The following is a 115,343-nucleotide window of genomic DNA, read 5'->3' as shown; positions in this document are numbered from 1 at the left end:
AAGGTTGTTGAGAATGAGAAACAAGCTATTGATTGGGCACGACGCTATCTTTCGTATTTGCCATTACGGCAGGGCGATTGTATACCAAAGGGGGACTGTTGTCTACCGACAGGCAACATAGCGATGGCCAAAACTATGGTTGGTTTGGGTACACCATTTGACATGCATGAGCTTATCGATAGTTTCATTGACGCCGCTTCTTTGCTGGAACTTAGAGAAGATTATGCACGTGAAGTGATAACCGGCTTAGCAAGAGTAAAGGGATTGACACTGGGAATCGTCGCAAGTAATTCCGCAAATAGTGGAGGAATATTATTTGTCAGGTCCTGCCGAAAAATTAGTCGTTTTATTTTAATGTGTAATACTTTCGGCATACCGTTACTGTTTTTAGCCGATGTTCCAGGGTTTATGATTGGAGTAGAAGCGGAACAGAGCGGTATTATCAGTGCCGGAGCGGCGCTGTTTTCGGTATTAGCCAAAATAACAGTCAAAAAGATGTGTATTGTGACGCGTAAAGCCTTCACTGGCGGACTGTACGCTATGTGTGGACCAGGTTTCGATACCGATGTATTCCTAGCTTTTCCAGCAGCAAGCATCGGTGTCTATAGTAAGGAAACTTTGCAGCGAATTAACCTTGATCAACAGACGAACACACCGGAAACAGGAGAAAACGTACAACAGTTGCTTGAGCAGGGACTGTTGGATAAGGTAATAGCTCCGGAACAGTTACGCGACACCATCGGCGATTTTCTGACCAATGTATTCAAAAAAGTTGAATAATAGTAAAAAAATTACAGAAAAAACTAATTTAGCAGGAGGTGTGTCAGTCATTAGAGAATAAAGAATATATCCAGGCTATAGAGAACTTTCTTCTGTGTATTAGCTAGGTCGTCACGATTACGTTTTGGATGTGATTTTTGATGAAGTTTTTTAATACAATCAAAAAACGATTACTGTTTTGGGCGTGCTTGGCTTGTACAATCACGTATAGTGTTTGTGGAATTTATGTCACGCACACAGTAGAGAAATGGATACGTGATGATTTTGATAAACTAGCCCAGGAGCATGCTGCTCATGTTCAGGATAAAATAAATGAGCAAATCGTAGCTTCTGCTAAGGCAGTTGCCGCCATGCTGGCGAGGGATGAGCGTACCGAAGTGCTGATGCAAAGGTTAGGCGGGGACGTTTATGACCATATGCCTGGAAAAATGACTGACCAGGAATTACAGCATTTCTTTTTATTCCTTGAAACCCATAAAGATGTTTTAGGTGTGGCTATTGCCACTGAGGTGGGAGGTTACCTCCCTTATACCTATGTCCCAATGACTGATCGCTATGATCCGCGGGTGCGGCCATGGTATACGGCCGCGATGGCTACTCCTGGAAAGCCGGTAGTGTCTGATCCATATATGCAGCTTGGTAATAGAATGGTACTGCCCATATCCCATACAGTGGGTCCGTTAGAGAAGCCGACAGGCGTTATTGTCTGGGGTTGGAGTTTAGATACGTTAGCGAATGAACTTAATGCTAAGCAAATCGGGCACACCGGCCATGTCATGTTACTTAACGAAAACAATAAAATCATCGTTAGCCCTAAATATCCCGCGTGGCTTTTAAAAACGCCGGATAACGTTAATTTATTTGGATTAGACGACCTGGCTACTGCGCATGGGCAAATTAGGCATCTTACTATTGAGGGAATAGACAAGCTGGTTTATATTGATGTCCACCCACAAACAGGGTGGAAAGTGTTATGTCTCATTGATGAAGCAGAAGTAGTATCAGCAGTACAGCATGTACTATTACCTATTTGGCTTGCCTTCGGGTTGTCTATTGTTGTTGTTTGCGGCTTGTTACTCTGGCTGGCAAATGATATTTCCCGGCCTCTTACCCGGCTAGCCACTTATGCTCAAACGGTGGCCGGCGGGGGATTCCCAGATGTTGCTCCTTCCAATCGAACTGATGAATTCGGGATACTTTCCCGTAGTTTTACTCACATGGTGAATGAACTTGCTGCTGCTGCCCAAGAGCAGCAACAGTCAAGGAAAGCACTAGAAGAAAAGGAACTTCAGTTTCGCCTGTTGGCAGAGAATGCCGCCGATGTAATATTCTTGTACCGCATTAAGCCTGAATACAGGATGGAATATATTAGCCCGGCTATATTGCCACTTGCAGGCTATAATCCTAACGAGTTGTATAAGGAGCCGACGTTGTTCTTTGCCATAGTTAACCAAACAACTATTGAGTCTCAAGTAACAGATTTGTCACGTTGGGGAATAGCTTCTTCAGAATATAGACTAGTTAGTCGAGATGGAAACAAAATCTGGGTTGAGCAAAAATGTGTTGCGGTAGTTGACAATTCTGGAGCTATAGTGGCAATCGAGGGGATTATCAGGGACGTTAGCGAACGCAAGAAAATGGAAGATGAGTTTTCGCGATTTGACAGATTGAATGTAGTCGGGCAAATGGCTGCTAATATTGCGCACGAGGTCCGAAATCCATTGACGGTAATACGGGGCTACTTGCAGCATATCGGTGGCAAAGCTGACTTCACCAAATATCGGGAACAGTTTCTTATGATGGTAAGCGAACTTGACCGTGCAAATCAAATCATTACAGAATATCTTTCGCTAAGTAAGCACGGTTTTGTTGATTTTAAGACCGGAAACCTAAACCAGATTATTGAGGCAATATCACCACTCTTACAGGTCGAAGCCACTAGTAACGAAAAATATCTTAGGTTAGAATTAAGAACTATAGCTGATTTATGTCTTGACGAAAAACAAATACGTCAATTGTTGTTAAATTTAGTGCGCAACGGTTTAGAGGCTTCGCCTCGGGGAGGTACAGTAACCATTCAGACTTATATGAGTAACGACCATGTAGTTCTCGCAGTGCAAGATCAAGGGCCAGGGATACCGGTAGATATTTTGGAGAAATTAGGAACACCCTTTGTGACCACGAAAGAATATGGTACAGGGATAGGCCTACCTGTATGTTACCGGATTGCCGATAGTCACCATGGGACTATTCACGTGCGGACGAGTTCAGAAGGTAGCAAATTTAGTGTGCATTTTAGACTGCACGAGAAAGAAGAATTGAATCAGTAAAATTAAGTGTGTAAGTTCGAAAGAACTTACACACTTAATTTTTTGGGGGTTGAACTAACTATCAGACATTAGTCAATACTTTGCCTAATGTCTATTTAATGCGTGAATCAGAATCACCAGAACCCCTTAGAGCACAAAACTCCATAGATCATTTCTTCAATTCATTATTATCGAACATTATGTTCTATTTATTCAATTTTATTATTTAGTACTTCTATGATATGATGAATTCTAAGAACATTCCATACAAAATTTGGGTGGTGCTAAACTGATGAAAATAAAGAAAGTGTTGCTTTTTCTGTCCAACGGCTTCGAAGCCTATGAAGCTAGCGTTTTTACTGATGTACTGGGCTGGAATAAACTGGAGGGAGACGGTTGCACTACTACAATAACCTGTGGTATGCACAAAGAATTGAAAAGTACCTGGAATTTTACTGTGACTCCTGAAATGCAGCTCCAGTATGTTGACGTAAATATGTTTGACGCACTAGCAATTCCCGGCGGATTTGAGTCTGCTGGCTTTTACACCGATGCTTTCAACGAAGATTTTCTTTCTATTATCCAGAAATTTAACTACGCAGGCAAAATCATCGCCTCCATATGCGTTGGAGCTCTGCCAGTTGCCAAAAGTGGAGTATTGCAGGGCCGAACAGGTACTACATATCATTTGAATAATGGATTACGTCAAAAACAGCTGGCCGATTTTGGGGTTATATTAGTAAATCAACCTATAGTAATCGACGCAAATATTATAACCTCTTCTTCTCCGGCAACAGCCTTGGATGTGGCTTTTAAGTTACTCGAGATGCTGACTACGCCAGTAAACTGCTGTAAAATTAAGCATTTAATGGGTTTTAACATAAGGGAGGAGTCACTCTGATGAATAATGTAGGTATTTTTTTGTTCAACGATATCGAACTTCTCGATTTTGCCGGACCGTACGAGGTTTTTTCCGTAACATCCGAACTAAATAATTACCAACTCTTTAAGGTCTTTACGATATCTAGTGATGGAACCGAAATAAAATCTATAAATGGCTTAAGGGTGGTACCTGATTTTAGCTTTGATACTCACCCTCCGATTGATATTCTTGTAATCCCCGGTGGAGTGGGAACCAGAGAAGAAATAAATAAACGAGAAGTTCTTGACTGGATAACAAAAATATACGAAAACTCAAGAATTACTATGTCAGTATGCTCGGGTGCTAGAATCCTTGGTGTGCTAGGTCTTCTCGACTATCTTGAAGTTACTACACACCATGAAGTTACTAATCACTTAGGTGAGATAGCTCCCAACACAATTATTAACCAGAACAAAAGATATGTAGACAACGGAAAGATTATGACTGCGGGAGGAATATCTGCTGGTATTGATTTATCCCTTCATATAGTTAATAAACTTCATGGAGAAGTAACAGAAAACAAAACCATTCGATATATGGAATACGGCGATTGGCGATCACTTGTTTGATAAAATTATGAGGAGTGGCTTGTATTATGCGAATTCAATTAATACGAGGTGCGACGCTACGATTTAGATATGCAAGAAGGAATTTTATCATTGATCCTTGTTTTTCTGCAAAGCATACAATGCCATCATGGGCTGGTAAATCACTTAACCCGTTGGTAGATTTAGGGTGTTCTCCCCTTACACAAACAATTAATTTATGCCATTCTGCTCCTAAAAGTACGGTAATTGCAACACATATGGATTCATTTGATCACGCAACAGTTTCACGTGCGTTTTTGCGAGAATATGCTAACGCAAATAATGTTTCGCCTGAAAACTTACTAATCCCTAACGATATGGAGCAATATACCTTCGATTAATACCAAAAAGCAATTTGAAAGCACTGGTTCTGCCGAACCAGTGCTTTCAAATTGCTTACCATTAGCAACAAGCTACACTTTCCTCATTTCGCAGCACATTTAGTTTTTTTCTCACTCTTCGCTTCTAGTCAGACTTTCTTTATTGCCTTTACGATCCTAAACTTTTGGGCTGCCGTTGCAAAATCCTCTTTGCAAAAATATTTTTCCGCCAGTTGCGCCGAATCTACTTCCTCAATTAATCCAAATTTATACTTTGCTAAAAAATCCTGTATCTCCCCCTCAATCATAAAGCCAGGTCTCTCACCCGCTTTAACAAGGGTTTGGTAATGCTTTTTTATCTTAGTATCACCGTTAATTTCTTCTTGTCTGACGATCGAAGCAGACGCATAATCAAAAACAAGTACACTGTCTTTCGAAGAATAGTCGCTTATGAGATTTAACGTATTATCAATTGATTCTTGATCGAGATAATACGTTAAGCCCTCCAGAAGGAAAAGACACCTACCATTTTTTTCAAACCCGGCTTTATCTAATTTTTCGACCAACGATTCTTTAGTAAAATCAATGGAAATAAATTTTAAATTCATTGGAAAATCAATCTTTCTTTTCACAAATCTATTGATTTTAGCCTGCTGGGTCACCTGAGCGTCAAGCTCAAAAACTCTCGCGTTCTTTAATTGATTTCTAAACCGCATGGCTCGGGAATCAAATCCCGCTCCAAAAATCAGCACCTGATCAACATTCTCGGCAAGGCTGTTGAATATTTCGTCAATAAATCTAGTCCGTGAAATGATATACTCATATATACCTGGGACTTTAAATAGAGCTTTTTTTAAAACGCTTCGCGAAATATGATACTTGGCCATGGCATTAAGGTACGATGGTATAATCATCGAAGCGATGAAATCCTCACTCTTGTAGCATGGATCTTTCTCATAATAAGAGGTAGCTCGCATAAGGCAAGTTCCTAGTGCAGTTATGGATACTTTGCTTTCAATTCGTTTACTCATAGTTTCCTCCTGGCATTTAGAGAAAATGCTTATTTTATATATTTAACGACCGTTCGTTAGGTAAATACTACCCTGTATTATGAGAAAAGTCAAGAAACAAATCGATGTTGCAATATATAGCAAATATGTTATTGGTTAAGAGGGAAAAATTAAATAAAAAATTAAGGATTCCAGTAATCACTGGAATCCTTAACACTGTCTTCCTTTTATTCCTTGCCAATAATTCCGCCACACCTTATCAATTTTATCAAGCTTTTGCTCTTCAGTCAGATCAGTCATGAACACATTCATCAATGAATAGAGCCCTTGTCTTAGACTATAATAAGACAATAAAATTTCTTCCGGTGCTTCTTTGCAAATTAATCCTTGCTGAATTCCCTCCTTAATTATTTTCGTGTACCTCTCACCAAGTCCCATTTCATGCTTTAACGCCCTTGTTAACACTTTATCCTTTAGAATGACTGGAGGAAAAAACATTACACGAATCCAAAAAGTCCTCGCTGCCGGCTCTTCATTCCGAGTGCCAATTAGATATTGCTTAAAAAGATAATAAAGTCTCTCCGTTGGTAACATGCTCTCTGATTCCGCCAATGATTTCTCCATATAATTATGGTATTGGCTCTCAAGATCCTCATAAATTTCCCAGAATAGCGCTTCTTTACTAGTAATAAATGCATATAACGATGACTTTTTTATTCCCACTCCAGTCGCAATTTTCTCCATACTTGTTGCATCATAACCATTATTAGCAAATAGAGTAAGAGCATTTTTTTTTATTTTATCTCTAGTTTTATCACTCACCATTTACCCTCCATAACAACCAGTTGTTAGGTAAATTGTATTTCACATAATAAAGAAAGTCAATGTTGAGCTATAACGCCTTAATATCCTTTATCAACATTGCAACATTTTCTTCTTTTGTTGCCCAACTGGTACAAAACCTTACAGCACTGTGTGCTGCATCAACCGTTTCCCAGAAAGAATACGAATACTTTTCACTCAAGTTTCTCAGCGCAGTCTCAGGCAAAATTGGAAATTGCTGATTTGTCGTAGAAGCATAACGAAAAGAAAATCCTTTCTCAGCAAAGGCATCCCGAATCAGCAGCGCCACATCGACAGCATGTTTTGAGATTTCATAGTATAGGCCATCTTCAAATAACGTTTCAAACTGAATTCCCAATAGTCTCCCCTTGGCCATCATTCCACCATTTTGCTTGATATGATAGCGGAAATCTTTTTTTAACGCATCGTTTAAAATTACTACAGCTTCTCCAAACAAGGCTCCCACCTTTGTGCCCCCAATATAAAACACATCACACAGCCTTGCAATATCAGCCAAAGATAAATCACTATCTGGTGCCGCCAGACCATATCCTAACCTGGCTCCATCGATTACCAACGGCAAACCGCACTCCCGGCAGACTTTACTTAATGCCTCTAATTCAGCTTTTCGATATATGGTGCCATTCTCAGTCGGGTGAGAAATATAAACTAGGCCGGGCTGCACCATATGTTCATGGCTGTCATCATTCCAGTGCGCGTTATATAATTTTTCTACCTGTCCTGCCTCAAGTTTGCCATCATCACTCGGTAAAGTAAGTACCTTATGACCAGTCGCTTCAATCGCACCGGTTTCATGCACCGCGATATGTCCGGTAGTAGCCGCCACTGCACCTTGATGCGGACGCAGAATGGAAGAGATGATCGTCGTATTGGTCTGTGTTCCGCCAACTAAAAAATGCACATCAGCATGCTCATTCTGGCACGCTTTTCTAATATAAGCTCTGGCTTTTTCAGAGTGTTCATCTAAACCATAGCCAGGTGTCTGCTCTTCATTGGTTTCCACTAATCGTTTCAAGATGCGCTCATGCGCGCCTTCTGTATAATCACATTCAAATCGTATCATCTTTTATTATTCTCTCCAATCGTTCTAACCTTTTCTGTTTAGTAACATAGGTATAGTAGTGTTGCATTTTATAAACATATATTTATGTATATCATCACGCTCGTTGCTCTATTTCCTTGCCTATCGTGCCCTTGTATGCTTATGGCATATTATTATAATAAAGCTAACATATGTATAACAGTCAACCTCGATGTATAACACCAATACAGCTGGAAGGACCCCAAATTGAATATCTCTATTTCATTGATCTAGATATTAATAACTAGCAATTAGGATTCTCTTGGTAACAAGATGCACACACACTAGCATTGCTTATTTATTTCCATCTGCTCTTTACCCCAATTGTACAGTCCATTTAAAGCGGGAATTAATGCTCTTCCTCTATCTGTCAATCTATAATCAACAGATGGTGGTACAGTATCATAAGAACACCGTAATACCAGTCTGGCCATCTCTAATTCTCTTAGACTTTTGGTCAGCATTGTATTAGTAATTCCCCCAACCTTTCTTTTCAGTTCATTGTAGTGAAGTTTCTCATCCTCCATTAGATGCCATAATACTGGAAGTTTCCATTTCTGTCCAATGATGTCTAGTGCGTATAAAATCGGACACTTCCCACCATATATATTTTTTTTACCGAATTCAGAAGCATATTCTACCTGTTTCATATACCCTCCATTTTTGAATAGTTTAGGGAAGAAAAATGTGCGTACTTACATTATCCTTTCCTAAATGATATAGTAACTGCATCTACTAATCAATATATTTGGAGGTATTGTTATGAAAATTATTGCCATTAACGGAAGTCCACGCAAAAAAGGAAATACAGCAACCTTATGTGAAGAATTTCTAAAGGGAGCTAAATCTGTAAGACCTGATGTTGAAACTGAAATTATTAACTTATACGAATTGAATTATACAGGATGCAAAAGTTGTTTTGCCTGTAAACGAACCCAGAGCAACACCTATGGGACATGTATTATTCCGGACGATTTACAAAAAATAATTGACCGTATATCCACAGCTGATGGAATTGTATTGGGGTCTCCCATTTATTTCGGGGATATAACAGGACAAATGCGCTGCTTTTTAGAAAGATTGCTTTTCCCCTATGTAACATACGAAACAGGCTATAAAACAATAGCACCAAAGCATATGTCAACTGCCATGATTTATACGATGAATGTCACCCAGGAAATCATGAAACAGTTTCAATATGACATGAGAATTTCACATATAGAGAGCTTTATAGAAAGAGTTTTCTCAAAGCCGCAGGCATATTATGCCTATAACACCTATCAGTTTGATAATTATAACAATTATAAAGTAGAAGTATTTTCAGAAAGCGACAAAGCAGAATATAAACAGTTACAATTTCCCAGAGAATGCCAACGTGCTTTTAATGGTGGAATAGCTATGATCAAGCAAATATCAGAGGGTTTTTCTTCTAATCATATCTAGCCTCTCTTGTTGAATATCTACTGAAATGGTTTTCTAACTCCTTTTATTTCTGTTAAACACGAAGCGTTCCTAAACCCTGCCCAATTGTCTAAAACAAAAGTCCTCAATCCCTATATATCATATCAGGATTGAGGGCTTTTTCACCATTACCAATGATATGGTTCACTGTATCGGGTATAACGGCGAAATTCTATTCCGCATTTGATCCTTATTATCTTATTCCTCATACCATGTGCGCAAAGGCTGTTCTTTTATAATAAACGGCAGTTTAATCTGTGCGATTGTCATGCCAGGGTTTAGCTTTTGCTTATATAAATATTCTTGCCAGCCCTGTTTCATGATCTGTAGAGTAGGCGCATTCAGCAAATTCCGTCCGCGATAAAGAGAATACCCTCCTACGTTTTTAGTTAAAGTGACTTCCAAATTCGCTAAATACTCTTCTATAGGGAAATCGGACTGGAATACTTCCGGTTCAATGTACAACTCATATTTTTTGAGCTGCGGGTTAGGGTACAACTGGCATTGGCGTATTGCAAACCCCATTTTTGCTGCCACTTCCCGGATATACTGATTGAGAACAGACCCTGGAATCTTTTCACCACCGATAGTGGCAATCTCCGTACTCTTGCTGATAAATTCGATGTTAGGTGTATTACCGGTAAAACCATACACCTTGACAAGATCACCCATATTATAACGATACAATCCAGAATAAGTGGTAACTATCAATTCGTATGTTTCACCATCCTTGACCTCATGGGCAAGTAATGGCTGTCCGCCATCCAACGGCAAAAATTCGAAAAAGGCGGTAAATGGGGCAAGGGGACCATAAGCATAGCCCGGTTTGAGTGGAATATTGATTTTTACCTCACTCGCTCCATAACCCGCATCCATGTAAAGAGTATCTGGATTAAGAATGCTACGCACCTCGTCCACATAACTCCCGATTGTACTCGACAACCAGAACACACCCATTATTAGCTGCGGCCAGTAATGCTTGAGCAAAAACTCCCCATGTTCCTCAGCTCGTATTTTTCTAAGTTCAGCCGCACGTTCCGGAGCAGGCGATAATTTCCCCTCCAGCAACTGCCGAATATCTTGTGGAATATCTAACCGTCCGTTGATCGTTCCGGCCTCGATATCGGCAATTAGTTCTTCGGCATGTTGCTGAGCATAATCAGCCAGCACTTTCAACCGCCCGGCATTGTTGCCGATGACAGCCATCATATCCTTGTGCAGCAAGGAAAAGCGCATAATTAAATAATCCACGGCTTCATTATTTGGTATGTCCATAATTTCAGCAGGATAGGCATCTAATTTGGCTAATGCCGGATCGACCTGTGCACGAGTAATACCAGATGCTGTTCCTATCGGAATCCCAGTTGGTGTCAGCGCAACAGAGGCTGCATTGGATAACGCTAAAAGATGTCCCATTTTCGTTGTACTGTTAGCTAACAAAAAAGCAAATCGAATGCTGGCTACTGCCTTCTTAGCTGATGCACCGCTTGCGCTCTCTGGAATGATTTTCGATTTACTAGAGGTAGTGCCGGAAGACTTAATGAAATAGTCCGGTTTTCCCGGAAAAATAACATCTTGCTCGCCATCGATCATGCGCTCGGCATATACTTCATAGTCTGACCAGTTGGAAACAGGCACCTGTTTGCGAAACTCCTCAATCGAAGTTATGGAGGAAAAATTGTGTTCCCGACCAAACTCTGTTTTTTGACAACGTTTGATCATATCCATTAGTACTACTTCCTGTACCTGCGGGCATAACGCAAACATGGCCTTGACAACACCAGGAAATACCGTCTTCGGCAAATTGAGCAATAGATTAGGCATTGAAGTAGTACGAGTTTCTTCTAGAATCTTTTTCATGCGCCATGGCATAGCAGGGCGGGCAGACAGTTGTGCAGCAAGACTGCGTAAAGTAATTCCGGCAATATTGAGCCCTGTTGCCGCTTCAAGTCCTTGAAATCCAGGCAACGAATTGGCTTCTCCCACGATAAAGCCGTCAGGACCGAACAGTAAATCAATCCCACCTATATTTAAACCAAGAATACCAGCTACTTTTTCCGCCAATTCTCTGATTTCCGCATTCATTTCACAGGCTTTGCCGTGACCGCCACCAGAGATATTAGACTTAAAGCCATCACCAGAATTTTGACGAATAAAACAAGCAATCGCTTTGCCACCAAGAATGAATACCCGTAAATCCTTGCCTTTGGTAGTCGCAATGTATTCCTGAATCAGTATCTCATCCTGACACCCGGCCGCTTCATAAAGCTCAACCAAATTTTTAAGCTCTTCAACAGACCGTACCAGCATTACCCCTTTGCCTTTGCTGCCGCGAAGCACCTTCATAATCAGCGGAAATCCAAATTCAGATTCCGTCCTTTTCAGGTCACTGCCTGGTCGCAGCAATGCTGTTTTGGCGACAGGAATACCATGCTGCGCCAATATTTGCGAGGTAACTAACTTATCACCGGTTTTCAGCTTTACCTCCGCGGTGTTGAGGCACAACACGCCCAGCACATTAAGCTGGCGAAGTACAGCAAGATTATAATAATCCATTTCATTGAGAAAAGCAGCTACAGCAAATTCAGGTAATTCCTTTTTTACTCCTTTTACGTAGATTGTCCCGTCATTCGCATTGTCCAACAACAACTCAATATCCTTAGGGTTTATAAGTTCCAACAGTATATTGGCTTTAGCCGCTTCTTCCGCTACTCGTTTCAGTTCATGTATATCAGTATTGTTATGCAAAATCCATCCGTGCATAGGACACCTCCCTATTTTTAATACATACTTAGATACTGCTCTTCTATATAATTACATAATTCCTGGGCGATGGGATCAAACAGTTTTACATTGGCAAACTGAAATCTTTGATGAAAGAGATTGGTATATACCAAAAACCATTTGTTTGCTTTATTGAACTGCAAGCCAGTAAAACTGTAACCCCATTTCATAAAATTAACCTATAGATTGTTGTTATCTCTGGAAAATGTATGATTTATTGGAACTATTGGACAGGCCTATAATTCATGTTACAATGATAAGAGTGAAGTAGGATGCTTATCCTTGTGAATTTCAATTTGAGGTGTAATGATGCAAGATTTGACCAAAGGAAATGAAGTAAAACAAATAATTTCTTTCACCATTCCCATGTTTATTGGCAGTTTTTTTCAGCAGTTTTATAATATAGTGGACAGCATCATCGTAGGTAATTATGTCGGTGCCCATGCGTTAGCTGCAATAGGAACAAGTACACCAATTGCCTTTTTTTTTGTGGTAACTATGAATGGGTTTGCGTCCGGAATGGCCATTGTAGTTACTCAATTGTTTGGTGCACAGCGCCTGGACGAACTGCGCAGCGTAGTATTCTCGACCTTCTCGACACTGATTGCCATTTCTCTGGTCATATCCGCAGGCGGGGTATGGGCGACAAACTCGATATTGAAGTATCTATTGAAAGCACCAGAATCCATCCTCCAAGACGCCACTACCTATCTGCAAATTTATTTTGCTAGTTTAGTCTTTATTTTTCTTTATAACGCAGTCTCTTTCCTCTTGCGAGCAATTGGAGATTCACGAACTCCAGTGTATTTTTTAATCGTTTCTTCTATTATCAATGCATTGCTTGCCCTCTTCTTTGTAAAAGAGATGGGCTGGGGAGTCGCAGGAGCTGCCTGGGCCACTTTCATTGCCCAGGGACTCTGTAGCCTAGGGCTTATAACTTATACTTACATTGCTATACCCGTTTACCGTCTACGGTTGGGTGAAGTTGCTTTTGACAAGAAACTGCTGTATATGACTTTGGCACAAGGACTACCCAATGCTCTCCAACAAGCTTTTCTCGGGGTAGGCGGATTAGCATTGCAAGGGCTTGTTAATAGCTTTGGCGAAATCACTATTGCGGCTGCCAGTGCCGCCTTCAAGGTTGAGCAAATTGTCAATCAAATTTCTTTAAACCTTAGCAGAGCTATCAGTATTTTTACTGGACAAAATATTGGTGCTGGCAATATTGACCGGGTAAAGCGAGGGCTGCGTCATACGCTGGTGGCAGGAACTGGGATAGGAATACTCTGCAGTGCTATTGTTATTTTGTTCGGCGAATCGATTATTGGTATATTTCTTGATTCCAATACTGCTAATGCTGCCATTAATGAACAAGTTCTCTTTCAAGGACAGCAATATTTATCTGTCACTGGCTTTTTCTTCCTATTTGTGTTTGCTACCAATATCCTTGCTGGCACACTCAGAGGTAGCAGCGATACAGTATATACAACAGTTGGTACTTTAGCCATCTTTATTATCCGAATTGCAGCCGCCTATATCATGGCAGGTATACCAGCCATCGGATATCAATGCATTTGGTGGTCCCAACCATTTATGTGGGTTATTGGTGCCACTGCCTTATGGGTACGCTATAAGAGCGGAGTCTGGAAAACCAAATCCGTCATTTGCCGATTACAGAAGGCCAAACAGGCAGCTTTATAATGGGCTAACCTGTGCATCATTTATAAACTCTTTATTTCACGTATAACGAAAAAATCCTGCCATATTTCTACAAAATTGGCAGGATTTTTTCGTTATTACTAGCGATGCGGTTCTACCCGACCCTAGCATTTCGTGTATTTGTTTAGTTTCGTATAAAGGGTGTCGCCCCCCTAGCAAAAATTCGCCTAGACTTAAAGTCTAGGCGAACATATTGTATCCATATTTAAATTTACCTAGAAACCCGCGAACCCTTTGAAATCAAGCTACTTCCGCGCTATTAACGCAACTGACTTGATATGCCTAGTATGAACGATATTCACTAAATTCTCCTGGATCTTCAGCTTGATCACAATAAGTCTTACAACTGCTCCATTTCTTTTGTTCTGCTATTACTACCATTTGAGCTTTTACTGGATTACTGATACATCGCCAAATATTCTTTCTCAATATAGCGAAGCAAGTCCTGAGCAAGCGAATCATACAGTTTTACATTGGCAAATTGGAATCTCTGATGATACAGATTGGTGTACAGCAAAAACCATCGATTTTCTGTGCTGATATGTAGTCCGCTAAAAAAGTACTTATTATCCTTTAACACCTTACCAATTTCAGCCGGGAGTGCCTTGTCAGCCGGAATGGCTAACAAACAGGTTACAAAGCCATCCTGCTGTAAAGCAAACGTTTCTTTTTTTAATACGGCTACAAAGTCACTGCCGATTTCGTTCACCTGGATTTCCATGACCTTCTTTTTTTCATTGCCGGTACGCGTTATATTGGTATACATACACGCGGCTTCCGACAGCTCTTCCGCCGATATCTCTGCGGCAATACCGGTATTGGCAAATAAATCCGTGACCACCTGCTGGTGTTCTGGCGGCACGTAGAGCCGTAGCTCCCTGCCTTTCATATTGCTGGTAAGAATCCCGAAAACAAGACTCTCTCTGTACTCCTGCTCAGTATTAATTCCGACAAACCGGGCATGTTCATATACTGACAGGCGTAGCCCCAGCGGTGCAAATTTGTACAATTTATTCAATTGCTGCGAGTACGTATGGCTGGTAACCGTTCTAGAATAGAACAGGGTATTTCTGAAGGCTTCTTCCTGAATCAGTCTTTTACATTGCCTTGCTAACAGCATTATTCCTGGACCGGAACGGTGCCTAGGGTCAATCATGGCTCCTCCAATTTCCGCAAGCTGTGGAGAATCGAAAAAGGCGATTATACAGCCAATTGCCTTTTCTTCCCCGTCTTCCGCCACCAGCGCAACAAGCTTCTCCTCCTCGATTGCTTTTAGCAAGCCGGCCTCATCGTAAAAATAGTTTTTGGCGTAAGAATACCGGTAGGTGCGATACACCAAATCCATGAGCTGTGGAACATGCCTACTGGCAGCCCGAGTTATATGCAGGCCACCTTCCTGCTTCGTATCAACGTCTTCTTTCTCCGGCTCGGCCTTGCTGTGTAAAACCGATTGAAACTCTCCAAGCCGTTTGGTAAATACAATCAACCAGCCATCGCTCCCGCAGTTAATGCATTCGAAGCTGTCTGTCACCTGCTTTGCTAGGCTGAGCCCAAGACCGTCCAAGGTTGTCTCAATATCGCTTACTGTAAACTCCGGCGTCGCCCGGACATTAATGGGTGTACTATGATAGCTAAAAGTGAATTTAACCGCATCGCCATCTTCTTCGCCGCGCAAATAAAAAACCTCTGCATTCTCCGTTGCGGGAAGAGCCTCCATGATATAATTAAAAACCTCTTCCGCCGCTAAACGCAAATTCCCTTTTTCCTTTTCGCTGGCACCCAATGATTGCCCTATCTCAGCAACAACGGCGACTACAACATTCAAAAATTCCATTTTGTACGGTAATGCCAACGAAATTATCGGATTTGCACGATCAATCAAAACAAAATCCCCCTTTTCCAAGTTGTACTATAAGCCAATATATGCCCGACGTTGTCTTTTACTCGCTTCAAACGTCATCATTTCCCGGCGAATGGTGCCTTATTCTTCATACCATGTGAGAGAAGGCTGTTCTTTGATAATAAACGGCAGCTTAATCTGCGCGATTGTCATACCTGGCTTAAGTTTTTGTCCGTATAAATATTCCTGCCAACCCTGCTTCATAATCTGCAGAGCAGGGGCATGCAGCAAATTCTGGCCGCGGGAACAGGAATACACCACTAGACTTTTAGTCAGAGTATTCTCCAGATTTGTTAAAAATTCTTTAGCCGGGAAAGCCATCTTGGCTTCTTCCGGTTCAATGTAACACACATACCGCCTGGCCTGCTGGTCAGGATACAATTGACACTGGCGTAGCGGCAATCCTAATTCAGCTGCTACTTCCCGGATATACTGATAGAGGACAGCCCCAGGTATCTTTTCATCACAGATATTGGCAACCTCAGAGCTTTTGCTGACAAATTCGATGTTTGGTGTATTACCAGTAAATCCGTATACTTTGACAAGATCATTAATATTATAACGATACAATCCGGAATAAGTAGTAACAATTAATTCATATGTTTCTCCATCCTTAACCTCATGGGCAAGTAATGGCAGTCCTCCATCCAACGGCAAAAATTCGAAAAACGCAGTAAACGGTGCAATGGGACCATAAGCATACCCAGGGTTGAGCGGGATATTGATTTTTACCTCACTCGCTCCATAGCCCGCATCCAGGTAAAGAGTATCTGGATTAAGAATGTTACGCACATCCTCCACATAACTTCCTACCGTACTGGACAACCAGAACATGCCAATTAATAGCTGCGGCCAGTAATGTTTGGGCAAAAAGTCGCCGTTTTCTGCTACTCGTATTTGTTTGAGCTCTGCCGCACGTTCAGGGTTGGGCACCAATTTCCCCTCTAAAATTCGACGAATGTCCTTCGGAATATCTAACTGTCTACTAATTGTTCCGGCTTCGATATCGTCAATCAGTTCTTGTGCATTTTTTTTGGCAAAGTCAGCCAGTACTTTCAGCCGTCCGGCATTATTACCGATGACAGCCATCATGTCCTTATGTAAAAGTGCAAAACGCATAATTAAATAATCCACGACTTGATTATTGGGTATATCCATGATTTCGGCAGGATAGGCATCTAATTTGGCTACTTCGGGGTCCGCCTGTGTACGCGTAACACCTGATGATGATCCCATCGGAATTCCGCCCGGTGTCAAGCCAAAAGAGGCTGCATTGACTAGAGCTAAAATATGCCCCCTATTTGTTAGCCCACGGCGGAGGAAAACGGCGAATCGAATATTAGTTACTACCTTTTTGGCTGCGGCTCCGATACTGCTCTCCGGAACGCTCTTTAATTTACTAGATGTAGTCCCGGATGAATTAATGAAATACTCCGCCTTCCCCGGAAAAATAAGATCTTGTTCACCGTTCGCCAGGCATTCCCCATAGACTTCATAATCTGTCCAGCTTGAAATAGGAACCTGTTTACGGAAGTCCTCAATCGAGGTAATGGCAGAAAAATTGTGTTCTCGACCAAACTCCGTATTCTGACAACGGTTGATCATTTCCAGAAGTACTAATTCCTGTACTTTGGGGCATAACTCAAACATCGATCTAACGATACCGGGAAATACGGTACTCGGCAAATCGAGCAAGAGATTGGGCATAGGAGTTGTGTGAGATGCTTTTAGAAATTTTTTCATGCGCCATGATGTAGCCGGCCGTTCAGACAGTTGCGCAGCAATACTGCGCAAGGCAATTGCGGCAACATTAAGCCCTGTTGCTGCTTCGAGTCCCTGAAATCCAGGCAGCGAATTGGCTTCACCTACGATAAAGCCATCAGGACCGAACAGTAAATCAATCCCGCCTATATTCAAACCGAGAATACCTGCTACTTTTTCCGCCAATTCTCTGATTTCTGTATTCATTTCATAGGCTTTGCCGTAGCCGCCATCGGAGATATTGGACTTGAAACCATCACCGGAATTTTGCCGCATAAAACAGCCAATCGCTTTGCCGCCAAAAATGAAGACCCGTAAATCCTTGCCTTTGGTGGCCGCAATATATTCTTGAATCAATACCTCATCTTGGCATCCAGCGGCTTCGTAAAGCTCAACTAGATTCTTCAGTTCCTCAAAAGACTGCAGCAACATCACACCTTTGCCTTTACTGCCGCGCAGTACCTTCATAATCAAAGGAAACCCAAATTCACTTTCGATCCGTTTTAGGTCATATCCTGGCCGTAGCAGTGCCGTTTTTGCAACAGGTAGACCTTGCTGCATCAATATTTGCGAAGTAATTAACTTATCACCGGTTTTTAAGAGCACCTCCGCGTTATTGAGACAAAGCACGCCCATTGCGTCAAGCTGACGAAGAACAGCAAGATTATAATAATCCACTTCATTGAAAAAAGCAGCTAGGGCAAATTCCGGTAATTCCTTTTTTATTCCTTTGACATAAATTGTCCCGGTATTGTCATTGTCCAAGAGTAATTCAATATCTTTGGGATATACCAGTTCCAAACATACTTTCGCTTTAGCCGCTTCTTCTGCGACCCGTTTCAACTCATGTATTTCTGTATTATCATGCAAAATCCAACCGTGCATAGGACACCTCTCTATCTTAATACATACTTAATACGTTTTTCTATATAATTACATAATTCCTGGGTTTATTGGAACTATTGGCCATACTATAATTCATGTTACAATGACAAGAGCAAACTAGGACTTCAACATTGCAAATTTTAATTTGAAGGTGTAATCATGCAAGATTTGACCAAAGGAAATGAAGTAAAACAAATAGTTTTTTTCAGCAGTTTTATAATATAGCATTGCAAGGGCTTGTTAATAGCTTTGGCAAAATCACTATTGCGGCTGCCAGTGCCGCGGAATAACCTGTGCATCATTTATAAACTCTTTATTTCACATAGTAACGAAAAAATCCTGCCAAATTTCTACAAAATTGGCAGGATTTTTTCGTTATTACTAGCGATGCGGTTCTACCCGACTAATCTTAACCGCCCTAGGATACAAAGAAACGGTTCTTTTAGGACTATATTTCTGGAATATTAGAATTGCATTTCATATGTGTCTTCCATTATTTTCACCATCTTATATAACAATTCATTATAGGGTGTTGGTACCCCCAATACTAAGCCCTCTTTATAGATAGCACCATTAATAAATTCAATCTCAGTCTTGGCTTTGTTTTTCATATCCTGAGCGGTAGAAGGAAGATGGGCATAAAGTTCAGTATTAATTGGCGTCTTTCCACCATTAATACTAAGCTGATCTTCTGTAAACTGTATCCCCTTTGCGGTTCCTACTGCTATTACCTCATTTCTTACAGCTAGCATTAATTCCTCTGTGCCAGCTGCAGCAAGAGCTTGTCCCATTGTTAATCGTAATAACCCAAATACTACATTGGTAGAATTATTTCTCAATTTGATCCAGACTTCACTGTCAATATCGTCTCTAAGGATAACTTTAACTCCAGTTCTCCCTAATAAGCCGGCTATTTTTTTCAAGTCATTATTGATTACCTTTTTCGTAGATCCAAAACAAATTTTCGAGTTTTTACCAATAAAGCCTCGAATGTGACCTAGTTCAACCATCTTTCCGGCAAACTCCAAAATGCCGTATAATATCTGATCCATATTATAATACCGGGCCAAAATCTCAACATTACCGATACCATTTTGCAGGGTCATTATATAGGTTTTATCCCCAGCAAGACATTTTGCTGATTTAGCCGCAACATCAGTATAGCAGCCTTTTACTAAAAATATGATAACATCCATTATTTGATCAATTTCCGAAGGAGATTGTACTGCATTTATTTTTACGATATCTTCTGTGTCATTTATACTTATTTTTAATCCATTCGTCTGTATATGCTTTACAATTGTTTCATTGGCATCGACAAGCCAAACCTCCGCACCAGCCTTATGCAGTATTGCCCCAATCAGGCTCCCCATCACACCTGCCCCGATGATAGCAACTTTCATTGAACTCTCCCCTTTAACCAAATTATAATTATTGAACCTTTTGGGGAATGATTGCATTAGCTATCTTTCCTTTATAATAACTTATAATATAAGATGTTATAATAACCGACAGCAACGAATACAACCCTTTCTCCAGACCAACTGAGTAGAAGTATGCTATGACGATTATAGAATCCACCCATAAAGTAATTTTCCCCGGATCAAAGCCAAATCTCTTTTGTAAATAAAGGGCTACGACATTAACTCCGCCTAATGAAGAGCCGTTCCAAAACAGAAGCGATAATCCAAGTCCTAACAATCCTCCACCACATATAGCTCCAACATATCCTGGAATGATGAAATCAGGAAGCAGTCGATTGATTTCTGTCAGACAAGAAAGTGTTAGTACTGCAAAGAAAGTTGAAAGAGTAAAATTTAAACCCATTCGAAAAATAGACAGAAGATAAAATGGTATACTTACTAACATTAAAGCAATTGAAAATGGCATATTAAATAAATATGATACGCCTAGCGCTATCCCAGTAGTACCACCGGTAACAAGATGAGAATGGCTAAGAAATATCACCCCGCCGCAAACTACTAAACAACCAAGAATTACATGTAGGATTTTCCGTAAAATATTAGTTCCTCCTTTACCATCATCGCTTCTTTAACTTATTATATAGTCTCCACTTACTGGAGAGTCAACTGTTGTTCATGGTGCCAGGGGACGGGGTTCTCGGGGAACAAATGTTAGCTCAATCCCACTTTGTATTTAACTTGCCATATAAAAAAAGGAATTTCTGCCAAATTAATATATAAATTTAGCAGAAATTCCTTTTTTTGTTTTTCCTTATGCTTCGCTTATAATCAGACTTTCTTTATTGCCTTTACGATTCTAAACTTAGGCTATATTTTAAATTTTGATACAGCGGTCTGCAGATCATAGGCTAATTTTGACAAAGCTTCACTAGAGCTAGCTATTTCTTCCATAGAGGCCATTTGCTCCTCAGTCGCAGCTGAAACGCTTTGAGATTCACTTGCTGAAATTTGACTTAGCTCATCAATTCTTTGAACTGACCCCACAATTTGTTGACTACTTGAAGCAATTTGTTGGATTTCGGATGATATTTCTTTTACCTGTCTGGTCACATGTGTTACCAATTCAGCAATTTCACAGAAAGCAGCCCCTGCAGCATTGACCACCTCAGCCCCAGTCTTTACCTCCCTTGTTCCATCATTCATAGCTATAACTGCCTTTTGGGTATCTCCCTGAATTTCACCAATTAGATCGGTAATTTTCTTTGTTGCTTCCTGAGACTGTTCAGCTAGTTTCCTTACTTCTTCAGCCACAACTGCAAAACCTCGGCCCTGCTCGCCCGCCCGCGCAGCCTCAATAGCAGCGTTGAGAGCTAAGAGGTTGGTCTGTCCAGCAATACCCGAGATAGTATCAACAATATGGCCAATTTCTTGTGAACGCTCACCTAGTTTGGCTACTACCTTAGCCGAAGTATTAACGGTATTCTCAATATTACTCATCTGGGTTACTGCCTTATCAACTGCTTTACCACCTTCTTGTGCCTTATCTTCTGCTAGAGCCGATTGGGCTGTAACTTGATTCGTGTTTACAGCAACCTGTTGAATACTTGCTGACATTTGCTCTACCACAGCCGCTGCTTCATTATTCGCAACTAGTTGTTCATTTGTTCCACTGGCCACACCAGTTATAGATGTAGCTATCTGGTTAGCTGCAAGTGATGACTGTTCTGCACTTGCCGAAAGTTCCTCGCTGGAAGCTGCAACTTGTTCGGAACTGTTTTGCACCTGAGAAATCAAGTTACGCAAATTCAATACCATTTTATTAAACCCAGTTGCCAGTTCTGCAATTTCGTCCTTACCAGTAAGAGTGGTTTGTACAGTGAGATCCCCATTAGCAACTATATTGACTTGTTCGGTTAATAATTCTATTGGTCTCGTTATACGTTTCATCATGAAAAAGGTAATCAATATTACAGCAAGCACAAATATCAGTGTTATTGATGAAAGCAGCAGTTTTAGAGTAGTTAAAGGTTTATAAATAACTCTTTCAGGAACAACAGTCACAAACGTCCAGCCAGTCAATGGGACCTTTTGATAAACAACTAACATATCTTCGCCATTATTGGAGTAATTTGTGAATCCTTTATCATTACCCATAATTTCTTTGTATGTAGCGGTAAGTGGTTTAAATTTTTCAATTTCAAAAATACTTTTGGATACCAATTCAGGGTCAGGATAGGTTAACAATAGCCCTTTGGCATCAATCAAGTATGAATATCCTTCTTCGTACAACTTTACCCCTTTCATATCATCCACTAGCGTTTGGAGTAATATGTCTTCAGCAATAATTCCACGAAATTGTCCTGACACGCCTTTTATTGGCATAGCCACTGATACTGCCATTTGTTTCGTGACAGAATCTAAATAGGGATCAGAAAAAGTAAGTTTTGATTGTTCCAGAGCTTGTTTGTACCAACTACGAGTACGTGGATCGAAACCCGCTGGTGGCGTCCAACCACTTCCGTCAATCATTTTCCCATCAGCAGCTCCGAAATACATATCTGATAATTCTTTATCAACTGCTTTATATCCAGCTAACATCGGTACTGTTATTTCATTGTCACCTATACTGCTTTGTATATTAGCATACGTTATCTCTAACATTTTAGCCTTACTAATAAGCCATCCATTTAAATTGTTTACTTGAGCATTAGTGCTAGATAACAACTCTTTTTGGATTCCTACACTCAGTTGTTGTTTTGCAAAAATATAACCGGTTATCGATGATACTAAAAGAACAATTAAGGTTAAAGAGGAAAATACCAACGTCAATTTAGCTTTTAATTTCACTTTGATCACCCCTAAAAAGATACTTTTGCAGATTCATCAATTAATACCACGTGCATGCCAATATCCGCTCCCCCATTTCTAATCTGTATATTAAAGAGGACGATCTTTACTCAAATTGAGTAAAGATCGTCCTCTTTGACTTGTTAAATAAATTTTATACTACATAAACTAACTCGTCAAGTAAAATATACCATACAGAGTAAACTTTCCTGGCATAATATTCTTGTTTGATCAATCTCGTTTGGGGGTAAACCGATATTAGTATGTATTGGCTACGTCACTTCCAAAGTCTCATTCCTCTTGGAAGTTCTTTATTTCTTTCCAATTCTGTTCAATATTCTCACGCATTCTCTTTAACAATTTCGACGCGCGCTCTCTGTCCTCGGGGTTAAATCCAGTAAAACAGTATTCCATATTTCGGTTTTCTTCTTCTATAAGATAGGCGTACACGTTCTGAGCTTTAGGCGACGAAAAAAGATGCCACATTCTTTTATCCTCATTACTGCGTTCTCTCAACACATATCCCTCATCCATCAACTTTTGTACCGCTTTGGTGGTTGTTGCTTTGTCTACTTTAAGAATGTTAGAGAGATCGATCAGATTGATACCTGGATACTCACAAATACGGGTCAAAAAAATAAATTGGCCTCTTTGTAGTTTTATTTCTCGAAATTTAATATCGCTAATTGACTGAATACAACGTGCCAACGCCCCAACGTCTCGAAGAACTTCATTTTTTAAAATGCTGATACTTATCCCCCCATGTTGAAACTTAGTTTTAATTTCAACCAATTTTAGTTTATCATTATTTAGTTGAAATATCAACTTTATTGCAAATTTTCTTACCTTCGTTCATGGCTAGTTTTGTATAAAATAGGCATTAGTCAATCTTATGACTAATGCCTCAGACTGTAGACAAAAGGACAATCACTTCCAGTTTTATGATAAAATAGAACTGGGAGTGATTTCTTATGTATGTGAAGAAAAATAGAATAAATCAAAGACAAATAAAGTTTTTATGTTTAGAAGATTTGGTTCCAGAGAATCATCTTTTACGAGATATAGATAGAGCCATTGATTTTAGTTTCATCTACGATGAGGTAAAAGGATTATACAGCGAAATCGAGTGGGGTAAACCAGGAATTGACCCGGTATCCCTATTTAAAATTGTTTTTATTCAATATCTTTTTGGCATTCGCAGTATGCGTCAAACTATCAAAGAACTTGAAGTCAATATGGCCTATCGGTGGTTTATTGGCTATGATATTGGAGAGCCGATCCCCCACTTTTCAACCTTCGGGAAGAATTACGCCAGACGTTTTAAAGGAACAAATGTGTTTGAACGAATTTTTACTCGGGTTTTGGATGAGATAATCCGTTGCGGCTTTGTTGATGCTAATGCAGCATTCCTTGATGGAACCCATATCAAAGCAAGTGCTAATAAGAAAAAAGCCACTAATAAAATTGTAGAAAAACAGGCAAAACAGTATCAGCAGCAATTAGATGAGGAAATAGCAAAAGATCGAGAGACTCATGGGAAGAAACCACTAAAAAATGATGATGATGATACACCAAAATCTCCGGAAACGAAAAACATTAAGGAAAGTACAACTGATCCAGAAAGCGGCTTGTTTCATAAAGGTGAGCATGAAAAGTGCTTTGCCTATGTGGCAAATACAGTCTGTGACCGACATAACTTCATACTCGATTTTGAAGTAGGCGCAGGCAATATACATGACAGTAGAATGTTTGATGGAGTGTACGAGAAACTGATCCGTAAATTTCCTGAAATTCAAGTGATTGCCATAGATGCTGGATATAAAACTCCGTGGATTATGAAGCAAATCATAGATAGTAATAGAATACCAGCCGTTCCATATAAGCGTCCTATGACGAAATCTGGTTTTTTTAAGAAGTATGAATATGTCTATGATGAATATAACGACTGCATCCTTTGTCCTGCCAATCAGGTGTTACCTTACAGTACAACCAATCGCGAAGGATATCGAGAATATAAAAGTGATCCGAATTACTGTAAAGACTGTAAGTTTCTAAATCAGTGTACGCAAAGTAAAGCGCAGCAAAAAATAGTTACGCGCCATGTATGGGAACCGTATATGGAATTAGCGGAAGACTATCGGCATACCCCCATGTATCGAGAGATTTATCAAAAGAGAAGTCAAACGATAGAACGCGTGTTTGCCGATGCTAAAGAAAAACATGCCATGAGATACACCCAATTGCGTGGTCTGCAAAAAGTTAAGATGCAGGTGACGCTCACTTTTGCGTGCATGAATTTAAAAAAGTTAGCAACCTGGAAACGAAGAAAGGGGCTCTTAGCTCCTGTTTCCCAAGTTTATTCGCAATTTAAACCATCACTGATTAATTTTTTGTTTATTTCTTTCAAAAAGGCACCTTACGCAAAGCGTAAGGTGCCTTTTTGTCGACGATCTGAGGCATTAGTCAATCTTATGACTAATGCCTATTTTATACGTGAGTCAGCATCACTTGAAATCCTAATGCCATTATCAATGCTGTCGAGTATTGGTTAGAAACCAATTGTAAAGTTCCTGATTTTTATATACACCAGCAATGTCGTGCCCTTGATCTGGTAAAACCGTAAGCTTCGGTCTGCTGCCTTGCGCTAGTAGAGCATTAATCATTGCTTCATCATTTATCAATGGACAAATGGTATCCTTTTCACCATGAAAGGCCCATATTGGCAAAGAAATCAACTGCCTATTCCAACTGTTTGGAACTGTCGGATTAGAGGCTAGAGGAGCTATCGCAGCAAAGTACTCTGGATGTTGGCAAGCTAGCAACCATGTGCCATTCCCTCCCATACTTGTTCCAGTCAGATATACTCTATCTTCATCAATACGATATTTTTTAGAAACATCATCAAGTAATGCAGTCAGAATATCTGACTTATTCAACCAATCTTCACCATCAGGACATTGTGGTGCAAGAACAACAAATGAAAAATCCGGGCGTTGTTCTGCGAACCAAGAAGGCCCATAACTTTTCACTAAGTCTAGTTCATGCCCACGCAATGAACTTCCATGTAAAAATAAAATCATCGGCCACCTATTTGTAGTTTGAGTATATTTTGCAGGAAAGATAAGCAAATATTGCAGTTTCTGATCATTATATATAAAAGTACTCTTTTTTTCTACAAAGGTTTCTGACTTCGCTATAGTTTCTAGAGTACTTGGCGTTACCGTAATTAAAGATGAACTGATAGTATGCTTTTTCTCTTGTTCGCCAAAATTAAAATCTTTTTGCAAAAAATAAGATGATGCTGCCATTACTATTAAAATGATTATACCTATTGTTTTTTTCAAAACTGACATTCTCCCCTCTCTAGACTCCATACATTATAAATCTCTGGGTAATTTTTCTAAAATAATTATAAAAGTTGAGTAATATTATAAAGTAAATATAGACACCGTTTTCATCCCCTAAATTTTTCGGTTCTAGTGATCGTATAAATTTACGCTTTAATAAAGTTATTATATTTCATTATCACTCAGGAGGCATTTAAATGGAAAAAACACTTGATTTGTATAGAAAAAACCGTTCTATGTATAATGATTTTACCCATGAAATGCAAGATTTAGTAACTAATTTTTTAATGAAAAAAAATATTCGTATTCATTCTATAGTATCACGTATTAAGGGAGAAACTAGCTTAAAAAATAAAATAATCAAGAAAAATTATACCAAATTGGAAGAAATGACCGATTTATGCGGCATTCGCATTATTACATACTTTTCAGACGATGTTGATTTAGTTGCAGATATCATTCAAAAATCTTTAACAATTGATCAGAAAAACTCGGTAGATAAGAGAAAGCTGCTGTCAGTAACTCAGTTTGGTTACTTATCTGTACATTTTATAGCTAGTTTGACAACAAGCCAGCTACAGCTGCCTCAATATAAAAAATTCGAAAATTGTAAAGTTGAAATTCAAATTTGCTCTATTTTACAGCATGCTTGGGCAGAAATTGAACATGACTTAGAATATAAGTCACAAGCCACTATTTCCTATACCGTAAGGCGTAAGTTTTCACGTTTAGCTGGATTATTGGAAATAGCGGATTCAGAATTTGCAGTACTTCGTGATCATTTTCAACCGTCTCCTGTATTAACAAAAAAACAGCTCTCTGCACCAGAACTATTTCCTTCAAAAACATCCACACCGCAAAAATTTTCCGAAAAACTCAGACTGAAATTCCCTTTGGTCGAAGCCTTAGGTTCTACTATACGGGAACATATCGATTTTACAACACTAAAAATTGGCTCTACATATACCGCCCTAGGCATGATTTTAGCATTGCTAATAACTCATATGGTAAATATACCACATCTTTTTTCCGTTATCACAGCTTACATCCATACAGAAAAGCGTGTTTTATTTTCATTAATCAGCACCTATTCTGTATAATTTTACATGCTAGAAGGTAAATCGGAACGAGGAAACTACGTAGAAAGAACTGTTAACTAATGGTATCCGTTCTTTGCATTTCGATTTTCTTTTCTAATATAAAGTGTTCCACTTTTGACATGACACCCATATGTTTCCTAGCTTAGCAGGAACTGAAATCATTTTTTCCTAGCTATGATATAACTCACTGCATGTTGATGTGGAATATTGGCCGAGTTACAATCGATAATTTGCTCTCCACACTGAATTATTTCCCAATCGTGATAATATCCTGCCAATTCACCCGACCAATAGAAAAATTCATTTTTCTCCCAATCAGGTGCTATTGCGATAAAAGGTTTATCTACAAAAACAAGGTGGGCGTTATAGCCACCAATATTGGTATAGTGCTTATATTTCTCAAAATGATTTCTTCGCTGGTCCAATGGCAAAAACTGAAGTGACCCCATGGAGTAGATGACATCATAAAAGTCACTGAATTCAAAGCCCATTAGATTGGCATGTATAGTATTTACCGTACAATTTTCCAGTTTACTATAATGCTTGATTTTTTCTATGCCTGGTATGGATATTTCTAACGAATCAACGGTAAAACCACATTTTGCGAAATAGATTGAATCCCGCCCTTCACCGCTGCCGACGTCTATTAGATGCCTACCTTTTGTGTCTTTTATGATAGTTACAATCTGCTCTGCCAGTAATGAATGCTGCATTCCCCAATAATACTTCTCTTTCTGGTACTCTTTGTCGTATGGACTGGATTTAATCGTTACATCTCTCCCTGTTAGCAGTCTGTCAATAGAAACTTCCAATACACTTGCTAAATTCGGCAATAAGGCTGTATCGGGTAAAGCATTACCGTTTTCCCATTTAGAAACTGCCTGTGCTGTAATACTAAGGCTCACTGCGATTTGTTCCTGAGTGAACCCCTTTTCTTTCCGCAATAAAGCTATTCGTTCTCCGACTTGCATTAACACCACCCCCTTGAGGCAACAAGATTATACTGTATAACAATTGTAACCCTGATAGAATATTGAGTCCAACGAATGTTGGTTGTATGTAAATCCCAAAGCTCAACTCTCAGTTGTGCTTAGATCGTCAATATCGTCTGAATCACTGGACAGATCAGTTATCTAAGCAAATACTCTTTAGCCAGGTTTCCAGCGTGGCCGCCCTGCTAACCAAATATACACCACCAAGCACTAAACCTAATCCCACAAAGGAATAAACGGACAAGTATTCTGACAGAACGTAATAGCCGACAAACTGCGCGATAACAGGCGAAATATAAGTCCAGGTCGAAGGAAGCAGCGGCCCTGCCCGGCGAACTAGCCAGTAATAGGCGCCATGTCCGGTAAGAGAGCCAAAAACAACCAAGTACAGCCAGGATAACGATATTGGGGAAGTAATCGTAACTGCTGCCGTTTCCGTAAACAAAGAAAGTAATACCAGCAGACTCCCCCCAATGACCATTTGCCAACCATTTAGTACAAACGGACTACACCCTGCCGCAAAGATTCGTTTTGAAGTCATTGTTCCGAAAACACAACCTGCTTCAGCACCGAGAATAACCATTACCGCAATAATAGCTTCGGTTGTTGCATTTATCCCGAGCGCCGGTAGTACCGCGACCGTCACTCCAATAAAGGATAGTATTAACCCGCTGCTTTTAATCCAAAGATTTTCCCGAATCCCCTGAAACCACTCTACAATACTAATCATAAGCGGCGTAGTTGCCGCCAGTAATGCCGCAACGCTTGACGAGATATAGCGCTCGCCCCAGTATAAACACCCAAACATAATTGCCGTCATAAACACACCCACAATTAAAACATCTTGCCTCATCCCCGGTTTAATCCGAATATCGCCCTTCATCAATTTTACAGATGCCAAAACAATAACTCCGGCAAAGAAAAACCGTGTACCGGCAAAAAGAAACGGCGGCGCACCGGCGTCTATGCCAACTTTTATTGCTAAAAACGTTGTACCAAAGATTAAACACATTAACCCATATACTATATACATGCAATCGCCCTCTTCCCTGTTATATAACTTAAGTGTATATTATTCTTATAAAACCATTAAATCGCTATAACAGTCAAATAGTCACTATAACAGTTGGAGGGTCATATGAAAATTTCAATAAATCGCCAAAGTAATGTTTCCGTCCGTGAGCAAGTCTATTTGGAAATATCCCAGCGCATCCGTTCCGGTCTGCTGGAACCTAATACTAAATTGCCTTCTGTCCGGGAGTTGGCCGAAGAATTAAGCATCAGTCTGGTAACGGCACACCGAGTCTATAAACTGCTTGATAATAACGGCCTAACGGAAAGTATTCGCGGCAAAGGCAGTTTTGTGCGTAATATAAAAAAAGAAACTTCCCTTGCGGACGCCCCGCCTTCGTTTGATTGGCAGCTTTCCATACCTGACTATCTCCCACGCGCCAGTTTTTGGAGTCAAAGCACCGTACGATTATCTGCTGGTATACTAGACTTAGCCTCAGCCTCTGTCCATCATTCTTTGTTACCCTTGAATTTAATTCAGCTCTCTATCAGAGAAGCACTGGAAAAAACACCTGCCGCTTTAGGACAATACGCTAATTTTCAGGGTGATGATGAGTTTATTCATCTAGTTGCAGACTATTTGAAACAGTTGGCAATTCCAATAAAGCCGCACCAGTTGATTGTCACTAATGGCACTCAGCAAGGCATTGATCTTTTTGCGCGTACCTTTTTGGGTCCCAATGACACTATTGCCATTGAAACCCCTTGCTTCTCTGGCGCTATTGATGCCTTTCGACTGTCTCATGCTAACTTACAGCCTATCCCCGTAGATGCAGACGGGATACGGGTGGATATCTTAGAAGACTTAGCACCGCATATCCGCCTCAAGGCCATTTACGTTGTACCGACAGGTCAAAACCCTACGGGAGCTATTATGTCTTTATCCCGGAGGCAAGACCTCCTGCAGTTTGCCCGGCAACATAATATTCTAATATTGGAGGACGAGCCCCACCGCGAGCTGGAAATATCCACTGTTAAACGCGCGATACTGCCGCCGCCTCTAAAAACTCTCGACACCGACGGAAGAGTAATTTATCTAAAAGGCTTCAGCAAATTTCTCTTTCCCGGCATGAGGCTGGGATTGCTTGCTGCCGAAGGAAGCATATACAACCGTTTACTTGCCGCCAAATCCATAGCTGACCTTGGCTCGCCACTATGGCTGCAAAAATCACTTCTTCCCTTTTTTAAAAATCCACAACTTTTACGTTCTATTGCCAAGCTGAGTACTCGACTAGATATACGGCGCAAACAGGTTCTGCAAACTCTTGACCGCCTGCTCGCCCCCCAAATTGCCCGCCCCAAACAATCAGCAGGCCTTTACCTTTGGTTATCCATGCCGCCTGGCATTAATACCGACCATTTGATCCCTGAAGCCCATCGCTGCGGCATCCATTTCCTCCCTGGCTCTATTTTCTACCCTGGCGAACCAGAAACCAACCATCTACGAATATGCTGGACGAATATGACTGACGAAGATCTGCCAAAAGCCTTGGAAATACTATGCTCCCTATTAAATCGAGCTGTAAATAGCCATAAAAACTAAAAGCCTTCGCCGATTAGTGTCAATGCTATTGTTTAATTATCCTTCGAACCCATATGCCTCCTAGCACTCTTGAGTTCGCTTCTATAGCATGCCAATATTAAAAAATGAAACCACTTTCATCTAAACGTCGCACTATTTCAGAAATGATCCTTTCTTCTTCCTCTTCATCCTTTGCCTCAAAGGTGACGGAAAGCCTAATGTATGCCCCGGCGTCATCCCATGGAACAGTCGAAATGAGTGTTTCTTTAAGTAAAAAATCCGAAAAATCTTCTGCTGACGTGAAGCACCTTCCACTTTTGGTGCTTTGAGGAATACCTACATATAAGTAAAATGATGCTTTAGGCTTGTTGACTGAGAATCCAATACGTTTTAATGCATTCACCAACATAGTATGGCGGCGGGAATATTTCAAAGCTGTTTTTTCCGTTATTTCAGGATGCTGCAAACAATAAACGCCAGCCTTTTGAATAGCTGCAAACTGGCCAGAATCATTATCATCTTTTACAGTTGCAAAGCCTTTCACTACTAATTCATTACCACACACAAATGCCAGACGCCACCCAGTCATGTTAAATGCTTTTGATAACGAGTGAATCTCTATCCCAACATCTTTAGCACCCTCAACTGACAAAAAGCTAAAAGGACGCTGTCCCTCGAAAGTAAGTGCCGCATAAGCAGCATCTGATACGACAATGATCTTGTTTTCCTTGGCAAACTGTACGACTTTTTCAAAAAACTTTTTAGTTGCAGTAGCTCCGGTTGGATTGTTAGGGTAGTTAATATACAACAATTTAGCTCTATGGCGCTGTTCTGAGGTCAAGGAGTCCAAATTAGGTAAAAAACCATTTTCAGCTAAGAGTGGTAATTCAACCACTTCTCCTCCTACAGCTTTTGTCATAGTCCCCATAACAGGATAACCAGGTACAGTCATAATAGTAATATCACCTGGATTAATAAAGGCCATCGGCAAAAGTGCCAAAATTGACTTCGAACCAATCCCGTGATTTACTTCATTAAGTGAATTAAGGCCATAAACTTGATAAACTTTCTCCATATAATGAACAGCAGCATCCTTAAATTCCTGTATACCATTATCGGTATATCCTCTATTATCTCGCAGCTTAGCTTGTTCGTATAAAATTTCTATAACTTCCTTCTCTGCCATCCAATCTGGTTCACCTACCCCAAGGTCAATTAATTTCACATTGGGATTGTTTTTACGCGCTTCTCTTTTAGCTCTTTTAATTTTTTCAAATTTATATAGAACTGCATCGTTCCCAAATTTATTCCCCCCAATTCGCTCAGCAAATAATTGCTGAATAAAAGTTTTAGTCATATAGACCCCTTCCTTTTTTCATATCTTTTATCTCACTTCATTACTGGCACTTCCTGCATGTAAAACACTTGTATTATACAAATATTTATCACAACAATAATCTTAGCCTTTAATATTTAGCTTTTTCTAAAGCATTTACAAGCAATTCTACTGCACTCATGACTTCGCGAACATGACCACGTGGTAAGTTTGATATAACGCCCATATAATAATTCACAATACTTTTCTGCAATTGTTGAGCAATTTCTTTACCTTTCTCTGTAAGAATAGCCTCCACAATCCTTTTATCATACACAGATCTTTTTCGAAAAATAAGCTCATCCCGAACTAAATTGTTCATGATTCTAGTAATAGTACTCATATCAAGGCGCATTTTTTCACTAATTTCATTTATAGAAAGCATTTGATGTTTATATATTTCCAGCAATATATAGCATTGAGAACTGGTAAAACCATGTATCTTAATTTGTTCCCTCTCCAAAATTTGAAAAGTTCGTACTGCTTTTTGTAGCAATATACCAATATCTTCTATACATTTATTGTATTTTTCTTCTTCATCAAATATATTTTTCACTCCCATCGCCCTATATATATTTGTATCATACAAATATATATTTGTCAATTATATCCAATATTTTTTCGGCCTTGCTCACCATTGAACTCACTTCTATATAACATGACACAATACTAATGGGGTACTCGCTTACGCAAGAAAAAGTTAGCGTCTGAAATAACGCTAACTCTATTGTTGAATCCAATAAGTCAGTTCAACTTGAACTTCTGAATAACCTCCAGCATTGCAACAGCGGTCTGATGATTCTGCGTGGACCCTTGTGCGACATTTTCGATAGCTTCTGCTATTTCGTGAGTTGACAAGCGCACCTGTTTTGACTCATCGACTGGATGAAGCAGATAATCTTCTAGATTTTTCATTAAACCCAGCACTGATTTGCAATCATTGCTAATTGAATTGCTAGCATCACTAATCTGTTGTATATCTGTCACATTGGTGTTCATTAAACTAATTACCCCAGAAAATGCGACATCTGCTTCTTTAATGGCAATACTCCCTTTTTCTGCTTCTTGTTTGCCAAGCTCAATGTCTTTAACAACAACAAATATATTATCCGTTATTTGGGCAACTACAGAGGCCACTTCTGTTACTTGGCTGGCTGTCTGTTCGGCCAGTTTCCGGACTTCTTCCGCCACTACGGAAAAGCCCTGTCCGGCTTCGCCTGCTCGGGCAGCCTCAATGGCGGCATTTAGGGCTAATAGATTTGTTTGTCCGGCAATAGCCTCGATCATCTTCGTAATTCCCTCAATGTTATTAGCAAAATCCCGCAATAACTGCAGTTGACTGCTAGCTCGATCAATAGTGATCTGAATGCTTTGCATTTGCCGTGCAAGACGTCCCATTGTTTCGGAACCCTGCTCTGCTGTTCTTTGCGTGACAAACGATTGCTCCCGTGCTGCTTCTGCTTTTTCTTGTGAACTCCGGACGACAGCATGCAAAGATTCCACTTCTTGGGTAGTTTGTCCCGCTATCTCCTGCGCCTTAAAAACATCCTTCGCCAACTGATCCATACATTCGCCAATACCGCTCGACGCACTGGCCACCTCCTGGATAGATGCCGCTATCTGCTGAGAGTTTGAGGATAGGGTTACGGCTGCTTCCTGAACTGTCCGAGCAATGTCAAATTCCCCTTCCACCATAGCATTGAACGATTTGGCAAGAACACCAAACTCATCCTTGCTTGTTACCAAACACCGCGCAGTCAAGTTACCTACCTGAACGTCAGCCATCAAAAGCCTCAATTGCCGGATTGGCAGCGTAATGTTGCGGTACATGCCAATAAAGCAATATAGGAACGCCAGGACACCTGCTGCAAAAGCGGTAAGTACGGCCGTTCTTCGTTCTGTATATTTATTAACCCGAGCCTGAATCAAACTCTGGAGTAGTTCGCTATGGGCCTCATGAAGTGCTAGTGTGACCTTTATCGACTCTTTAAGTTCCTTGAGTGGCAGTTGAACGGCGGCTCCCTTGGTCTCTGATGCTGCATACTTAGTTATCGCCTGCAACGATTGCTTAATTTGAGCCACAACCGCTTGGTCTTGCGGCTGCTGCTTTTCTTGTATTTGCTTGTTTTCACGATAGATTACTTCTAAACCAGTATTCTCTTCCTCCAGGGCTATTTCCACTTGTGTAATCAGCCTGATTAACTCGTCCCTGTCACTCGCATTCAGCTGCTCAGCAAAACGATTTTTTCCATTTTGGAGTTTGACATAAATACGATTCAAGTTAATAGCTATTGATGGAAGCTTGGTTACGACTGAATTCATTAGATAATAGCTGTCCAAATCCGGGTCGAGAATTAAATTTGAAGTATCTCCTACATACGCTATCAACTCGGCAACCGCTTTATCCTGGTTAGAGCCTACTCCTTTTTTTGTTAAATTCTCCTGCAATTCTTTCCATTTAATAGCTGTCTTTAATTCATCTTTATATATATTGTTAACTTGCTCCGCTTTTTGCATAAAAGGATTTATGTCCTCTTGAAGTAACACACTGCCCAATAAGGAATTCAGCGGCTTAATATAAAGAATGCCGCTCTTTTCTTTGGTATTAAAGTCTATCTGCTCTGTTATATTGGAGGAGGAAACATAGAGCACAACAGAAAGCGGAATGAACAGTATAAAGAAAATAAATATAAATTTGGATCGATAGTTCACCCCATTAAGCAGTTTAATGATCGGTTTAAATAAAACTTCCATAAGTATTCCCCTCTTCTTCAGACCAAAATGTGATCGTAACTACTCTATTCAAGCTTTTACAGTACTTGTTGAAATATGTTGGGCTAGGAAGACAATATTATTGTTGATTTACGTTTCCCATTAAAATTGCAAATAACAAAGACGCCTGGCTATTCCTTTTGAAGAAAAGAAATAGCTAAGCGCCTTTGCTTAGGTATTCTAGATAATATCGATCAGAGTAACCAATTTTTTGGGTTACTCCTATACTATACCACCATGTCAGGCTATAGAAGTTAAAGATTTGTTAAAGATTGGTCTGTTCCGGGCGTTAGTTCTTACTCCTAGTTTTGATGCCTAAATTAGTTATACATTTGTGCATTCCACTTACCTCTGAAGGCTACTAGATACATTATTACAGATAAAATAATTAAGATAGCTGAAGCACTATACATGTACTCAAATCCAAAAACCTGTGCTACAATTCCCCAAATAACGGCACCAAGTATCCCCCCCATATCCATCGCACAAAGAAATGTAGCATTAGCCGCTCCTCGTCTATCAACAGGTGCAAATGAAATAACTAACGCATTTAACGCGGGCTGAACCATACCATAACCAATACCGTAAATTGCAGCGGCAATAAGAAACATTGGCAATGATGCCGCCGCATATAATAACTGTAAGGCAATTCCTAGTAAAATCATACTAGGTGCCACCACTTTTGTGATTCCGTATCGGTCAGCTACCCTACCCATTGTTAATCTTGTAACCGCCATTGCTAACGCAATAATTATAAAGAATCCCCCGATATCTGCTACACCCCTATAACTTGCATAAGAAGGCAAAAAAATCATGATAGTGGAATAGGTCAAAACTACGATGAAGAACAGAAAAGATGGCCATAAAGCAGTTTTTTCTATAACCGTCATTTTTTTATTGTGTTGTAACTTTTCTGTTAATTTTTCATCACCTAATTTATTTTTGCCTGACTGTTCTTGGTGATTATAGTTATTTGAAAGACCAGCGGCAAACGCTAGTATGATAGAACACGCTGCAAGAGTAACAAGCAATGAAAAGTTATAATTCTCCAAAATGTATATTCCTAATCCGGGGCCAATAACCATTGCAAGCGATATGGAAAGACCAAAATAGCCCATCCCCTCAGTTCTGCGCGCATCGGGAATTAGATCAGAAGCTATAGTGTTTGTTGATGTCGTTGTTGTGCTCCAACCGATTCCATGTATAGCTCTCAGCATTAACAACATGATAACCGAGTAAGCTGCTGAAATAGTAAAAACAGTTACCAGCAGGATTACAATAAGTCCAGTAAGCATTATTGGCTTTCTTCCCTTTTGATCCAGTTGGTTACCTATTTGTAAACGAGATAGAAATGCAGTGAGAGAGTATATACCGATCATTAGTCCTGCCATTACCTTGTTCCCGCCTATACTTAGGGTATGTAATGGTAAAGTTGACATTAGCATAAAACTCCCAACATAGGTAAAAAAATTAACCAAAATTATTAAAATAAACGATTTCGTCCATAATTTTTCCTGAGCGGATACTTCCTTTTCCATTGATATTTCCATAATATCCAATTCATCTCCTTGTATTTTTTTTGCTCTGTATAAATCGCAAGAGTAATTCAATCTAATACTCCATACTGTTTTATATCCAGGTTTTTTCATTTATCGGCACGGTCACAGTATAAGTTCCCATATCATAGTATTTTGATAGGTATTATCAGAATTGAATATGTTATAATTCTAGCAGAGGTACCTAAATATGTATAATATTAATAACGTCTTTACTTTCATATGATAAAAGTATGACATAATAAAAGGAGTCTGGTTTTATGGATATCAAGAGACTACAGTACTTTCTAGCAGTCGCTGAAGAGGGGCAAATAACTAAGGCCGCCAAACGTCTACATATGGCTCAACCACCGCTCAGCCAGCAACTTAAACTGCTCGAAACCGAACTGGGAATTCAGTTAATAGAACGAAATGACCGCCGCAATATTAAATTGACCGACGCTGGACAGACATTACGTAACCGGGCAGAACAAATACTGACATTAGTAGACCAAACTGTAACTGAATTAAAAGATTCACCTAAAGGGTCGCAAACAACATTATCCGTTGGAATTTCCTCAACTTGGGATACTCCCTTTTTACCGGATCGAATCTGCAAATTTCACGAATGGTATCGAGAAATCAACTTTCAACTCTGCGGTAATGAATCAGATACAATCGAGGAGCTTTTGAACCATATAGGAGCGGAAATCGCCATAACACAATTTCCTTCTGATTTAAAAACATATGCTACCATGCGTTTGCCTGATGAACCATTTATTGCCGCTTTTAATCCTAACTCGGAAAATATTGTCCCAACAAACTATATACGCCTAGCGGAACTCACCGACAAACCTCTAATCATACATCGAAAACATGTAAAACTCGTGGAATATTATCATCAACTAGGTCTAGAACCAACTATTCGTTGCCGACATAGTGACATCCGCTCCATGCTGGCTTGGGCAAATACCGGGTTGGGTGTTGCTATCGTACCAAAATCCGCCATAAATCTTATACCTGTCAATACGCTTATCCTTAAGGAAATTATCGACCCGCCCATAAGAACCACGCCTATTGCTGTTGTTTGGATACGAAACCACGCTTTGTCATCCGCGGCACGTCATTTTATAGATCGGTTTGCCAAAATAATCTGAATGCATCAATTGCAATATTAATTTCGGACTATGTGAGAAGCCCTTAGCATCCGTATTTTTTCGCTGTCTTCACAACCATTTCGGCCTGCGAGATATTGCCTTCTGCCTTTATAAAAGCATCGGCCTTCTCATTTCAGATTTCGCAGCTCAATCCCTTCAGCTCATCGCTTTCGCCCTGCTACCTCCCTGTCCTACGCTTAATTCGACGCGCTACCGCGTCGAATCCAAAGACTCAATACTGGTTGCTGGTTAGGCTTTACCAGGCAGGATTCCCACCCGCTTGGAACTACGACCTTGCCCGGTCGCACTATAAATTCTGATACATCAAAAAATAACGCGAAGTCTGATTTTGACTTCGCGTTATTTGCGTTTTGAAGTGCTACTCCATATAGATTTCACGTTTTACCACTTTCTGGTCCCAAGAGGTTTCATTCCAAATAATATACGTAACCAATTATATCTCATTATAATAAAATAATAGATTGTAATGATCACAATAAATGATGTTGAACTAATCGCGATATATTTAAACCATGCATTACTATGCCATTGTATGATTTGAAAACCTATCAACAAAATAATCGTTTGGTGTAGCATATAAAACGGCATCACAGCTTCATTAATCCTACTTAACCATGTAGTTCGAAAATCCAGGGACGCTTTACCTGCCCCCAAGAAAAACATCAGCCAAGACCACGTTGTAATGGCCCACATCATATGAAAAAATATGCAACCTAACGAATAGTCTGGGTGATCCCACCAGCTCTTCAAATTATCCAAAAAAAGTGTAAATAAAACTAATAATACTATTAAAAATAACATACCAATACCTAATGAAATATATTTATGTCGTTCAACGCTCACAATAAACTTCTTGTCATAAAATAATACGTAACCAAAAATAAAAACCAAAAACCAAAATGTAAAATCTGCCCATGATAAATACTTCGGATAGATAGGCTGTAATAATATCTTAACACATGCAAGCGGTACCACAAAAAGATATATGCCCCCTATTTTTTCACATGCCGCTCCAAGAAGTTTCATAAGTCTCTCGCCGCTTTCGCTTCTCAGATAATGAATAATAGGTAAAGCAATTACCGAAAAAATAAATAAAAATGCCAAAAACCATAAATGAGTCCCAGGCTCTCCAAACCACACTGAGCTAAGGCCAAAATTTCCGATAAACAACTTATGTTCCGGATACCAGGGTAAAAAATCTAAAAATGTTCCGGAAAACTTGCCTTTGCTCAGACACTCTACATATCTCTGTGGCGGTATAAGAATAAAGATTCCAAATATATACGGAATAACAAGTCTCCAATATCTGTCTCGAATGTACTGATTTGTCGTTTTAACCTTTAATGCAAAATTAGTCCCTACACCAGCCAGCATAAAAAACAATGGCATTAGCCAGAAATTAACGAACATAACTACGATAGTAGGTTCTAAAAATGTCTCTTTATTTTTCAATTCCCAGTCCATAAGATCAAAGAATCTAGTATTATGAAAAAAGAATACACAAATTATTCCTAGTATCCTCAACCAATCAATATAATAGAATCGCTCTCGGTTAATGCCTTGCTTCATATGTCTCACAACCTCTATTGTAATACTATCACCGCCTGATTTTATTTGTGCTTTCCACGTCCCAATAAGAATTTCGCACCATACTCAAAAAAGCTTTTAGAGTAGGTGATATCCATTTATCCTTATGATACAATACCTGCACAGCATAATTGGGAATAGGTCCATCCCATCCGATAGCGTGTATTCGTCCTTCGTTTAATTCTTTCTCTACTGTAAAACGAGGTAACATGGATATTCCTAACCCGTGCATAATAAGTTGCTTTATTGTTTCAATACTACTGGCTTCGAGGATGGATTGTGGAGTAATCCTGAAATCTTCGAAGATTTTTTGTATCGTCAACCGGTAGCTGCACCCCGGTTCAGTGAGAATTACACATGCTTCAGCCAAGTCACACGGTCTAGCCTTTTCTTTTTGAGCCAGTGGATGGGTGGGGTCTGCTAAGAATAGCATTTCTTCACTAGAAATCTTATCAACTATAAGATCATTCTCCCAGACCTTGTTGTTAATGATCACGCCAATATCCATTTTATTTTTCCGAATATCGTCGCAAATTTCGTCACAGTTTACGAACTTCAGAATCATTTGTACTTTCGGATAAGCCTTTTGATACTCTTGCAGCAATGCCGGCAAACGGTAGGTACCTAAAGATTCATTTGTCCCAATCGTCAATGTGCCTTGAGGAATATCGGGATTTGCTACGATTTTTGCCACCTCAGAAGTAAGCTTGATTACTTGTTCAGCATAAGGCAGCAAGGATTTTCCCTGGTCAGTAAGGATCACCCTATGCCCTAACCGCTCAAATAATCTCACACTCATCTCATTTTCAAGAATCTGTATGTGATTTGTTATGGTGGATTGAGCATATCCCAACAGGTCTGCCGCCTGCACAAAGCTTCCAAGTTTTGCGATAGTGACAAATGTTCTTAGTTGACGAAGCTCCATAGTCATTCTCCAATTCATTTTTATCGAACGATATGTTTTAATTCTTCATTTTTATCATTATTACTTCTATGATAAGATAAATCACAAAAAAATTCCATATGAATATACTATTTCTTTCGTGGCCAAAAAGTCCTAAAAATCTAGGTCTAAATACCCAATTATCTCTTGCATTTTATTAAAATATATGTAAAAATATATAATATATTTTTACATAATGACAAAATGCTTCCAGTTGCCAAAGCTGTCTCAAAATAAACCTGCATAGATATATATTTTGAATATTACAATACTGCTTTCTAGGCTCCTGTTATAATAATTTATAGATCATGCACTCAGGCGTTGGCCTGCTTTTTTTATACATGAGGTTGAGTTTTACAGGGATCTCTCCCCTACTCGGGCAGGGTTATTATATCTACTACTATTAAAGGTACTGACATTAGATTTTCTGATTTAGTCAACACGAAAGTTAACTATGGTTTCAGTGAAAAGGGGGCAAACGTCATGAGCAATCCTACAGAAAGCAGTAAAAAAGTAGAAATAAACATGCGCTTATCCGAATTTGAAATTCCTCCTATGCAGGATGTACTAATCATCGGAAAGAAGGCACCCATCGGTCCGGAGGCAGCAAAAAGAATGGTAAATATTTTATCGCCCGATCAATATGAAATAAGAAAAACAGAGCACCCGACTATTGAAGCGATTGTCGTAAGAAAGTCCTTACTCAATATGTTGCCTCAAGATAAATTAGTATCGCTAGTTTTAGAAGAAGGAGAAAAAATTGCTAACGAAACGATGATATTAAAGGTACAACTTAATATTACTATCATTGTTAGCAAATCAATAGAAATATGATCCGATATGTATTTGACATAATGATAAAAGAATATTTTATAGTTAATGCACTTGACGGTCTGCGTTATATTCAAAGTCTTGTTGCCGAAAATCGATGCGATGGCTTCCCGGTAATGGAGGACGACCAAATTGTCGGGGTGTTAACATATAAGAATTTACTGCAAGCACATCCCAACAGGATTGCCGCAGATGCCATGTCAGATCATATTGTCTATATCGATGCTCATTCATCTATTTGGAAAGCCAAAGAAGTTTTTGATACTAGCAATACTGATCTGCTATTGGTTCTGGACAACAATCAACTTGTAGGCATCATTACTCAATCCCTCTTAGAGATTGAGTTGGGAAAGCACATTGACCTTTTAACAGAGCTTCCTAAAAGCGATTTTATCTATTATAACGCTACGCGATTAATCGAAAGTAATCAAGAAATGTCTCTTGCATTTTTTGATGTTAATAATTTTGGTCTTATCGATAAAGAACACGGTCATATTGCTGGAGACATCATATTAAAGGAACTAGGTACAATCCTAAAAACTAATATGCCAGAACAAACCTATATATCTAGATTTGGCGGCGATGAATTTTTAATGCTTACCCCGTATTATGTTGATAAATGCTATACTTTTTCCCAAAATCTATTAAGAATAATTTCCCGTTATACATTTCATAAAAATATATCTGTTACAGTATCAGCAGGCATCGTAGAAAGAAAAGAGACGCAAGAGATCTCGCAAAATATATTTCGTACAATTTCTAATCTGATTAATCTTGCCAGCTTGGCCTCTACAAAGGCAAAAAAAGAAAAATGCGAATTAAGTATTGCAACTAACAATACTACCTGAGAACTTCATGCAAAAAAACAAAAATTGCATGTTCTTGTAGCTACAGTCGCAGTACCGGAAAAATGCACAAATTGCGCCAAATGCCTTATCGTATGTTCCGAAAGCGGCAAAGCCGCCATACAATTCATAGACAAACGAATCACCGTCGACCGGGAACTCTGCGACGGGTGCTCATTGTGCACCCATGTTTGCCCGCACGGAGTGTTGGCTTTGATATGAGTCACCAGAGTAATAACAATGCCTTACAGTTCAGGTCATTATGAACTATAAGGCATTTAATTTTTCTTAAAATATGATGCCAATGTAATCATCCATAACCCTTATGTAACTTCGCTTGGGTTTTTTTATACAAGGCTGATAAACCGACGCAAAAGGCACTGCCCATAAGAATGATCTTTTATCGAATTTTTTAGTTTACCGATATCAAATTTCTCCCGGATAAGCGCCTGGCTTTCTTCCTCAACATAGGCCAACATTACTTCCGCATTAAATTCGGGATGGAACTGAACGCCCCAAATATTATCATGAATTACGAAGGCATGATGAGGTTCAAAAGCATTCTTCGCTAATAGACGGGCAGCGGGAGGTAGCTTTATAACCGTTTGGGCATGAAAAGCATGTCCTACGAATTTCTCTGGCAAACAGCTTAGTAATATATCTCGTTTACCTGCTTCACAAAGCTCAATATCAACAGTGCCTACTTCTCTACCACTAGGGTGGTAATTGACGATACCCTCCCAAGCATCCGCAATAATCTGGTGGCCATAGCATATGCCGAGGACCGGCACGGAGGCACCGCAAACATTCCTAAGCCAGTAGGCAAGATACCTGCTCCAGTCCTCCCTATCCGAAACCATAGCATGAGATCCAGTTATAATAACCGCTGAAACATCTTCCATTGGCGGAATTGTTTTTGTGATAAAGACCGGTACAGTAACCACGTCACTTGCCGCCATCCCGATTTGATTAATAATATAGTCTTCAAAATCACCATGTGTTTGACAAATTGATTCAAAGGTTGTGCCGGTCTTTATAATAAGCAGTTTTCTCATATAGAGCACCTCTACCTAAAAAAATAACCCAAAGGGTTTCCCCCTTGGGCTTCATTGCTATTTCCTATATTAAATATATCGTGACCATTTGTCAAATTGAAGGCTTTGGTACGAACATGGCACCACTGTCATATTCAAAGTGGAACCTCTTGCATATAGGTAGGTTACTATTTAGCCCCATGCATTATTCCGTACGCTTCTCCCATATAAATATGTTTATATGAATCAGCATTAAGTACGGGAGCTGTTAATTCAAAGCCTGCCTGTGGTTGGAAGAGCATTACAATGTCAGAGCCACCAAATAGGAAGTATCCGAGCGGATCACCTTTTTTGACTTTGGCGCCGACTTTAACGCTTTCTTCGAAGTTAACAGAGGAAATTTGCGACATGCCGATTGGCAAAACAGCAACTAAACCATATTTTCCCGTGTCGATAATAACACAGGAACGAGTTTCAATAGACTGCCAGCCAGGATTTTTAGCTTCTAATACATACTTATGAAGTTTTTCATTCCAGACAGTAATACCGCCTGCGGCATCATCAGAAAGGATCGTGCGAACTTCTTTGATTGTTCCGCTTACAGGGAAATGATAGCGGTGATAATCATTTACATCTAGGAAAGTATGTGTTAAAACACCGTTAGCGAATTTGTCGGCATAAGCGCTGTCCATACCAAGAACATCAGCTACAGAGTTAAAGTTAGCCGATTTCAACTGTACCCCTTTTTGCTGTCCAAAGCGAGAGTTTTTATCTATTTTCCATACACCCTGTGGTACGGAGTCTGCAGGAGAAACAACGACAGCTTCATTCGAAGTTTCAGCAATAGGACGAGCATTTGGCGAATTTAAATAGCGGGCGAAAAATTCATTAAATGTAGACCATTTTTTAGGGCTTTCATACCAGCCATTGTTCATACCAAATCTTTCATCAGCACAGGTTTTTTTATAATATTCTTCGTTCCAAGAATCCTTAGTACTTAAATATTCACCCCAGTGTTTAGTGAAGTTTATCATCCAAGAACGGTAAGGTTCTACGTATTGAAGTGAATTGTAGTAGTACCCCTTACCTTTGAGTCTATCTAATGGCTGGTCGATAAGAAAATAGAAGTAGTCTAAACTTTGATCAATGCTCTCGTATAATTTGGGATAGTGTTCCGCTGAAGGCAGGACGTTGAACGGCATAGCTGTTGTTGACCAATCAATGAAATCGTAATATTCTTCTAACGATTGAACTGGATTAGTTTGCCGGTCAGGATTAATCTGTTTGGCTTGTTCAATAGATTGGATAAGCATACGTTTGATGTCGGCATTGTGCTCTACAATTGTAATTAGTTCTTCGGTGTCGGGTGCATGCTTTTTGATGCTTTCTGCGGCAGCAACGTTGTTAACGTTAGAAAAAAGCGCAACATTGACCAATAGTAAAGCAATGATAAAACTAAAGATGATATTAGGACATTTCTTTAACATAAAGTGACCTCCTTTATTGGGAATATGAAATTTTAGGTTTTACTTCGACGTTGCATCTCACAATACCTGTAACTACTTCCATAACATTACAATCTTTTGGTCAAACTTCAACGTAGGCCTTAGTCAACAAATTGACTAAGGCCTACTTCAGTTACCATCAGATCAATGTTCAAAATGCAATTTCAAAATGCATTTCTCACCCAAAGTACAAGAATCGATTCTGTTTGAATACTTACGCATCAAAAACCCTGACAATCTTACAAGTGCATTGTCATCATGGAGCAGTTCATCCTCTGTTGGACGTTTCTCTGGAAATTCCATCAAAATTCCATTATATACAATTTTGACAGCTACATTATATTCATCAAAACTGACTTCTAGTCTTACCTGCCCTTCTCTAACCAACCCTGAACCAAGCGCTGTCTCGAAGAACTCGATAATTGCGGATGACGCCCGATGTACAACCTCACTTCGAGCTCCCCAAGCCGCTCCACTGGTTTCCATAAAATTTATCACTTTTTCTGTAGCATCTGTTCCTACTGTTAGTTCAATAGCACTTTTCTGTTTTATGCCGATACGAAATAGCAGATTCAAAAAAATAGCCGTAATTGAAACCACTGCAAGCGAGGATTTGAAGAAAGGCTGGAGCTCTACCGGAAATTGAGCATATATGTTAGGAAGCAGGTCTACACTCAATCCAAAAACCAATGATAAACCAACTACGAATATTTTCCGTTCATCGAGCATACGTGAAACAATTATTTGAAACCCTTCAATAACAAAGTATCCAAGATTTATTAGCAGCACCGCTCCCATAACGGGTGCAGGCATGATAGCCAGCAAAGCAGCAGCCTTCGGAAAAAAGGCCATCGCAATAAACACACCGCCTACAAGATAAGCCAAATAACGACTAGTAACCCCACTTACAATAGATAACCCCACACTGCCTGAACTACTATTCAGCCCCATACAGCCAATCATTCCACAAAATGATGTTCCCAATCCTTCAGCAAAGATGCCATTTCCAACATTTTTTATATCAATGCGTTTCCAATTTGCATTATTTGTCTTTTGGCATATTGCTAAATTACCCATTGTTTTCAGAGTGGAGCAAATGACTGCAACGAAAAATGGCAATACTAATCTTTCGTCAAAAGACCACTCCATACGGATGGAAGGAATAGCAATATATGGCGTAGCAACTAATTGTCCAATATCATTTAAATTTAAAATTCCAAATAAGTAAGATAGTACATACCCTATTACTATGCCGACAAGTATAGAGTATTGTCGCATAGAAGCCTTGCCCCATATGTTTAAAGAAACCATGATCCCTAAAGTTATAATTCCAACCAATATTGATGTATTATCTATTGTATTTTTCACATCATCAACGCCAAATATCGCTGAAACCCCGGGAGCAATACCGGCAATCCCTGTCATAGCAACCATTAATCCTGCTACCTCTGCAGGAAATAAAAACCGTATGCGTGGGATTATTTTGCTAAGCAGCATCTGAAAGAAACCAGCAATAGTGGTCATGCCAAATAATAATGGCAACCCACCTATCTGCACAGCCAAGGTGGACGCCTGAAAATACAAAAATCCAGTTTCCTCAGCACAAAAATATCCGGATCCTATCGCACCTTTATGTAAGACTTGCAAGAACGTCCCAAGTCCTATCCCAATCATCATTACACTTACAAAATTTTGGACTACCTCTCGCGACCCGCCCATCATACTTATGATCAAAACAGGTAGCACCAGATCCATTGACAATACCACTATTTGTTGGATAACAAGTGGAATTGCCACTCGCTTCGGGATTTTATCACGAAGGCCATAAGTTATATTTATCGGTTTTTTCTCATTATTATCCATTTTTTAGACTCCCTAGAACGTATCATCATAGTAGGAACGTCGCTTCATCAAAACCATCTTATGGAAAATCTATATAGCAATGACAACATTTTATCACAAATACTTTCCAAAAGCTGCAACTCTAATTGTTTATATGAAAAAAATAAAATACACTGCAAAATCCTGCGTGGAATTTCCATAATGAGATTTTGCTACCTAGGACAGGAAAATGAAGCTACTTTATAGAAGATATATTCAAAACCTATTTGAATATATCTGGAGGCGAACTATTTTGCAACTAAAAAAAATAACTGTTATTACAGCTATTTTTACCTTTCTGGCAATTTTTTCCCATGCACAGACAGGAAAAATTGAATGTTTATGGCCCAATGCTGAGGATGCTGTGATGTATGAGTTAGAAATTGCTACAGTCGCAGTGAATAAGGACATCCCTGCAATGCAAAAACAAGTAGTGTACACAACAACTAGCATTTATACGCCTGGTGTTCAATTACCACTTTCCCTATTCGAAGGACAAGATCTCAAAAAGCTCTATTTTCGGGCCCGACCGTTAGATTTAGATAAAAATCCGGTAGGTCCTTTTTCCAAGCCAAAAGTTCTCAGTGAGATGAGCCTGAACCCGTCCAAACCAACACCTACAGCCCTTTATGCTGACCGCCCGCTCCCCTTATACCCTGTATATTCTTGGATTCCGGTAGAAGGCGCTGCCAAATATGAAATTGAAATCACTGACCAACGGCCTGAATCGCCAAATGGAACAGAACCTTCAAAATATAGAATACGTTCCTATTCTCTCCAGCAGCAGGGATTTGATTTTTATGACCCAGAGCCTCTAATAAATGAGGGAATTTACTATTGGCGGGTTCTTGCCTACGATAAGGACAATCAACCAATCGGACTGTATTCAGATCCTGTTTTATTGCAAGTCAAAACTGGCAGTTATGACTGGGCGACCTTCGGCGACAGTATTACCCATGGCGGGGGGGCAATATCCAATCCCCCTTCTGATGGTCGGTTTGATTACTCAACCTATTTGCCATACGAAGTGAAAAACCTGGGTAAAAGTGGCGATACGGCGGAAACATTAGAAGAACGTTTTGACCAAGAAGTACTGCCGTTTAAACCTAAATACTTACTTATTATGGGAGGCAGTAACAGCCTCAGAGGCGGAACAAGTGCAAGTGATGTAATAGAATCATTATCCGCTATTAGTAAAAAATGCCAGGATAATAATATCAGACCCATTTTTTTGACCCTTCCGCCAATAAACCCGGAACGAATTGAACGGGTTTTTAACGAAACAACAGTTTCTAATTGGAAGACTGAATTGGCTAAGGTAAATGCGTTTATTAAAAAACAGCCTGATTATGTCGATATATATCCGTCGCTGGTTGGTGAGCAAGGATTATTGCCTGAAAAATACGCGCAAGACGGCCTACATTTAGATATATCAGGGAAGAAGATTATTGGACGTAAAGTGTCTGATTATATTAAGGAGCATTGTTTGTAACTTGTTAATCAGCCATTTCATAGATGCAAAAAACCGCTAATTGTCTATTGTGCTAACAATTAGCGGTTTTTGCTGTTGATTAGAGGTGATACGCAAGAATATTCCGGCTGTGTCCTTTATTACTATTAGGCATTGCTATCTCCGTAATGCATTGTAGAGTTTTGCTGATACATTTGCAATAAAGTCACTGGAATAGCCATGGTCACCTGTGCGGGTGTAAAAACTGATTAAAATTGGATCATGTCCGTCCTGAACGACACCCACATCACAAAGCACATCATCCAGTTCACCAACTTTATGAAATACCGGCACTTGCATATAGCGGGGAATTTCATCATGGAAGATTGTGTTGGCCAGGTCATCTTTTAATCGCCGCACATTTTTTTTATCAATATATTTTTCCTTGTATATGGACTCGAGAACCTTGGACATTTCATAAGGCGTTGTTACGCTATGATAACTGTATTTTTCAAACGCCTGTTCATCATGAATTTCCGTCTTACTTAACCGTAAATCCCGCTGGACGTTATCAAACCCGTCTTTTTTGGTTGCATCAAATTCATTCAGTAATGCATCAAATGTATTGTTATCACTTACTTTTATCATCAAATCAATGTCTTGATCATACTCATTCTGCTTGTAGGATGGCGCTTTGGGATAAAGATATTTATATGTAGCCAAAGCCACAATCAGCTTACTTGTAGAGGCGGTAGGAAAAATAGTATCCTGATTATATTTTATTGTTTTTTCCGTTTTTAAGTTTTTGGCGAACACGCCAACTTGTCCGTTAAACTGTTTTAAATCATTAGTTATTTCTTTTTCCAAAGCCGATGATGCACTAGCAGTTATGCCTGACAACGCAATAATAAGTGCAGCACATGTTGGGATAAGTTTTTTTAACATAGAATTCCTCTTTTCATCTGAATATAGTCTATTTTATCATAAAATTACGATACAGGTTATGAATTCCACCGTTCATTGTCCGTTTCAGAAAACAAAAAAACTTCAAGAGCTAAATACCCTTGAAGCCTACTATTCTTTTTGGTGCTCCCGTGAGGACTCGAACCACCGATACAACCTCACATCTTTATATTTTCACGCTACTCACTATATAGCAATCCCAAGCCTTAGAACCGGATATTTACAACTGCCTATTATGCTATTTCTGCTTATCCTTACGGTTAAATATTGTATTTTTTTCCGCCTGCTGGCTAGTAGCAAACTTAGAACTTTTAGTGGCTTTCTGGATATTTTTATAACTGGATTTAGGTGAACCTTTTCCCATATTATTGACCTCCCTCTATAAAATAATTCTACATGTAAGTAACAACGTATCCTCCAAGAAATGGAGGCTTCTTGGGACGTACCAAGCTGATATCATTATTATATCACTAGGAAGGCAGAAATTCATCCATACCCGCCTGTTTGCTATGTAAGCCTGCGGCGAGTTTCCTCTTCAGATAAATTTATCTTTCCAAATACTGTTTAACACCCTATAGTTTTTTAATTACCTACTAGCAATATCTGCGCTTCTTTCTTTTTGCTTTTATTCAATTCATGACGTTGTCGTCCTCCTTCAAATCTTATCTTTTCTTCTTCATTCTCTAACTGCAACGGGGATATACTTAGTGGCTTTCCTCCAACATTCAATGCGACCATTGTAAAATAGGCCGTTAGCGCACATTTACCTGGTGATTCGCTAAAAAGATTTTCAACTTCTACCGTAACTACAACTTCCATCGAAGATCGATTGACAAAGGTAAGAAAAGCATGACAAGTTACTAAGTTTCCAACATAGATAGGTTGATGAAAAATCAACTCATCTACTCTCGCAGTAACAACGTTTGTGCGCGCATGACGCTGTGCGACGACAAATGCAGCATTATCCATTAATTTCATGATTTCGCCCCCATGTACATTACCCGCGGGGTTAGCTTGGTCTGGCTGCATAACCACTGACATTATCAATGCAGAACTTGCAACAGTTTTACCCTCCATATACCCTCTCACCCTTTCCTTTAATATTCTGTGCATCTTACCGCAAAAGCAGCAGACAATATATTTACTATGCTAGTAAGATTAAAATAATGTCAATTTTTCCTGCTACTGCATACTCCACTTTAATGAATACGGGTCAAAACAAAATAGTCTTGTCACTTTCTATACGGATTTGGCAGGAATTCTATATGTTTATGTGAAAGTTATAAATTGGAAAAGTTGAATAAACGACTGGCCAAGGAGATGACGTTTGCTATGGTAGTACTAGACGAAAGAGTTTGTCAAGTTATACTGGTTCAACCGGGGGATAATGACGAAAAGCAAGGACTGTTAACTTCTTGGGAAAAACAAAAAGGAGAATGGAAACAAATATCCTCGGCAATAAAAGTATCTCTGGGAAGAAACGGGATAATTTCATCTGCAGAAAAAAAAGAAGGGGATGGGTATACACCGGATGGCTCTTATGATATTAAACGCGCCTTTGGCTATGACACATTTATTACAAAACTGCCATATATTCATCTGACTCAAAATGATTATTGGGTTGATGATCCGACCTCTGTCAACTATAATCAATTGGTTCGGCACCGTCCGTCTGTGGAATCATGCGAGAAGATGAAGCGAGATGATAATTTATATAAAATAGGCTTTGTTATTGAATATAATACTGAATCAACAGTTGCAGACAAGGGAAGTGCTATATTCGCACATATTTGGCGGAGTTATACTAGTCCTACATTAGGATGTGTTGCAATGAGCGAGAACGATCTAGCTGAATTGCTGAAATGGCTAGATCCTTTAAAAAATCCTGTGATAATAATAAATCAAAATGGTAATCCCAAATTAACTCTATAATTATAAGCTATAGCTTAAAAACACATAAGGAGATGCTTTTTTTTTGCACTTATTTACGAAGAAACTAAACCGAGTAGCAACGTTAATTTTACTCTTTATCTCGGGACTAAGTTATATCGCTTTAACTTATTTTCAAGGTATACCAGTCCTAAATTACCATCAAATCAATAATGAATCTCATAACGCATTAACGCTTAGCGATACCGAATTTGAAGCACAAATAAAGTATTTAGCTCAAGAAGGGTATACCGCTATTTCGCCAAACCAACTAGCTGACTACCTGCAATACGGAAAAGAGCTTCCAAATAAACCAATTTTGATTACTTTTGATGATGGCTATGAGGATAATTATCAAATAGCTTATCCAATTTTGCAAAGATATCATTATAAAGCGACGATATTTTTAATTACTGATTTTGTAGGGAATAATAGCAGGTATTTAACTTGGAAGCAAATAAAGGAAATGAGTGATAACGGAATTAATTTTGAAAGTCACACGTTAAGCCATATTATATTGCCCAAGGCTTCAGACGAAGAACTTCATGCTCAATTGATTAAATCCAAGGAAGCATTAGAATGGAGACTTGGAAAAAAAGTTGAATTCTTAGCCTATCCAGGAGGAAAATACGACCAACGAATTATTCAATCAGTAAAAGACGCGGGGTATCGAGCCGCTTTTACTGTGAATTTTGGACGGAATAAGATGAATTCTACAATGTACACCTTACATCGAATTCCCATCTTCGGGGGAGTGTCTCATACATTTTTTCGTTTTTGGCTACGCTTAAAATTCACACAAGTATTTGATTCTTTGCAGGATTTTAAGAATTTTTTACTCAATAAAGGTAATACGGCTTTAGCTGGGTTGATCTATATCCCGTAGAAAACTAATTTCTAGTGTTTTCGCACAGTTGGCCGCCCCTGATGTCCCCCACGCTTAATTTATTGAACATTTGTCAAAGATATAATTAATGTAATATTAATCTGATTTCAGAATTAGTAGGAGAGTGATAAAATAATGGCTTACTGGCTTGCCAAAACCGAACCGGAAAGTTTTAGCTACGCTGATCTTCAACACTTGGGGCGTGATCGCTGGAACGGTGTAAAAAACTTTGCCGCACTAAAACATGTAAAAAATATGAAACCCGGTGACCTACTCTTTATTTATCACACTGGCAAGGAAAAGGCCATCGTCGCTGTAGCTGAAATAGTCACTCTTCCATACCCCGACCCTAATGAAACTGATAGCCGTTTCATTGTCGTAGATGTTGAACCTCGTTACCCCTTGATTAGACCTGTAACCTTAAAAGAAATTAAAGCAACTATCGCTTTCCAGAAATGGGAACTTGTACGCCAGTCCCGTCTTTCAGTTATGCCTGTAACACCGGAACACTGGCAATTGATACATTCAATTGCTCAGAAATAATCCCTGGGTGGTCTTTGCTATATATCCTATGGATTCTGGCGTAAAATATAACATTCGTAAATATATGTTCACTTCCACAGCCTTGAGACAAAATAACTCCTATCCGCTCGGTATGCGAATAGGAGTTATTTTTGTCGTTGGTATTTTCAATGTCTATGGCTGTTTACAAAACCGATATGCTTCCCATATTAAGTATATCAGCAAAAAAATACTCTTTTTCTGTCCATATTGCCTTGTCATTACATAGGGAATACTACATTCCATTTCAGCAAGCTATGCTTCTTCCTTAATAACCAACAAAACCCCGCTTAAGATCAGCAAAGTACCGATCCAAAATGCAAACCCAACTTGTTCACCTAAAAAAAACCAACCCAGCAAGGTTCCAACCAAAGGCTGAAAGAAAAAGTAAATCCCTCCACGAGTCGCTTCGACCATTTGTAGCCCTTTATTCCAAAAAAAGAATGCACCTGCCGTTGAAACGATTCCGAGATACAATATTCCTCCCCATGCAATTGGCTGCATAAGTAAATGAAGTTCATCCAACCTTATTTGCGTAATAGCAAAGGGTGTCATTATTACAGTCGCTATCAGAATCGCATATGTCGTAATTACGAGTTGTGAATAATCGCTTGGAACTTTTTTTATAAGCACAGACATTAATCCCCAAGTTAAAGCCGCTATTCCTAAGATAACGCCACCGATCTGCGATGATCCCCCAATGTCTGCAATCCCTACAATCAGTAGTACTCCAATAGTTGCTAAACACACAGACCATGCTTTTCTTGAAGTAATTTTTTCTCCTAACAAAATACGAGCAAATATAACCATGAACGCTGGAGTTGCCGAAGTAATTACTGCCCCCATTTGAGCAGAAGAAAACTGTGTCCCAGCAAACTGAGCCCAGATTGAAATAAAATATCCAATTACACCAATAGAAAGAACCAACGGTATATGCTGTCTCTGTATGTGCCATGATTGTCGAGTAGCAAACCCCATCAACCCGAGCGTAAACAGAGCTACCACGTATCTTAGCCAAACTAACTCTATTGGTGAAATAAACGTGAGCATAATTTTACTTACTACATACATGCCACCCCAAATACTTGCGGCTAACGTCAAATATATTGGACCAATATATCTTTTTATCATCAAAATCCCTCCGTCTCCTCATAAAGCGGCACTTACTTCAGACAGAAGGCTATACTTTTATGCAATCCCTTCCGTCTAGGAGTGGATTGCGCTGGGAACATCATTCTCAAATAAAGGTTTAAAATACATCTATATCTCTCCCTTTTTTAAATATGTTATATTATACCATAAGACCTTACCGATTAGTATTGCATTTTTTAAAAGACACTGAAATTCTTAGTTCAAAAAAATATTAGTTTAGTTTTTTCTTGCTCGCAAAAAAATAAACTGGGGGTTTCGGGTTAACTTTTCATATACTTTGGGATGCAATTCTTTGAATTTTTCTATCGGCATAGGTTCTATTAGCTTTTCAATTATAAATCCTGCATCTATTAAAGGTGAGATTATTTTACATAAAGGTCTTCTATAAAATTGGACTTTTACTTTCCCTGTATTAGTTTCCCATACATCTTCAATAATCTCTGTTAAAAAATAATTTTCTCTATTAAAATATGTAAAGTCCATAAACGGATGATGTACAGAAAAAACTAAAGAACCCAATGGCTTTAATACTCTATTGAACTCAGCCATTACATTATCCCATTCTTTAACATAATGAAGCGCTAACGATGATACTATAACATCTATTGATTTATCCGCTAAGAAATTTAGAGGCTCATTGAGATCAGCCCTTATAACATCAGCTTTTTCACCAATTCTTTTTTTTGTCATTTCTATCATACTGGGACTAAAATCTATCGCAATTACCTTCGCACCATTATCCAACAACCATTTACTATACCATCCTGCGGCACATCCAGCATCTAGCACCTTTTTCCCTGCAACACTGGGAAGCAATGACAATGTCGCTGGTCTTTCATAGTACGCATTAAATGGTTTTGTATCAACACATTCAAAATAATACTCTGCCATTTTCTCATAAGAATCAAACGATATCGAGTTCTCATTTATCAATGGTTTACTATTTAATAAATTTGCCAAAATTACTCCCCCCAACATGCACTGGATTCCAAATCAGTTACTATGCTCGTAACAGACACTAGCATTACCTCATTTTTATAGCTACCATTTAGCATTCGCTTGGTAGAAGTTTTACATACGCCTGATAGCAGATAGTTAATCTATTGATTTTTTCATAGGAAATCATCGGAAGTTACAGGAAGTCAGCGGAAGTCAGGGGAACTTAAGAGCCATATCAAGCTACTACATTTAAATCAATAATAGAACGAATAGGCAGCTTTGTGCTTATACTTATCCTCATGATACAATATTAATATAACTTTCATTGGTATATTTACCAAAATTTGCACTGTGTTAAAGAAGGTGACGATATGTTTTATTGGTTTATGTTGTTCATTTCTATTATCGCCGAAATTATAGGCACCATAAGTATTAAATTTGCTGGAGATGACGCTGGACCGGTTGACTATTTACTCTTATTCTCTTTAGTAGCCTCATCCTATTACTTTCTTTCCAAGGCAATTCAAGGTATACCACTAGGCTTAGCCTACGCCATATGGGAAGGCTTGGGATTAATAATGATGCTGATATCCGGTTACCTATTTTTTAATGAACAGATATATAAAGAGAAGTTCTTAGCTTGCAGCATAATTATAATTGGTATGGTGATGCTTAACAACGGACGGATAAATGCTTCTCAAAGGGGAGACTAATTTATGAGTTGGATGTTCTTGCTTATTGCGATATTATTGGATGTTGTCGCTAACATAGCTTTAAAATTTTCGGACGGGTTTCGTCGAAAACAACCTGGTATTTTTGCACTGTTGTGCATTATGGCAGCTTTTGCTTGTCTAGCGCAAGCACTTCAGATTATAGAATTAAGCGTAGCCTATGCCTTCTGGGGAGCAATTGGACTTTGCTTAACTGTGTTCTGCGATTACTTTTTATTTGGACAAAAGTTGACGATACTGGGGTGGTTTGGAATGATATTTATGGTCTTAGGAGTAGGTCTTTTGCATTATACTAATTGATTTGCTAAACTAAACAGCCTGAGTCCTATAACTATAGAACTCAGGCTGTTTAACTTTGGCTTTTTACACGTCATACCGCCTCAAAATAGTTAACTAGTCTTTCTTACAGATCCACTCATCAAGACAAAGGTGGTTTTGCTACTAACCATTGCTGCTGTTGTTGACCTTTAGGAAGCATATGAGCATCAAACCACATGTAATAGAATTTTTCTACCGGATTCACAACATAACCATCCTGAAAATGATCTGCTGTATCATACGAGTCTGCCAAAATCAAAACGTCATCAGCTACTGTATCGGTTCCCATAGTATCATAACCGATAATGCTTCTCCAGTGCCCACCCCAATCAATGTTTTCGACTAATATAGGTGTATTATTTTTCAAATTTGCTATTATAAAATTTCTAAATTCTTTTACGGTTGCAAAGGAAGTGCCATTTTGGTTAGCAGTCGTTAAGCTAGAAGTAACATCCCAGCCAATCTTTTTAAAAAATGCAACCATTCCTGTCGTATCTGTGCCCGTCCCTAATTTCGTTCCCATTATTTTAGCGATTTTAAGCTCATCCCAACTCGTATTGTCAAAATGAGTTAGGACAGTTAAGGCAGCCGCAGGACCGCAGGTTATCTCTGTGGTTTGCTGATATGTCTTATATTTTGACAGAATCGTTAAGGTACTGGTTGATTCTAGATTATAATAATCTCGAAAAGAATAGTAAGGAGATGTCTTCACATTTCCAATTCCGTTATATGATGAAGCCCCCTCTTTATTTGTTACATAACCAGCAGGATACAAAATGACATGACTTTCCGCCACAATATCAGGAGTCTCTGCCTTAGCTGCAAAGACCACATTAGCAGTACTGACGGTGCTCCCCAACAAGACACAAAGCAATAATAAATAAATCTTTTTCTTCCCGCAATAAAACACTTTCATACTTCAACGACCTCCTTCTTTAGCTACTAAATATTATTACTCATCTCTGCTGCAAGTACAAGAGCTTTAAATAACATCTACTGAATGCTATTTAAGTTGAATCTTATAAAATCTTGTATCCACTTTCATAATTGGAAATGTACTTGGTAATAGCTTGCTAGATATTTGAGTAAACTTGTTTTTTTCATAAAAACGATGTGCAGCTAAAAATTTCTCGGTAGTTCCAAGGTAAATTTCATCCATGTTATGCTCACTCGCCCATGATATTAATTTTAATAGCAACAGTTCCGCTGTATTATAGATTCTTCCTCTATAATCAGCTTTCACAAACATTTTTCTTAATGCTCCTTGATGATTGCCAATATCTATCAGTGCAATCGTTCCTACAACTTGCTTATTATAAGTAGCTATCCAGAAATTTCCGCATTCTGCTTGATAAAAGTTGGGAATGTCACCCAAATCCGGTTGCTCTTCTTTGCTTATAGGAATATTAAATTCATTTCGCTGAATATCAAGAATTAAATCAATAACTTCCTCTTGGTATTCTTTAGAAAACTCGCATATACTGATTTTTTCCAATTTATGTACGCCTCCTTGCACTTCTTTGTATGAAAAATTTCATTTTTAAAATCCTTTCATTTAGGTAATTGAAATATCAACTACTTAAATATTACAGCCAACTAGTTGAAATGTCAACTAGTTGGCTGTAATATTAGTCTCTGGACTAGCAATGAAAAATCAACTCATCTACTCTAGCAGTGAATTTTTTTTAATAACCAGCCTATATTTTCTCCAAGATTTTTCATATTGAGCATTCCTTCTTGATCTTGCTCCACTTCACCAATCGAATTACCATAAGCCATGTTCCAGTATGTTGAGCCGACAAGAAACATTTCCTTACTATGCAAAAAATGATTTAAAGTATCAAAAGCGCTAATCGCTCCACCACGGCGAGCAGCAATGACTGCAGCTCCAACCTTATATTTTAGTAGCCCTCTATTAGCAGCTAACACCATACTCGCCCGATCAATTAATGCCTTTATCTGGGAAGTTACTCCTGCGGAGTATACCGGTGAGCCAAGAATAATTCCATCTGCAGCAATCATTTTTTCTAAACAAACATTAAAAAAGTCATCTGTTATAATGCATCGCTTATCCTTTTGTTTTATACAAGCACCGCAAGCAGTACAGCCTCTTATCATATTTTGACCAGACAACGAAATCAACTCTGTATCAATTTCCAGCCGATTAAGTTCATTAAACACGGTTTGAATTAATTTGGCCGTATTACCTTCTTTACGAGGACTCCCATTAATGCCAACAACCTTCACAACTTATCATCTCCTGCTCTTTTTAACACTGACAGTTTATTGTCTACTAATCTTGGAAAGCATCTATCAACCTTCAACATTCTGTTAACAAAACAAAACTCCTGCCAAATTCATACAATATCGGCCACGAGTTTTATCTCTTTATAATTTTATGCAGTTCTACTTATTTTTTTAACTATATACATGACACTAGTTAAACTTTTCCACAATCGATTTTAGCTGTTCTTTATTTCCATTTTGCAATGCTTGAATATTCTCAATTATCATTTCCGGTTCCCAGTCCCACCATTTTGCTGCTTATATGAAGCATTCCATTAATGCAATTGGAAAAGGCGCTGGGGATATTGAATGCGCACTTCGGCATACTATTTAGACCTTTCAGAATAATCTAATTGATTCAGTGCATTACTTTAGCTAAGATATGTACATCTACATCAATCCCATAAATCCAATAGGCAAAGGAGATGACAAAAATGCAAGTACGCAAACTACTATCCAAGTGTCTGCTTCGTTCCCTTCTCTTCCCTTTAACCATGACTGCCCCAGCGATGGCTTCAATTTTTGCGGATGCTCCCCCGGTGGTTAGTGCCGATATGGCTCAACAAATACTAGAAGAAGGTAACAAACGTTTTGTCCAAGGAACCCTATCCACCTATGATGTGGGAACAAGCCGGAGAGCACAACTTTCCCTTGGACAATACCCTTATGCAGTGGTAGTAACCTGCTCTGATTCACGAGTGCCACCAGAGCTGATTTTTGATCAGGCCTTGGGGTACATTTTTGTCATCCGGGTGGCTGGCAATGTACTGGACGCCGTTGCACTAGGTAGCGTGGAATATGCTGTGGAACACCTTAACACAAAACTAGTGGTCGTAATGGGTCATGAAAAATGCGGCGCCGTAAAAGCAACGGTGGACGGTGGCCATGTTCCGCCAAATCTCGGTGCCATTGCAGCCAAAATTCAACCTGCCGTTGATATCGCTAAAGCAGCTAATTCAGCTGATATTTACGAAGCCGCCACTGATGCCAATATCGTCAACATGGTAAACATAGTATCATGTCATTTCTCAGATTGCCGGGGTTAAAGTAATTGGCGCTAAATATCATTTTGAATCTGGGGAAGTGCGATTTATCAAGTAAAGTTTATCTACATGAAATCGTCCATTTATTCTTCGTTTACCTGCCGATTATCGAATACCCAATAAATTGCACCATACCCTGCCTTGTTTTCAAGGTGGGGTTTATTTATGTGGAAACACCCCATGCATTATTATATAGATAAGTCCCCTTACTCTAAAAGCTGAATATACTATAGTGCTAGGTTATGAATCCGAGGGGGGAAGCATTATGGAGAACGCAGTTTTAGGGAGAGAAGAACTAAGTCGGACAATTTCTCGCAGACATCATATTGATGGTGGCTTCAAGAAAATTTCACGGGTAAATGGTTTTGATACCGAGAATTCTGATAACGCGAAACAAAACAACTACGTCTGGTCAATGGCAGAATTAGGGGACTATATCTATATAGGTACGGCACGAAATATTCCTTATTCCATTTTAAGTAACCAACTTTTAGGCAATGTTCCGATTCCGCCAATTCTTATTCCGAAAGCCGCGGACTATGCAGGCGAAATCTGGAGATATAAAAAGGGTACAAAAAAAAATTGGGAACGAGTGTATAAAGCTCCATCAAATCCGATGAACATCGGCTTTCGTTTCATGATCAACTACAAAAACGCCCTATATGCGGGAGCTTTAACACCGTTAAGCTCAGATATACTTATTCTAAAAACTACAACCGGGAAGGACTGGAAGGCACTAGAGCCAGTTCAAGGTTATTCTACTGGCACTATAGTCGAGCATAATGGAAAGCTGTATATGGGGACAGTACCATTATCGGGGGGTTCAGCTTCCCAACTTTTTGTTAGCAGTGATCCTGAAATTGATGGTTGGACAAAAGTTGATTTTGGTGATCCTGATAAAAACCCAAGAGGGAATATTGATTTATTACTAAGTTTTAATGGTCACCTTTATGTAGCGACAGCTCGTCCGACAGGATTCGAAGTTTGGCGTACTGAGGGAGCTGAGCCAGAAAAAGATCACTGGATACTGGTAGTTGATCAAGGCGCTGGCGACGCTAGAAATGAACACCCCTGGGCATTAGGCGTATTTAAAGAACACATCTATATTGGCACAGCCATTGAAGTGGCAATAAAAAGCATAGATCCTGCTAATCCACTTGTTCCCCCGAAAGGGTTTGACGTAATTCGAGTAGGGACGGACGATATCTGGGAACTCATTGTAGGGGGAACACCTGTGGTTCCGACAACTCCCACAACTGGGGTTCGCGGGCAACCGTTAAGTAGATTTCCTTCAGGATTTGGCGATATAACAAATGGATATTGTTGGCAAATTCAAGCCTTTGGCGATGAATTATATTTGGGAACTTGGAGCTGGAATGACTTAATTCCGCCGTTTATCCCTTGTATTCCTGAGATCGTTCTTTCCCATTTGCCGAGTAGTTCAGGAACTACTTCCGGGATAGACCAATTACGGAACTTCTTTTCCCCCATAATAGTAGAAAAGGTTTACGATATTGGAAAAAGATATATTGGTTTCGATCTGTGGAAGACCAAGGACGGTATCCGTTGGGAGCCTGTATCACTTAATGGATTTGATAATCCCTATAACTACGGTGTAAGAAAACTCTTCGTTTCCGCTGAAGGCAAGCTCTATGTCGGTACAGCTAATCCATTTCAGGGATGCGAAGTATGGGTAAAATCTCACAAGTAGTAGACATATATAAACATAAAAGGAGCTGCCATCAAACAGCTCCTTTTATGTTTATGTTGAGCATCTAAACTTGAGCTTTAATTTAACGCTTGCATATTGAGTTCGCACATCTCTGATTTAGATTATTATTTCTCAACAACTTATTTTACAGCAACAGCTTCACTAGCAGACACCGTTTCTTCGTCAACAGGCCTACGCCCCCAATAACTGGCTAATAAACTGCCTGCAATGTATTCCCAAACAGTCATGACTGCAGCTGGTAAAGCAGCCAACGGATCTAAATGAGCTAATGCCAGTGCAACGGCAAGACCTGAATTTTCCATGCCTATTTCGAAAGTAATTGCTCTAGATTTTTTCTTTGACATGCCAACTGTCCTGCCAGCATAATAACCAAGAAGCAGTCCGGCGATATTATGAATCATTACGGCAACACATAGAATCATTGCCATTGTTGCCAACTTCGTTGCATTCAAAGCCACTACGGAAGCAATGATAGCGATAATAAAGATGACCGACACTGCTGGAACCACTTTAGTAAGTTTCTCCACTAAAGCGGGTGCCACCATATGCAGCATAACTCCAGCAGCTACAGGAACTAATACAATTTTGACAATGTCTATTAGCAGTGCAGCAATATCTATGGGAATCATGGCCCCAGCCAGAAATGCAAAAATATAAGTAGTAAGTACCGGTGCCAGGATTGTATTAACACTTGAAACCGTTATCGAAAGGGCTGTATCCCCCTTGGCAATATACGTCATAACATTAGAGCCCGTACCGCTAGGAGCTGCGCCCAAGAGAACCATCCCCGCAGCCAATGCTGGCGGTAACCCTAACATTTTGGCCACACCAAAGCCTACCAAAGGCATAATTAAATAGCGAAAAAAGACTCCATAAAAGACATCTTTAGGGCGAGTTAAAACAAGACGAAAATCTTCGAGCGACATGGTAAGCCCCATCCCCAGCATGATAATCCCAAGAAGATACGAAATATACTTGCCAACTGGTTTAAATGGTGCCGGATAGAAAAAGGCAATTGCTGAAAAAACCACCACCCACAGCGTCATATTCCGACAAATAAACTGAGCCAGCTTTTCCAAATACTTCATTCCCAATAACCTCCTGTAAAATAAATACAAAACCTCTTGCCCTTCAAGTCAATAGACTTAAAGGGGCAAGAGGCAATTCTCGCGGTACCACCCTTTTTACAGATAAAACTATCTGCATCTCATCAGGTCAAATAACCCTAGCAGAATAACGACTGCACTCCGTGGGGAGCAGAGACCGGCGCAGCTTACTTAGCAGTTCAGCCTTGCTGTTCAGGAGCGACGTTTGCTTTCCCATCGTACCGATTCCCACCACCCATCGGTTCTCTGAAACGACATAGAACTCAAGTTCTCCCTCATCACATTTATCTTATTAAATTATATCTTCAATTTACCTATAATATACTCTTATAGTTTTTTATTGTCAATACAAATTAGACTTTTCTCTCAAAAGTACATTTACAGAGCACAAATGCAAACTATATCCGGACTACTTTATTGCACCTTTACATTTCAGCAAGATATCGAAGTTATGTTCCCGGGGAACGTTCTTTATTGTCCTACTACAATAATAAACACTTAATCTCTCCCTTGTTAATTATCGTATTCGTTATATTGGATATATTTTCCTGAAATAACAGAGAAAAAACGCAACCCTCTACTGGCTGCGTTTAATAAAAACTTATTCAGATTTATTTGATAGAATTGTTGGAGTAACTTTCTTTTCAGCTTTTTTCTTCTTTTTTTCCTTGTTCTTTGGGCTTTTATCTCCCATCTCGAACATCTCCTTTTTATATCAACAAATCTAAACTAATTATACCATAATTTATCCTCTTACAATATTGCTTCTACAATCACATTATGGCATACTTCATTCAGAAGTCAGTTAAGACACTAAAATTGTATGTTTTTCTTAGAATAGCTTACTATTTCAAGATATTAATAGCCAATAAGACGCCGTGAAAAAATAAACGATACGTTCTCTCTCTTTTACTCTCTTTTTTCACTATATACAATGTGTTAGAGACTTATATATATTCCAATCACCGGTCAAAAAATGGGTTCTTACCGCTTATACTTAGCGGGATTCCATAAGCGACTTTGACTTCCTCACCGAAAAGGCCAATGCTGACTGCCGCTTTACCTACGCTGAACATTACCCTATTGTCGGCATGATACAAAGCAGCGGTGTTAACTGCCGATCCCAAGGCTATCCCCAGATCCCCTGTGCTGATAGCACACATCCCGGTACCTTGTGCACACTCAGCACAGTCAGCGTACCCACAATAGCCACATGGCTTCACTCCGAGGGGTTTCACTTTCTGACCTAACAACACAACCAAAGCTGCCTTATCAATGCCATTGGCATCGCGTTCGAAAAATTGCGAACCTGATTCTTGAGCAATGCGCCGCATCTCTGCTGATAGTTTTTCTTTGTCCTGCCCAGTAACGATCAACGTCACCAAATTATCAATTCCCCTTCCTTTGGGAGCTGTTCTCGCCGCCACACACATCATGTCGGCAATCCTCCCTACAGTACGTTCTTCCACTTCTTGGCTACTACTAATCATATCAATTCCTCCATTTAACTCTTATTATATATTAGCAATTATTGCCACTACATAACAATTCAATCCTTCAAAATTAGACCTTTCCAAAGAATGTCTTCTCTGTTATAATTTTAAATGATAGAATACATTTTGACAAGTACGCACTTAATCGTGCTATAGTATCTATTTGTATACCGAATTCGTCAATCATGCTATCCAAACTATATACAATTTGTTAGAGACTTTTGCATCATCACCTACCTGCGCCTGCAAACTTTTTTTACTGCCGAATATATAATACTAATTGGAGTGACCACAAATGATTACTTTCAAAAATATCCAATATCAGTGTTCTATGGAATTAACATTAGATCTTATTGGTGGCAAGTGGAAATCATTGATTCTCTGGCATTTAGGGGAAAGCACCCTGCGATTTAGCGAGTTAAAAAAGACATTACCAAAAATAACTCAAAAAATGCTCACCCAACAACTGCGAGAATTGGAAGCGAGCGGACTGGTGAACCGATTTATATATACACAAATTCCCCCTAAAGTAGAATATTCTCTTACACCAGCCGGCAAGAGTCTCTTACCTATATTAGACACCTTGTGTCAATGGGGGCTTACTTTTGCTAACGCCTCAAAATTAGTTGATGAACAATTATGTAAAGGCATTAAGTAAAATAAGAATGACCTATCAGCGAGAAAAGCTGATAGGTCATTCTTATAGTGCAGTTGTTAATGTAACATATCCCACAATTGTTTTCCGATTAGCAGCGTTGTCATCGATATAAACAATGGTTTTACATAAGCAGCGCCTTTGGCAATGGCAAATTTAGAACCAGCAATAGCACCAGCAATCATCGCTATCCCCATGGTAATACCATACACATAATTGACTGAACCGGCCAGAATAAATGTTACGACTGCACCGAGGTTGCTTGCCATATTAAGTGCCTTGGCATTCCCGGCCGCCACCACAAAGTCAAAACCCAGCATTAAAAATACAAAGATTAAAAATGATCCTGTTCCTGGTCCGAAGAAGCCGTCATAAAAGCCCAGGGCCAAAGCTGCACATCCGCCTAAGATACCGGCTCTTTTATTAATACCTTCATAGGTAGACTTATCACCCCAGTCTTTTTTTAACATTGTGTAAATTGCTACTAAAACCAACATAACTATAACTAATGGTTTTAAAAATTCAGGAGGAATCAGCCTTACCGTATATGCTCCCAGTATTGAACCAATTAAGGACAGAGGAAAAAGATATTTAACTAGACCAATATCCATCTTTCCTGAACGCAAAAATGATATACTACTCGTACTAGAACAGCATATCGAGGCTAGTTTGTTGGTTCCCAACACAACGCTAGGAGGCAATCCGGTCACAAGCAGTGCCGGCACGGAGATTAACCCACCACCGCCAACAACAGAGTCGATAAAAGCCGCGATAAAGCCTGCCCCCAATAAGAAACTAATCATTTCTATACTAATATGCTCCATACTAATTGACCTCCTGTTTTTCCATTCACAAGTACGTTTTGATGTTTTTCAAAAATAAGTTGCTAGTGCCACCCCTTGAGTTCATTATAGCCAATGTTTATACTTAAAGTAAAACGAATTAAATTCATTAATAACATGCAAAACATTACTATTTAAATAAATAGAAGGACAATCATAATGAACATTGATGATATTCAAGCATTTTTAGCAGTCGTTGCCAATCAAAGTTTAACAAAAGCTGCTGAAACTCTTCATCTATCCCAATCTACGATAAGCCATCGCCTCAAAAATCTTGAACAAGCACTTGATTTAGTTCTTGTCGAGCGGCAAAAAGGCTTAAAAACCATCTCCCTTACTCCTGCTGGTGAAGATTTCATACTAGTAGCTGAAAAATGGATTCATTTGTGGTTAGAAACCCACTCATTAAAATCACGTACTAGTTTATCACTGGCAATTGGTTCAGTTGACAGCGTAGGCACCTATTTACTGCCCAATATCTACCAACAGATCATCAACCAGCATCCTACCATGCGCTTACACATTTATACCAAAAATTCACCTGAACTTTATGATTTGCTGGAACAACGCACAATAGATATTGCGTTTGTCCTACAGGAAAGGCTCAGTAAAAACATTGAGTTATCGCCATTCTTTGCTGAGCCTATGGTTGTTCTCCGTTTAGCCTTGCCAGAGCATCAGTCTGTTCAAAGCATCCATCCGCAGCAGCTAATTCCAAGTGATGAACTATACCATGACTGGTTTCCAAGTTATCAGATCTGGCATAACAAATGGTGGGACCCGCTTATCCCGCCCCATATTCAGGTAAGTAATGGCCCAATGGTACTGCCCTTACTGCGGACACCGCAGCAGTGGGCAATTGTTCCCGTATCTATTGCACAATCTGCGGCCGCAACTTATAAATATACTATTCAAAAACTTATCGATCCGCCGCCTGACCGGATATGTTATAAAGTAACTCATAAATTTGCAAAGTCCAGTACTAAAGAAGCATTAGCCATTTTTGAATCTTTTGCTGCAGAGCTTCACAAACAATTTAAATACTTGCGTTAACTCCAAAACTGAAAATCCTACCGTAATGATTATACGCTCTTTTTCATGCAAATTAATCATAAAGCCAAAAGAAAAAGCATTGCACCATTTTTCGGTAGCAATGCTCTTTCTTTTGGCTTTTCCTAACTACTATACATACCGTTGCTGCTCATATAATTGTAAATCCCTTCACCATGTTGCTGCTCTTCCTTTTGAATATGATTTAAAGCTTGACGTACGCTGGCATCCGACGATTCAAAAATGGCCGTGTCATAAGCACCTGAAACAAATTTTTCCGTCATTAACATATCACTGCAAAGCATTGCGTCAGCTTGACTAGCAGCTGATGAAGAGGCTGCCGATGTCGCCGATGTTGCCTGAGTACTGCTTTGCTGTGACTGCTGACTCTGTTGGCCTTGACTCATACTGGGAACTTGGCCACTCAAAATGGATGTTAGGGTATTCAAATGCTGCTGTTCTTGCTGTGCATAGGATTGAAATAATTGTTTTAATTGAGGATCACTAGCCTGCTCGGCACTATTTTGATACTTTTGAATACAAATTTTTTCATGAGACTGTTGGTCTTGCAGTAACTGTTTTTCTTTTTGGCTCAGTTGTACTGTCATATGGCTACCTCCTTTATTTTCCTATAGCATTCCCGGTAGCCCATAATAACATTCAACTTAAATAAGATTTTTTTCTGTAAGAACCATAGTTACGACAAAGAACTGGGAACTATTGGAGGAATTCGACTTCACCAGAAGCAAGCTTATACTTGGCACCTATAATTTTCACTCCCTGGATGTGAGTGAGAATGGTATCGGCTTTTAGAGCAGTTACCATATTGATAATATTCACATCAGTAGCGGCTTCGTAGATATTTTCGACATGTGAATCCCGTGCCGCAGTCACTGCGGGTTGAATCATAGCTGCAATTGCCTGGATGTTAGGCGGTATTTCGCCGCCATCAATGGTAGCTTTTACAGCCCCACATTGCTCATGACCAAGGACAACTACCAGTTTAGCACCAAGATGCTCTACCGCGTATTCTACACTGCCTAGTTCAATGGCACCAAGCACATTGCCGGCTACACGCACGACAAAGATATCCCCAAGTCCTTGATCAAAAATGAGTTCTGGCGGTACACGCGAATCAGAGCAGCTAACAATTACTGCAAAGGGTGACTGGCCTTTTACTAATTCAGCACGTCTCATTTTGCCAATTGCCTGTTCGGAATATTCCTCCAAGCTAAAGCGGTTATTACCATCCACAAGCATCTTTTGGGCCATATCTGCGGTCACTACACTTGCTGCCGGTGAAGCGAAAACTGGGGCAGCAAACGTTAGAACCAGGAACAGAAGCAACAACGGGAACCAGGAAATTTTCTTCATTCAGATGTCATCTCCTTTTATACTTGACTATTTACCTCCAGATATCAGCAATTAGAGAGCCGCATTCTGTCCAGCAACAAAGCCGGAAGACCATGCCCATTGAAGGTTAAAACCTCCGCACTGCCCATCGATATCAATCATTTCGCCTGCAAAAAACAAGCCGTTTACTAGATTTGATTCCATAGTATTCAGGTTGATTTCGTTGGTAGCAACACCACCTGCTGTTACCTGAGCACTAGGCCAGCTTTTTGTTCCGGTGACCTTGAATCTCCAATCAGTTAATAGCATAACGATTTTTTCTTGTTCCTGGACAGACAGAGTAGCACTAGGCCGTTTTATATCTCCAATACCGGCTTCTTTCAATAAAACTGGGATGAGTCTTTTATTTATCAGACCGACCAGACTAAACTCAATCGTCTTACTGGATTTTTTTTCAAAACGTGTCGCCACAAGCTTGCTGAGGTTTTCTTTGGACATCATATCCATAATGGTCAGCTTTAATTGAACCTCCTTTTTCTCCTGCAGCAGTTGTGCTGCTCTACGACTTATTTGCAAAATAGGCGGACCTGAAACACCGTAATTTCCAAATAAAATATCGCCTTGATCTTTACCTACTGACTTACCTTTATGTAAAATCTCAGCAGTGCCGACAAATTTAACCCCATCAATTTGCTTAAAGAAAGCTCCTTCCAGTTTTAGTTGAACAAGACCTGGAAAAACCTCCAGAATAGTGTGACCAAGTTTCTGTGCTATGACAAAGCCATTCCCATCCGAACCGGTAGAGGGCATCGCTTTTCCCCCGGCAGCAAGAACGACGCTGTCTGCTTGAAATGTTACGCCATTTTCAACCTCAATTATAAACATATCCTGCTGGGGCCTTATTGCTTGGACATAGGCATCACAAACAATGGTAACACCTGTTTCATTTAGTTCATACCTCAGTACATCTAAAACACTAGAAGCCTGATCAGACATTGGAAATACTTTGCCAGCATCCTCGACTTTGTGGGCAATTCCTAATTCTTCAAAAAAGGCAATTGTTGCTGGAATACTAAATTTTGATAGTGCAGTGCGGGCAAAATCAGGATTATTCCCTTGATAACATGTACTATCTGCATGGATATTAGTAAAATTACACCGACCATTTCCAGTAGTCAATAATTTTTTCCCGACACGGGGATTTCGCTCCAGTATTGTCACATCAGCACCCTGCCTACGTGCTGAAATAGCCGCCAACATCCCGGCAGCACCGCCACCCACAATGATTACATGTTTATTTCCTTTAGTCATAGTTGATACCTCAATACTTCCAAGTAATTCTTGCATATACATTATCTGACGCTATTTTTACCTTATACTATTTCCCATATACCAAGCAAAATTCCTGCCAACTACTCAAGACAATTTAGCAAAAGCGGCAGTTAAACGCTAGTGGTGAAGCGTTGTCAATGCATCACCTGCCTGCGCCTGCAAACTTCTTTACTGCGGAATATATAGAATGGAAAAGGAGCCTTGTCGGCTCTTATTTGTTGTTTTTCTCAAAAAAATGTAAAAATATATATCCTGCAACTACAAACCCACCCAATAATCCCAACAAAATCCCCGTTGCGAAAGAATGTACTGACATTCTCTTCACCCCTTATGTTTTCGTCATTGATTATTTTAGGTTTATTTTAATACTATTTATAATTCAGAAATATAGTACACGAAAATAAATGCATTAGCAATCTCACTCTAACACAATACTAAACCAGGAGGTGTATAATGCGTAAAAAGGCTAAGAAGCTAAAAAAGAGCCGCACCCAACCTATTATCCCTAGAACCACTCCACAAGACGGTGCCTATTTAGACACCCTGAAACAATTACATGAGGAAAGGGCAGACTAACTGCCCTTTCCTCATGTCCATTTTCTCTGGACGATCTGACCGGTGCCAACCGGCGGAAATTAACCTAAACAAGGCCAACCTGATCGGAACAAAATTCAGTAATACTCAATGCCTGATGAAACAAAGAAAATAGTAAACCCCTTGCATAGTCTTATATTTCCATAAAATAGCCAAAATTCTGCAAATTTCATAGCACCATTTCATTCGACATTTCCCGGAAATAATTGCTTTTTTCACACTTCTAGCCATTATCGCCATACGCTTCTTCGGTCTTAATGAATTACGTTTCATTTACATATCACTTCTTGCATACAGATGAATAGTATATAACGAGAAGTTTCTCAAATATATTCTAGAAAGGAGCGACCTATATGCGATTCAAAGACTTTGTTAATATTGGAGCAGCGACAATACTAGTCGATGTTGGAGGCATCGCACCGTTATCTTTAACAGGAACCATCGTAAAAGAAATTACACTTGACCGCAAAGATCACCTGGTCTTTCCACCAAAAATAGCGGTTGAGGGAGAAATTGAAGAAGTAGATCAATTCCTTGTTATCGATGTTTCAACAGCAACTCTTCCTGAAGGTTTCCCCCTTTCTCTCGCCCAGCTGACCGCGGGAGATGTAGCAATTAATGTAGATTCCATCATATTAATACTGCCTGTAGTAGTTAGCTAATTAAAGCACCTAGCAACTGACTCTTAATCAGTTGCTAGGTGTTTCTATGTTACACCACAACTTACACCTTTTCAACTTTTACGTTCAGCAGGCGCAGGCTATTGAGCGTCACCAGAATGGTTGCCCCCATGTCAGCGAGAATCGCCAGCCACAATGTGAGCCATCCGGGAAAGACAGCGAGAATGGCAATAGTTTTGATTACTAAGGAGAAGGTGATATTTTGCCTGATAACAGCTAAGGACTTGCGACTCAAGCGAATGATGAACGGCAGTTTTGTCAAATCATCGGCCATTAGCACAATGTCTGCCGTTTCAAGAGCCGTATCGCTACCCGCTCCCCCCATGGCAATGCCCACAGTAGATAATGCCAAAGCCGGCGCATCATTGATCCCATCACCAAGCATCGCTACCTGGCCATATTTACCTAATAGTTCTTGAACTGCGGCAACTTTGTCTTGTGGCAAAAGCTCAGCGCAGTATTCACCAACTCCAATCTTTGCTGCCACCGCACTCGCATTCGCGTAATTGTCGCCAGTCAGCATAATGGTATACTCAATACCGGCTTGTCTCAGAGCCGCAATGGTAGCAGCACTCGTTTCCCTTATTTCATCGGCTACGGCAATAATACCCCAGAGGCTTTTCCTGGTGCCAACAAGCATGACTGTTTTGCCCTGTGCTTGCAGTTGTTCTACTTTTTGAATAACCGGATCCAGGGCTATGCCTAGCTCATTGAATAGCCGCATATTTCCCATAAAGACCACCTGCCCATCCATTGTGCCTTGGGCCCCTCTGCCAGGAATAGCCATGAAATTTTCAACAGGCGCTATCACCAAACTACGTTCTTGCGCAGCTTTGACGACTGCCACCGCTAACGGGTGTTCAGAGCGTGCTTCTAAATTGGCTGCCATTTCTAAAAACTTGTTTTCGTCTAGCGTTCCATTAGGCATTATATCAGTCACAACAGGCATACCTTTGGTAAGTGTACCTGTTTTATCAAAAGCTATCGCATTTATCGAACCGGCTGCTTCCAGGTAAATACCGCCTTTAATCAGGACACCCTTTTTAGCAGCGTTGCTAATAGCGCTGACAATTGCAACCGGGGTAGATACCACTAAAGCACAGGGACAAGCAACAACCAGCAGCGCCAACCCCCGATAAATCCACGGTACCCATTCATATGCAAAAAACAGCGGGGGAATAAAGATAATCCCAACAGCCAATAGCATGACAATTGGAGTATATACCGCTGCAAACTTTTCTACGAAAGCTTGGGTGGGAGCACGCTTACCCTGTGCTTCTTCTACCATGTGTATGATTTTAGCAATGGTTGTGTCTTGGGCCAGTTTGGTTACCTGCACTTCTAACGCCCCATGCGTATTGAGTGTCCCTGCAAATACTTCATCACCTGGTGCTTTCTCGATAGGCATGGACTCGCCGGTAATCGCAGCCTGGTTAATAGCACTTTCACCCCTGATAATTTTGCCATCAAGCGCGATTTTCTCTCCAGGGTAAATAATCATAATATCATCGACGAAAATGTCTGCAACAGGTATTTCCGCTTCACCATCAGCACGTTGTATTCGGGCAGTTTTGGGAGCTATGTCTATAAGCTGCCGTATAGAGCTGCGGGCCCTTTCCAACGTCCAGGCTTCCAGCATTTCTGATATGGCGTAAAGAAAAGCCACTGAAGCGCCTTCTTCATATTGACCAATAGCTAGTGCCCCAATCACCGCCACACTCATGAGAACACTCATATTAAAGTTCATTCGAGGCAAGGCGTGAGCGGCTTTCTTGAAATTACCCCACCCGCCAGATATAATAGCAACCATGTAAAGCGGAAGAAAGAACATTGTTAAACCACCGAAATTTTCCAATCCATAAGCACTAGCCAAACTACTACCTGATAAAATAACGCGGCACAACTCCCATTTTTGCCTTTTAGCCTGTTGCTCTTTAGCAGCTACCTGCTCTGTTAGTAAATTAATTGTATAGTTTTCTTCCTGCCCCAGTTTTCGGATACTCGCCAGATCGGCGCTGCCTTCAACCAGCAACCTGCCTGTCATCGTGTTTAAAGATGCGCTTACAACTCCTGGCAATTCATTGACTGCCTTCTCAAATTTTTGTGCACAGTCCATGCAGGTGATTCCGGTAACTTGAAAGATAAACTGCGAAGCAGTATCTGCTGTTAGGCTCACTTGTGTCATAGTTTTTCCTCCTTGTTAACTAATCTAAATTGTCCTTTCCTTAGCCATGCAGGATATGAGCAATACCTTGCTTAAGTAAACTAGCTATATGATCATCATTGAGCGAATACCAAGCACTTTTCCCATCCTTGCGATACTTAACCATGCGAGTGCTTCTGAGTAGGCGGAGTTGATGAGAAATAGCTGATTGCCCCATTTCAACAACAGCAGCTATATCACAGACGCACATTTCTCGTTTTGATAGTACTTGCAGTATTTTGACGCGGGTAGTATCTCCTAGAACTTTAAATAAATCCGCCACTTGCTGCGCTTGCTCAGAGTCAATCAACTCCGCCTTAGCCAAACAAATGGCTTGAGGATGCTCGCATAGTTCTTCGCATAAGTCACATTTGCATTCTTCCATGATTATACCTCCAATATATGAATACATGTTCATATATAATATATTATTTTATTTGCTCGTTGTCAATATCACGATACCAACTAATTGTGCTAACTATAAAGCGAGCCATAATTCGCCGAAAAACAACGAATTATGGCTCGCTTTTATCCGAACTTTATTATTTTGATTATCCACTTAGCGTACGGTTTAAGCCGTTTGCTCACTTTGCTTTGCTTCGTTAGCCCAGGCGTCAAGCCCTTTCATTGTAGCGTCCTGCGTTTGCTTGCAGATTTCAGGCAGCTCGCCGCCCCAAGCTTTTTCCGCCGCTTTGTAGCCTTCTTCCATAGCGCTTTTGATTAACTCAAGCTTGGATGGATCGCCGCCTGAAAGGGCTTTCGCAAATTCTATGGCCCGCTCTGAAGTTTGTTTAACACCCCAAAAACCATCTTCAGAAATCTCTTGCTGGGCATTAAGGCGAGTGGCGTCATCAACTTCCAGGTTTTGATAAAATTCTTTCAATCTACCATCATATTTTGCCATAATCTGATCATACCTTAGTCCTTGCGCCTCACCCTTTTTCACACTCTGCATGGAAAAAAGGTTTTCTACAGTTGACCGCAAAGTAGCCAGCTTAGCTTCCACTTGCTTGGTAATCTCACTTATTGTAGCCGTATCCTTGGTATAGGTAGCTTTAGTATTGGCTGCCGTTTGGCCTGACTTTTCATACACAGCAGCTTCACTTGCTGCTAGTGTTTGTGACGGGTCAGCAGCAGTAGTATCCACAGATGCCGTAGCCGCGCTGACACCATTTGTTCCTTTAGCTACCCCGCTTTGTACTGCGGTTGTAACTGGGTTTATAGCCATAAAATCGCCTCCCTTTTTTTGTCAAGTCTCTTATTATGTATATCGTAATATATATCTACATCATAATCAATGTTGACAAGACCGATATGATTTGTTACCATTAATGCAGAGTGACTTACTATGATTTAGGTGGTGATTCAATGAAGTTATCTACCAAGGGACGCTATGGAGTTAAAGCCGTACTAGACCTTGCCATAAACTATAAAAAAGAACATGTTTCAATAAAGTCGATCGCTGAAAGAAAAAATGTGTCGGAATATTATTTAGAACAATTGTTTGCGCAGCTCCGAAAAGCAGGCATTATTAAGAGCATTCGTGGAGCTCACGGCGGATATACATTAAGCAGGCCACCCAATGAAATAACAGTCTTTGACGTTATTGAAGTCCTTGAAGGCTCTATCGAGATATCAGATTGCATTGAAGACCTCACCTGTAACAATGCTGACTGTTGTGCCACAAGGCTCCTCTGGGTTAGATTCAAAGAAAGTATTGATAATGTATTAAAGTCAACCACACTGCAAGATATGGTTGATGATTATAATAAGATGAAAAAAATTAAGGACGGTACAAAAGATGAGTGACAAACATATCTATCTGGATCATGCTGCAACAACCTACATCAAGCCGCAGGTTTTTGACGAAATGCAGCCCCATCTGAATATGTATTATGGCAATCCATCCTCTATCTATGCTATATCCCGAGTGACAGAAAAAGCCATCGACCAAGCTAGAGCTAGAGTGGCACAAGCACTTCATGCGGGAAAAAACGAGATTTTTTTTACTGGCGGCGGTTCCGAAGCCGACAACTGGGCATTAAAAGGCATTGCGTTTGCCAATAAACACCGTGGGAATCATATAATCACAACCAAAATTGAACATCATGCCATTTTACATACCTGCCAATTTTTAGAAAAACATGGATTTGACGTGACTTACCTCTCTGTTGATTCAGAAGGATTTATCAATCTCGATGAATTACGTCAAGCCATTACAGCTAAAACAATACTAGTATCTATTATGTTTGCTAATAATGAAATTGGCACAATTGAGCCAATAAAAGAAATCGGGGAAATATGTCATGAACGAAAGGTATTGTTTCATACTGATGCGGTTCAGGCGGTAGGACATGTACCAATCGACGTGAAAGATTTGAATATCGATCTACTCTCTCTTGCTGCTCACAAATTTTACGGACCAAAGGGAGTAGGCGTACTTTATATTCGAAAAGGCGTTAAAATTGAAAGTCTCATTCATGGAGGCGGCCAGGAAAGTGGAAAACGGGCAGGCACGGAAAACATTGCTGGAATTGTAGGCTTAGGAAAAGCCCTTGAACTTGCAGTGGAAGAAATGGAAACAGAAAACAAGCGATTGCTACACTTGCGGGATAAACTAATTAAGGGACTTTCCCAGATACCTTACACCAAATTAAATGGTCCTACAGGCAATAAAAGAATGCCGGGAAATGTAAACGTATGTTTTAGATTTATTGAAGGCGAATCTATGCTGCTACTATTGGACAGCAAGGGAATATCTGCCTCCAGTGGCAGCGCCTGCACTTCCGGCTCTCTCGATCCCTCCCATGTATTACTGGCAATTGGGCTTCCCCATGAAATTGCCCACGGTTCTCTGCGACTTACCCTTGGAAGTAGTTCAACCGAAAAGGACATCGACTATGTTTTGCAAGTATTACCTGAAATTGTACAACGATTAAGAAACATGTCCCCACTCTGGGAAATCTTTTCACAAGAACAAACGCGTGCTAGTAAGCATGCAGTATAATATAAAGCGTACATAGTAAATAACAAATAGGACACTGCAACCATTTTTGCAGTGTCCTATTTGTTATTTACTATTACCCACAAAAACATTGACTTAACCCATTACCTGAATAGGCAAAACATATCGTAATACAGCAATAAAATGAGCGATGCTACCTGCAAGGACAAATAGATGCCAAATAGCATGATTGTAAGGAATTTTATGGGCTAAATAGAATATAGCGCCCACAGTATAAAAAATCCCACCACCAATTAACCAGTATATACCTTCCATCGGTATCGTAGCCAATAATGGTTTTATCATTACGACAGCAAGCCATCCCATAAAAAGATAGCATAAAGTTGCAAAAATCTTAAACCGTTTGACAAAAAAAACCTGGAAAATAATTCCTGCTATGGCCAGCCCCCATATTACACTGAAGATGGTCCAGCCTAATGTGCCATGCAGTGGAATCAACGTGAACGGTGTGTAGTTGCCAGCAATAAGTACGTATATAGCCGAGTGGTCCAGAACTTTAAAGATATACTTGAGCCTTTCATTAGTAAAACTGTGATACAGGGTTGATGCAACATATAAGAGTACCAAAGAAATACCATAAATACTAAAGCTTACTAAATGCCAAGCACTGCCGTCGATATACGCTGCCGCCGTAAGAACGCCAAGTCCAATAAGTGCCAACAATGTTCCCACTCCATGAGTAACGGCATTAACTATTTCTTCTAAATTAACACCCGAGGCAGCTACAGTCTTTATCATTCAATCATCCCCTTTATTATTGGCGGTATAAGGGTAACATTACATATAGTACCTATATCTATGATACCGCTAATTCCAGCAAAAAACCAGTCATACAGTTTCATTTAAATAAATCACTCATACTACAACACTCCTATCCTGCCTTCACCTTTTTTTCAAACAGATAAAGGCAAAATTGTACTACCATAACGCAAGTGTTTTTATTTTTTTTTACTATTCAGTATAGTATGCTTATATTATAGTATTATGTACCGAAAGGACTGATTGTATGGCAAACCGCATTGTTCTCAATGAAACCTCGTATTTTGGCCCAGGTGCTATCAGTATCATTCCTGATGAAATTGGCCGCCGGAATTTCAAAAAGGCCTTTGTAGTCACCGATAAAGATTTAGTTAAATTTGGAGTTGCTAAAAAGGTTACCGATGTCTTGGTACAAGCGGGAATATCCTATGAATTGTACGACAACGTAAAGCCTAATCCAACCATTGAAAATGTCCAGACCGGCGTCAAGAAGTTGGCTGCATCCGGTGCTGATGTAATTATTGCAATTGGCGGTGGTTCCTCTATCGACACCGCCAAAGGCATTGGCATTATTGCTAACAACCCTGATTTTGGCGATGTAAAAAGCCTGGAAGGTGTTGCCGCTACCAAAGCTAAATCAGTGCCAATTATTGCTATTCCGACTACAGCCGGAACAGCAGCAGAAGTAACCATAAATTATGTAATTACTGACGAACAGGCTGTCAAAAAAATGGTTTGTGTTGATCCTAATGATATCCCAATCATTGCTGTTGTTGATCCTGAACTTATGCTGTCCATGCCCAAGGAACTAACTGCTTCAACTGGCATGGATGCACTAACCCATGCTATTGAAGGCTATATTACCCGCGGTGCCTGGACGATGACTGATATGTTTGAACTGAAAGCCATTGAACTCATTGCCACTCATCTGGAAAAAGCAGTAAACGAACCGGGTAATATCGAAGCCCGCGACGGTATGGCGCTAGCCCAATACATAGCTGGTATGGGATTCTCAAATGTCGGCCTTGGTATTGTCCATTCCATGGCTCATCCACTGGGCGCTTTTTATGATACCCCGCATGGTGTCGCCAATGCCCTCTTATTACCCTATGTAATGGAATACAATGCTCCTGCTACCGGGGAAAAATACCGGAGTGTAGCTAAAGCGTTGGGAGTCGCCAACGTCGATACCATGAACCAGGAAGCATACCGCAAAGCAGCTGTCGATGCGGTATGCGCCTTATCGAAGAGAATTAATATTCCGCAAAAATTATCAGAAATCGGCGTCAAAGAGAAAGACCTGCCGCAATTAGCCAAATCAGCCTTTGCTGATGTGTGCACTCCTGGAAATCCGCGGGACACCAATGAGGCTGAAATTTTGGCACTATATCAAAAAGCATTCAAATAGTACCGTACCAATACAAACCCCCTTTTGCCGCTTAAAAACAAGGCAAAAGGGGGTTTTCTGGTTTTCTATACAATGAACTTATATTTTGAAAACACTAACAGCTTGTTGCATATCTGAGGCCAGCTTCGACAATGCCTGGCTGGAGGAGGCAATCTCCTCCATGGAGGCCGATTGTTCTTCTGTTGCTGCTGAAACTGTTTCAGCCTGAACAGCTGCACCTTTCGACGATTCTTCAATATGTTTGACTGATTCGACAATCCGCTGACTGCCGGCAGCAACCTCCTGAGTGGCTGCCGAGATTTCTCTTACCTGACCAGCCATCACAGTAATCTGCTCAGCAATTGATTCAAAAGCCACTCCCGCACCGTTTACTACGTCGATGCCCACCTTAATATCTTCAGCACTGGTATTCATAACAGCAACTGCACTGTCGATACTTGTTGTATTATCAGTAACGAGATTGGTGATTTGTTTGGCGGCAGTCTCTGATTGTTCAGCAAGTTTCCTGACTTCCTCGGCAACCACAGCAAACCCACGGCCTGCATCACCGGCCCGTGCTGCCTCAATAGCGGCGTTAAGTGCCAAGAGGTTGGTCTGGCCGGCAATACCTCTAATAACATTGACAATTTGCCCAATTTCTTTAGAACTGTCAGCAAGCTTGTCTACTGTCTTTTGCAACGCCTGTGCACCTTTACCCACATTATCCATCTGGAGAACAGCTTTATTTACTGCTTGTTGTCCTTCTTTTACTGCATCAGTTGTGTTTGCGGCCGCAGAGGAAACATGATTTGCCGTAGCTGCTGTCTGCTGGATAGCGGCGGAAATTTGTTCCACTTCTGCCATCGTTTGGCTAACGGCATTAATTTGTTCGTTAGTACCCTGAGCCACATCGGTAATGGCTTCAGCCACCTGGTTAGCCGCCTGAGCCGACTGCTCGGCACTGGCAGTAAGTTCTTCGCTTGCTGCGGCGACCTGTTCGGCACTTATATTAACCTGTTTCATTAAGACACGGACACTGTCTCGCATAGCCGCCAGGGCATTTGCTAAATCACCAATCTCGTCTTTGCGGATCATCTGACGCGGTTTATCCCTAAAGTCACCAGCAGCAAATTCATTGCAAACTGTTACCATGAATTTTAAAGGTTTAACAATACTCCGGGCGCTGAAGGCACCAATAACAATGCCAAGAATAACTGACAAAACTGCTGCGATAATCGAGGCTTGCCGAGCGGCGTTAGCACCACTAACAGCTTCTTCCATAGATTGAGTCATTAATTTGTTATTTAATGCTTTTATTTCTGCTACTTTATCATTGAGCGCTTTGCCTACAGGAGCCATCTCTACGGCTGCCCGGTCTGCATCATCTCTTTTGCCGGCCTGCATCGCTGGCAAAAACTTATTATCCGCCAATTGACCGTATTGTTTTTCCAGTGCTTTAATTTCATTGAGTGTACGCCGTGTTTCTTCATCCTTAGCCAACATAATCAGCTCATCTTCAAGCTTGCCATTGAGTGCTAGTAATCTCCGGTATTCATCTACATACTGCTGTTTCCCATACATGGAATAGCCGCGAAGATTGGCTGACTGGCCTAAAGAATTATAGGAAATCTCATTAATTCTTTCAAGACTGGGAAGGTCTTTTGTCTTAATGCCCGCTACTTCATTTGCGGCAATGCCAACCATATTGATTGTGTAGGCAAATCCCAGAACAGCAACCAATACCACTAAACTGAAACACAAAATCATTTTTGTCGTAAGATTATATCTCATAGTCCCATCTCCTCGTATTTTTTTGAGTCGCATTGTTTTATATCTTCTTGACCAATAAAATGCTGCACAACCATCCGCGGATCGGTATATTTATTGCAGGTATGTACCAGACACTCAATCGCTATTTGCATACCTAAGAGAGAGCCACCATCATCATCAATTAGTAAAGCATGCATATTATCCCCCCTTGCTTAGGTTTTATTTTCAACATTTACTAATATAAGTGCAAATAGCGTGCCAAACAGGCACGCTATTTTAAAATTACTTATATTTTTAATTAGTTACTCAAAATACGGGATTCAGTATCGTTTTTTTCTCTCGTTATATTTATACATGATTGTTAGTCACGACTTTATTTGACAAAAACTGCATACTATGCAGTTTTTGCTATGCAACTTTTGTTAAATGTCCGTTAAAAATCATTTTTCAAAACAAATTGATTGATCGCTTAGCTACGCCTTCATTGTTACAATGACGTAGATGAAAAGCCAAAGGGACGGCAGACCGTATGAAAAGAAACGAGAACCAGCCTTAGCCTTCATATTTATGCTAAGGCTGGTTCTCGTTTCTTCCGCAGTCTTTTAGAATTTCGGTCCTACTTTTAAATGCAGCGTACTTTTTCCCAATAAATAATTGTTTAATTTAACATTTATATTGACAATACAAGTTCAATCTGTCCGAAAGAAGTACCTATGTTTACACGAAAGCTTTGTCCATCAAAACTATCGCCTGGTCGTACCGATTGAGCCTTCAAATCAACCATCAGGCCCCTATCAGATAAGGAACTGCAGAAAACGCCATTATGCACATTCAAAAATTCCCCTGCACTGTCTAATGCCAGTTCATTTACTGTGGTGAATGATTCCCCATAAAAACGGCCAGCCAACTCCAACAGTACTGGTTGCTCCACTCGTAACCCTGTCCCCAATGCTATATCACCAAAAATTTTTTGCGAAACAAAGTATGTAGCAGATTTTTCAGCAGCCTGGGTTAAAATATACGGCGTATCATTTAGAAATCTGACAATATTCCGTAACGTCAAGCCTACATAAAGGTATAAAACATCGGCTTTGTCATCAACTGCAGAAAAATCTACCAGGTTTCTAATAACTCTACTTTCCTCGTCGATATCTCCAGTAAGGCTGTATTCCTCACGAAAATCCCCTAAGGCTTTTTCAACGCCAGCAAATGTCATGTAGCCCTTATCTGCTATGGACTGCATTAGCGAAAGATGATCTTCTCCTTGCGAAGCCAAAAGTTCTTCCACTTGTTCATTGGTAAGATAGCCTTGGCTGACAGCCAACACTCCAAATTTTTGATCCTTCACTCGCTGTAAATTATGAATCTCTTCCACTTGCGCTGCATTCATCAACTCTGTATTCATAGCGAGAATACCTAGTTTTACTTTAACAGGCTGTTTTTGCTTAAGTACCTCACACAACTGCATGTGGGTAAGCAGTCCTTTGTGCAGCAAATACTGCCAAAAATATTGATTAAACATTCATTTTCATCCCTTCTCTAGTGACAATTAGTTTGCTGTCGCCAGACCTTTTTGCGCTAAAACTAACTTAATCACAGACAGCACTTTCTCTTCCTGGAGGGGCTTTATGATGTAGTTTTTGGCCCCATTTTGCAAAGCCTCAAAAACCACATGCTTTTGCCCTAATGCACTTACAACAATAATATTGGCGCTGGGATGATCAGTCATAATACGCTTAATGGTTTCCATCCCACCGATTCCCGGCATAGTAAGATCCATCGTTACTATGTCAGGCTTACATTGGGAGTAATTACTTATAGCCTGTTCGCCATTCATGGCTTCACCAACTACCTCATGTCCTGCTTTTTCAAGTATTCGCCTTAATGTGGTCCTCATCATTAAGGCATCATCCACAATCATAATTCGTGCCATTTTACTCTCCCCTTCCTCTTTTTACTATTTATTTTGCTAATATATCAAACTTAAAGTAATTTTCCCTAGTTCTGTATCCAGTACCCAGGTCAGCGTTTCTGCCTGGGAATACTTGGCTGAAGCATTCTCAGCCAAAATGCTGAGCAGCGTTTCTACTGTGACCATACCAAGCCACTTGGACTGAGCTTTTACAGCCTGTTGAAAAACTTCCTGTGCATACTGTGCTAAGACGTTTTCCATCCTTCTATCAAGAGGTTCATCCATATCCACTGGAGTTAACTCTTTATCCAGTAAATGTTGTACAACCTGTTGATCAGCACTGAATACTATTTTTCCGGACGGAAAGCCCTTCACACCGAGGAAGGTAGAAACCTTACGCAAGTTTAATTTACCGCCGCCACCTTCTACATAGGTAATCTGTTTTACTGGTAAACCAGCCTTATTTTGCAGACAATCTTCGGCCGCATTAAGCAGTGGTTTTGCTAACTGCCGAATGGTGCAGGGTTCGCCTTCCTCCATTTCGCTAAAAGGTAAGAAAAAGTGAAATTGTGTACCCTTCCCCCAGGTGGTAGACACATACACTGAGCCGTGAAGTTTTGTTAATTCGGCTCGTACAGCTGAAAGTCCAACCCCGCGTCCTGCCAACTCATCAACCTCTGTGGCCCCAGAGAAACCATCGGCAAAAATAAATTGTATCCAGTCTGTCTCTGGCATAGCTTCCGCCGCAGCCAAAGTACAAATCTCCTTTTGTACCGCAATATCGCGGATACGTATCGGATTCATCCCCTGACCGTCATCCGAAATGACCAGCGTTAAACCAGTCTCGTTTTCTTTGACAGAACAAGTAATAGTGCCGATTTCGTCCTTGCCAGTTTCCAGTCTCTCCTCGAAAGTTTCCAACCCATGGACGATAGAATTTCGGAAAACATGACCTAGGGATTTTATAAAATCATAATACTGCAATGGATCAACCAGCGTCTCGCCCCCCTCAATTTCAAAGAGATGAACGGCTTTTTCATTCCTCTCGGCCAAGCCGCATACATATTGTGGATAGGACGCCAGTAAGTCCTTGATTGGTTTATAACGCAACCGTCGCAGATCAGAAAGCAATAAGCTGCTTTCTCCGGTTGACAGCATACTCTGGATTTTTTCTTCAATTTCCAACAAGCGCGCATTATCAATGACCAACACGTTTTCCCGTTGAAAGAAGTTCTCACCCAGCTTTTCCTTCAATACTTCCAAATCATCATTGAGCCAAGCAAGCATATTGTCGGACGTAAAGGCGCTCAGCCTCTCTGCCAACTGCTGCCCATCCAAATCGGCTATTTCATGGGCGCGAATGGTATCCAGACTACCTTCCATATGGTGCAATTTATCCATTACATTTCTCATATGCAGTTGTCCAAATGTACCCTTGAAGGTATGCACCGTGCGAAATAGCAAGGCTAATATTTCGCCAGCTGATTTTTTCTCCTGCAATAAACCGGGCATGCCCTCCTGACAAAAACTAGTATACTGATTTACTGTGGCAAAAAAGTCAGAGGAATGGGTGACTACATGCACAATCATGGCCAAAATATCTCGTTCCGCATGCACACGCTCTTCCATGGCCTTCTGCAGCGTCCGGTCGGTAAGAATGAGCATAATCTTGCCTTGGCTTAGTTCACCGGCATTTTGAATCATTTTATACGCTATCCTTATATAGCTGTCACCTACTATGATTTCTTCAGGCAGCAGGGAAGAATATGTTTGTCGCAACAGTTCATTTTTTTCTTTCAATATTTTTCCAAGTAGAGCTTCTAAAAATACCTGCTGATCACGGTCTTTTGGATATAGTAAAGTCGAAATCAATTCACCAGCAATATTTCGCCCAAATATCGCTCTACATTCTGCACTATATTCCTTACTCACTTTGAGATCCTCGCCAAAAGAAAGAAAACCTTGGCCTGCAAAATCCAATAAGTTACGCAGCGCCGCCGTCCGTTCTGCAACTTTTTGCTCCAGTTCTTGATTCCATACTTCCAATTGGGTACGGGAGCACTGCACTTCTTCATACATTTTCTGCAGTGAATCCAACGTGCTATTAATGGCCGCAGTCAAAGATCCCATCTCATCACGAGAATATATCTTCCCCCGCACATCTAATTCCCCTTTGCCAGCACACATCATTACATGATCTAATTGATAGACCCCTTTACGCACAGACATATCAAAACCTAAAAACAGATAACAAACAATGAGTAGAATACCACCCGTAAATAGCATCACAGTATGTCTATACTGCAAATATTTATCAATGCGCAAAACAAGCAGCTCATCAATGACCTGCAAGGCTGCCTTATGAAAAGCCCCTGCATTTTGGATGGAATGATTGCCTGAAGCCAGCAACAGCTGTTGGGGAATAGGCAGCCCCTGCTGCCCGATGGTTTTCTGCTCTAAATTCCAGGCAAAAATTGGCACACTATCGGTAAGAGCGATAAATAATGAGCCTAGTTTCCCGTTGATAGCCTCATTGTGGCGAAAGACTAGCTTGACATTATGATCGACTTGCTGCAAATTGGAACGCATCAACCCCGCAATTTGCAGTAAATGATTTCTTCTTTCAGGTGAAAGATCCGGCTCGGCTAACTCCATAGCTAACCCCTGAGCCGCCCCTACTGTATCCTCCAAACTGGGCAATCTACGCAGCACGGAATCCACAAGGTATGAAGAATCAAAATCAGAATCCATCGCTAAATTCGACGCATATCCTGTATGCTGCATCAAATCAGTTACTTCATTGAGCCACCGACTGTTCAAATCAAAGGCTACCCGCGCACGTCCACTTTCAACCAGTAGCACATCCTGCTTACGAGTAAGCCAGTTTTGTTGCAGCATTTGCAGTTTCCATGTACTATCCATTTGATCGGCGGTGTCGCTATCGATTATAGCTACCGCCGCTAAGGCTGCGTCCACTTTAGCCTGTTGCGCCAGCACTTTTCCCTCAAGCGAGCCATCACCATTTAAATATGCATAATGAATATTACGATACGCCAGCCCCTCATCAAATACATGCATTAACGCTTGGACATATTTCACACCCACTCGTTCTCTCATGGCAAAATCTATATTTTTGTTGAGCTCTGATACCAACATGTAGATTAGGGCAGTTGCCTGCAGTACGATTAATACTCCAATCACACTAAACTTATAGGCGTATTTCAAGCGATTCATCAATTGAACTGCGGGTTCAAATAGATATTTCATCAACACAACACCTGCACACAATCCCTACCCATAGCCGTAGGTTTAATTTATAGTACTTACTTTATTTTAGAGAATAATAACAGGTTAGTTGTAAAGTTAATGTAATTTTTTTGTTAATTATAGGAAAACACACCATAACTTGAAATGTTCTGGTGTATGATTATAGTATGATAAATTGGCTTTTCCGCGTTTGTACCCTATTAGTTGTCTCAAATTTGAAAGCTATAAATAGAATCAGAAAGGATATGTTGCATTTTGATTGAAAAAAAAGTGAAAGCACTTGAATCAGGTATGGTTCTCGCAGAAACAGTTAGATGTCCAGAATCCAATACCATGTTGTTAAAAGAAGGGACAATCCTTTCTGAGGCAATGATTGCTACGCTTGAAGCAAGAGATATTTTTGATGTATGGATCGCAGAACCTTATACCCTTATGATTAATCCCCAAGAAACAATTGCTGAAGAACTCAAGAAGATATTGCTGCAAAGAATTTCTACTTATGCACCAGGAACGCCTGATGCTAACACCTCAGATAAAATGGTTGAGGTTGCCAGAAAGGCAAAAGAAATTGCTCTGCACATTGTGGAACAGCCGGAAATAGTAAAAATCAGTACGGAAATGAGAATAATAAATAGTAAGCTGCTTTATCATCATGCAATTAGTACATGTGCTCTTTCTTTGTTAGTCGCTGGTATTATGGGCTTTGGCAAAGCGAATATGGAAGTCATTGGGACAGCTGCGTTACTCCACGATTGCGGCTGTTTTGAAATGCCTCACCTACTAGGAATAAACCAACGAAATCAACAACAAGAAGCCCTCTGGAAAGAACATCCCGCTTATGGCTACTATCTTGCCAAAGAAAGAAATTTTCGTGAAGAAATTTGCGAAATAATTCATCATCATCATGAAAACTGGAACGGCACAGGATATCCCAATCAATTAAGAGGAGAGAATATTCCGGTCGGAGCTAGTATTGTTAGTGTCTGTGGAAGTTATGATGGACTCATTCGCCAAGAAAACTACCAAAACTATCAGGCAATAGAGTTTATCTATGGAACTGGCGACGTTTTCTTTGATTCCAGTATCGTGAATGCCCTGTGTGATAATCTTGCCGTCTATCCCTTGGGATCATTGGTTCGCCTTTCTACGGATGAAGTAGGTGTGGTAGCTAATGTTCGCAAAAACAAAGGTCCGCGCCCCATTGTGCGAGTATTTTTTAATAAATTTAATAAACCGTATCTCCAAACTAAGGAAGTTGACCTCGGAAAAGAGTTAACTATTTTTATAAAAGAGATTCTCTAATCCCTTCTCCCCAATATACTTATTAGTTAAAATCATTTTCTAAAACAAATCGGTTTATAGCGTTAGCTACGCCTTCATTATCATTAGAATCTGTTATATAATCGGCTTTTTGTTTTACGCTCTCTAACGCATTTTCCATCGCAATACCCAAGCCGGCATATTCGATCATAGATACATCATTTTCACTATCACCGATGGTGATTATCTCTTCCCGCTTCAGATTATAATGTGCCGCCAGCATAGCTACTGCTTTGCCCTTTGATACCCCTTTGCGGGTAATTTCAATGTTGTGTTTGGACGAATTAACGATTTCTAACTGCTCAATATTCTGTAATTCCTGCCGCAATTCATCAACCGAAGCAATATCCCGATAGATAATCTCACATTTTACCATATTACTCTGTTCTTTATGCATTACCTCTTGCCACTTCTGCCAGGAAAAAATATATCCCATATCAATGGAATTGCTTCTTTTCCCTAGCAGTTTCGTAACAATATAAAAAAGCTTAAATAGCACATTTCCATAATAAAACTTATCAGGAGTACAAAAATAAGGCTTCACGTGATGTTTTTGAAATAATGATAGTAGTTGCAGCGACAATTCCAGGCCAAGAACATCCTTAAAAATAACCTGGTCGTTATCTTTTTCTTTTATGAAAGCTCCGTTGGATGCAATCACTGGGGACTTTACACCAATAAGATTAGAAAAATATTGGGCATCTGTATACATCCGCCCGGTACTTATCACAATATGAATACCCTGCTGATGTGCCTGCCTTAGTATTGCCTTGGTTCTGTTGGTAATTTTGTGCTTACTATTCAAGAGCGTCCCATCAACATCAATACAGACTAGTTTATACGCCATGCTAATATATCCTTTCCTGGACAAAATTGGGACTATAGTCTGATGATCTTATTTTCTTTTTTAAACGAAAGATTAAGTAGATACATATTTCGCCATCATTGCAGGCATTCAAGGGGGATATTCAGCGTGGATGCACGATTTGTCAACCCATTTATTGCTGCCTTATCGAACGTACTGCCACAAATGGGTTTTAAAAATGTTGTTCGCGGAAAACTTTTCTCAAAGGATCAGTTTATTGACAATCAGGGAGTTCTAGTAAATGTACAATTAACAAACAACGTTACCGGTAATGTTGCTTTTACAATGACGGAAGAATCCGCCAAAAAGCTATCATCAACAATTATGATGGGAATGCCGGTAGTGCAGTTCGATGCCATGGCCCAAAGCGCGCTCTGCGAAATGATAAACATTGTTACGTCCAATGCTGCTATTTCACTTAATAAAGAGGGATTTGGCGTTAGTTTGGTACCGCCCGCCTTATCTCAAAATACCCCGAAGCTTAAGATTTGCAATACTAACTATATTGGTATTGAGATGTTTATTGATGAGCTTCATGTCGAAGTAGGCATTGGGATGAATTAGGAGATTCATTAGCGTCATCGCTAACGAACGCTCATCCAAACCATGCGTCTCGAAGCCGCCTAACTGCCGCTTCGATTTCATTGGCAGGAATTTTCGTTCCTTCAATTTCCACATGGTTGCCTAAAATACCTTTGACTGCATCAACAAGCATACCCTTTTTCCCATGATACAATTTACGCAGACGGCGGATCTGGCGTTCCAAACAGCCATCTGCCATAAAATGGGCTAGTGCAAGCTATTCCTTATCTACAAACACTTTATTGATATAGCGTTTCCATAACGAGAAATCAAAACCACCAATCTCCATTTCACCACTGGCAAAATCATAAGAAAAGGGGTTTTACTTTTGGCATTGCCCCAAAAGTAACAAAAAGTCTAGGCCCCAAGCCTCCAAAAGCTGAAAAGCCGGACGATATTCCTAAAATCCGTAAACTCGCTACGTGAACCGGTACCCCGATAATGGACACTATTATAAAGTCCGTATCGGGGTTTTTGTATGTTCATAGAACGAATAAATGTATATAATGAAATTATTAATTACCGGAGGCGGAATTTTAGTGAGTAATATATTCTATAGCGAATCGGATCAACACATCCTTCTGAGAAACCCCAATGTAGAGAAAGTAACTGACCGCTATATCTCGTATCATTCCGATTTTAAAATTAGAGCGGTCAAAGAATACTTATCTGGAAAGAAGCCTAGACAAATTTTTATTGACAATGGCTTCAATCTTCAACTAATAGGAGACGATAAACCATTTGTCTGTATCAAAAGATGGCGTATCATTTTCAAACAGCGTGGTGAGCAAGGTCTGAGAGAAGCGGGACGAAGTTCAAAAGGTATCCGTTTAACAGGCAGAGAGTCGTCCATTGAAGATAAGTTAAAAAAGGCCGAGGCCAAAATTTATTTTCTTGAGGCAGAAAATGAATTGTTAAAAAAGATACGGGAGAAAGAAAGAAGGCGTTAAATGCTGCAGAAAAGTTCCAAATCATATATCGAGTCATACGAAAGTATCCGAAGTATCGTATGATTAGTTACTTATGTGAGATAGCACAAGTTAGCCGTAGCGGGTTCTATGCCTGGCTGAAGGCAGCACCTAGTCGATACCAGAGAGAAGAGCATGACAGAAATGATTATAAACTGATTGAAGAAATATTTATTGCTACTAAAAGAAAGGGTGGCTGGCGCACGATAAAGATGAATCTAGAAAGAGAGTACGCAATTCTTATGAATCACAAGAAGATTTTGCGTATTATGCGAAGGTTCCAATTGGTTACGGTGGTGAGACGGAAGAATCCGTATCGAAAAATGGCAAAGGCAACTCAACCTCATAAAACGGTATGTAATCTGCTAAAGCGCAAGTTTGATCACCACGAGCCGCAAAAGGTCATGTTAACCGATATTACCTATCTATATTACGCCGAGGGGCGTAAGGCTTACTTATCGGTCATTAAAGACGGATCAACAAGAGAAATTTTGGCTTACCATCTATCGACTTCTCTCGAAATGGGTCTTGTGATGAAAACGCTGGACCGATTACAGGAAACTTTGGGCGGAAACATCCACCCTGACGCAATTATACACTCGGATCAGGGATTTCATTATACACATCCTGAATTTCAGTGCAGGGTGAAAGAATTATTGATAAAACAGTCCATGTCTAGGAAGGGCAACTGTTTGGATAACGCATCAATGGAGTCATTCTTTGGACATATGAAGGATGAAATTAATATAAAAGAGTGCCAAAGCTTTACTGAAGTTCAGAATAAGATCGATGAATACATTGAGTATTACAATTGCCAACGTTACCAATGGGGATTAAAAAAGATGACCCCAAATCAATATCGGGATCATCTTATCGCTTCCTAAAACGGATTTCTTCTCACTGTCCTAATTTAGGGTACCAGTTCACGCTCAAACAGTACGGATTTCTTAACGGAATACCGCCCGGCTTTTCTCCTGCGGAACGCTTTTTCCAGCAAAGGCCGAGGGGTTACGGGGGTTACTGGACGCAAACAGTATAGCCACCTGCTCCGGGTTTCGTATTTGACACCCTTGTTTTATAAGACCTCCATGACTCTCAAAAACTTGTATTTCCTTATCTTATAAGAAAAGACTTGGCTTGTGCCAAGTCCCTCAGGACGGCCGAATTGCTATGCCATCCATGGCGCAATCGGCACTAGCACCATCCGGGTGCGTCGCCGGCAGAAGCCTTAGTCGTTCTTGAACGCTTTGCCAGTCTATTCCGGCCTACGTTCAAGACATTGTTTTATATCCGCAATAACTAATCTGCTAGTTCTGTATTTCCCCACTTGCAGGCCTCGACCCGATTACGACCAGAATTTTTGGCACGATATAATGCTTGATCGGCTGCCAAAACTAAGTCAGCTTCTATTAGTTTATCTAACTGTTCACTAAACTCTATGGTAGCCATGCCAACGCTAATGGTGAGAGTAATCTTGTTAGTGCTTGCTGCAAATACTCGTTTTGCTATTTGTGAGCGTAAATTTTCCGCCATTGCATATGCCATCACAGCATCTGTTTCCGGCAAAATTACAGCAAATTCCTCGCCGCCATAGCGTGCAGGCAAATCGGTAGTACGAAATTGTTTTTTCAGCAAACTGCCTATTTCTTGTAAGATTACATCACCGGTTTGATGTCCCCAGCGATCATTAATCATTTTGAAAAAGTCGATATCCACCATCATTAAGCTCAGAGGCTGCCCATATCGTCGCACCCGATTCATTTCTTTTTTCAAAATATAATCGAAAAACCGTCGATTGGCAATTCCCGTCAAAGTATCAGTTAAGCCGATTTTTTTGATACTGCCATATAAATGTTCCCTATCCAGCCCCATAGCTGTCTGATTAGCAATCGTTGCCAACGTTGCTTCTGTTTGGGAATCAATACTGGTCTGACGCGCGTAGTCCCAACAGAAAACAATCGCTCCCTGGAGAATCTGCCGAAAGAATAACGGCATTGCCTGTACCGTCTTATCGGCTACCAATGGCAGCTTGACTAACACGTGTTTCGTGTCTTGCCACAATTCAGACATTTCACCATTAGTAAACAGCGACTCTAACCGTTCTACACCCAGCACCGAAAGATTCTGAACGTGAGTCGCCATCACTACTGGCGGAGTGGAATGGCGCTGAACAACAAAAGCAACGCAGGCATCTGCCTTCAGAAAATCGCTTAGCGTTTTCCCTACCTGTTCCAGCAGGATACTGGGAGAAGGCTGATTCGCCACAACCTGCCCTACTTCATGCAGCAACCCAATCTCCTCCGATTTTCGTGCTAACACATCATTTAATCTCGTCATTTTTACGGCAACAGCAGCTTGAGCCGCATATATTTCTGCCAGTTTGATCTGGTGCTCAGTCAGAACTTTACCAACTTCACAAAATACTTCTAGAACCCCTGCCAGCTTTCCGTCAATCATCATTGGTATTCCTAGCAAGGTTCGTGCTTGCGACTGGAAACGTTCTGGACACAAACCCGGCAAATACTCAGCCATATTTTTATTAGTACTAACATAAACCATCTGACCTGTTACATAACTCTCTCCCATCAGCTTCTGTTCTAACGGGGTTTCACGCGGTTCGCAACTGCCTTTATAAGCGACAACCCAAAAAACTTGTGGCTGCCCCTCCAGCAAACTCAGAAAAACATGTTCCGAACAAAAGACCCGCGCAGCTTCGCTTACAAGCTGCTCTAGAAGGTCAGTCAGTTTCTTCTTGTCCTTTATCGTGTTATTGATATGCGCAACAGTACTCGCGAAGTTTGCATACTCTCCTGATAACATCTGCAACTGCTGTCTTTGCTTACCAGCCTGCCGTTTCCACAACCGCCGAATACCTATTTCAGAGCGGTCTTTTAAAAACAAACTGCCAATATCCCGTATCTTGATCATCCTGTTTATCCCTCTCAGGCCTTATGCAGCCACCCAGCGTTTACACATTGACTACCTCTGTAATATACAGATTGCGAACCTGCTCTAAATCAATAAATTCCCCATCCCGTGTATGAACCACAGGACGTTCTGAAATACGCTTACTCAAATAAACAACTACCGCTTCCCGCCCATCACTAAGACGAACAATATTCCCAATAAACTGTTCCCTAATATTAGTAAGAAATACACTGCTAACCTTCGGATCCAACCTTTCAAATGCTTGTCTAACCATAGTTTCCACAGCCAAAAAGGGAGTCATTCTATTTTCCTGCCCAGCCGCACTTGTCATATCCGCATACATGTCAGCAGCACGAATTACCTGGGCAAAAAGATGAATCTTACTGCTGGCTAGTTGTAAAGGATACCCTGTTCCGTCTTCCCATTCATGATGTTGCAATACGCCAGCAAGAATACTAAACGGCAAACGGTAAGCGCTTCGTTTTAGCATCTGATATCCCGCTATCGTATGATTCCTTAGCAGTTTCACCTCAGTTGGCGTTAAGTCTTTATTATTTTTATTGATAATATCCTGTGAAAACTGGATTTTTCCCACATCATGCAACAGCGCCGACAGCATTAAATCCTGCAATGTTTTGGCAGAAAAGCCCAGCCAGCGACCTAATATCCCGGCAATAACTGCAACATTCAAAGAGTGCTGGGCCAGACGATCTCCCATTCCTGCCAGCATGTATAATAAATTAATGCCACCAGGAACAAGCGAAAATTCCCGGAAAGATCTGTCGGCAAGCTCTCTCATTTTTATCATGGGAACGACTTTCATATAGCGAATTTGCTCGAAAGCAGTTTCCACTTCTTTAACACTATCTTCATACTCCGCATAAAATTTTTTCTTAACCTGTGATAGCAAAGGTTGCTCAAATAGAGATAGCATCGCGGGGATTGTCTTAGGCGTTACCGCTGCTTGCACGTCTGAAATATCCACAGCATAAATATGCCAGTTCTGTAAACGGGCAATCAATTTTTCGGTTAAAACAGTGCCTTCTGTCAAAATAATCCGCCCGGCAGTGCTAATGGCAGGTTTTGCAAGAATCATACCTGGCTCTACATCCTGAATACGAAATCTCCTACTTACCATGAAAGATACATCCCCCTGTATCCAAGAAGTATTATTCCAGTTATCGCCAGCCAAATACGTATTGTTACATGTATGCCTTTACACCAGAGAACTTGCAAATGTATATAAAAACATTGCAATACCAAGACCACCCGCAAAAAGCCCCATATACCAATAGACATACACCTTGTTTATCGACGCTAGAGAAGATAGTAAAATACCTATCTGTAAAAAAATCAGGGCCTGTCCAAATTTCCCGTTAAAATGCTGTGCGTTATCACGGTCCTTCTCCAAACGCTTAGCCGCACCTGTAATTTCCTCTTTTTCTTGTTTATAACGGGCAATTTCCTTGTCGTATTCGGCCACCTTGGTATTGTACAGCTCAGTTTTACCAGTTTCACTGGAGGCCAGCGCCATTGCATCGCGTTGAACCTGATAGGTTGTTTCTTTAATACTTTTTGCTTGATAATACGCCCATTGATCAGATGCTTGGCTCTGTGTCAGCACCATTTTATTACCATATCCAGCAGCTTTAAAGGCGGCTAAGGTTGCACACACTGCCAAAATTACAGTTGTAACAGCAATAAACGTGCCTATATTATCTTTCCATGACTTACTTTTTTGCTGACTGTTTTCCATATTGTTCTCCTCCTGTTCAAACTAATACAATAATCGGAACACCCATGTATCATTTTAAAAATATATTCCAACTAACAATGCCAAAACCCTGCAAACAATTGAAAATATGCAGGGTTTTGGCATAACTGTCTTGCACTATATATAATTACTAATTATCCTGGAGCCCACTTATCTTACCCGACGTTTCGACCACCCAATTACTCCTGTTCCCAGGCTGACTCCTAAAATCACAAGGAGCAGTGCCACTAAATGACCCCACTGTAACTGTTCTCCTAAAAACAGTGAAGAGGCAAATACGCCAGTGACTGGTATAACATTCTGAAACAATGAAGCTTTGGACGCGCCGATCCGTTGTATTCCCATATTCCACCACAAAGCACCTAATGCCGTATTGACTAAGCTAGAAAACAACAGTACACTAATTGGGCCTATTCCGCAAGCCCCTTCATACATCCATTCTGTATTTACGAAAAATCCGAATACCAGCAAGGCAATTGTAGCCAAAACATGCGTATACGCCGTTACCACTAAAGGAGTAACCTGTGCTGTACTTTTCTTTACAAATATATAGCCAATAACCGCTGCTAGCATTGACGCAAACATGACCAAATCACCAACAAGAGTAGCCGTTCCCTGGGCTCTGCCTGACACCACCATCACCACGCCGCTAAATCCCAGGATAACGCCCAACACTTTAGGCCAGGTCAATGGCTCGGCAGCCAAGCGACTTGCCAAAATCATAGTCAGCAACGGGTTCAAACCGAGAATAAGAGCGGCATGAGTCCCACTAGTAGCCGCAACTCCCCACGACAGCGTAATATGATGCAAAAAGATGCCAAAAAGCGCCACCCCTGCCATCGGCATCCAGGTAGAACGCGGTGGTTTTTCATAACCATATTTAGAAATAACCGCAGGCACCAGTAGGCACGTAGCCAAAAAAAGCCGGATAGGTGCCAACGCCAGCGGCGGGAAAAAATTTGTAAGGTATTTAATCATAACCACATTAATGCCCCAAAGCAGCGAAACCATTAGCAGCAAGGCAAAGATCGCTCTGTGCGTTTGCCCAGTATTTTCGCTAATTCTATGTTCATCACAACAATCGATTTTATCCATTCCTACACCTCTATCAAATAACTACTAATTAAGCTTCTGCTGGTTTTTATACTTTCCCTGATCCTCTTCAATCCGAAGAAGCTGATTATACATAGCAACTTGCGCAGCGCAAACCAATGTATTTCCTTTGATTTGCGCCGCATTTACACTTACAGCGACATCCGCAAGCCCCACGTCTGCCATTTCATTGGGATATGAGGAAATAATGCACGTATATCCGGCGCTTTTTACTCTACCAGCCATATCGAAAATATCAGAAATGGTAGCCAATTGGTTGACCTTCAGCGCGATAGCATTTCCAATTTTGCTCTGTATACCTTGTCGCAATAACTCACTCTGAGGAACCAAAAGCTCATGATCCACTAGCTGGATTTTGCCGCCCAGACGCTGAAAAAACAACTTCCGTCCTTCGCGATCTTCCCTCGCTATCCCCTCTTGAATAGAGATTATCGGGTATTCCTCTACCAGTTCGGTGTAATACTCAACCATCTCAGCCGGTGTTTTTATGAAGCCCTCTCCAGGCAAATTATATACTCCCTCTTCAAAAAAATCAGCGGCCACAGCATTAAACGCCAGTGCAATCTGTTTACCCGGCTTATAGCCAGCTTTTTTTATGGCCCCAAGAAGAATGGCCAACGCTTCCTCGTTAGCTACTAAATTAGGAACAAAACCGCCTGCACTGCGCACAGAAGTACTCGGCTGACAACTCTTAAGGATATTTTTTAGAGTATGGTAAACTTTGCCGCACCGCCGCATTGCCTCCGCAAAAGAAACAGCTTCCACTGGCACAATCATAAATTCCTGGAAATCAAGATTATTGCAGCTATATTTACCACCGCTTAACACCTTCATCATGGGTACCGGCATTTGTTTACTCTGACAACCACCAAGATATTGGTAAAGTGGCACATTGAGCGATGCAGCAGCCGCTTTCGCAACAGCCAGCGAAACTCCCAGCGTAGCATTAATACCTAAATTCTCTTTATTGCATAGATCACCATATTCCAGCATAACATGGTCAACCCCAGCTTGATCTAGCGCATCCATCCCCACAATCTTGCTCGCAAATAGATTTACATTCGTCCGCGCTGCCAACACCGCTTTATCGCTGTGCCATCTCCTATTCTGGCCGACCTCTATCGCTTCATCCCTGCTGTACCTACAACTGGGTAAGGCAGCACGACCGATCGTTCCATCCACTAGAACCACATCAACTTCAACACCGGGGTTACCCAGACAATTTATAACCTCGCGAGCAAGAATTCCAGCAATTTGAGCCATCATGCCCTCCCTTATAAACTGACATTACGGCAAAACAGGTTAAGCTAAGTGAAATTACCACTTCAGCACAAAGGAAAGATTTATTTTAGCATGATGTTGCCGTAGAAATATTTTGATATAATACTATTGTACATAGAAATACCTTGCTATTCATGAACAATGTTGTTAGAATATAGCACAATATTGACAGAGGTGATTGGTATGGCAATCGATAAGAGCAATTGGCACTGCGACCATAGTATTAATAGGGAGTTTCCAGTAGACATCCACCGCAGCGAGCACCAACATATAGGGCCGATCATTGAATGTCACTGGCACGAAAATTTTGAAATACTCTATTTTGAAAAAGGCGAGGCCTTGATTTATTGTAATTCTCACCCCATCAGGGTCAGTCCCGGAGAATTAATTATCATCAACAGTAATGACTTGCACTTCGGCGAAAGTTTATCGCCACAGCTTGTTTATTATGTCGTGGAATTTGACCTTTCGTTCATTCACAGTAACCAGATTGATCTATGTCAGACAAAATACCTGACACCGCTAGTGCAAAACCGAATTCTCTTTTGCAATCAAATTGATCAAAATGACAAACTTTTAGAGGAAGTACGCCATCTCATCGAAGAATACTATCGCCAGGATCTAGGCTATGAGTTGGCTGTTAAAGCGTACATTTATCGTATTTTGGTTCTGCTACTACGTTGCTATGGGGAACAAACCATCAGTGCAATCGAAAAAGATCGTCAACGCAAAACCTTAACTCGCCTTAGTCCAGTACTTGAATACATGGATTGTCATTATACAGAACCACTTCGCCTTAGGCAACTATCTGCTATGGCTAACATGAGCCCCCACTATTTCTGCCGCCTGTTTAAAAACCTTACCGGTAAATCACCGACTGAATACATCAATCATCTACGCTTAAACAAAGCAACTACCCTCTTGCGGGATAGTCAGCTTAATATTACTGAGATTGCTATGGCTGTCGGCTTTAATGATAGCAACTATTTTAGCCGTATGTTTAAAAAATACAAACAGGTGTCACCGTCAAAACTGCTGAAGTAGGTCGTATCCCCCTTATTAATGAATGTTTATTTCAATTTACGTCATATAGTCTTCCATAAAGTAAGGCCCTACAGCTCATTTGTTCTGAGCTATAGGGCCTTACTGAAATTACAAACGAAACAGTCTTGAAGCAGGCACACAACCGCCTGTTCTTACCTCTCAGTGTCTTAAAACTCAAATACTTTAGGTGGCTGACCACTAAAATCAGAAAGTACGACTTTGCCATGCTCTAGACAGAAAATCTCGAAAATTGGGTTCTCCGGTGTTTGGTATATACCTTTTACCATAGGACTATTTTCAATAATCATCCTTTTCATCTCGAGATCGTTACTGAACTTGATTTCCCCACGCACTCTTACCGTAACAAAGGCTTGCGACGAGGCGGAAAACTCTATTGACGGATTCTTTTGCAACTGTTGGAATACATCTTTGGTATTCGCAGTACAAAACCAAAGTTTACCTGCCTTTTCAAGCATAAATCCCCAAGGTCGCACGCGGGGTTTCCCCTCTTCCACTGTTGCTAAGCAGCCCATGGGATTCGCCTTTAAAAACTCAATAATCTCTTTCATGTTTACCCTCCAAATAATATATATTTAGTTAGTTGTCTAACTATTACAGTAACAAAATCAGTAAACCATCAGCGGCTTACTAATTTAGGTTTTTTTTTATTGTTTCCATAAGTTTCTCTACATATTCAGCTTTCTCATCAGATAAACCTTTGTAAACCACTGCATTTATCTTTTGAGAAACTTCGAAAAATATAGGCTTTAATCCCCATCCCTTTTCTGTTAAGTTTATGAACGTCACCCGACTATCCTCGCAGCTTTTTTCTTTGGTTACATATCCTAAATCTACGAGTTTTTCCACTAATACAGTCACCGTCGGTTTTGTTCTATGAATTTTTTCAGCTAACTCCTTCATAGTATACTTCTCACCGGAAAAGAGCAGACCTAAGATTCCGCCATGTGAAGGTACAATACCTTTTATCCCAAAACCTTCTAACTCCCGAATGATAAGTTTGTGAGCCTTTTCTGTTATTCTGCTTGCAAGTGCAATTACATTTCCTTGTTTCATGATTCTATTATAGTTAGATATCTAATAAATGTCAATCGTACCATTTTTATATGTCATGTAACTTTACTATCTTTATAAAAAAGATATATTGAGCAATATGTCACTCCCACCGAGACACATTACTCAACGTATCTTGACTGCATACTATTTTACTATTATAATTTATATATGTGTAGTCAAGAGGCCTTCTGTTATGCAGAATGGCCTCATTGTTTATTTTTTATAGGGGGAGTTATCTTATGCCTAGCACTACTAGCTCCATTATTGATGCATCCATCCTACTAAGCGAGCTTAAAAACGCAAATAATGAAATGAGCAAAGTAATACATACTATCCAGCAAATTGCCCAACAAACTAACCTGCTTTCGCTAAATTCAGCCATTGAAGCAGCAAGAGCCGGCGAAGCTGGTCGGGGCTTCAGCGTGGTAGCAGAAGAAATTAAGAAATTGGCCACCCGCAGTTTCTCGACAACCAAAGAAAGTACTGTCATTATCGAAAATATTCAATCCAAGGCCAATGAAGTTATGGCCGCACGCACAGCTGACGTAGCCTATGATACAATCGACAAAATTGACCGTAACCTGTTTGAGCGTAATTGCGATGCCCAGGCCTGGGCAGGTTTTACCCAAGTAAAAAATGCCGTATGCTCCACCGCCACCGACCGCATTGAGCAGGCCAACAACCTATTAAAAACACTTGTTGATATCTATGAAGTCTATTTTGATCTCTATGTATTTGATACCGCAGGTGTCGTCATAGCTGCTGGTGTACACCGTGAGCTTATTGGCCAAAACATGGCTGATAAAAGTTGGTTTCAGGAAGTAAAAGCAGCTAATACTATTTCGGTAACTGATCTGTATTTTTCTGCTATAGAAGATCGCCATACAGTTGCCTACTCTTGTCCTATCCGGAACGATTCCGGTGAAATTGTCGGGTATTTTTCTTCCCGTTTTAACTGGGAATATATTTATGATATTCTGGATTCGGCACGCATTGGTAAAAAGGGAAGTATCTCTATAATTAACAAGGATGGCTATGTCATTGCCTGCCCCAGCCGCAAGGGCATTTTAACAGATAACCTAAGCGGCCTAAAAGCGGTTCAATGTGCTATGAATGGTGAAACCTACGGCTACACACTAGAAGAAGATACTCACGGCAATACCAAAATTTACGGTTACGCCCGCACCCGCGGCTACAATGCTTATAAGGGGAAAAACTGGTCCGCTATCGTCAGCGAAATCATCTAAATCAAAATTTGTCATGTTCATCAAAAGGGGCTGTCCATTGAGACAGCCCCTTTTAACATCTACCATTTCTTCATTATTCATTAATTGCCGATTAGTGTCCTGCCAAGCTCAAAAGCTCGTGCTAAATCAGCCGGTCGTTCCGATAAAGGCCTGGCATCCAGATCAGATAGTGCAAGGTTACCAATGCTTTTAACGCCAATCATTTTAAAAAACAAATTGACCACATGCTGCGAACCCATAAACTGTTCAGCATAGGGTGGTTGTCCACCTGTTGCGATAAATAGTCCAGGACGTTTTCGCCCCTCAAAAACATCGGTTTTCAGTAGATATTTAGCGGCCCAAAAGGGTTGGCAACGGTCAATCATCACCTTTGCCTGAGCACTCAGCCCATTAAAATATATCGGAGCAGCTAAAATAAAGGCATCTGCCTCCACTATCGCCGAATAGATAGACTCCATATCATCTCGCAGGCGACACCGTCCGGTCGTAAGGCAACTGTCACAAGCCTGACAAGGCGTAAGTTTCCGTTGATTTAGCCATATTTTTTCAACCTCAATCTCACCACCACACGCAGCCGTTCCTCGCAGCACTTCCTCGACAACCAGACTGTTAGTTCCCTTTACTTTAGGACTACCCACCAGCGCCAATATCTTAACCATTGTTGATCCTCCCTTGCTATTCATGGGACGCTATTAACAAATGTCTCCCAACTAATCCCGTACTCGTATCATAGTCCATACGCCAATAGCAATCAATAATACGGTGTACATAGTCAAAACACCAACTGATATCCAAGGCATCTCCATGCCTCCACCAATGGCTCTAAGGGCATAAGTAGCATGAGTTAATGGCAATAGGTCAATAAACCATCTAAACGCAAGTGGCAACCGATCTGGCGAAAAAAAGGTAGCACACAGAAATGACATAGGCAACAACACATAGGTACTGAAACTAGCCATATCTTCGTGTGAATTTATGAGCATAGCTGCCACCAGACCCATAGCAGCAAACAACAGACAAGTCAATGCTAGTGTCAGGATAAAACTGACAGTAACTGCGAGCTTAGCGCCAAATATATACGCTAATATAAAAATTACTGCACAAGAAATAAGCCCCCTGAGTGCCCCGGCTAATACCTTACCTGCCACAAATGAACTTGGGCTGACAGGTGCAATCAGGTACTCCTCTAGTGTCTTGTGGTACAATCGGCTCATATTAAGCGGCGAACCCACTGCACTAAAGCTAATATTCATAGCATTTAACGCCATGATACCTGGTAAAATAAAATCCAAATAACTGCCACCGTTCATTGGCAGGTTCCTTCCCAACCCCCAGCCAAATGCCACCAAATATAACACCGGACTAATCATCCGGGATAAAACAAATTTGACCAACCGCCGATTTAATACCACCCAGTCTCGCCAAAATACCGTATATATGTCCTCAAATCGCAACTTCTCCAACCCTTTCATGGTTTATCTTAATCCAAGTCAATCGTAACACCAAATAAACAGGCAACATATTGTAACCACTCACGGGCAGCAAAAGATAGGTATGTATCCTGCTTCCACATGACCGCCAAATGCCAAGGGCTAATTTCCTCCGCAATGGGCAAAGCCTTAATAACATCAATAGCTAGTTTATCGCATACTAGTTTTGGCAGCAAAGCAATTCCCAGTTTAGCTGCCACAATTTCCACCATGAAGTCCCACTGTGAGCTTTCACAGAGCACCTTTGGCTCAAAGCCATACTCGCGGCATTTCTCCACAATATGATCATGCAGCGCAAAGTCCTTGCGGAACATGACGATTGGCTCGTCCTTCAAATCTGTAATATTTATAAACTCCCGCCCTGCCAACCTATGTTCCGGGTAAACAATAAGCCAAATTGGATTTTTTATAAAAGCAAACATGGAAAACTTGGCTTTGCTTTTTATAGGCAATACAACAACACCTATGTCAATGCTTCCATCCTCTAACATTCCTTCAACGGCCTTAGAACCAACTTCAATCAATTCAATAATAATGTTAGGATACTTCTTCTTAAACTCCCCAATAGCTATGGCAAAAAAACTAGTCTGAACCATTGGCGGAATACCAATACGGATGTTTCCTTTACTGCCACTCGTTAAATCCTCCAAGTCTTTAGCTATATCCTTGAGTGAATCAACAATCTTAATACTACGTCCATAGAGAGCCTGCCCGGCATCTGTCAGCTTAATCTGACGTGCTGACCGGTCAATAAGGATAACCCCAAGCTCATCCTCTAATTTGCGGACCATCTTGCTAATGGAGGGCTGAGAAACGTGAAGCAATTGAGCTGCCTTGGTAAAACTCAGTTGCCTAGCTACTTCAATAAAATAAGTTAAATGGAGAATATCCATAACAGATGAGCTCCCTAATATCAGTATAAGGTATATAGTCCTTTTAGGACTATATACCTTATACTATGGCTGGCTCACTATGATTCTGTCAAGAATAATTTGCAATATTGCTCTCACAGAGCTCATGACAGCACAGCTTTATCCCAGAACTCCTGTGTCCGTGTTATATCCAAGGCAACTGGAATCAGTACCTTTTCATCCTGGCTATCAGCAGTTATATCAGCTTTGACAGTATCTATATTACTGTCAAATTGTTTGCAATTAAATAATTTCGCAAATAAATTCCACATGACCTCTCCCCCTTCCACAAGCTACCACTCCTCCTTCATTATATGCAAGTATGGAATGGGAGTATAATACACATAAGGCATGCACATGATTACTTATGGCTATATAAGATAAGACTTGGCTTGTACCAAGTCCTTTAGTTATCTATTACGGCGGACTTATACTGAATCTCCGGTACTAACCTAGCACCTAAATAGGCCAGACTAGAGGCTCGAAACCTAATCCACTGCCTAAGCGGCAAAACACTTGGAACTGGCAATACTTTATTAATAAACTTAACTAATATCGGGCGCAGTAAATGAAAATCAATCAAAAAACCATCATGCCCGTGTGGGCTGTCAATAACAGTATAATCGGTTCGCACACCTGCGCGGCGCATAGCTTCGACCAATTCTTGCTGCTGGTGCGGCGGATATAAAATATCTGAACTTACGCCCACTACCAGCACCTGAGCATCAATACGGGATAAAGCCGCTTCATAGGACGCATAACCAGCACTTACATCGAAAAGATCGAGCGCCCGCAGCAGATAAAGATAGGAGTTTGCATCAAACCTTTTGACAATGCGTGCCCCCTGATAGTCTAAGTAATTTTCCACCTCAAACTGCCCCTTGCGTGTACGACGGCCAAATTTATACGCCATAGATATTTCACTTTGATATGTAATCATCCCCAGTGCCCGTGCAGCCGCCAAGCCCTTTTCCGGACCGGCCCCGCCATAGTAGTTCCCATTTTTCCATTCGGGATCAAGCATGATAGCCTGACGGCCTACGCGGTTATACGCAATGGCTTGCGGTGCTGAATAGCCTGGAGCAGCAATTACAACAGCAGCCTTAATAAAACCTGGATAGCATACCGCCCATTCCAGCGCCTGCATCCCACCCATAGAACCGCCGACTACCATCGCCAGCTGTCGGATGCCAAGTATATCTACTAGCCGTTTCTGTACCCGTACTATGTCGTTTATGGTAATCTCCGGAAAATTAATTCCATATGGCTTACTGGTCGCTGGATCAAGTGAAGCCGGGCCAGTTGTTCCCTGGCAACCGCCCAGCACGTTGGCACAAATAACAAAAAACCTATCCGTATCCAACGGCCGACCTGGGCCAATTAATGCTTCCCACCACCCCGGTTCATCATATTGCTCATGGGCTGCCGCATGGGTATCACCAGTCAATGCGTGGGCGACCAGAATCGCATTATCACAGGCCTCTGCTAGCTTGCCATAGGTTTCATACGCCACAGTAACATCATTTAAACACGAACCACTTGTTACTATAAGCGGATTTTCCGGACTAGCTATCTGTACCAGTTTGAGCTGCGGCCGCCATTTAAAACCAGGAAAAAAGGTAATAACCATGATATAGCCTCCCCTCACAATTTTCTAAATACCCCAATATAAATGCCCCCTCAAATAAAAGAGGGGGCATTTGCTATACATCTAATCCCCTCTCATCTCCCAGGAATAATCTCTGATTCCTGCTGGAATTAGCACCACTGCACAAATATGCCGGTTGCTGGGTGTCATCGGGCCAGTCCCTCGACCTCTCTGGATAAGAGTTAGATATTAAGTTATTAGTAATATATACATGATACTCAACCAGGATACATTTGTCAAGTCAATCTTACGCTCAGTTTACAACTCAACCCATCATTTCTAGAAAAGCTTGCACTCTTGTTTTAATCTGCTCCACATCACCCTGCGAGTAGTCGGTCTCAACCTGTAGGAATGGAGTGTCGCCATTTTTCTTTAAAAACTCTTTAACTACCCGACTTTCTACGTTATAAGTATGACAACCCTGCCAGGTGATATCAACCACACCATCAATTCGATAGTCCGGTATCAGTTTGGCAAGATTCTCAAGGCGAATGGGGTTCGGGCTCATACAAGAACAAGGGGTTGCTAGATATTTCTCGGCAATAGCCTCGAGCGGTGACTTGGTTTCATCGACAAGTGTAACAAACTGCTTCATACCTGAGCAGTTCTCAATGTAGACGACTGCTGCACCACAATCCTCGATAATCTTAATAACCTTTTCTGAGCCGATACCTGTTGGCACGCCGGTAACCAAAATCCGTTTAGCCCCTTTAGGCATAGCGGCTTCGCCTTTGGCAATATTTTCTTGCATATCACTGATCATCTCTTTTATTTGTTGAGCAAATTCCGGCCGGTCGGTAACAAAATTCCGGCCCCACATCAGTTTTAAAAAGTCTTGCCCGGTCATCGGTACTGGGTCATTTTTCATACATTCGGCCAATTCCTGCATCAGGAGTCGCTCTTGATTCAGCACCTTTATGGCTTCTTTGAGCTTTTCATCGGTAATCTTGGTTCCTAGTTCTTTTTCCAGTAGTTCCTTCAATATTCTTACTTCATTTAGCCAGTATGCCTTATCACTATCATCAAGATAGGTCTGTGGCAGTTTCATAACATGCACTGGTTTAAAGGTATTCATGAGCTCAAACATCTTCTTTTTGCCATCACAGGTTGTTTCACCAATAATAATGTCCGAATAGAGAAAGTACGGACACTTATCTGTTACGGCAAAACCATACGAAGATTTGATGAGCGGACAGAAGTTACGCGGCAATGTCTTTTCCCCATCAGGAATGGCTTCCTCTTTAGTGGCACACAAACCAAAACCCAGCGCACCAGCCGCCAGTACAAGCTCTTGCGGCGCATAGACACAATAAAACCCTACTACCTTTTTACCTGTTTCTTTAATGCTTTTAAGCATCGCAAATGCATCTGCCATATTACTTTCCCCCATTATCTATTGATTTTAACATATTTACAGCGCATCCCACGCATACAGGGCCGCGCCGATAGACCCAGCAAATATTGCCTGATCATGAGTACTGATTTCCAGCCCCAGCCTGGCTGCAAGTTTACGCCTAAGGGCCTGATTCTGGGCTACACCGCCAGTAAAGGCAACCGGTGGCACAGGCTGAACTGCTGCCGCCATGGCTGCTACCCGGTTAGCGATTGAGGTATACAACGCGGCAATGATATCCTCACGAGCGACACCGCGGTTAACCAGCCCAATAACCTCAGACTCCGCAAATACAGTACACATCGAATTGATTGTACATTCCTGACTGCCAGCACCAGCCTCAATATAACCAATTTCGGCCACATCAAGCCCTAATGCGTTAGCCATAACCTGAAGAAACCGCCCTGTCCCGGCAGCACATTTGTCATTCATAACAAAATCCTGAACCTTACCATTTCCAGCTATCCGAATCGCCTTGGCATCCTGCCCACCAATATCAATTACCGTTTTAGCCTCAGGCAGAAGGTATGCTGCGCCACGGGCATGACAGGTTATTTCGGTCATAGCCTTGGTTACAAACGGCAAGTTAGAGCGCCCATAACCTGTTCCCACTAGGTAGGCTGGCGTGCTAACTGCTTGCTTGGCAAGTGCTGCAGCAAGCAGGCTGGCAGCTTGTTCCTTGGGGTTCCAGCCAGAAGGACAGCTTACATTTTCCATCTTCGTTCCATCATATAAGCTCAACTTGATTGCCGAAGAGCCTGCATCAATACCGGCAACTACTATTTGTTTCATAAACCACCTGTCCACTTGTAATGTGATAGACTAATTTTAATATTCCAATATAAATATTCTATGTATTCATTCGCTGGCAAAGTTGTTATTCCTGCTTATAGTCGCATAAAATAAAAGCATTCCAAACGCGCTGTCGCGTTGGAATGCTTTTATTTGTTCTTACTTTTTTGCAGTTACTCTTCACCAAACAGCGGAGTAGATAAATAACGTTCCCCGGTGTCAGGCAGAATCACGACAATATTTTTACCTTTGTTCTCCGGACGTTTTGCTAGCTCAGCAGCCACATGCAGCGCTGCGCCACTAGTAATACCAACAAGTAAGCCCTCTACGGTAGCAACATCCCGGGCTGCTTGGTAAGCCTCATCAGTCTGGACTGTGAAGATTTCATCAATTACTTTAGCATTGTATACATCAGGTACAAAGCCAGCGCCAATACCTTGAATCTTATGCGGGCCAGGATTGCCGCCTGACAATACAGGGGAATCAGCCGGCTCAACAGCAATCGCTTTTACACCAGGATTCCGTTGTTTAAGAGCTTCCGCAACACCAGTAATGGTACCGCCAGTGCCGACACCGCCTACAATGATATCAACTTTGCCATCAGTGTCTCTCCAGATTTCTTCCGCTGTTGTTTTCCGATGTATTTCAGGATTTGCCGGATTTTTGAACTGCTGCGGAATCCAGGCATTAGGAGTAGTTTTCACAAGTTCTTCGGCACGTTCAATAGCGCCTTTCATACCTTTAGCACCTGGAGTAAGGTCAAGCTCTGCACCTAGCGCTTTGAGCAGTTTACGCCGCTCAATACTCATGGTTTCCGGCATAGTAAGAATCAGCTTATACCCCCGGGCGGCAGCCACAAATGCCAGGCCAACCCCAGTGTTACCACTGGTAGGTTCAATAATAACAGTATCTTTATTGATGATTCCCTTATCTTCGGCATCCTTAATCATCGCATAACCAATGCGGTCCTTAACACTACCAAGCGGATTAAAGTATTCTAATTTAGCAATTACTTTGGCAGCTATTTGCCTTTTTGCACCATAATTTTTCAGTTCCAACAACGGTGTATTACCAATGAGTTCTGTTAAGCTTCCATAAATTTTAGCCATAATATCCATCCTCTCATATTTGATTAATAATATTTTAACCTTGTTTCCTGTAAATAAGTATAGTGTGAGCCGTAAACTAAAAAGGAGGCAATCGAAGCTAACTCAGCCGTCGATTGCCTCCGGTTTTCCGGTCAGCAAAAAATATTTATATCGTGGTTATATAGTAGCACGACCGTTCTTACCTGTCAACCAAAATTTTAGCAATTACAAGTTCGGGGTAATTTTTTCCTTAAATGTTTGTTTGCCATCTTTCATTTCAAGCACAACAGCGCTCTTGATCGGATTATGATTGGCGTCAATCGTCATCCGGCCTGTGCTTAGTTGCAAATCCTTAGTTTGCTCTAATGCTTCGCGGATTTTTTCAGGATCAGTGCTGTTCGCCCGTTTGATTGCATCAATTAAGAATAAACCAGCATCATAGCCAAGGGCTGAGAAAACGCCTGGTTCTTGGTTGTATTCTTGCTTGTAGGCTTCAATGAATTTCACAACATTAGGATCTGTATCTTGGGAAGAAAAGTGACTGCAGAAGAACGTATTATTAAGCGGAGCCGCTCCGGCAATTTCTACTACCTTGGCATCATCCCAACCATCGGCTCCAAGAAATGGCATATTCATCCCCATTTCACGTGCCTGTTTGACGATTTTGCCCACTTCTTCATAATAGGCCGGCAAAAAGACGACATCAGGATTCATGGCTTTAATCTTGGTAAGAGTAGCTTTGAAGTCTTGGTCTTTTTGTAAGAAAGCTTCTTTACCTATCACTGCACCACCATTTTGCGTAAACACAGTCTCAAAGGATTGAGATAGCCCTTTAGAATAGTCTGAGCTGCTGTCAATATAAATGACTGCCGTTTTCACCTTCAGCGTGTTGCTGGCGAAATTAGCCATAATCTTTCCTTGTAGAGGATCGATAAAGCAAGACCGGAAAGCATATGGACGAGTTTTGCCATTGTCGACAGTAATCTTTTCGCTAGTCCCAGTTGGGGTAATTAATGGAATTTTATGGTCTTGCGATACCTGCACAGTAGCTATAGTATTCGAACTAGTTGCAGGTCCAAACATAGCTATAACCTTATCTTGGGTAATAAGCTTAGTAATAGCGTTAGTTGCCTCCGCCGATTCTGACTTATTATCAGCCAGCACTAACTTAATTTGTTTGCCTAAAACACCGCCAGACGCATTGGCTTGTTTGATGGCCAGTTGGATGCCATTAACGGCTTGCTTGCCGTAGTTGGCCACACCACCGGTTAGTTCAAAGTTACCGCCAATTTTGATTTCGTTTGTTGCTTCTTGTTTAGCACCGCCGCCGCAGCCAGCTAATGCTCCAGCCATAAGCAACGTGCTCATCGCCACTGCTATTAATTTTTTTCGCATATTTTCTCCCGTCCCCCTCTTTTTTCCTCAGACAAGTACCTCCTGCCTCAGATAATCAGAAGACTTTCGATCGGAGTGTATCTGTACCGAGGATTTTGCCTATTTTGTACTCGCAGTTAAATATACACCTTTACACGTCCGATGTCAATGGGCTTTGTCGTGTGTTTTTCGCGAGGACGTTTGTATTTTTAATTATATTTTTGACCTCTTTTTATATCTTCTCCTTACATTACAAGTCCCGTTCATTTGAAACTCATTAAATAAATACGGCAACAAACCGTCTAGGGTTCATTGCCGTATTTATTAAATTCCGTCGCCGTATACGCCTGTCAATTTTCCTACCCGGTACTTCTCTGTTCTTTCGACCTGCATAATCTGCCCGGCTTGGATTTGGATAGCCACCTTCCCATACTCCATGCCGCTGACTGACTGTAAAATCCGTGTCTTAAAACTAATTGCAGCAGTCGTCTTATTCGCTCCCTTAACCGGTTGCTCACCAAACCGAATTTTCTCTAGCTTTTCCATTTGAATGATTCGCGAGTCCTGAAGCACCAAAGTAACCGAGCCAAAGTTTATATCCTTCACAGCCTGTTCAATTAGAGCAAGCACTTCCTCTGTAATACCTTTACTCATTCGTACAATCCCCTCTATAACTGTTTGGCACGTTTAGCACGGAAACCATGAGTCTCCGAAACTTTCCGGCCAATACCCGTAATTTTACCGGTAATACACGAACGGCAATGGGCTGGCGTGTCGTTAATACATATTTTCCCCGGATAAAGAAGATACAATTGACGATATTCTCCTTCTGTGACGTTAGGCATGACTACATTAGCCCCCCGCTGCAGCGCCAGCACCCGCCCCTCGGGGTTTAAGGATTCCATCGCCGTTGTCGCCGGAATGTTAATATCAGGCAACAAGAGACGAATCAGCGCCATAACCTTGGTACTTAATTCAAACGTACCACCAGCTTCATCAGCTAAGGGCGTATCAGGATTGGGAATAAATGGCCCTACCCCAATCATGTCAGCATCAATTTCCTTGAAAAAAAGAATATCATCGGCCAGTGATTCTATAGTCTGGCCAGGTATACCTACAAGACAGCCTGAACCAAGCTCAAAACCTAGTTCTTTTAAATCGTACAGGCATCTTATCCGGTTATCCCAGCTCATACCAGGATCTAATTTTTCATATAATTCTTTGTCTGTTGTCTCGATTCTTAGCAGATACCGGTCAGCGCCCGCATCGCGGTAAGCTTGATAAACTTCCTTTGATTTCTCACCAACACTAAGCGTAATGGCCAAACCAAGTTCTTTGATTTTTTTTACTATATACGTTATTTTATCGACATCAAACCATTCATCTTCACCTGACTGCAACACCACTGTGCGATAACCGTATGATTTGGCTTTAACAGCAAAATCGATAATGGTGTCCTCCTCCAACCGATAACGCTTAACCTTACTGTTATCACGCCGCAGACCACAATACAAGCAATTTTGCTTGCATCTGTTGGAAAATTCAATAAGACCACGCAAATGAACTTCATCGCCCACATACTTTTGTCGTACCCTGTCGGCGGCGGCAAACACCTCTGCTTCATATTGACGATCTTTCAACAAAATAACAAGTTCATCTTTCGTAAGGTCATGGGTTGTTTCCGCTTTATCAATTAACGCCTGAATATCGCTACGATCATTCACAGACACTGCCTCCTCCCTAATTCTCGTATAAATTATTTCTTGTAAATCATCATATCTGGTTTCTTTACTATCGTCAATAAGAAAAGACTCAGTCGTTCAATCCAGGGAAAGTTATGCTTTCCATCTGGATAAAAAATATATGTAATACTTTTAGAAATTCTATTGACAAATCAGCTTCAACTATGTCAAAATAAAAATCAATAAATTCACAACAGAATACTAAACTTATCAAGAGTGGTCGAGGGACTGGCCCTATGACACCCGGCAACCGGCATTCTATGCAAGGTGCTAAATCCAGCGGAGCAATCCGGAAGATGAGTTATTTGCGTATATAGGCGACTCTTCTTGCGGAAGAGTCGTTTTTTTTGTTTTTACCTTTATCAATATAGGAGATGATAGTTTATGAAAATTTCTACCAAGATTGCCCAGGCAGGACTAGTCACCGATAAAACTACCGGTGCCATCAGCACCCCGATTTATCAGACAGCCACCTTCCGTCACCCTGAACTTGGCCACAGCACCGGCTATGACTATTCCCGCAGCCAAAACCCCACGCGCAAAGCAGTCGAAGAAGCCCTGGCAACTCTTGAAGAAGGCCATGCCGGCTTTGCTTTTGCCTCAGGCATGGCAGGCATTACAGCCATTCTTATGTTGTACCGTCCTGGCGATCATTTAATCATTACCGAAGATTGCTATGGCGGTACGTACCGCATTATAGATAAACTATTTGCCCAATTTGGTCTGTCTGCCACTTTCGTTGATACTAGTGATCTTCACCAAGTGCGCCAAGCACTTCAGTCATCAACCAAAGCCATCTTGCTTGAGACACCTACCAACCCCCTGATGAAAATTGCTGATATCAGGGCGATAACGTCTATCGCTCGCGCCAATAATGCCCAGCCCATTCATGTCATTGTTGATAATACCTTTTTATCGCCCTACCTGCAGCGTCCCCTGACGCTTGGCGCTGATATTGTCATCCACAGTGGCAGTAAATATTTATCTGGACACAATGATGTGGTCTGTGGCTTGGTCGTTGCCGGCGATCCCGCCCTCTGTGAAAGAATTGGTTTTATTCAAAATGCCACTGGCGCCATCCTCGGACCGCAGGACAGCTGGCTGCTCCTACGCGGCCTTAAAACGCTTGCGCTTCGATTACGCCAACAGGAAGAAAATGCCTTGGTTGTTGCCAAATGGCTTTCTGTTCACCCGAACGTCACCAAGGTCTATTATCCCGGCCTTCCAGACCACCCAGGCAAAGAAATTCAAGAATCTCAAGCATCTGGTTATGGCGGCATGTTATCCTTTGTTGTAGACCATCCCAGCCTGCCTGCACAAGTATTACGCAAAGTAAAGGTTCTCCAATTTGCCGAGAGCTTGGGCGGTGTCGAATCGCTAATTACCTTTCCAACGCTGCAAACCCATGCTGACATCCCGGCTACTATCCGCGAACATCTGGGCATCAGTGACTGTCTGCTGCGCTTGTCAGTCGGTATTGAAGATGTCGAAGACATCATTGCCGATTTAGCACAGGCGCTGAAAGAGTAATCAGGGAAATAAACTGAGTCAGAGACTGCTCTCTGACTCAGTTTATTTATTATCAGCATTAACAAAATGCCTGACTTTAAAAGCAACACCAATTTTTTCGGCAATTTTCCGACAAACCTGAATGTCCTCTTTCGGCATAATGTCAACAATTGATAACCCTACTCTGGGAATATGGCTTCTACACTTAGCGGCAAAATCCAGCATAGCATCATAGGCCTTTTCACCATATTGCGATAGACATATTTGCTGATATTCTTTGCGGTTTTTGGCATTCATACTTATGGAGATAGCGTCCACTAATCCTGTTAGTTGCGGCGTAATATCCCTGCCGCAGATCAAATTGGCGTGTCCATTTGTATTTATACGAATTGGCAGACCATGCGCCGTTTTGAGCCGCTTACATATCTCAATGATGTCATAGGTACGCATCATCGGCTCCCCATATCCACAAAAAACAAACTCCTGGTATTTATCAATATCCCATTTTTGAATATCTGTCACAACTTCCTCAACGGTAGGCTCCCTTTTTAGCCATAAATTAACGCCCTGCGACAGTCCATCCTGACTGTTTCTTACGCAAAACGAGCAATTGTTGGTACAACGGTTAGTTATATTAAGATAAAGTGCATTTCCAAGCTCGTAAGTAATCGTCATTACCATACCCTTCCCCTTTTTTAGCCGTAGGAAATCATATCCCGTCCCCGTATACTCCTTCCTGTTCATTAATCCGCCGTTTTTCCGTTTTCTCAATCTGTTCTACCTTGCCGTCTTCAATCCGGATAATCAATTGGCCATACATCAGCCCTTGAAGCTGAGCAAGAATTTTAGGTTGAAAAGAGTGTTGTTCTACCGGAATGTCGCGTATGATATAGCCTGATTTGTGTTTAGACGAAAATATGAATTTTTCTGTTCTCTCCATTTTTATTACACACCCGTCTTGCACTGTCAAGATCAAATACCCATACTGGATAGTATGCAGCGAATGCCGCAGTAGTTCAATAACTTGTGGTAGCAAAAGTCTTTTGGGATTTACCTTTTCCATACATTACACCTCCGAATAAATTAGATAACACATCATCAGCTAACAAGATGCAATGCAAATAAAAACAAATACCAAAAAGGCTAAGAGACTACTTATAAGAAAAGACTTAGCTTATGTCTAGTCCTTTAGGACGATGACATTGAGCGTAGTCGTTCTTATTTATTATCAGAAAGGGGATATTCTTTCTAATAATATAAGTAAGTCTCTTAGCCTTCAGTATATCTGATCAGCTAATGCCGCACTAGTAAGATTAACTCGCAGTCCAATTACAAAGATGCTGATGAAGATATGGAATCAGCCACATTTTGTTTAGCTGCTTTTGTCTTATCTGCTGTAAAATGCTCATTCTGCAGCAATTCCCATATTTTGTGACGAACCCAGCCAAAGTCTGCTGATGAACGGATACCATCACGTGGCCTTGGGAGATTAATATCGACAATTTCCTTAATAGTTCCAGGATTTGCAGTCATTACCGCTACCCGATCTGCCAAAAATACCGCTTCATCAATACCATGAGTAACAAAAACAATCGTCTTCTTGGTTTTCTCCCAAATGCGCAGCAATTCTTCCTGCAAAACTTCTCTGGTCTGAGCATCGACTGCCGCAAAGGGTTCATCCATGAGCAAGACCTCCGGATCATAGGCCAATGCCCTGGCAATAGCTACACGCTGTTTCATCCCGCCAGACAATTCATGGGGGTAGCGATCCTCAAAGTTTTTCAGTCCTACTAATTCAATGTATTGCTGACTGATTTCCCTGCGCTGTTTTTGCGGTACTTTTTTGATCTCAAGCCCAAACTCAACATTTTTTCTCACTGTCCGCCAGGGAAACAGGGCATAGCCTTGCATTACAATTCCCCTGTCGAGAGCAGGACCGGTAATCAATTTACCATCCATAAATATTTCTCCTGAATTAGGTTTGGTTAACCCGGCAATCATATCCAAAAAGGTTGACTTACCGCAGCCGCTTGGTCCGACAATAGCCAGAAACTCCCCTTGTTTAACAGTAATATCCAGCTGTTTTATTGCCTCGAATTCGCTAGCCGCTTCATTCGCCTTTCGTTTAATTTGAAATACACGTCGGATATTACGGGCAATAATTTTGTCATCTGACCCCGCGACCGCCGTTGCCGTTCCTAGACTCTTAGACATAAGGTTTCCCCCCTTTGATAGTAAACTGACCAACCAAATCTCTGACTAGTTTTCTGCAAACAGAACGGTGCTAAGATATCGCTCGCCTGTGTCTGGCAAAATCGCCACTACCACTTTCCCCTTATTTCCCTGGCGTTTGGCAAGCTGCAAGGCAGCAAAAGTAGCCGCACCGGAGGAAATCCCAACCAATATTCCTTCTTCTTTAGCCAACCGTTGCGCAGTAGTAATTGCTTCCTCATTTTTCACTTTAAAGATTTCGTCAACAATATCCAAATTCAGCACAGTAGGAACAAAACCAGCCCCAATTCCCTGAATTTTATGAGGGCCAGACTGACCACCGGAAAGAACGGGGGAATCGAAAGGTTCCACTGCCACCACCTGGATGTTGGGATTACGTTTTTTAAGTACTTCGCCAACACCGGTAATCGTACCGCCGGTACCGACACCACCAACAATAACATCTACCTTACCATCAGTATCCTGCCATATTTCTTCGGCAGTAATGGCCCGGTGAATCTCAGGATTAGCCGGATTGTTAAACTGCTGGGGAATAAATGAATTTGGTGTTACCGCAGCCAATTCCTCTGCTTTTAATACTGCCCCCTTCATGCCTGCTGCACCAGGAGTCAAAACCAATTCCGCACCATACGCCTTTAGCAGGCTGCGCCGCTCCACACTCATGGTTTCCGGCATAGTCAGGATCAGACGATACCCTTTGGCTGCAGCAATAAAAGCCAAAGCAATACCTGTATTACCACTGGTAGGCTCAATAATTACCGTATCTTTATTGATAAGTCCCTTTTCTTCGGCATCTTTGAGCATACTAAAACCGATGCGGTCTTTAATACTGCCACCGGGGTTAAATGACTCTAGTTTAACCACTACCTCGGCCTGAGTCCCCTCGGTTACTTTATTCAGACGGAGTAAAGGTGTACCACCGATTAACGCGGTAATACTGTTGGCAATTTTAGACATAGCAATCATCCCCCTATATTAATTATAATGGAAAAGCATCATGAAATTGCGTAAGCAAAAAGGCAAAGATAAATTCCTGATTAGAATAATCTTTGCCTTCAGCATGTTTGACTGATCAGCTAATTTTTTTAAACACCAATTCGATATTTTCATCAAATCTTCAAAAGATAAGAAAAGAATTGGCTTGTCAGCAGAAGCCGTCTGTACCCCTTTAGGGGGTATAGGCGTTCAATCCAGGGAAAGTTATACTTCCATCTGGAAAATAAAAAGGCCAAGGCATACCCTCACGGATAATACCTAGCCTTCAGTCTCTCTGATCAGCCATTCATTATTAATATATCTAGTATTTATAATTATACTTTCCGGGGAATATTTGTCAATACATTTTTCCCGTTTAGCCAATAACTTGCCCTTGTGACAACGTCTCAATTTGACTTGCGGTATAACGAAGGCCATTTTCTACTGTATCGCAGTATTCCGAGATAAAGATACCTTTTTTCCCTAACTGTTCTTTAGCATGATAGCCAATACGCATGGTTAGCACCGCATTACAATCCTGTAATGCCTCAATGATCTGCTCTCGCCCAGAAGCTTTATCCTCGACATCACATTCTGCCATGCCCGCACAATACTGACCAACGCGCCTGGTCTCACGAAGCTGAAACTTCTGCCCATCGCCTTGAAAAATAAGTAATTGAGTCGCATGGCCAAAATGCTGGTCAACCATTTTCCCGTGTTTTGATGTCACGGCAATCTGATATACCTTCTTGGGTTCAGATTCTTCAGTTTTACGATCAGGCGCATGGTTGCACATCCGGAATTCCTGAGAACGATCTTCATGCAGCAGCCCAATAGCATCAGCCCGGCATTGTTGGCAATGGCGCATCTGGCGGATGTCCAACTGGCAAACATCTCGTAGCGCATTAAGTTCTTTCATACTGGTCTGGGGAAAATGCTCAAAAGCGCTGCCCGGTGCAGGGATAAGCGGCATAATATTGGTTACAAATACCCCTAACTCCTTTACCTTTTTGACTACCGCCGGTATGTGCCTGTCATTAATCCCTTTAATCATAACTATATTGATTTTAACTAATACCCCATGTTTCACTAAGGACTCAATACCTGCCAACTGGTTGGCTAACAGCAGTTCTGCTGCCTTCGGGCCCACATAGTTCTTACCCTGATAAGACACAAACTTATAAATCTTCGCACCGATAGTCGGATCTAAGGTGTTAACCGTTACTGTAACATGACGAATGCCTAATGCCATAATTTCGGAAGCATATTTTGGCAGCAATAGTCCATTGGTTGATAAGCAAAAAGTAATCGTTTGGTCAATGGCTCTGATATTTTCAATTGTCTCCTTGGTAGACGGCCAATCAGCCAACGCATCACCTGGCCCGGCAATACCAACTACACTAAGGTGCTCAATTTCCCCTTTCACCCAGACAAATTTATCGCTGGCAAGAGCAGGTGTCAATACCTCGCTGGTGACACCCGGACGACTTTCATTTACGCAGTCGAACTTTCGATTGCAATAATTACATTGGACATTGCACCGGGGAGCTACTGGCAAATGCATCCGGGCATATTTATGATGAGCATCCGCAGAGTAGCAGGGATGCTTATTGGTTCTTTCCAGAGTATCCACACTTAGAGTGCCAGAGCATACGCAGCCCATACTATTCACCTCTCTTTTTTTACATGGGGCATGAAACACATAAAAGCCCTTACCATTATCAAAATTCTTTAGATACCAGCCGAGGCACTACGAACCTCACCTGTTTCCATAGCCAGCAGTTGATCAGCCCACGTGGATGCCCACTCGCGCAATTCCGCCGTTTCCAGTGGCGATGGCACTTTAGATTCCGTAGTTTCGATTACTTTTTTCGCCAACCGACTATAGATTTTAGCTTGCTCTGAGTCAGGTGCAGCTTCTACGGTTGTTTTTCCTTGAAGCTCAGCCTGCGTCACTGTTACAGAACGGGGAATATACTCTACCACCTGTGTTTGCGTCCGTCGCACAAAGTCATCGACAATCTCTTTTGCATAGGGAGCATTGATCGAATTAGCAATTAAGCCCCCTAGCAGCGCACCACCCGAGTTGGAGTATTTTTTAATGCCTTTGAACAGGTTATTGGCTGCATAAATAGCCATAAAATCAGCCGAAGATACGGTAAATACATGCTCGGCAATCCCCTCACGAATAGGTACGGCAAAGCCCCCGCACACTACGTCGCCCAAAACATCATAAATAACAACGTCTAAATCCAGTTCATCATATACTTTTAATTGTTTTAAAAGCTGCACGGCCGTAATAATGCCCCGTCCAGCGCAGCCAACACCAGGGGCCGGTCCGCCTGCCTCCACGCAATACACACCATTAAAACCTTTATAAATAACATCTTCCGGTTGTACCTT

Annotated in this window: 105 protein-coding genes, 2 pseudogenes, 2 riboswitches and 1 other annotated feature (2 of these 110 only partly in view); of the genes and pseudogenes, 35 read left to right on the top strand and 72 right to left on the bottom strand. The window is 40.8% G+C overall.

Features of this window, described 5'->3' with window-relative positions:
- The 5 genes from ACZ449_RS28150 to ACZ449_RS28130 form a co-directional block, all read left to right on the top strand.
- Window positions 1-780 carry the 3' portion of a carboxyl transferase domain-containing protein gene (locus tag ACZ449_RS28150; RefSeq protein WP_464259311.1) on the top strand. It extends 567 nt beyond the left edge of the window, so the window shows 780 of its 1,347 coding nt (coding positions 568-1,347); its start codon lies beyond the left edge, outside the window; it ends in the stop codon at window positions 778-780.
- Window positions 781-920: 140 nt separating this feature from the next.
- Complete coding sequence (locus ACZ449_RS28145) at window positions 921-3,110, top strand: ATP-binding protein (RefSeq protein ID WP_464259310.1); 2,190 nt, start codon at window positions 921-923, stop codon at window positions 3,108-3,110.
- Between the two features lie 271 nt (window positions 3,111-3,381).
- Window positions 3,382-3,990: a DJ-1/PfpI family protein gene (locus tag ACZ449_RS28140; protein ID WP_464259309.1), complete on the top strand. Its 609-nt coding sequence runs from the start codon at window positions 3,382-3,384 to the stop codon at window positions 3,988-3,990.
- The gene (locus ACZ449_RS28135) at window positions 3,990-4,580 is read left to right on the top strand and encodes a DJ-1/PfpI family protein (RefSeq protein WP_464259308.1); all 591 of its coding nucleotides are present in this window, start codon (window positions 3,990-3,992) and stop codon (window positions 4,578-4,580) included. Before ACZ449_RS28140 ends, ACZ449_RS28135 begins: the two co-directional genes overlap by 1 nt.
- Window positions 4,581-4,606: 26 nt before the next feature.
- Window positions 4,607-4,939: a hypothetical protein gene (locus ACZ449_RS28130; protein ID WP_464259307.1), complete on the top strand. Its 333-nt coding sequence runs from the start codon at window positions 4,607-4,609 to the stop codon at window positions 4,937-4,939.
- Window positions 4,940-5,067: 128 nt separating this feature from the next.
- On the opposite strand, the gene ACZ449_RS28125 is transcribed toward ACZ449_RS28130, so the two are convergent.
- The 4 genes from ACZ449_RS28125 to ACZ449_RS28110 all read right to left on the bottom strand — a co-directional run bounded on the left by ACZ449_RS28125 (window position 5,068) and on the right by ACZ449_RS28110 (window position 8,523).
- Window positions 5,068-5,949 carry a class I SAM-dependent methyltransferase gene (locus tag ACZ449_RS28125; RefSeq protein WP_464259306.1) on the bottom strand — a complete coding sequence of 294 codons (882 nt, stop codon included), beginning with the start codon at window positions 5,947-5,949 and terminating at the stop codon, window positions 5,068-5,070.
- A 189-nt stretch (window positions 5,950-6,138) separates the two neighbouring features.
- On the bottom strand, window positions 6,139-6,753 hold the full coding sequence (locus ACZ449_RS28120; protein ID WP_464259305.1) for a TetR/AcrR family transcriptional regulator: 615 nt from the start codon (window positions 6,751-6,753) through the stop codon (window positions 6,139-6,141).
- A gap of 67 nt (window positions 6,754-6,820) precedes the next feature.
- On the bottom strand, window positions 6,821-7,855 hold the full coding sequence (locus tag ACZ449_RS28115; RefSeq protein ID WP_464259304.1) for a threonine aldolase family protein: 1,035 nt from the start codon (window positions 7,853-7,855) through the stop codon (window positions 6,821-6,823).
- A gap of 302 nt (window positions 7,856-8,157) precedes the next feature.
- The gene (locus tag ACZ449_RS28110; RefSeq protein WP_464259303.1) at window positions 8,158-8,523 is read right to left on the bottom strand and encodes a winged helix-turn-helix transcriptional regulator; all 366 of its coding nucleotides are present in this window, start codon (window positions 8,521-8,523) and stop codon (window positions 8,158-8,160) included.
- 112 nt (window positions 8,524-8,635) lie between these two features.
- Between ACZ449_RS28110 and ACZ449_RS28105 the strand changes: the two genes are divergently transcribed.
- Complete coding sequence (locus ACZ449_RS28105; RefSeq protein ID WP_464259302.1) at window positions 8,636-9,316, top strand: flavodoxin family protein; 681 nt, start codon at window positions 8,636-8,638, stop codon at window positions 9,314-9,316.
- A gap of 216 nt (window positions 9,317-9,532) precedes the next feature.
- On the opposite strand, the gene ACZ449_RS28100 is transcribed toward ACZ449_RS28105, so the two are convergent.
- Window positions 9,533-12,097, bottom strand: coding sequence for a RimK family alpha-L-glutamate ligase (locus tag ACZ449_RS28100; protein ID WP_464259301.1), 2,565 nt, complete (start codon window positions 12,095-12,097; stop codon window positions 9,533-9,535).
- Between the two features lie 327 nt (window positions 12,098-12,424).
- On the opposite strand from ACZ449_RS28100, the gene ACZ449_RS28095 reads away from it, so the two are divergent.
- Window positions 12,425-13,819: an MATE family efflux transporter gene (locus ACZ449_RS28095; RefSeq protein WP_464259300.1), complete on the top strand. Its 1,395-nt coding sequence runs from the start codon at window positions 12,425-12,427 to the stop codon at window positions 13,817-13,819.
- A 415-nt stretch (window positions 13,820-14,234) separates the two neighbouring features.
- On the opposite strand, the gene ACZ449_RS28090 is transcribed toward ACZ449_RS28095, so the two are convergent.
- The 6 genes from ACZ449_RS28090 to ACZ449_RS28065 form a co-directional block, all read right to left on the bottom strand.
- The gene (locus ACZ449_RS28090; RefSeq protein ID WP_464259299.1) at window positions 14,235-15,719 is read right to left on the bottom strand and encodes an ATP-binding protein; all 1,485 of its coding nucleotides are present in this window, start codon (window positions 15,717-15,719) and stop codon (window positions 14,235-14,237) included.
- Between the two features lie 99 nt (window positions 15,720-15,818).
- Window positions 15,819-18,383: a RimK family alpha-L-glutamate ligase gene (locus tag ACZ449_RS28085; protein WP_464259298.1), complete on the bottom strand. Its 2,565-nt coding sequence runs from the start codon at window positions 18,381-18,383 to the stop codon at window positions 15,819-15,821.
- A gap of 464 nt (window positions 18,384-18,847) precedes the next feature.
- Window positions 18,848-19,786: a ketopantoate reductase family protein gene (locus tag ACZ449_RS28080; RefSeq protein ID WP_464259297.1), complete on the bottom strand. Its 939-nt coding sequence runs from the start codon at window positions 19,784-19,786 to the stop codon at window positions 18,848-18,850.
- Between the two features lie 28 nt (window positions 19,787-19,814).
- Window positions 19,815-20,381: a YitT family protein gene (locus ACZ449_RS28075; RefSeq protein WP_464261955.1), complete on the bottom strand. Its 567-nt coding sequence runs from the start codon at window positions 20,379-20,381 to the stop codon at window positions 19,815-19,817.
- A gap of 293 nt (window positions 20,382-20,674) precedes the next feature.
- Window positions 20,675-22,654 carry a methyl-accepting chemotaxis protein gene (locus ACZ449_RS28070; RefSeq protein WP_464259296.1) on the bottom strand — a complete coding sequence of 660 codons (1,980 nt, stop codon included), beginning with the start codon at window positions 22,652-22,654 and terminating at the stop codon, window positions 20,675-20,677.
- A 291-nt stretch (window positions 22,655-22,945) separates the two neighbouring features.
- Window positions 22,946-23,446: a MarR family winged helix-turn-helix transcriptional regulator gene (locus tag ACZ449_RS28065; RefSeq protein ID WP_464259295.1), complete on the bottom strand. Its 501-nt coding sequence runs from the start codon at window positions 23,444-23,446 to the stop codon at window positions 22,946-22,948.
- A 179-nt stretch (window positions 23,447-23,625) separates the two neighbouring features.
- Here ACZ449_RS28065 and ACZ449_RS28060 point away from each other — a divergent pair.
- Window positions 23,626-24,972: pseudogene (locus tag ACZ449_RS28060) on the top strand (IS1182 family transposase); the annotation flags it as partial.
- A 210-nt stretch (window positions 24,973-25,182) separates the two neighbouring features.
- On the opposite strand, the gene ACZ449_RS28055 reads toward ACZ449_RS28060, so the two are convergent.
- Window positions 25,183-25,998: a carboxylesterase family protein gene (locus ACZ449_RS28055; protein WP_464259294.1), complete on the bottom strand. Its 816-nt coding sequence runs from the start codon at window positions 25,996-25,998 to the stop codon at window positions 25,183-25,185.
- A 200-nt stretch (window positions 25,999-26,198) separates the two neighbouring features.
- Between ACZ449_RS28055 and ACZ449_RS28050 the strand changes: the two genes are divergently transcribed.
- Window positions 26,199-27,101, top strand: a complete 903-nt coding sequence (locus ACZ449_RS28050) for a GTP pyrophosphokinase (protein ID WP_464259293.1) — start codon at window positions 26,199-26,201, stop codon at window positions 27,099-27,101.
- A gap of 158 nt (window positions 27,102-27,259) precedes the next feature.
- Here ACZ449_RS28050 and ACZ449_RS28045 read toward each other — a convergent pair whose 3' ends face one another.
- Both ACZ449_RS28045 and ACZ449_RS28040 read right to left on the bottom strand, forming a co-directional pair.
- Complete coding sequence (locus ACZ449_RS28045; RefSeq protein ID WP_464259292.1) at window positions 27,260-28,072, bottom strand: helix-turn-helix domain-containing protein; 813 nt, start codon at window positions 28,070-28,072, stop codon at window positions 27,260-27,262.
- Between the two features lie 154 nt (window positions 28,073-28,226).
- Window positions 28,227-29,126 carry a DMT family transporter gene (locus tag ACZ449_RS28040; protein WP_464259291.1) on the bottom strand — a complete coding sequence of 300 codons (900 nt, stop codon included), beginning with the start codon at window positions 29,124-29,126 and terminating at the stop codon, window positions 28,227-28,229.
- 105 nt (window positions 29,127-29,231) lie between these two features.
- On the opposite strand from ACZ449_RS28040, the gene ACZ449_RS28035 reads away from it, so the two are divergent.
- Window positions 29,232-30,707: an aminotransferase-like domain-containing protein gene (locus ACZ449_RS28035; RefSeq protein ID WP_464259290.1), complete on the top strand. Its 1,476-nt coding sequence runs from the start codon at window positions 29,232-29,234 to the stop codon at window positions 30,705-30,707.
- A 97-nt stretch (window positions 30,708-30,804) separates the two neighbouring features.
- Here the strand turns inward: ACZ449_RS28035 and ACZ449_RS28030 are convergent, their stop codons facing one another.
- The 4 genes from ACZ449_RS28030 to ACZ449_RS28015 all read right to left on the bottom strand — a co-directional run bounded on the left by ACZ449_RS28030 (window position 30,805) and on the right by ACZ449_RS28015 (window position 36,383).
- Window positions 30,805-32,043: an LL-diaminopimelate aminotransferase gene (locus ACZ449_RS28030; RefSeq protein WP_464259289.1), complete on the bottom strand. Its 1,239-nt coding sequence runs from the start codon at window positions 32,041-32,043 to the stop codon at window positions 30,805-30,807.
- A 109-nt stretch (window positions 32,044-32,152) separates the two neighbouring features.
- A complete protein-coding gene (locus tag ACZ449_RS28025) occupies window positions 32,153-32,617 on the bottom strand; it encodes a MarR family winged helix-turn-helix transcriptional regulator (RefSeq protein WP_464259288.1) in 465 nt (154 codons plus the stop codon).
- Between the two features lie 188 nt (window positions 32,618-32,805).
- Window positions 32,806-34,815 (bottom strand): methyl-accepting chemotaxis protein, encoded by a 2,010-nt coding sequence (locus ACZ449_RS28020; RefSeq protein WP_464259287.1) that lies wholly within the window; start codon window positions 34,813-34,815, stop codon window positions 32,806-32,808.
- A 338-nt stretch (window positions 34,816-35,153) separates the two neighbouring features.
- The gene (locus tag ACZ449_RS28015) at window positions 35,154-36,383 is read right to left on the bottom strand and encodes an MFS transporter (RefSeq protein WP_464261954.1); all 1,230 of its coding nucleotides are present in this window, start codon (window positions 36,381-36,383) and stop codon (window positions 35,154-35,156) included.
- 266 nt (window positions 36,384-36,649) lie between these two features.
- Here ACZ449_RS28015 and ACZ449_RS28010 point away from each other — a divergent pair, with 266 nt between their 5' ends.
- Complete coding sequence (locus ACZ449_RS28010) at window positions 36,650-37,525, top strand: LysR family transcriptional regulator (RefSeq protein WP_464259286.1); 876 nt, start codon at window positions 36,650-36,652, stop codon at window positions 37,523-37,525.
- Between the two features lie 402 nt (window positions 37,526-37,927).
- On the opposite strand, the gene ACZ449_RS28005 is transcribed toward ACZ449_RS28010, so the two are convergent.
- Together ACZ449_RS28005 and ACZ449_RS28000 are read right to left on the bottom strand one after the other, a co-directional pair.
- On the bottom strand, window positions 37,928-39,115 hold the full coding sequence (locus tag ACZ449_RS28005) for an acyltransferase family protein (RefSeq protein ID WP_464259285.1): 1,188 nt from the start codon (window positions 39,113-39,115) through the stop codon (window positions 37,928-37,930).
- 28 nt (window positions 39,116-39,143) lie between these two features.
- On the bottom strand, window positions 39,144-40,058 hold the full coding sequence (locus ACZ449_RS28000; RefSeq protein ID WP_464259284.1) for a LysR family transcriptional regulator: 915 nt from the start codon (window positions 40,056-40,058) through the stop codon (window positions 39,144-39,146).
- 501 nt (window positions 40,059-40,559) lie between these two features.
- Here ACZ449_RS28000 and ACZ449_RS27995 point away from each other — a divergent pair.
- The 3 genes from ACZ449_RS27995 to ACZ449_RS27985 are packed head-to-tail and all read left to right on the top strand — an operon-like array spanning window position 40,560 to window position 41,974.
- Window positions 40,560-40,910, top strand: coding sequence for a hypothetical protein (locus tag ACZ449_RS27995; RefSeq protein ID WP_464259283.1), 351 nt, complete (start codon window positions 40,560-40,562; stop codon window positions 40,908-40,910).
- A 20-nt stretch (window positions 40,911-40,930) separates the two neighbouring features.
- The gene (locus ACZ449_RS27990; protein WP_464259282.1) at window positions 40,931-41,755 is read left to right on the top strand and encodes a diguanylate cyclase domain-containing protein; all 825 of its coding nucleotides are present in this window, start codon (window positions 40,931-40,933) and stop codon (window positions 41,753-41,755) included.
- Between the two features lie 24 nt (window positions 41,756-41,779).
- A complete protein-coding gene (locus tag ACZ449_RS27985) occupies window positions 41,780-41,974 on the top strand; it encodes a 4Fe-4S dicluster-binding protein (RefSeq protein WP_464259281.1) in 195 nt (64 codons plus the stop codon).
- A gap of 125 nt (window positions 41,975-42,099) precedes the next feature.
- Here the strand turns inward: ACZ449_RS27985 and ACZ449_RS27980 are convergent, their stop codons facing one another.
- From ACZ449_RS27980 to ACZ449_RS27970, 3 genes are all read right to left on the bottom strand, one after another.
- Entirely contained in the window at window positions 42,100-42,807 is a 708-nt protein-coding gene (locus ACZ449_RS27980; protein ID WP_464259280.1) for a glutamine amidotransferase, read from the bottom strand.
- Between the two features lie 167 nt (window positions 42,808-42,974).
- A complete protein-coding gene (locus tag ACZ449_RS27975) occupies window positions 42,975-44,273 on the bottom strand; it encodes a phosphatidylserine decarboxylase (RefSeq protein ID WP_464259279.1) in 1,299 nt (432 codons plus the stop codon).
- A 162-nt stretch (window positions 44,274-44,435) separates the two neighbouring features.
- Entirely contained in the window at window positions 44,436-46,154 is a 1,719-nt protein-coding gene (locus tag ACZ449_RS27970) for a uracil-xanthine permease family protein (protein WP_464259278.1), read from the bottom strand.
- Window positions 46,155-46,425: 271 nt separating this feature from the next.
- On the opposite strand from ACZ449_RS27970, the gene ACZ449_RS27965 reads away from it, so the two are divergent.
- Complete coding sequence (locus ACZ449_RS27965; RefSeq protein ID WP_464259277.1) at window positions 46,426-47,664, top strand: SGNH/GDSL hydrolase family protein; 1,239 nt, start codon at window positions 46,426-46,428, stop codon at window positions 47,662-47,664.
- Window positions 47,665-47,799: 135 nt separating this feature from the next.
- On the opposite strand, the gene ACZ449_RS27960 is transcribed toward ACZ449_RS27965, so the two are convergent.
- The 3 genes from ACZ449_RS27960 to ACZ449_RS27950 form a co-directional block, all read right to left on the bottom strand.
- Window positions 47,800-48,567 carry a serine hydrolase gene (locus ACZ449_RS27960; protein WP_464259276.1) on the bottom strand — a complete coding sequence of 256 codons (768 nt, stop codon included), beginning with the start codon at window positions 48,565-48,567 and terminating at the stop codon, window positions 47,800-47,802.
- A gap of 256 nt (window positions 48,568-48,823) precedes the next feature.
- Window positions 48,824-48,949 (bottom strand): hypothetical protein, encoded by a 126-nt coding sequence (locus ACZ449_RS27955; protein WP_464259275.1) that lies wholly within the window; start codon window positions 48,947-48,949, stop codon window positions 48,824-48,826.
- A 218-nt stretch (window positions 48,950-49,167) separates the two neighbouring features.
- Window positions 49,168-49,662 carry an acyl-CoA thioesterase gene (locus tag ACZ449_RS27950; RefSeq protein ID WP_464259274.1) on the bottom strand — a complete coding sequence of 165 codons (495 nt, stop codon included), beginning with the start codon at window positions 49,660-49,662 and terminating at the stop codon, window positions 49,168-49,170.
- A gap of 255 nt (window positions 49,663-49,917) precedes the next feature.
- On the opposite strand from ACZ449_RS27950, the gene ACZ449_RS27945 reads away from it, so the two are divergent.
- The 3 genes from ACZ449_RS27945 (at window position 49,918) to ACZ449_RS27935 (ending at window position 51,943) form a co-directional block, all read left to right on the top strand.
- Window positions 49,918-50,517 (top strand): L,D-transpeptidase family protein, encoded by a 600-nt coding sequence (locus ACZ449_RS27945; protein ID WP_464259273.1) that lies wholly within the window; start codon window positions 49,918-49,920, stop codon window positions 50,515-50,517.
- Window positions 50,518-50,560: 43 nt separating this feature from the next.
- The gene (locus tag ACZ449_RS27940; protein WP_464259272.1) at window positions 50,561-51,400 is read left to right on the top strand and encodes a polysaccharide deacetylase family protein; all 840 of its coding nucleotides are present in this window, start codon (window positions 50,561-50,563) and stop codon (window positions 51,398-51,400) included.
- Window positions 51,401-51,535: 135 nt separating this feature from the next.
- On the top strand, window positions 51,536-51,943 hold the full coding sequence (locus ACZ449_RS27935; RefSeq protein ID WP_464259271.1) for an EVE domain-containing protein: 408 nt from the start codon (window positions 51,536-51,538) through the stop codon (window positions 51,941-51,943).
- Between the two features lie 273 nt (window positions 51,944-52,216).
- Here ACZ449_RS27935 and ACZ449_RS27930 read toward each other — a convergent pair whose 3' ends face one another.
- Together ACZ449_RS27930 and ACZ449_RS27925 are read right to left on the bottom strand one after the other, a co-directional pair.
- Window positions 52,217-53,092, bottom strand: coding sequence for a DMT family transporter (locus ACZ449_RS27930; protein ID WP_464259270.1), 876 nt, complete (start codon window positions 53,090-53,092; stop codon window positions 52,217-52,219).
- A 237-nt stretch (window positions 53,093-53,329) separates the two neighbouring features.
- A complete protein-coding gene (locus tag ACZ449_RS27925; protein WP_464259269.1) occupies window positions 53,330-54,073 on the bottom strand; it encodes a class I SAM-dependent methyltransferase in 744 nt (247 codons plus the stop codon).
- Window positions 54,074-54,423: 350 nt separating this feature from the next.
- Between ACZ449_RS27925 and ACZ449_RS27920 the strand changes: the two genes are divergently transcribed.
- Entirely contained in the window at window positions 54,424-54,765 is a 342-nt protein-coding gene (locus tag ACZ449_RS27920) for a DMT family transporter (protein ID WP_464259268.1), read from the top strand.
- 3 nt (window positions 54,766-54,768) lie between these two features.
- A complete protein-coding gene (mdtI, locus tag ACZ449_RS27915) occupies window positions 54,769-55,083 on the top strand; it encodes a multidrug/spermidine efflux SMR transporter subunit MdtI (RefSeq protein WP_464259267.1) in 315 nt (104 codons plus the stop codon).
- Between the two features lie 118 nt (window positions 55,084-55,201).
- Here mdtI and ACZ449_RS27910 read toward each other — a convergent pair whose 3' ends face one another.
- The 3 genes from ACZ449_RS27910 to ACZ449_RS27900 form a co-directional block, all read right to left on the bottom strand.
- Window positions 55,202-56,017 (bottom strand): C39 family peptidase, encoded by an 816-nt coding sequence (locus ACZ449_RS27910; protein WP_464259266.1) that lies wholly within the window; start codon window positions 56,015-56,017, stop codon window positions 55,202-55,204.
- Between the two features lie 87 nt (window positions 56,018-56,104).
- Window positions 56,105-56,596: a GNAT family N-acetyltransferase gene (locus ACZ449_RS27905; protein WP_464259265.1), complete on the bottom strand. Its 492-nt coding sequence runs from the start codon at window positions 56,594-56,596 to the stop codon at window positions 56,105-56,107.
- A gap of 173 nt (window positions 56,597-56,769) precedes the next feature.
- Window positions 56,770-57,348: a flavodoxin family protein gene (locus ACZ449_RS27900; protein ID WP_464259264.1), complete on the bottom strand. Its 579-nt coding sequence runs from the start codon at window positions 57,346-57,348 to the stop codon at window positions 56,770-56,772.
- Window positions 57,349-57,821: 473 nt separating this feature from the next.
- Between ACZ449_RS27900 and ACZ449_RS27895 the strand changes: the two genes are divergently transcribed.
- Window positions 57,822-58,433 carry a carbonic anhydrase gene (locus tag ACZ449_RS27895; protein WP_464259263.1) on the top strand — a complete coding sequence of 204 codons (612 nt, stop codon included), beginning with the start codon at window positions 57,822-57,824 and terminating at the stop codon, window positions 58,431-58,433.
- A gap of 262 nt (window positions 58,434-58,695) precedes the next feature.
- A complete protein-coding gene (locus ACZ449_RS27890) occupies window positions 58,696-60,141 on the top strand; it encodes a hypothetical protein (protein WP_464259262.1) in 1,446 nt (481 codons plus the stop codon).
- 140 nt (window positions 60,142-60,281) lie between these two features.
- Here the strand turns inward: ACZ449_RS27890 and ACZ449_RS27885 are convergent, their stop codons facing one another.
- Together ACZ449_RS27885 and ACZ449_RS27880 are read right to left on the bottom strand one after the other, a co-directional pair.
- Window positions 60,282-61,250 (bottom strand): bile acid:sodium symporter family protein, encoded by a 969-nt coding sequence (locus ACZ449_RS27885; protein WP_464259261.1) that lies wholly within the window; start codon window positions 61,248-61,250, stop codon window positions 60,282-60,284.
- Window positions 61,251-61,308: 58 nt separating this feature from the next.
- Window positions 61,309-61,556: a binding site (T-box leader), on the bottom strand.
- A 674-nt stretch (window positions 61,557-62,230) separates the two neighbouring features.
- On the bottom strand, window positions 62,231-62,758 hold the full coding sequence (locus ACZ449_RS27880; protein ID WP_464259260.1) for a ferredoxin domain-containing protein: 528 nt from the start codon (window positions 62,756-62,758) through the stop codon (window positions 62,231-62,233).
- A 298-nt stretch (window positions 62,759-63,056) separates the two neighbouring features.
- Between ACZ449_RS27880 and ACZ449_RS27875 the strand changes: the two genes are divergently transcribed.
- Window positions 63,057-63,419, top strand: a complete 363-nt coding sequence (locus ACZ449_RS27875; RefSeq protein WP_464259259.1) for a winged helix-turn-helix transcriptional regulator — start codon at window positions 63,057-63,059, stop codon at window positions 63,417-63,419.
- A 56-nt stretch (window positions 63,420-63,475) separates the two neighbouring features.
- Here ACZ449_RS27875 and ACZ449_RS27870 read toward each other — a convergent pair whose 3' ends face one another.
- Window positions 63,476-64,240 (bottom strand): TSUP family transporter, encoded by a 765-nt coding sequence (locus ACZ449_RS27870; RefSeq protein WP_464259258.1) that lies wholly within the window; start codon window positions 64,238-64,240, stop codon window positions 63,476-63,478.
- 177 nt (window positions 64,241-64,417) lie between these two features.
- Between ACZ449_RS27870 and ACZ449_RS27865 the strand changes: the two genes are divergently transcribed.
- Window positions 64,418-65,311 carry a LysR family transcriptional regulator gene (locus ACZ449_RS27865; RefSeq protein WP_464259257.1) on the top strand — a complete coding sequence of 298 codons (894 nt, stop codon included), beginning with the start codon at window positions 64,418-64,420 and terminating at the stop codon, window positions 65,309-65,311.
- 122 nt (window positions 65,312-65,433) lie between these two features.
- On the opposite strand, the gene ACZ449_RS27860 is transcribed toward ACZ449_RS27865, so the two are convergent.
- From ACZ449_RS27860 to ACZ449_RS27850, 3 genes are all read right to left on the bottom strand, one after another.
- Window positions 65,434-65,916: a spore coat protein gene (locus ACZ449_RS27860; protein WP_464259256.1), complete on the bottom strand. Its 483-nt coding sequence runs from the start codon at window positions 65,914-65,916 to the stop codon at window positions 65,434-65,436.
- A gap of 109 nt (window positions 65,917-66,025) precedes the next feature.
- Window positions 66,026-66,682, bottom strand: a complete 657-nt coding sequence (locus ACZ449_RS27855) for a carbonic anhydrase (RefSeq protein WP_464259255.1) — start codon at window positions 66,680-66,682, stop codon at window positions 66,026-66,028.
- Between the two features lie 51 nt (window positions 66,683-66,733).
- Window positions 66,734-67,972 (bottom strand): BaiN/RdsA family NAD(P)/FAD-dependent oxidoreductase, encoded by a 1,239-nt coding sequence (locus tag ACZ449_RS27850; RefSeq protein ID WP_464259254.1) that lies wholly within the window; start codon window positions 67,970-67,972, stop codon window positions 66,734-66,736.
- 474 nt (window positions 67,973-68,446) lie between these two features.
- Between ACZ449_RS27850 and ACZ449_RS27845 the strand changes: the two genes are divergently transcribed.
- Together ACZ449_RS27845 and ACZ449_RS27840 are read left to right on the top strand one after the other, a co-directional pair.
- Window positions 68,447-68,569, top strand: coding sequence for a hypothetical protein (locus tag ACZ449_RS27845; RefSeq protein WP_464259253.1), 123 nt, complete (start codon window positions 68,447-68,449; stop codon window positions 68,567-68,569).
- A 371-nt stretch (window positions 68,570-68,940) separates the two neighbouring features.
- The gene (locus ACZ449_RS27840) at window positions 68,941-69,249 is read left to right on the top strand and encodes a hypothetical protein (RefSeq protein ID WP_464259252.1); all 309 of its coding nucleotides are present in this window, start codon (window positions 68,941-68,943) and stop codon (window positions 69,247-69,249) included.
- A 61-nt stretch (window positions 69,250-69,310) separates the two neighbouring features.
- Here ACZ449_RS27840 and ACZ449_RS27835 read toward each other — a convergent pair whose 3' ends face one another.
- From ACZ449_RS27835 to ACZ449_RS27825, 3 genes are all read right to left on the bottom strand, one after another.
- On the bottom strand, window positions 69,311-71,452 hold the full coding sequence (locus tag ACZ449_RS27835) for a heavy metal translocating P-type ATPase (protein ID WP_464259251.1): 2,142 nt from the start codon (window positions 71,450-71,452) through the stop codon (window positions 69,311-69,313).
- A gap of 40 nt (window positions 71,453-71,492) precedes the next feature.
- Complete coding sequence (locus tag ACZ449_RS27830) at window positions 71,493-71,855, bottom strand: ArsR/SmtB family transcription factor (protein ID WP_464259250.1); 363 nt, start codon at window positions 71,853-71,855, stop codon at window positions 71,493-71,495.
- Between the two features lie 186 nt (window positions 71,856-72,041).
- Window positions 72,042-72,698 (bottom strand): hypothetical protein, encoded by a 657-nt coding sequence (locus ACZ449_RS27825; RefSeq protein ID WP_464259249.1) that lies wholly within the window; start codon window positions 72,696-72,698, stop codon window positions 72,042-72,044.
- Between the two features lie 140 nt (window positions 72,699-72,838).
- Between ACZ449_RS27825 and ACZ449_RS27820 the strand changes: the two genes are divergently transcribed.
- A complete protein-coding gene (locus tag ACZ449_RS27820) occupies window positions 72,839-73,279 on the top strand; it encodes an RrF2 family transcriptional regulator (RefSeq protein WP_464259248.1) in 441 nt (146 codons plus the stop codon).
- Complete coding sequence (gene nifS, locus ACZ449_RS27815) at window positions 73,272-74,477, top strand: cysteine desulfurase NifS (protein ID WP_464259247.1); 1,206 nt, start codon at window positions 73,272-73,274, stop codon at window positions 74,475-74,477. Before ACZ449_RS27820 ends, nifS begins: the two co-directional genes overlap by 8 nt.
- Before the next feature lie 93 nt (window positions 74,478-74,570).
- Here nifS and trhA read toward each other — a convergent pair whose 3' ends face one another.
- Window positions 74,571-75,233, bottom strand: a complete 663-nt coding sequence (gene trhA, locus ACZ449_RS27810) for a PAQR family membrane homeostasis protein TrhA (protein ID WP_464259246.1) — start codon at window positions 75,231-75,233, stop codon at window positions 74,571-74,573.
- 268 nt (window positions 75,234-75,501) lie between these two features.
- Between trhA and fucO the strand changes: the two genes are divergently transcribed.
- Window positions 75,502-76,662, top strand: a complete 1,161-nt coding sequence (gene fucO, locus ACZ449_RS27805) for a lactaldehyde reductase (protein ID WP_464259245.1) — start codon at window positions 75,502-75,504, stop codon at window positions 76,660-76,662.
- 78 nt (window positions 76,663-76,740) lie between these two features.
- Here the strand turns inward: fucO and ACZ449_RS27800 are convergent, their stop codons facing one another.
- The 5 genes from ACZ449_RS27800 to ACZ449_RS27780 form a co-directional block, all read right to left on the bottom strand.
- On the bottom strand, window positions 76,741-78,432 hold the full coding sequence (locus ACZ449_RS27800) for a methyl-accepting chemotaxis protein (protein WP_464259244.1): 1,692 nt from the start codon (window positions 78,430-78,432) through the stop codon (window positions 76,741-76,743).
- Window positions 78,429-78,608 carry a hypothetical protein gene (locus ACZ449_RS27795; RefSeq protein WP_464259243.1) on the bottom strand — a complete coding sequence of 60 codons (180 nt, stop codon included), beginning with the start codon at window positions 78,606-78,608 and terminating at the stop codon, window positions 78,429-78,431. The genes ACZ449_RS27800 and ACZ449_RS27795 overlap by 4 nt, the downstream gene beginning before the upstream one ends.
- A 473-nt stretch (window positions 78,609-79,081) precedes the next feature.
- On the bottom strand, window positions 79,082-79,933 hold the full coding sequence (locus tag ACZ449_RS27790) for a hypothetical protein (protein ID WP_464259242.1): 852 nt from the start codon (window positions 79,931-79,933) through the stop codon (window positions 79,082-79,084).
- A gap of 27 nt (window positions 79,934-79,960) precedes the next feature.
- Window positions 79,961-80,344, bottom strand: a complete 384-nt coding sequence (locus ACZ449_RS27785; protein ID WP_464259241.1) for a response regulator — start codon at window positions 80,342-80,344, stop codon at window positions 79,961-79,963.
- A 36-nt stretch (window positions 80,345-80,380) separates the two neighbouring features.
- Entirely contained in the window at window positions 80,381-83,590 is a 3,210-nt protein-coding gene (locus ACZ449_RS27780) for an ATP-binding protein (protein ID WP_464259240.1), read from the bottom strand.
- 255 nt (window positions 83,591-83,845) lie between these two features.
- Here ACZ449_RS27780 and ACZ449_RS27775 point away from each other — a divergent pair, with 255 nt between their 5' ends.
- On the top strand, window positions 83,846-84,892 hold the full coding sequence (locus ACZ449_RS27775; protein ID WP_464259239.1) for an HD-GYP domain-containing protein: 1,047 nt from the start codon (window positions 83,846-83,848) through the stop codon (window positions 84,890-84,892).
- 22 nt (window positions 84,893-84,914) lie between these two features.
- On the opposite strand, the gene ACZ449_RS27770 is transcribed toward ACZ449_RS27775, so the two are convergent.
- Window positions 84,915-85,757 carry a Cof-type HAD-IIB family hydrolase gene (locus ACZ449_RS27770; protein WP_464259238.1) on the bottom strand — a complete coding sequence of 281 codons (843 nt, stop codon included), beginning with the start codon at window positions 85,755-85,757 and terminating at the stop codon, window positions 84,915-84,917.
- Between the two features lie 126 nt (window positions 85,758-85,883).
- On the opposite strand from ACZ449_RS27770, the gene ACZ449_RS27765 reads away from it, so the two are divergent.
- Window positions 85,884-86,339, top strand: a complete 456-nt coding sequence (locus ACZ449_RS27765) for a chemotaxis protein CheX (protein ID WP_464259237.1) — start codon at window positions 85,884-85,886, stop codon at window positions 86,337-86,339.
- Window positions 86,340-86,370: 31 nt separating this feature from the next.
- Here ACZ449_RS27765 and ACZ449_RS27760 read toward each other — a convergent pair whose 3' ends face one another.
- A complete protein-coding gene (locus ACZ449_RS27760; RefSeq protein ID WP_464259236.1) occupies window positions 86,371-86,541 on the bottom strand; it encodes a hypothetical protein in 171 nt (56 codons plus the stop codon).
- Between the two features lie 355 nt (window positions 86,542-86,896).
- Between ACZ449_RS27760 and ACZ449_RS27755 the strand changes: the two are divergent.
- Window positions 86,897-88,209: pseudogene (locus tag ACZ449_RS27755) on the top strand (IS3 family transposase).
- Between the two features lie 415 nt (window positions 88,210-88,624).
- On the opposite strand, the gene ACZ449_RS27750 reads toward ACZ449_RS27755, so the two are convergent.
- From ACZ449_RS27750 to eno, 5 genes are all read right to left on the bottom strand, one after another.
- Window positions 88,625-90,253, bottom strand: a complete 1,629-nt coding sequence (locus ACZ449_RS27750) for a sensor domain-containing diguanylate cyclase (protein WP_464259235.1) — start codon at window positions 90,251-90,253, stop codon at window positions 88,625-88,627.
- A 40-nt stretch (window positions 90,254-90,293) separates the two neighbouring features.
- Complete coding sequence (locus ACZ449_RS27745) at window positions 90,294-91,391, bottom strand: HD-GYP domain-containing protein (RefSeq protein WP_464259234.1); 1,098 nt, start codon at window positions 91,389-91,391, stop codon at window positions 90,294-90,296.
- 78 nt (window positions 91,392-91,469) lie between these two features.
- On the bottom strand, window positions 91,470-92,009 hold the full coding sequence (locus ACZ449_RS27740) for a DUF4337 domain-containing protein (RefSeq protein WP_464259233.1): 540 nt from the start codon (window positions 92,007-92,009) through the stop codon (window positions 91,470-91,472).
- 168 nt (window positions 92,010-92,177) lie between these two features.
- Window positions 92,178-93,122, bottom strand: a complete 945-nt coding sequence (locus ACZ449_RS27735; protein WP_464259232.1) for a DMT family transporter — start codon at window positions 93,120-93,122, stop codon at window positions 92,178-92,180.
- Window positions 93,123-93,146: 24 nt separating this feature from the next.
- Window positions 93,147-94,406 (bottom strand): phosphopyruvate hydratase, encoded by a 1,260-nt coding sequence (gene eno / locus ACZ449_RS27730; protein ID WP_464259231.1) that lies wholly within the window; start codon window positions 94,404-94,406, stop codon window positions 93,147-93,149.
- A gap of 198 nt (window positions 94,407-94,604) precedes the next feature.
- Here eno and ACZ449_RS27725 point away from each other — a divergent pair, with 198 nt between their 5' ends.
- On the top strand, window positions 94,605-95,465 hold the full coding sequence (locus ACZ449_RS27725) for an AraC family transcriptional regulator (protein WP_464259230.1): 861 nt from the start codon (window positions 94,605-94,607) through the stop codon (window positions 95,463-95,465).
- A 167-nt stretch (window positions 95,466-95,632) separates the two neighbouring features.
- Here ACZ449_RS27725 and ACZ449_RS27720 read toward each other — a convergent pair whose 3' ends face one another.
- Both ACZ449_RS27720 and ACZ449_RS27715 read right to left on the bottom strand, forming a co-directional pair.
- Window positions 95,633-96,034, bottom strand: a complete 402-nt coding sequence (locus tag ACZ449_RS27720; protein WP_464259229.1) for a pyridoxamine 5'-phosphate oxidase family protein — start codon at window positions 96,032-96,034, stop codon at window positions 95,633-95,635.
- A 79-nt stretch (window positions 96,035-96,113) separates the two neighbouring features.
- Complete coding sequence (locus ACZ449_RS27715; RefSeq protein ID WP_464259228.1) at window positions 96,114-96,539, bottom strand: MarR family winged helix-turn-helix transcriptional regulator; 426 nt, start codon at window positions 96,537-96,539, stop codon at window positions 96,114-96,116.
- Window positions 96,540-96,778: 239 nt separating this feature from the next.
- On the opposite strand from ACZ449_RS27715, the gene ACZ449_RS27710 reads away from it, so the two are divergent.
- Window positions 96,779-97,786, top strand: coding sequence for a methyl-accepting chemotaxis protein (locus tag ACZ449_RS27710; RefSeq protein WP_464259227.1), 1,008 nt, complete (start codon window positions 96,779-96,781; stop codon window positions 97,784-97,786).
- A gap of 80 nt (window positions 97,787-97,866) precedes the next feature.
- Here ACZ449_RS27710 and ACZ449_RS27705 read toward each other — a convergent pair whose 3' ends face one another.
- The 11 genes from ACZ449_RS27705 to hydE all read right to left on the bottom strand — a co-directional run bounded on the left by ACZ449_RS27705 (window position 97,867) and on the right by hydE (window position 108,206).
- Window positions 97,867-98,445 (bottom strand): flavodoxin family protein, encoded by a 579-nt coding sequence (locus ACZ449_RS27705; protein ID WP_464259226.1) that lies wholly within the window; start codon window positions 98,443-98,445, stop codon window positions 97,867-97,869.
- A gap of 51 nt (window positions 98,446-98,496) precedes the next feature.
- A complete protein-coding gene (locus tag ACZ449_RS27700) occupies window positions 98,497-99,258 on the bottom strand; it encodes an ABC transporter permease (RefSeq protein ID WP_464259225.1) in 762 nt (253 codons plus the stop codon).
- Between the two features lie 8 nt (window positions 99,259-99,266).
- Window positions 99,267-100,169 (bottom strand): LysR family transcriptional regulator, encoded by a 903-nt coding sequence (locus ACZ449_RS27695; RefSeq protein WP_464259224.1) that lies wholly within the window; start codon window positions 100,167-100,169, stop codon window positions 99,267-99,269.
- A 122-nt stretch (window positions 100,170-100,291) separates the two neighbouring features.
- Window positions 100,292-100,459 carry a hypothetical protein gene (locus ACZ449_RS27690; RefSeq protein WP_464259223.1) on the bottom strand — a complete coding sequence of 56 codons (168 nt, stop codon included), beginning with the start codon at window positions 100,457-100,459 and terminating at the stop codon, window positions 100,292-100,294.
- Window positions 100,460-100,593: 134 nt separating this feature from the next.
- Window positions 100,594-101,817: a homoserine O-acetyltransferase MetX gene (metX, locus tag ACZ449_RS27685; protein ID WP_464259222.1), complete on the bottom strand. Its 1,224-nt coding sequence runs from the start codon at window positions 101,815-101,817 to the stop codon at window positions 100,594-100,596.
- Window positions 101,818-101,906: 89 nt separating this feature from the next.
- Window positions 101,907-102,017, bottom strand: a riboswitch (SAM riboswitch).
- An 83-nt stretch (window positions 102,018-102,100) separates the two neighbouring features.
- The gene (locus ACZ449_RS27680; RefSeq protein WP_464259221.1) at window positions 102,101-103,210 is read right to left on the bottom strand and encodes a double-cubane-cluster-containing anaerobic reductase; all 1,110 of its coding nucleotides are present in this window, start codon (window positions 103,208-103,210) and stop codon (window positions 102,101-102,103) included.
- A 36-nt stretch (window positions 103,211-103,246) separates the two neighbouring features.
- Window positions 103,247-104,020 (bottom strand): acyl-CoA dehydratase activase, encoded by a 774-nt coding sequence (locus ACZ449_RS27675; RefSeq protein WP_464259220.1) that lies wholly within the window; start codon window positions 104,018-104,020, stop codon window positions 103,247-103,249.
- A 173-nt stretch (window positions 104,021-104,193) separates the two neighbouring features.
- A complete protein-coding gene (cysK, locus tag ACZ449_RS27670) occupies window positions 104,194-105,129 on the bottom strand; it encodes a cysteine synthase A (RefSeq protein ID WP_464259219.1) in 936 nt (311 codons plus the stop codon).
- Window positions 105,130-105,333: 204 nt separating this feature from the next.
- Entirely contained in the window at window positions 105,334-106,503 is a 1,170-nt protein-coding gene (locus ACZ449_RS27665; protein ID WP_464259218.1) for an ABC transporter substrate-binding protein, read from the bottom strand.
- 303 nt (window positions 106,504-106,806) lie between these two features.
- On the bottom strand, window positions 106,807-107,136 hold the full coding sequence (locus ACZ449_RS27660) for a DUF2292 domain-containing protein (RefSeq protein WP_464259217.1): 330 nt from the start codon (window positions 107,134-107,136) through the stop codon (window positions 106,807-106,809).
- A gap of 14 nt (window positions 107,137-107,150) precedes the next feature.
- Window positions 107,151-108,206, bottom strand: a complete 1,056-nt coding sequence (gene hydE / locus ACZ449_RS27655) for a [FeFe] hydrogenase H-cluster radical SAM maturase HydE (RefSeq protein ID WP_464259216.1) — start codon at window positions 108,204-108,206, stop codon at window positions 107,151-107,153.
- Window positions 108,207-108,428: 222 nt separating this feature from the next.
- Window positions 108,429-108,527: riboswitch (SAM riboswitch) on the top strand.
- 81 nt (window positions 108,528-108,608) lie between these two features.
- Here hydE and ACZ449_RS27650 point away from each other — a divergent pair.
- Window positions 108,609-109,754 carry a trans-sulfuration enzyme family protein gene (locus tag ACZ449_RS27650; RefSeq protein WP_464259215.1) on the top strand — a complete coding sequence of 382 codons (1,146 nt, stop codon included), beginning with the start codon at window positions 108,609-108,611 and terminating at the stop codon, window positions 109,752-109,754.
- 42 nt (window positions 109,755-109,796) lie between these two features.
- Here the strand turns inward: ACZ449_RS27650 and ACZ449_RS27645 are convergent, their stop codons facing one another.
- From ACZ449_RS27645 to nifH, 6 genes are all read right to left on the bottom strand, one after another.
- Complete coding sequence (locus tag ACZ449_RS27645) at window positions 109,797-110,414, bottom strand: TatD family nuclease-associated radical SAM protein (RefSeq protein ID WP_464259214.1); 618 nt, start codon at window positions 110,412-110,414, stop codon at window positions 109,797-109,799.
- A gap of 28 nt (window positions 110,415-110,442) precedes the next feature.
- Window positions 110,443-110,796 (bottom strand): DUF2292 domain-containing protein, encoded by a 354-nt coding sequence (locus ACZ449_RS27640; protein WP_464259213.1) that lies wholly within the window; start codon window positions 110,794-110,796, stop codon window positions 110,443-110,445.
- Window positions 110,797-111,062: 266 nt separating this feature from the next.
- Window positions 111,063-111,947: an ABC transporter ATP-binding protein gene (locus ACZ449_RS27635; RefSeq protein ID WP_464259212.1), complete on the bottom strand. Its 885-nt coding sequence runs from the start codon at window positions 111,945-111,947 to the stop codon at window positions 111,063-111,065.
- A gap of 45 nt (window positions 111,948-111,992) precedes the next feature.
- Window positions 111,993-112,922 (bottom strand): cysteine synthase A, encoded by a 930-nt coding sequence (gene cysK / locus ACZ449_RS27630; protein ID WP_464259211.1) that lies wholly within the window; start codon window positions 112,920-112,922, stop codon window positions 111,993-111,995.
- A gap of 394 nt (window positions 112,923-113,316) precedes the next feature.
- The gene (gene nifB / locus ACZ449_RS27625) at window positions 113,317-114,603 is read right to left on the bottom strand and encodes a nitrogenase cofactor biosynthesis protein NifB (RefSeq protein ID WP_464259210.1); all 1,287 of its coding nucleotides are present in this window, start codon (window positions 114,601-114,603) and stop codon (window positions 113,317-113,319) included.
- A 68-nt stretch (window positions 114,604-114,671) separates the two neighbouring features.
- Window positions 114,672-115,343: the 3' portion of a nitrogenase iron protein gene (nifH, locus tag ACZ449_RS27620; protein WP_464259209.1), read on the bottom strand. 204 nt of this gene lie beyond the right edge of the window; the window shows 672 of its 876 coding nt (coding positions 205-876); its start codon lies beyond the right edge, outside the window; its stop codon occupies window positions 114,672-114,674.

It is taken from the genome of Desulfosporomusa polytropa, from assembly GCF_055380075.1.
Note: the sequence above shows the minus strand (reverse complement) of the source record. Positions and strands in the feature narration are given on the sequence as shown.

Bases quoted from the DNA above. Each gene is read 5' to 3' on its own strand.
- ACZ449_RS28145 (WP_464259310.1), top strand. From the start codon at position 921: ATGAAGTTTTTTAATACAATCAAAAAACGATTACTGTTTTGGGCGTGC.
- ACZ449_RS28140 (WP_464259309.1), top strand. From the start codon at position 3,382: ATGAAAATAAAGAAAGTGTTGCTTTTTCTGTCCAACGGCTTCGAAGCC.
- ACZ449_RS28135 (WP_464259308.1), top strand. From the start codon at position 3,990: ATGAATAATGTAGGTATTTTTTTGTTCAACGATATCGAACTTCTCGAT.
- ACZ449_RS28130 (WP_464259307.1), top strand. From the start codon at position 4,607: ATGCGAATTCAATTAATACGAGGTGCGACGCTACGATTTAGATATGCA.
- ACZ449_RS28125 (WP_464259306.1), bottom strand. From the start codon at position 5,949: ATGAGTAAACGAATTGAAAGCAAAGTATCCATAACTGCACTAGGAACT.
- ACZ449_RS28120 (WP_464259305.1), bottom strand. From the start codon at position 6,753: ATGGTGAGTGATAAAACTAGAGATAAAATAAAAAAAAATGCTCTTACT.
- ACZ449_RS28115 (WP_464259304.1), bottom strand. From the start codon at position 7,855: ATGATACGATTTGAATGTGATTATACAGAAGGCGCGCATGAGCGCATC.
- ACZ449_RS28110 (WP_464259303.1), bottom strand. From the start codon at position 8,523: ATGAAACAGGTAGAATATGCTTCTGAATTCGGTAAAAAAAATATATAT.
- ACZ449_RS28105 (WP_464259302.1), top strand. From the start codon at position 8,636: ATGAAAATTATTGCCATTAACGGAAGTCCACGCAAAAAAGGAAATACA.
- ACZ449_RS28100 (WP_464259301.1), bottom strand. From the start codon at position 12,097: ATGCACGGATGGATTTTGCATAACAATACTGATATACATGAACTGAAA.
- ACZ449_RS28095 (WP_464259300.1), top strand. From the start codon at position 12,425: ATGATGCAAGATTTGACCAAAGGAAATGAAGTAAAACAAATAATTTCT.
- ACZ449_RS28085 (WP_464259298.1), bottom strand. From the start codon at position 18,383: ATGCACGGTTGGATTTTGCATGATAATACAGAAATACATGAGTTGAAA.
- ACZ449_RS28080 (WP_464259297.1), bottom strand. From the start codon at position 19,786: ATGAAAGTTGCTATCATCGGGGCAGGTGTGATGGGGAGCCTGATTGGG.
- ACZ449_RS28050 (WP_464259293.1), top strand. From the start codon at position 26,199: ATGGAAAAAACACTTGATTTGTATAGAAAAAACCGTTCTATGTATAAT.
- ACZ449_RS28045 (WP_464259292.1), bottom strand. From the start codon at position 28,072: ATGCAAGTCGGAGAACGAATAGCTTTATTGCGGAAAGAAAAGGGGTTC.
- ACZ449_RS28040 (WP_464259291.1), bottom strand. From the start codon at position 29,126: ATGTATATAGTATATGGGTTAATGTGTTTAATCTTTGGTACAACGTTT.
- ACZ449_RS28035 (WP_464259290.1), top strand. From the start codon at position 29,232: ATGAAAATTTCAATAAATCGCCAAAGTAATGTTTCCGTCCGTGAGCAA.
- ACZ449_RS28030 (WP_464259289.1), bottom strand. From the start codon at position 32,043: ATGACTAAAACTTTTATTCAGCAATTATTTGCTGAGCGAATTGGGGGG.
- ACZ449_RS28020 (WP_464259287.1), bottom strand. From the start codon at position 34,815: ATGGAAGTTTTATTTAAACCGATCATTAAACTGCTTAATGGGGTGAAC.
- ACZ449_RS28015 (WP_464261954.1), bottom strand. From the start codon at position 36,383: ATGGAAATATCAATGGAAAAGGAAGTATCCGCTCAGGAAAAATTATGG.
- ACZ449_RS28010 (WP_464259286.1), top strand. From the start codon at position 36,650: ATGGATATCAAGAGACTACAGTACTTTCTAGCAGTCGCTGAAGAGGGG.
- ACZ449_RS28005 (WP_464259285.1), bottom strand. From the start codon at position 39,115: ATGAAGCAAGGCATTAACCGAGAGCGATTCTATTATATTGATTGGTTG.
- ACZ449_RS28000 (WP_464259284.1), bottom strand. From the start codon at position 40,058: ATGGAGCTTCGTCAACTAAGAACATTTGTCACTATCGCAAAACTTGGA.
- ACZ449_RS27995 (WP_464259283.1), top strand. From the start codon at position 40,560: ATGAGCAATCCTACAGAAAGCAGTAAAAAAGTAGAAATAAACATGCGC.
- ACZ449_RS27990 (WP_464259282.1), top strand. From the start codon at position 40,931: ATGATAAAAGAATATTTTATAGTTAATGCACTTGACGGTCTGCGTTAT.
- ACZ449_RS27980 (WP_464259280.1), bottom strand. From the start codon at position 42,807: ATGAGAAAACTGCTTATTATAAAGACCGGCACAACCTTTGAATCAATT.
- ACZ449_RS27975 (WP_464259279.1), bottom strand. From the start codon at position 44,273: ATGTTAAAGAAATGTCCTAATATCATCTTTAGTTTTATCATTGCTTTA.
- ACZ449_RS27970 (WP_464259278.1), bottom strand. From the start codon at position 46,154: ATGGATAATAATGAGAAAAAACCGATAAATATAACTTATGGCCTTCGT.
- ACZ449_RS27960 (WP_464259276.1), bottom strand. From the start codon at position 48,567: ATGTTAAAAAAACTTATCCCAACATGTGCTGCACTTATTATTGCGTTG.
- ACZ449_RS27955 (WP_464259275.1), bottom strand. From the start codon at position 48,949: ATGGGAAAAGGTTCACCTAAATCCAGTTATAAAAATATCCAGAAAGCC.
- ACZ449_RS27950 (WP_464259274.1), bottom strand. From the start codon at position 49,662: ATGGAGGGTAAAACTGTTGCAAGTTCTGCATTGATAATGTCAGTGGTT.
- ACZ449_RS27945 (WP_464259273.1), top strand. From the start codon at position 49,918: ATGGTAGTACTAGACGAAAGAGTTTGTCAAGTTATACTGGTTCAACCG.
- ACZ449_RS27935 (WP_464259271.1), top strand. From the start codon at position 51,536: ATGGCTTACTGGCTTGCCAAAACCGAACCGGAAAGTTTTAGCTACGCT.
- ACZ449_RS27930 (WP_464259270.1), bottom strand. From the start codon at position 53,092: ATGATAAAAAGATATATTGGTCCAATATATTTGACGTTAGCCGCAAGT.
- ACZ449_RS27920 (WP_464259268.1), top strand. From the start codon at position 54,424: ATGTTTTATTGGTTTATGTTGTTCATTTCTATTATCGCCGAAATTATA.
- mdtI (WP_464259267.1), top strand. From the start codon at position 54,769: ATGAGTTGGATGTTCTTGCTTATTGCGATATTATTGGATGTTGTCGCT.
- ACZ449_RS27910 (WP_464259266.1), bottom strand. From the start codon at position 56,017: ATGAAAGTGTTTTATTGCGGGAAGAAAAAGATTTATTTATTATTGCTT.
- ACZ449_RS27895 (WP_464259263.1), top strand. From the start codon at position 57,822: ATGCAAGTACGCAAACTACTATCCAAGTGTCTGCTTCGTTCCCTTCTC.
- ACZ449_RS27890 (WP_464259262.1), top strand. From the start codon at position 58,696: ATGGAGAACGCAGTTTTAGGGAGAGAAGAACTAAGTCGGACAATTTCT.
- ACZ449_RS27885 (WP_464259261.1), bottom strand. From the start codon at position 61,250: ATGAAGTATTTGGAAAAGCTGGCTCAGTTTATTTGTCGGAATATGACG.
- ACZ449_RS27880 (WP_464259260.1), bottom strand. From the start codon at position 62,758: ATGATTAGTAGTAGCCAAGAAGTGGAAGAACGTACTGTAGGGAGGATT.
- ACZ449_RS27875 (WP_464259259.1), top strand. From the start codon at position 63,057: ATGATTACTTTCAAAAATATCCAATATCAGTGTTCTATGGAATTAACA.
- ACZ449_RS27870 (WP_464259258.1), bottom strand. From the start codon at position 64,240: ATGGAGCATATTAGTATAGAAATGATTAGTTTCTTATTGGGGGCAGGC.
- ACZ449_RS27865 (WP_464259257.1), top strand. From the start codon at position 64,418: ATGAACATTGATGATATTCAAGCATTTTTAGCAGTCGTTGCCAATCAA.
- ACZ449_RS27860 (WP_464259256.1), bottom strand. From the start codon at position 65,916: ATGACAGTACAACTGAGCCAAAAAGAAAAACAGTTACTGCAAGACCAA.
- ACZ449_RS27855 (WP_464259255.1), bottom strand. From the start codon at position 66,682: ATGAAGAAAATTTCCTGGTTCCCGTTGTTGCTTCTGTTCCTGGTTCTA.
- ACZ449_RS27850 (WP_464259254.1), bottom strand. From the start codon at position 67,972: ATGACTAAAGGAAATAAACATGTAATCATTGTGGGTGGCGGTGCTGCC.
- ACZ449_RS27845 (WP_464259253.1), top strand. From the start codon at position 68,447: ATGCGTAAAAAGGCTAAGAAGCTAAAAAAGAGCCGCACCCAACCTATT.
- ACZ449_RS27840 (WP_464259252.1), top strand. From the start codon at position 68,941: ATGCGATTCAAAGACTTTGTTAATATTGGAGCAGCGACAATACTAGTC.
- ACZ449_RS27835 (WP_464259251.1), bottom strand. From the start codon at position 71,452: ATGACACAAGTGAGCCTAACAGCAGATACTGCTTCGCAGTTTATCTTT.
- ACZ449_RS27830 (WP_464259250.1), bottom strand. From the start codon at position 71,855: ATGGAAGAATGCAAATGTGACTTATGCGAAGAACTATGCGAGCATCCT.
- ACZ449_RS27825 (WP_464259249.1), bottom strand. From the start codon at position 72,698: ATGGCTATAAACCCAGTTACAACCGCAGTACAAAGCGGGGTAGCTAAA.
- ACZ449_RS27820 (WP_464259248.1), top strand. From the start codon at position 72,839: ATGAAGTTATCTACCAAGGGACGCTATGGAGTTAAAGCCGTACTAGAC.
- nifS (WP_464259247.1), top strand. From the start codon at position 73,272: ATGAGTGACAAACATATCTATCTGGATCATGCTGCAACAACCTACATC.
- trhA (WP_464259246.1), bottom strand. From the start codon at position 75,233: ATGATAAAGACTGTAGCTGCCTCGGGTGTTAATTTAGAAGAAATAGTT.
- fucO (WP_464259245.1), top strand. From the start codon at position 75,502: ATGGCAAACCGCATTGTTCTCAATGAAACCTCGTATTTTGGCCCAGGT.
- ACZ449_RS27800 (WP_464259244.1), bottom strand. From the start codon at position 78,432: ATGAGATATAATCTTACGACAAAAATGATTTTGTGTTTCAGTTTAGTG.
- ACZ449_RS27795 (WP_464259243.1), bottom strand. From the start codon at position 78,608: ATGCATGCTTTACTAATTGATGATGATGGTGGCTCTCTCTTAGGTATG.
- ACZ449_RS27790 (WP_464259242.1), bottom strand. From the start codon at position 79,933: ATGTTTAATCAATATTTTTGGCAGTATTTGCTGCACAAAGGACTGCTT.
- ACZ449_RS27785 (WP_464259241.1), bottom strand. From the start codon at position 80,344: ATGGCACGAATTATGATTGTGGATGATGCCTTAATGATGAGGACCACA.
- ACZ449_RS27780 (WP_464259240.1), bottom strand. From the start codon at position 83,590: ATGAAATATCTATTTGAACCCGCAGTTCAATTGATGAATCGCTTGAAA.
- ACZ449_RS27770 (WP_464259238.1), bottom strand. From the start codon at position 85,757: ATGGCGTATAAACTAGTCTGTATTGATGTTGATGGGACGCTCTTGAAT.
- ACZ449_RS27750 (WP_464259235.1), bottom strand. From the start codon at position 90,253: ATGATCAAGATACGGGATATTGGCAGTTTGTTTTTAAAAGACCGCTCT.
- ACZ449_RS27745 (WP_464259234.1), bottom strand. From the start codon at position 91,391: ATGGTAAGTAGGAGATTTCGTATTCAGGATGTAGAGCCAGGTATGATT.
- ACZ449_RS27740 (WP_464259233.1), bottom strand. From the start codon at position 92,009: ATGGAAAACAGTCAGCAAAAAAGTAAGTCATGGAAAGATAATATAGGC.
- ACZ449_RS27735 (WP_464259232.1), bottom strand. From the start codon at position 93,122: ATGGATAAAATCGATTGTTGTGATGAACATAGAATTAGCGAAAATACT.
- eno (WP_464259231.1), bottom strand. From the start codon at position 94,406: ATGATGGCTCAAATTGCTGGAATTCTTGCTCGCGAGGTTATAAATTGT.
- ACZ449_RS27725 (WP_464259230.1), top strand. From the start codon at position 94,605: ATGGCAATCGATAAGAGCAATTGGCACTGCGACCATAGTATTAATAGG.
- ACZ449_RS27720 (WP_464259229.1), bottom strand. From the start codon at position 96,034: ATGAAAGAGATTATTGAGTTTTTAAAGGCGAATCCCATGGGCTGCTTA.
- ACZ449_RS27715 (WP_464259228.1), bottom strand. From the start codon at position 96,539: ATGAAACAAGGAAATGTAATTGCACTTGCAAGCAGAATAACAGAAAAG.
- ACZ449_RS27710 (WP_464259227.1), top strand. From the start codon at position 96,779: ATGCCTAGCACTACTAGCTCCATTATTGATGCATCCATCCTACTAAGC.
- ACZ449_RS27705 (WP_464259226.1), bottom strand. From the start codon at position 98,445: ATGGTTAAGATATTGGCGCTGGTGGGTAGTCCTAAAGTAAAGGGAACT.
- ACZ449_RS27700 (WP_464259225.1), bottom strand. From the start codon at position 99,258: ATGAAAGGGTTGGAGAAGTTGCGATTTGAGGACATATATACGGTATTT.
- ACZ449_RS27695 (WP_464259224.1), bottom strand. From the start codon at position 100,169: ATGGATATTCTCCATTTAACTTATTTTATTGAAGTAGCTAGGCAACTG.
- ACZ449_RS27690 (WP_464259223.1), bottom strand. From the start codon at position 100,459: ATGTGGAATTTATTTGCGAAATTATTTAATTGCAAACAATTTGACAGT.
- metX (WP_464259222.1), bottom strand. From the start codon at position 101,817: ATGGTTATTACCTTTTTTCCTGGTTTTAAATGGCGGCCGCAGCTCAAA.
- ACZ449_RS27680 (WP_464259221.1), bottom strand. From the start codon at position 103,210: ATGGCAGATGCATTTGCGATGCTTAAAAGCATTAAAGAAACAGGTAAA.
- ACZ449_RS27675 (WP_464259220.1), bottom strand. From the start codon at position 104,020: ATGAAACAAATAGTAGTTGCCGGTATTGATGCAGGCTCTTCGGCAATC.
- cysK (WP_464259219.1), bottom strand. From the start codon at position 105,129: ATGGCTAAAATTTATGGAAGCTTAACAGAACTCATTGGTAATACACCG.
- ACZ449_RS27665 (WP_464259218.1), bottom strand. From the start codon at position 106,503: ATGCGAAAAAAATTAATAGCAGTGGCGATGAGCACGTTGCTTATGGCT.
- ACZ449_RS27660 (WP_464259217.1), bottom strand. From the start codon at position 107,136: ATGAGTAAAGGTATTACAGAGGAAGTGCTTGCTCTAATTGAACAGGCT.
- ACZ449_RS27650 (WP_464259215.1), top strand. From the start codon at position 108,609: ATGAAAATTTCTACCAAGATTGCCCAGGCAGGACTAGTCACCGATAAA.
- ACZ449_RS27645 (WP_464259214.1), bottom strand. From the start codon at position 110,414: ATGGTAATGACGATTACTTACGAGCTTGGAAATGCACTTTATCTTAAT.
- ACZ449_RS27640 (WP_464259213.1), bottom strand. From the start codon at position 110,796: ATGGAAAAGGTAAATCCCAAAAGACTTTTGCTACCACAAGTTATTGAA.
- ACZ449_RS27635 (WP_464259212.1), bottom strand. From the start codon at position 111,947: ATGTCTAAGAGTCTAGGAACGGCAACGGCGGTCGCGGGGTCAGATGAC.
- cysK (WP_464259211.1), bottom strand. From the start codon at position 112,922: ATGTCTAAAATTGCCAACAGTATTACCGCGTTAATCGGTGGTACACCT.
- nifB (WP_464259210.1), bottom strand. From the start codon at position 114,603: ATGGGCTGCGTATGCTCTGGCACTCTAAGTGTGGATACTCTGGAAAGA.